94 protein-coding genes and 3 pseudogenes (2 of these 97 cut by a window edge) are annotated in these 115343 nt (G+C 73.5%); 49 read left to right on the top strand and 48 right to left on the bottom strand.

Annotated elements, in window-relative coordinates; all coding sequences use genetic code 11:
• The 6 genes from L6E17_RS07195 to L6E17_RS07170 all read left to right on the top strand — a co-directional run.
• Positions 1-126, top strand: partial view of a F0F1 ATP synthase subunit delta gene (locus tag L6E17_RS07195; RefSeq protein ID WP_236239932.1) — the 3' end only. 690 nt of this gene lie to the left of the window's left edge; the window shows 126 of its 816 coding nt (coding positions 691-816); its start codon lies off the left edge, out of view; the stop codon is at positions 124-126.
• Between the two features lie 143 nt (positions 127-269).
• The gene (gene atpA, locus L6E17_RS07190; protein ID WP_236239931.1) at positions 270-1868 is read left to right on the top strand and encodes a F0F1 ATP synthase subunit alpha; all 1599 of its coding nucleotides are present in this window, start codon (positions 270-272) and stop codon (positions 1866-1868) included.
• 20 nt (positions 1869-1888) lie between these two features.
• Positions 1889-2806: a F0F1 ATP synthase subunit gamma gene (locus tag L6E17_RS07185; protein ID WP_236239930.1), complete on the top strand. Its 918-nt coding sequence runs from the start codon at positions 1889-1891 to the stop codon at positions 2804-2806.
• A complete protein-coding gene (gene atpD, locus L6E17_RS07180) occupies positions 2806-4248 on the top strand; it encodes a F0F1 ATP synthase subunit beta (RefSeq protein WP_236239929.1) in 1443 nt (480 codons plus the stop codon). Before L6E17_RS07185 ends, atpD begins: the two co-directional genes overlap by 1 nt.
• Before the next feature lie 245 nt (positions 4249-4493).
• Complete coding sequence (locus L6E17_RS07175) at positions 4494-4877, top strand: F0F1 ATP synthase subunit epsilon (protein WP_071265778.1); 384 nt, start codon at positions 4494-4496, stop codon at positions 4875-4877.
• Between the two features lie 178 nt (positions 4878-5055).
• Positions 5056-5502: a DUF2550 domain-containing protein gene (locus L6E17_RS07170; protein ID WP_236239928.1), complete on the top strand. Its 447-nt coding sequence runs from the start codon at positions 5056-5058 to the stop codon at positions 5500-5502.
• A 127-nt stretch (positions 5503-5629) separates the two neighbouring features.
• On the opposite strand, the gene L6E17_RS07165 is transcribed toward L6E17_RS07170, so the two are convergent.
• From L6E17_RS07165 to L6E17_RS07155, 3 genes are all read right to left on the bottom strand, one after another.
• Positions 5630-7519, bottom strand: coding sequence for a glycoside hydrolase family 18 chitinase (locus L6E17_RS07165; RefSeq protein WP_236239927.1), 1890 nt, complete (start codon positions 7517-7519; stop codon positions 5630-5632).
• Positions 7520-7639: 120 nt separating this feature from the next.
• Positions 7640-8332, bottom strand: a complete 693-nt coding sequence (locus tag L6E17_RS07160; protein WP_236239926.1) for a response regulator transcription factor — start codon at positions 8330-8332, stop codon at positions 7640-7642.
• Positions 8329-9549, bottom strand: coding sequence for a sensor histidine kinase (locus L6E17_RS07155; RefSeq protein WP_236239925.1), 1221 nt, complete (start codon positions 9547-9549; stop codon positions 8329-8331). The genes L6E17_RS07160 and L6E17_RS07155 overlap by 4 nt, the downstream gene beginning before the upstream one ends.
• Before the next feature lie 143 nt (positions 9550-9692).
• Here L6E17_RS07155 and L6E17_RS07150 point away from each other — a divergent pair.
• Positions 9693-10253 (top strand): annotated as a pseudogene (locus tag L6E17_RS07150) (hypothetical protein); the annotation flags it as partial.
• 270 nt (positions 10254-10523) lie between these two features.
• Here L6E17_RS07150 and L6E17_RS07145 read toward each other — a convergent pair.
• Positions 10524-11096, bottom strand: a complete 573-nt coding sequence (locus tag L6E17_RS07145) for a cob(I)yrinic acid a,c-diamide adenosyltransferase (protein WP_236239924.1) — start codon at positions 11094-11096, stop codon at positions 10524-10526.
• Between the two features lie 241 nt (positions 11097-11337).
• Here L6E17_RS07145 and L6E17_RS07140 point away from each other — a divergent pair, with 241 nt between their 5' ends.
• From L6E17_RS07140 to L6E17_RS07130, 3 genes are all read left to right on the top strand, one after another.
• Positions 11338-12186: a 3-hydroxyacyl-CoA dehydrogenase family protein gene (locus tag L6E17_RS07140; RefSeq protein WP_236240388.1), complete on the top strand. Its 849-nt coding sequence runs from the start codon at positions 11338-11340 to the stop codon at positions 12184-12186.
• 177 nt (positions 12187-12363) lie between these two features.
• Positions 12364-12687 carry an STAS domain-containing protein gene (locus L6E17_RS07135; protein ID WP_071267908.1) on the top strand — a complete coding sequence of 108 codons (324 nt, stop codon included), beginning with the start codon at positions 12364-12366 and terminating at the stop codon, positions 12685-12687.
• A gap of 299 nt (positions 12688-12986) precedes the next feature.
• Positions 12987-15887: an ATP-binding protein gene (locus L6E17_RS07130; protein WP_374109010.1), complete on the top strand. Its 2901-nt coding sequence runs from the start codon at positions 12987-12989 to the stop codon at positions 15885-15887.
• Between the two features lie 157 nt (positions 15888-16044).
• On the opposite strand, the gene nucS is transcribed toward L6E17_RS07130, so the two are convergent.
• Positions 16045-16716, bottom strand: a complete 672-nt coding sequence (nucS, locus tag L6E17_RS07125; protein WP_236239923.1) for an endonuclease NucS — start codon at positions 16714-16716, stop codon at positions 16045-16047.
• 249 nt (positions 16717-16965) lie between these two features.
• Between nucS and L6E17_RS07120 the strand changes: the two genes are divergently transcribed.
• Positions 16966-17358 (top strand): SCO5389 family protein, encoded by a 393-nt coding sequence (locus tag L6E17_RS07120; RefSeq protein WP_236239922.1) that lies wholly within the window; start codon positions 16966-16968, stop codon positions 17356-17358.
• Positions 17359-17483: 125 nt separating this feature from the next.
• Here the strand turns inward: L6E17_RS07120 and L6E17_RS07115 are convergent, their stop codons facing one another.
• Complete coding sequence (locus L6E17_RS07115) at positions 17484-18518, bottom strand: LLM class flavin-dependent oxidoreductase (RefSeq protein ID WP_236239921.1); 1035 nt, start codon at positions 18516-18518, stop codon at positions 17484-17486.
• A gap of 263 nt (positions 18519-18781) precedes the next feature.
• On the opposite strand from L6E17_RS07115, the gene L6E17_RS07110 reads away from it, so the two are divergent.
• Complete coding sequence (locus tag L6E17_RS07110; protein WP_236239920.1) at positions 18782-19117, top strand: ATP/GTP-binding protein; 336 nt, start codon at positions 18782-18784, stop codon at positions 19115-19117.
• Positions 19118-19126: 9 nt separating this feature from the next.
• Here the strand turns inward: L6E17_RS07110 and L6E17_RS07105 are convergent, their stop codons facing one another.
• The 7 genes from L6E17_RS07105 to mce form a co-directional block, all read right to left on the bottom strand.
• The gene (locus L6E17_RS07105; RefSeq protein ID WP_236239919.1) at positions 19127-19951 is read right to left on the bottom strand and encodes an ABC transporter permease; all 825 of its coding nucleotides are present in this window, start codon (positions 19949-19951) and stop codon (positions 19127-19129) included.
• Entirely contained in the window at positions 19948-21543 is a 1596-nt protein-coding gene (locus tag L6E17_RS07100) for an ABC transporter ATP-binding protein (protein ID WP_236239918.1), read from the bottom strand. The genes L6E17_RS07105 and L6E17_RS07100 overlap by 4 nt, the downstream gene beginning before the upstream one ends.
• A 164-nt stretch (positions 21544-21707) precedes the next feature.
• Positions 21708-22487 (bottom strand): ABC transporter permease subunit, encoded by a 780-nt coding sequence (locus tag L6E17_RS07095; protein ID WP_236239917.1) that lies wholly within the window; start codon positions 22485-22487, stop codon positions 21708-21710.
• 8 nt (positions 22488-22495) lie between these two features.
• A complete protein-coding gene (locus L6E17_RS07090) occupies positions 22496-23443 on the bottom strand; it encodes an ABC transporter ATP-binding protein (RefSeq protein WP_236239916.1) in 948 nt (315 codons plus the stop codon).
• Between the two features lie 1264 nt (positions 23444-24707).
• The gene (locus L6E17_RS07085; RefSeq protein WP_071264046.1) at positions 24708-25643 is read right to left on the bottom strand and encodes a cellulose-binding protein; all 936 of its coding nucleotides are present in this window, start codon (positions 25641-25643) and stop codon (positions 24708-24710) included.
• A 115-nt stretch (positions 25644-25758) separates the two neighbouring features.
• Positions 25759-30027 (bottom strand): polarized growth protein Scy, encoded by a 4269-nt coding sequence (gene scy, locus L6E17_RS07080; protein ID WP_236239915.1) that lies wholly within the window; start codon positions 30025-30027, stop codon positions 25759-25761.
• A 209-nt stretch (positions 30028-30236) separates the two neighbouring features.
• Positions 30237-30701 carry a methylmalonyl-CoA epimerase gene (gene mce / locus L6E17_RS07075; protein ID WP_236239914.1) on the bottom strand — a complete coding sequence of 155 codons (465 nt, stop codon included), beginning with the start codon at positions 30699-30701 and terminating at the stop codon, positions 30237-30239.
• Between the two features lie 148 nt (positions 30702-30849).
• Between mce and L6E17_RS07070 the strand changes: the two genes are divergently transcribed.
• Positions 30850-32061 (top strand): acetyl-CoA C-acetyltransferase, encoded by a 1212-nt coding sequence (locus tag L6E17_RS07070; protein WP_236239913.1) that lies wholly within the window; start codon positions 30850-30852, stop codon positions 32059-32061.
• A 141-nt stretch (positions 32062-32202) separates the two neighbouring features.
• A complete protein-coding gene (gene meaB, locus L6E17_RS07065; RefSeq protein WP_236239912.1) occupies positions 32203-33159 on the top strand; it encodes a methylmalonyl Co-A mutase-associated GTPase MeaB in 957 nt (318 codons plus the stop codon).
• A gap of 160 nt (positions 33160-33319) precedes the next feature.
• On the opposite strand, the gene L6E17_RS07060 is transcribed toward meaB, so the two are convergent.
• From L6E17_RS07060 to L6E17_RS07045, 4 genes are all read right to left on the bottom strand, one after another.
• Entirely contained in the window at positions 33320-33796 is a 477-nt protein-coding gene (locus L6E17_RS07060) for a MarR family winged helix-turn-helix transcriptional regulator (protein WP_236239911.1), read from the bottom strand.
• Positions 33797-33937: 141 nt separating this feature from the next.
• Positions 33938-34741, bottom strand: coding sequence for an AIM24 family protein (locus tag L6E17_RS07055; RefSeq protein ID WP_236239910.1), 804 nt, complete (start codon positions 34739-34741; stop codon positions 33938-33940).
• On the bottom strand, positions 34738-35388 hold the full coding sequence (locus L6E17_RS07050) for an AIM24 family protein (protein WP_236239909.1): 651 nt from the start codon (positions 35386-35388) through the stop codon (positions 34738-34740). The genes L6E17_RS07055 and L6E17_RS07050 overlap by 4 nt, the downstream gene beginning before the upstream one ends.
• Positions 35388-36026, bottom strand: coding sequence for an AIM24 family protein (locus L6E17_RS07045; protein WP_236239908.1), 639 nt, complete (start codon positions 36024-36026; stop codon positions 35388-35390). Before L6E17_RS07045 ends, L6E17_RS07050 begins: the two co-directional genes overlap by 1 nt.
• 190 nt (positions 36027-36216) lie before the next feature.
• On the opposite strand from L6E17_RS07045, the gene L6E17_RS07040 reads away from it, so the two are divergent.
• Together L6E17_RS07040 and L6E17_RS07035 are read left to right on the top strand one after the other, a co-directional pair.
• Positions 36217-36564 (top strand): DUF3817 domain-containing protein, encoded by a 348-nt coding sequence (locus L6E17_RS07040; protein WP_236239907.1) that lies wholly within the window; start codon positions 36217-36219, stop codon positions 36562-36564.
• On the top strand, positions 36561-36860 hold the full coding sequence (locus L6E17_RS07035; protein ID WP_236239906.1) for an MTH1187 family thiamine-binding protein: 300 nt from the start codon (positions 36561-36563) through the stop codon (positions 36858-36860). Before L6E17_RS07040 ends, L6E17_RS07035 begins: the two co-directional genes overlap by 4 nt.
• 170 nt (positions 36861-37030) lie before the next feature.
• Here the strand turns inward: L6E17_RS07035 and L6E17_RS07030 are convergent, their stop codons facing one another.
• From L6E17_RS07030 to L6E17_RS07020, 3 genes are all read right to left on the bottom strand, one after another.
• Positions 37031-37516, bottom strand: coding sequence for a hypothetical protein (locus tag L6E17_RS07030; protein ID WP_236239905.1), 486 nt, complete (start codon positions 37514-37516; stop codon positions 37031-37033).
• Entirely contained in the window at positions 37513-37839 is a 327-nt protein-coding gene (locus L6E17_RS07025) for a hypothetical protein (protein WP_236239904.1), read from the bottom strand. Before L6E17_RS07025 ends, L6E17_RS07030 begins: the two co-directional genes overlap by 4 nt.
• A gap of 314 nt (positions 37840-38153) precedes the next feature.
• Complete coding sequence (locus L6E17_RS07020; protein ID WP_236239903.1) at positions 38154-38351, bottom strand: hypothetical protein; 198 nt, start codon at positions 38349-38351, stop codon at positions 38154-38156.
• Between the two features lie 153 nt (positions 38352-38504).
• Between L6E17_RS07020 and L6E17_RS07015 the strand changes: the two genes are divergently transcribed.
• Together L6E17_RS07015 and L6E17_RS07010 are read left to right on the top strand one after the other, a co-directional pair.
• Positions 38505-39218: a helix-turn-helix transcriptional regulator gene (locus L6E17_RS07015; protein WP_236240387.1), complete on the top strand. Its 714-nt coding sequence runs from the start codon at positions 38505-38507 to the stop codon at positions 39216-39218.
• A 4-nt stretch (positions 39219-39222) separates the two neighbouring features.
• Positions 39223-39693, top strand: coding sequence for an NUDIX hydrolase (locus L6E17_RS07010; RefSeq protein ID WP_236239902.1), 471 nt, complete (start codon positions 39223-39225; stop codon positions 39691-39693).
• 169 nt (positions 39694-39862) lie between these two features.
• On the opposite strand, the gene L6E17_RS07005 is transcribed toward L6E17_RS07010, so the two are convergent.
• Positions 39863-41077 carry a helix-turn-helix transcriptional regulator gene (locus L6E17_RS07005; RefSeq protein ID WP_236239901.1) on the bottom strand — a complete coding sequence of 405 codons (1215 nt, stop codon included), beginning with the start codon at positions 41075-41077 and terminating at the stop codon, positions 39863-39865.
• Between the two features lie 338 nt (positions 41078-41415).
• Here L6E17_RS07005 and L6E17_RS07000 point away from each other — a divergent pair, with 338 nt between their 5' ends.
• Together L6E17_RS07000 and L6E17_RS06995 are read left to right on the top strand one after the other, a co-directional pair.
• Entirely contained in the window at positions 41416-43203 is a 1788-nt protein-coding gene (locus L6E17_RS07000) for a glycosyltransferase family 2 protein (protein ID WP_236239900.1), read from the top strand.
• A gap of 3 nt (positions 43204-43206) precedes the next feature.
• On the top strand, positions 43207-45183 hold the full coding sequence (locus L6E17_RS06995) for a kelch motif-containing protein (protein WP_236239899.1): 1977 nt from the start codon (positions 43207-43209) through the stop codon (positions 45181-45183).
• An 18-nt stretch (positions 45184-45201) separates the two neighbouring features.
• On the opposite strand, the pseudogene L6E17_RS06990 reads toward L6E17_RS06995, so the two are convergent.
• Positions 45202-46274 (bottom strand): annotated as a pseudogene (locus L6E17_RS06990) (glycoside hydrolase family 6 protein).
• Positions 46275-46445: 171 nt separating this feature from the next.
• On the opposite strand from L6E17_RS06990, the gene L6E17_RS06985 reads away from it, so the two are divergent.
• From L6E17_RS06985 to L6E17_RS06965, 5 genes are all read left to right on the top strand, one after another.
• Complete coding sequence (locus L6E17_RS06985) at positions 46446-46955, top strand: MarR family winged helix-turn-helix transcriptional regulator (RefSeq protein ID WP_236239898.1); 510 nt, start codon at positions 46446-46448, stop codon at positions 46953-46955.
• Between the two features lie 52 nt (positions 46956-47007).
• The gene (locus L6E17_RS06980; RefSeq protein WP_236239897.1) at positions 47008-47340 is read left to right on the top strand and encodes a DUF3817 domain-containing protein; all 333 of its coding nucleotides are present in this window, start codon (positions 47008-47010) and stop codon (positions 47338-47340) included.
• An 85-nt stretch (positions 47341-47425) separates the two neighbouring features.
• Entirely contained in the window at positions 47426-49126 is a 1701-nt protein-coding gene (locus L6E17_RS06975; protein WP_236239896.1) for a methylmalonyl-CoA mutase, read from the top strand.
• Positions 49127-49308: 182 nt separating this feature from the next.
• Positions 49309-49782, top strand: coding sequence for a hypothetical protein (locus L6E17_RS06970; RefSeq protein ID WP_236239895.1), 474 nt, complete (start codon positions 49309-49311; stop codon positions 49780-49782).
• A gap of 118 nt (positions 49783-49900) precedes the next feature.
• Complete coding sequence (locus L6E17_RS06965; RefSeq protein ID WP_236240386.1) at positions 49901-50392, top strand: GNAT family N-acetyltransferase; 492 nt, start codon at positions 49901-49903, stop codon at positions 50390-50392.
• Here the strand turns inward: L6E17_RS06965 and L6E17_RS06960 are convergent.
• Complete coding sequence (locus L6E17_RS06960; RefSeq protein WP_236239894.1) at positions 50379-51029, bottom strand: TetR/AcrR family transcriptional regulator; 651 nt, start codon at positions 51027-51029, stop codon at positions 50379-50381. The two genes, L6E17_RS06965 and L6E17_RS06960, sit on opposite strands and share 14 nt — an antisense overlap.
• 243 nt (positions 51030-51272) lie before the next feature.
• Between L6E17_RS06960 and L6E17_RS06955 the strand changes: the two genes are divergently transcribed.
• From L6E17_RS06955 to L6E17_RS06940, 4 genes are all read left to right on the top strand, one after another.
• Complete coding sequence (locus tag L6E17_RS06955) at positions 51273-52244, top strand: tetratricopeptide repeat protein (protein ID WP_236239893.1); 972 nt, start codon at positions 51273-51275, stop codon at positions 52242-52244.
• A gap of 640 nt (positions 52245-52884) precedes the next feature.
• Positions 52885-53541 (top strand): DUF6230 family protein, encoded by a 657-nt coding sequence (locus tag L6E17_RS06950; RefSeq protein WP_236239892.1) that lies wholly within the window; start codon positions 52885-52887, stop codon positions 53539-53541.
• 94 nt (positions 53542-53635) lie between these two features.
• The gene (locus tag L6E17_RS06945) at positions 53636-54256 is read left to right on the top strand and encodes a DUF6114 domain-containing protein (protein WP_236239891.1); all 621 of its coding nucleotides are present in this window, start codon (positions 53636-53638) and stop codon (positions 54254-54256) included.
• A 219-nt stretch (positions 54257-54475) separates the two neighbouring features.
• The gene (locus tag L6E17_RS06940) at positions 54476-55663 is read left to right on the top strand and encodes a hypothetical protein (protein WP_308315838.1); all 1188 of its coding nucleotides are present in this window, start codon (positions 54476-54478) and stop codon (positions 55661-55663) included.
• A 121-nt stretch (positions 55664-55784) separates the two neighbouring features.
• Here the strand turns inward: L6E17_RS06940 and pyk are convergent, their stop codons facing one another.
• From pyk to pta, 3 genes are all read right to left on the bottom strand, one after another.
• A complete protein-coding gene (pyk, locus tag L6E17_RS06935) occupies positions 55785-57212 on the bottom strand; it encodes a pyruvate kinase (RefSeq protein ID WP_236239890.1) in 1428 nt (475 codons plus the stop codon).
• Between the two features lie 123 nt (positions 57213-57335).
• Positions 57336-58544, bottom strand: a complete 1209-nt coding sequence (locus L6E17_RS06930; protein WP_236239889.1) for an acetate kinase — start codon at positions 58542-58544, stop codon at positions 57336-57338.
• 49 nt (positions 58545-58593) lie between these two features.
• Positions 58594-60702: a phosphate acetyltransferase gene (pta, locus tag L6E17_RS06925; protein WP_236239888.1), complete on the bottom strand. Its 2109-nt coding sequence runs from the start codon at positions 60700-60702 to the stop codon at positions 58594-58596.
• A 267-nt stretch (positions 60703-60969) separates the two neighbouring features.
• Here pta and L6E17_RS06920 point away from each other — a divergent pair, with 267 nt between their 5' ends.
• Positions 60970-61995, top strand: a complete 1026-nt coding sequence (locus L6E17_RS06920) for an ATP-dependent 6-phosphofructokinase (protein ID WP_236239887.1) — start codon at positions 60970-60972, stop codon at positions 61993-61995.
• Between the two features lie 170 nt (positions 61996-62165).
• Here the strand turns inward: L6E17_RS06920 and L6E17_RS06915 are convergent, their stop codons facing one another.
• The 3 genes and pseudogenes from L6E17_RS06915 to L6E17_RS06905 form a co-directional block, all read right to left on the bottom strand.
• The gene (locus L6E17_RS06915; protein WP_236240385.1) at positions 62166-62777 is read right to left on the bottom strand and encodes a helix-turn-helix transcriptional regulator; all 612 of its coding nucleotides are present in this window, start codon (positions 62775-62777) and stop codon (positions 62166-62168) included.
• Between the two features lie 208 nt (positions 62778-62985).
• Complete coding sequence (locus L6E17_RS06910) at positions 62986-63705, bottom strand: response regulator (protein WP_236239886.1); 720 nt, start codon at positions 63703-63705, stop codon at positions 62986-62988.
• Positions 63706-64007: 302 nt separating this feature from the next.
• Positions 64008-65660: pseudogene (locus L6E17_RS06905) on the bottom strand (ATP-binding protein); the annotation flags it as partial.
• Between the two features lie 129 nt (positions 65661-65789).
• On the opposite strand from L6E17_RS06905, the gene L6E17_RS06900 reads away from it, so the two are divergent.
• Positions 65790-67154, top strand: coding sequence for a cation:dicarboxylate symporter family transporter (locus L6E17_RS06900; RefSeq protein WP_236240384.1), 1365 nt, complete (start codon positions 65790-65792; stop codon positions 67152-67154).
• Between the two features lie 356 nt (positions 67155-67510).
• The gene (locus L6E17_RS06895; RefSeq protein WP_236239884.1) at positions 67511-68752 is read left to right on the top strand and encodes a YncE family protein; all 1242 of its coding nucleotides are present in this window, start codon (positions 67511-67513) and stop codon (positions 68750-68752) included.
• Between the two features lie 470 nt (positions 68753-69222).
• Here the strand turns inward: L6E17_RS06895 and L6E17_RS06890 are convergent, their stop codons facing one another.
• Complete coding sequence (locus L6E17_RS06890) at positions 69223-69615, bottom strand: DUF6817 domain-containing protein (RefSeq protein WP_236239883.1); 393 nt, start codon at positions 69613-69615, stop codon at positions 69223-69225.
• 150 nt (positions 69616-69765) lie between these two features.
• Between L6E17_RS06890 and L6E17_RS06885 the strand changes: the two genes are divergently transcribed.
• Entirely contained in the window at positions 69766-71955 is a 2190-nt protein-coding gene (locus L6E17_RS06885) for a UvrD-helicase domain-containing protein (protein ID WP_374109009.1), read from the top strand.
• A gap of 406 nt (positions 71956-72361) precedes the next feature.
• On the opposite strand, the gene glgB is transcribed toward L6E17_RS06885, so the two are convergent.
• The 5 genes from glgB to L6E17_RS06860 form a co-directional block, all read right to left on the bottom strand.
• Entirely contained in the window at positions 72362-74647 is a 2286-nt protein-coding gene (gene glgB / locus L6E17_RS06880; RefSeq protein WP_374109024.1) for a 1,4-alpha-glucan branching enzyme, read from the bottom strand.
• An 85-nt stretch (positions 74648-74732) separates the two neighbouring features.
• Positions 74733-76199, bottom strand: a complete 1467-nt coding sequence (locus L6E17_RS06875; protein ID WP_236239882.1) for a phosphotransferase — start codon at positions 76197-76199, stop codon at positions 74733-74735.
• A 226-nt stretch (positions 76200-76425) separates the two neighbouring features.
• Positions 76426-78174 carry a maltose alpha-D-glucosyltransferase gene (gene treS / locus L6E17_RS06870; RefSeq protein ID WP_236239881.1) on the bottom strand — a complete coding sequence of 583 codons (1749 nt, stop codon included), beginning with the start codon at positions 78172-78174 and terminating at the stop codon, positions 76426-76428.
• Positions 78171-80165 (bottom strand): alpha-1,4-glucan--maltose-1-phosphate maltosyltransferase, encoded by a 1995-nt coding sequence (locus L6E17_RS06865; protein WP_236240382.1) that lies wholly within the window; start codon positions 80163-80165, stop codon positions 78171-78173. Before L6E17_RS06865 ends, treS begins: the two co-directional genes overlap by 4 nt.
• 300 nt (positions 80166-80465) lie before the next feature.
• Entirely contained in the window at positions 80466-81392 is a 927-nt protein-coding gene (locus L6E17_RS06860) for an SDR family oxidoreductase (protein WP_236239880.1), read from the bottom strand.
• 116 nt (positions 81393-81508) lie between these two features.
• Here L6E17_RS06860 and L6E17_RS06855 point away from each other — a divergent pair, with 116 nt between their 5' ends.
• From L6E17_RS06855 to glgP, 6 genes are all read left to right on the top strand, one after another.
• Positions 81509-82462, top strand: a complete 954-nt coding sequence (locus tag L6E17_RS06855) for an AraC family transcriptional regulator (RefSeq protein ID WP_236239879.1) — start codon at positions 81509-81511, stop codon at positions 82460-82462.
• 711 nt (positions 82463-83173) lie between these two features.
• Positions 83174-84628, top strand: a complete 1455-nt coding sequence (locus L6E17_RS06850; RefSeq protein WP_236239878.1) for a 4-hydroxyphenylacetate 3-hydroxylase family protein — start codon at positions 83174-83176, stop codon at positions 84626-84628.
• A complete protein-coding gene (locus L6E17_RS06845; protein WP_236239877.1) occupies positions 84625-86064 on the top strand; it encodes an MFS transporter in 1440 nt (479 codons plus the stop codon). The genes L6E17_RS06850 and L6E17_RS06845 overlap by 4 nt, the downstream gene beginning before the upstream one ends.
• Positions 86065-86169: 105 nt before the next feature.
• The gene (locus L6E17_RS06840) at positions 86170-87318 is read left to right on the top strand and encodes a monodechloroaminopyrrolnitrin synthase PrnB family protein (RefSeq protein WP_236239876.1); all 1149 of its coding nucleotides are present in this window, start codon (positions 86170-86172) and stop codon (positions 87316-87318) included.
• 14 nt (positions 87319-87332) lie between these two features.
• Positions 87333-88640: an FAD-dependent monooxygenase gene (locus tag L6E17_RS06835; RefSeq protein WP_236239875.1), complete on the top strand. Its 1308-nt coding sequence runs from the start codon at positions 87333-87335 to the stop codon at positions 88638-88640.
• A 137-nt stretch (positions 88641-88777) separates the two neighbouring features.
• Positions 88778-91423 (top strand): alpha-glucan family phosphorylase, encoded by a 2646-nt coding sequence (gene glgP / locus L6E17_RS06830; RefSeq protein WP_236239874.1) that lies wholly within the window; start codon positions 88778-88780, stop codon positions 91421-91423.
• Positions 91424-91738: 315 nt separating this feature from the next.
• Here glgP and L6E17_RS06825 read toward each other — a convergent pair whose 3' ends face one another.
• Complete coding sequence (locus tag L6E17_RS06825) at positions 91739-93778, bottom strand: M4 family metallopeptidase (RefSeq protein WP_236239873.1); 2040 nt, start codon at positions 93776-93778, stop codon at positions 91739-91741.
• 303 nt (positions 93779-94081) lie between these two features.
• Between L6E17_RS06825 and L6E17_RS06820 the strand changes: the two genes are divergently transcribed.
• Together L6E17_RS06820 and L6E17_RS06815 are read left to right on the top strand one after the other, a co-directional pair.
• Complete coding sequence (locus L6E17_RS06820; RefSeq protein WP_236239872.1) at positions 94082-94540, top strand: hypothetical protein; 459 nt, start codon at positions 94082-94084, stop codon at positions 94538-94540.
• Between the two features lie 212 nt (positions 94541-94752).
• Positions 94753-95130, top strand: coding sequence for a hypothetical protein (locus L6E17_RS06815; RefSeq protein WP_236239871.1), 378 nt, complete (start codon positions 94753-94755; stop codon positions 95128-95130).
• Positions 95131-95134: 4 nt separating this feature from the next.
• Here L6E17_RS06815 and L6E17_RS06810 read toward each other — a convergent pair whose 3' ends face one another.
• The 3 genes from L6E17_RS06810 to L6E17_RS06800 all read right to left on the bottom strand — a co-directional run bounded on the left by L6E17_RS06810 (position 95135) and on the right by L6E17_RS06800 (position 96511).
• Positions 95135-95320, bottom strand: a complete 186-nt coding sequence (locus L6E17_RS06810; protein ID WP_236240381.1) for a DUF1272 domain-containing protein — start codon at positions 95318-95320, stop codon at positions 95135-95137.
• Positions 95321-95460: 140 nt separating this feature from the next.
• The gene (locus L6E17_RS06805; RefSeq protein WP_308315837.1) at positions 95461-95604 is read right to left on the bottom strand and encodes a DUF397 domain-containing protein; all 144 of its coding nucleotides are present in this window, start codon (positions 95602-95604) and stop codon (positions 95461-95463) included.
• Positions 95561-96511, bottom strand: coding sequence for a helix-turn-helix transcriptional regulator (locus L6E17_RS06800; protein ID WP_236239869.1), 951 nt, complete (start codon positions 96509-96511; stop codon positions 95561-95563). The genes L6E17_RS06805 and L6E17_RS06800 overlap by 44 nt, the downstream gene beginning before the upstream one ends.
• A gap of 138 nt (positions 96512-96649) precedes the next feature.
• Here L6E17_RS06800 and L6E17_RS06795 point away from each other — a divergent pair, with 138 nt between their 5' ends.
• Positions 96650-96847, top strand: a complete 198-nt coding sequence (locus L6E17_RS06795; RefSeq protein WP_236239868.1) for a hypothetical protein — start codon at positions 96650-96652, stop codon at positions 96845-96847.
• A gap of 41 nt (positions 96848-96888) precedes the next feature.
• Entirely contained in the window at positions 96889-97224 is a 336-nt protein-coding gene (locus tag L6E17_RS06790; protein WP_071263979.1) for a YnfA family protein, read from the top strand.
• 13 nt (positions 97225-97237) lie between these two features.
• On the opposite strand, the gene L6E17_RS06785 is transcribed toward L6E17_RS06790, so the two are convergent.
• From L6E17_RS06785 to glgX, 4 genes are all read right to left on the bottom strand, one after another.
• On the bottom strand, positions 97238-97726 hold the full coding sequence (locus L6E17_RS06785) for a hypothetical protein (RefSeq protein ID WP_236239867.1): 489 nt from the start codon (positions 97724-97726) through the stop codon (positions 97238-97240).
• A 52-nt stretch (positions 97727-97778) separates the two neighbouring features.
• Positions 97779-99782 (bottom strand): ABC transporter ATP-binding protein, encoded by a 2004-nt coding sequence (locus L6E17_RS06780; RefSeq protein ID WP_236239866.1) that lies wholly within the window; start codon positions 99780-99782, stop codon positions 97779-97781.
• The gene (locus tag L6E17_RS06775; RefSeq protein ID WP_236239865.1) at positions 99779-101617 is read right to left on the bottom strand and encodes an ABC transporter ATP-binding protein; all 1839 of its coding nucleotides are present in this window, start codon (positions 101615-101617) and stop codon (positions 99779-99781) included. Before L6E17_RS06775 ends, L6E17_RS06780 begins: the two co-directional genes overlap by 4 nt.
• A 224-nt stretch (positions 101618-101841) precedes the next feature.
• Positions 101842-104112, bottom strand: a complete 2271-nt coding sequence (gene glgX / locus L6E17_RS06770) for a glycogen debranching protein GlgX (protein ID WP_236239864.1) — start codon at positions 104110-104112, stop codon at positions 101842-101844.
• 265 nt (positions 104113-104377) lie between these two features.
• On the opposite strand from glgX, the gene L6E17_RS06765 reads away from it, so the two are divergent.
• The 5 genes from L6E17_RS06765 (at position 104378) to L6E17_RS06745 (ending at position 110284) form a co-directional block, all read left to right on the top strand.
• Positions 104378-105598 (top strand): Ig-like domain-containing protein, encoded by a 1221-nt coding sequence (locus L6E17_RS06765; protein ID WP_236239863.1) that lies wholly within the window; start codon positions 104378-104380, stop codon positions 105596-105598.
• A gap of 183 nt (positions 105599-105781) precedes the next feature.
• Positions 105782-107035 carry an Ig-like domain-containing protein gene (locus L6E17_RS06760; RefSeq protein WP_236239862.1) on the top strand — a complete coding sequence of 418 codons (1254 nt, stop codon included), beginning with the start codon at positions 105782-105784 and terminating at the stop codon, positions 107033-107035.
• A 93-nt stretch (positions 107036-107128) separates the two neighbouring features.
• The gene (locus L6E17_RS06755; RefSeq protein WP_236239861.1) at positions 107129-107896 is read left to right on the top strand and encodes an enoyl-CoA hydratase/isomerase family protein; all 768 of its coding nucleotides are present in this window, start codon (positions 107129-107131) and stop codon (positions 107894-107896) included.
• Positions 107897-108093: 197 nt separating this feature from the next.
• A complete protein-coding gene (locus L6E17_RS06750) occupies positions 108094-108705 on the top strand; it encodes an ATP-binding protein (protein ID WP_374109008.1) in 612 nt (203 codons plus the stop codon).
• A 415-nt stretch (positions 108706-109120) separates the two neighbouring features.
• Complete coding sequence (locus L6E17_RS06745) at positions 109121-110284, top strand: YncE family protein (RefSeq protein WP_236240380.1); 1164 nt, start codon at positions 109121-109123, stop codon at positions 110282-110284.
• A gap of 30 nt (positions 110285-110314) precedes the next feature.
• Here L6E17_RS06745 and L6E17_RS06740 read toward each other — a convergent pair whose 3' ends face one another.
• Positions 110315-110956, bottom strand: coding sequence for a GNAT family N-acetyltransferase (locus tag L6E17_RS06740; protein ID WP_236239859.1), 642 nt, complete (start codon positions 110954-110956; stop codon positions 110315-110317).
• A gap of 93 nt (positions 110957-111049) precedes the next feature.
• Here L6E17_RS06740 and L6E17_RS06735 point away from each other — a divergent pair, with 93 nt between their 5' ends.
• Positions 111050-111265, top strand: a complete 216-nt coding sequence (locus L6E17_RS06735) for an EF-hand domain-containing protein (RefSeq protein ID WP_236239858.1) — start codon at positions 111050-111052, stop codon at positions 111263-111265.
• Between the two features lie 105 nt (positions 111266-111370).
• Here the strand turns inward: L6E17_RS06735 and L6E17_RS06730 are convergent, their stop codons facing one another.
• From L6E17_RS06730 to gcvT, 4 genes are all read right to left on the bottom strand, one after another.
• A complete protein-coding gene (locus tag L6E17_RS06730) occupies positions 111371-112738 on the bottom strand; it encodes an L-serine ammonia-lyase (protein WP_236239857.1) in 1368 nt (455 codons plus the stop codon).
• 153 nt (positions 112739-112891) lie between these two features.
• Positions 112892-114148 carry a serine hydroxymethyltransferase gene (gene glyA, locus L6E17_RS06725; protein WP_236239856.1) on the bottom strand — a complete coding sequence of 419 codons (1257 nt, stop codon included), beginning with the start codon at positions 114146-114148 and terminating at the stop codon, positions 112892-112894.
• A 54-nt stretch (positions 114149-114202) separates the two neighbouring features.
• Positions 114203-114577, bottom strand: coding sequence for a glycine cleavage system protein GcvH (gcvH, locus tag L6E17_RS06720; protein WP_236239855.1), 375 nt, complete (start codon positions 114575-114577; stop codon positions 114203-114205).
• An 82-nt stretch (positions 114578-114659) separates the two neighbouring features.
• Positions 114660-115343: the 3' portion of a glycine cleavage system aminomethyltransferase GcvT gene (gcvT, locus tag L6E17_RS06715; protein WP_236239854.1), read on the bottom strand. Its footprint extends 432 nt past the window's final position; 684 of the gene's 1116 nt are visible here — the last part of the coding sequence; its start codon lies off the right edge, out of view — the gene reads right to left on this strand; its stop codon occupies positions 114660-114662.

The following is a 115343-nucleotide window of genomic DNA, read 5'->3' as shown; positions in this document are numbered from 1 at the left end:
ATGCACCTCAACCTGGACGTGGACCCCGAGGTCCTCGGCGGGATCAGCGTGCGCGTCGGCGACGAGGTCATCGACGGCACCATCGCCAGCCGCCTCGACGAGGCGTCCCGGCGACTGGCGGGCTGACGCCCCGGCGTACCAGCTCGGCAAACTCAAAGAAGCGTGACCTACGGCCCGGTTGGGCCGTGCACAGGATGCAGAAGTTCTGGGGGGAGCCCCCAGACCCCCCAAGAAGACTTCGGGCCCAACAAGGAGAGCAGGGAACCCAGATGGCGGAGCTCACGATCCGGCCGGAGGAGATCCGGGACGCACTGGAGAACTTCGTCCAGTCGTACAAGCCGGACGCGGCCTCGCGCGAGGAGGTCGGTACGGTCAGCCTCGCCGGCGACGGCATCGCCAAGGTCGAGGGGCTGCCCTCGACCATGGCCAACGAGCTGCTGAAGTTCGAGGACGGCACCCTCGGTCTCGCCCTCAACCTCGAGGAGCGCGAGATCGGTGCGATCGTCCTCGGTGAGTTCAGCGGCATCGAGGAGGGCCAGTCGGTCCAGCGCACCGGCGAGGTCCTGTCCGTCCCCGTCGGCGAGGGTTACCTGGGTCGCGTCGTCGACCCGCTCGGCAACCCGATCGACGGCCTCGGCGAGATCGAGACGTCCGGTCGCCGTGCCCTCGAACTGCAGGCCCCCACGGTCATGCAGCGCAAGTCGGTGCACGAGCCCATGGAGACCGGCTACAAGGCCGTCGACGCCATGACCCCGATCGGCCGCGGTCAGCGTCAGCTGATCATCGGCGACCGCCAGACCGGCAAGACCGCCCTGGCCGTCGACACGATCATCAACCAGCGCGACAACTGGCGCACCGGCGACCCGAAGAAGCAGGTCCGCTGCATCTACGTCGCCATCGGCCAGAAGGGCTCCACCATCGCGTCCGTCCGCGGCGCGCTGGAGGAGGCCGGCGCCCTGGAGTACACGACCATCGTCGCCGCCCCGGCGTCCGACCCGGCGGGCTTCAAGTACCTGGCGCCCTACACCGGCTCTGCCATCGGCCAGCAGTGGATGTACGAGGGCAAGCACGTCCTCATCGTCTTCGACGACCTGTCGAAGCAGGCCGACGCCTACCGCGCCGTGTCGCTGCTCCTGCGCCGCCCGCCGGGCCGCGAGGCCTACCCGGGTGACGTCTTCTACCTGCACTCCCGTCTGCTGGAGCGCTGCGCCAAGCTCTCCGACGAGATGGGTGCCGGTTCGATGACCGGTCTGCCGATCGTCGAGACCAAGGCGAACGACGTCTCGGCGTTCATCCCGACCAACGTCATCTCCATCACCGACGGCCAGTGCTTCCTGGAGTCCGACCTGTTCAACGCCGGTCAGCGCCCGGCCCTGAACGTCGGTATCTCGGTCTCCCGCGTCGGTGGCTCCGCCCAGCACAAGGCCATGAAGCAGGTCTCCGGCCGCCTCCGCGTGGACCTGGCCCAGTTCCGCGAGCTGGAGGCGTTCGCCGCCTTCGGTTCCGACCTGGACGCCGCTTCGAAGGCTGCCCTGGAGCGCGGCAAGCGCATGGTGGAGCTGCTGAAGCAGGCGCAGTACCAGCCCATGTCGACCGAGAACCAGGTCGTCTCCGTCTGGGCCGGCACCACCGGCAAGATGGACGACGTGCCGGTCGAGGACATCCGCCGCTTCGAGAGGGAGCTGCTGGACTACCTGCACCGCGAGCACAAGTCGCTCATGACGTCGATCCGCGAGGGCGGCAAGATGTCGGACGACACGCTCGACAAGGTCGCGGAGTGCATCGGCTCCTTCAAGAAGCAGTTCGAGACGTCGGACGGCAAGCTGCTCGGCGAAGACGCCCCGGCCGCCGTCAACGTCTCGAAGTGACGACGGAAGGGACCTGATCCATGGGAGCCCAGCTCCGGGTCTACAAGCGTCGGATCAAGTCGGTCACGGCGACCAAGAAGATCACCAAGGCGATGGAGATGATCTCCGCCTCGCGCATCGTCAAGGCGCAGCGCAAGGTGGCGGCCTCCACGCCGTACGCGACCGAGCTGACCCGCGCGGTCACGGCGGTGGCGACCGGCTCGAACGCCAAGCACCCCCTGACCACGGAGGCGGAGAACCCGACCCGCGCCGCGGTGCTGCTCCTCACGAGCGACCGCGGTCTGGCCGGCGGCTACTCCTCCAACGCCATCAAGGCGGCGGGCGCCCTGACCGAGCGGCTGCGCGGTGAGGGCAAGGAGGTCGACACCTACATCGTCGGCCGCAAGGGTGTCGCCTACTACGGCTTCCGTGAGATGCCGGTCACGGACTCGTGGACCGGCTTCACCGACAACCCGTCGTACGCGGACGCCAAGAAGGTCGCGGCGCCGCTGATCGAGGCGATCGAGAAGGACACGGCGCAGGGGGGTGTGGACGAGCTCCACATCGTCTTCACCGAGTTCGTGTCGATGCTGACGCAGACGCCGGTGGACAACCGGCTGCTGCCCCTCAGCCTCTCCGAGGCCGAGGGCGGCGAGGGCGCGAAGAAGGAACTGCTGCCGCTGTTCGACTTCGAGCCGTCGGCGGAGGACGTCCTGGACGCCCTCATGCCCCGGTACGTCGAGAGCCGGATCTACAACGCCCTGCTGCAGGCGGCCGCCTCCGAGCACGCCGCCCGCCGCAAGGCGATGAAGTCCGCGACGGACAACGCGGGTGAACTGATCAACACGTACACCCGTCTTGCCAACCAGGCCCGCCAGGCCGAAATCACCCAGGAAATCAGCGAGATCGTCGGTGGCGCGAGCGCCCTGGCCGACGCGACCGCGGGGAGTGACAAGTAATGACGACCACTGTTGAGACGGCCACGGCGACTGGCCGCGTCGCCCGGGTCATCGGCCCGGTCGTCGACGTGGAGTTCCCCGTCGACGCGATGCCGGAGATCTACAACGCGCTGCACGTCGATGTGGCCGACCCGGCCAACCCCGGCAGCACCCGGACCCTCACCCTCGAGGTCGCCCAGCACCTCGGCGAGGGCCTGGTCCGCACGATCGCGATGCAGCCGACCGACGGCCTGGTCCGCCAGGCCCCGGTCGTGAACACCGGCAACGGCATCACCGTCCCGGTCGGCGACTTCACCAAGGGCAAGGTGTTCAACACCCTCGGTGAGGTGCTGAACGAGCCGGAGGCCAACGGCCAGGAGACCGAGCGCTGGGCGATCCACCGCAAGGCCCCCGCCTTCGACCAGCTCGAGTCCAAGACCGAGATGTTCGAGACCGGCCTGAAAGTCGTCGACCTCCTCACCCCGTACGTCAAGGGTGGAAAGATCGGTCTGTTCGGTGGCGCCGGTGTCGGCAAGACCGTGCTGATCCAGGAAATGATCATGCGTGTCGCCAACCTCCACGAGGGCGTCTCCGTCTTCGCGGGCGTCGGCGAGCGCACCCGTGAGGGCAACGACCTCATCGCGGAGATGGAGGAGTCCGGCGTCCTCGACAAGACGGCGCTGGTCTTCGGCCAGATGGACGAGCCCCCGGGCACCCGTCTGCGCGTCGCCCTGGCCGGTCTGACGATGGCGGAGTACTTCCGCGACGTCCAGAAGCAGGACGTGCTGTTCTTCATCGACAACATCTTCCGCTTCACCCAGGCCGGTTCCGAGGTGTCCACCCTGCTCGGCCGCATGCCGTCCGCGGTGGGCTACCAGCCGAACCTGGCCGACGAGATGGGCCTCCTCCAGGAGCGCATCACGTCGACCCGCGGTCACTCGATCACCTCCATGCAGGCGATCTACGTCCCCGCCGACGACCTGACCGACCCGGCCCCGGCCACCACCTTCGCCCACCTCGACGCGACGACGGTTCTCTCCCGTCCGATCTCCGAGAAGGGCATCTACCCGGCCGTGGACCCGCTGGACTCCACGTCCCGCATCCTGGACCCGCGCTACATCGCGCAGGACCACTACGAGACGGCGATGCGCGTCAAGGGGATCCTGCAGAAGTACAAGGACCTCCAGGACATCATCGCGATCCTCGGTATCGACGAGCTGGGCGAAGAGGACAAGCTGGTCGTCCACCGCGCCCGTCGTGTCGAGCGCTTCCTGTCCCAGAACACCCACGCGGCGAAGCAGTTCACCGGCGTGGACGGTTCGGACGTTCCGCTGGACGAGTCCATCGCCGCGTTCAACGCGATCTGCGACGGTGAGTACGACCACTTCCCGGAGCAGGCGTTCTTCATGTGCGGTGGTCTCGAGGACCTCAAGAAGAACGCGAAGGAGCTCGGCGTCTCCTGACGCCGGCGCCTTCCCGAAGGGGGCGGGCCGGCCCCGCCCCCTTCACCATGTACAGCCGGGGACCCGTCCCCGGACCCCCGGGGACCCGTCCCCGGGCGGGTGGCCGGTCCCGTCGTGCGCACCCGTCCCTCCCCGCGAGCATGCCTCCGGGGAGGGGCGTCTGCCACAACAGGACCTGCGGCCCTACTAGACTTGTGACCCAACACCCGGCACATCGCGCCGGGTGGTGACCCGAGGAGCCACCCTTGGCTGCTGAGCTGCACGTCGAGCTGGTCGCCGCGGACCGGAGTGTCTGGTCCGGCGAGGCCACCCTGGTCATCGCGCGCACCACCTCCGGCGACATCGGCGTCATGCCCGGGCACCAGCCGCTGCTCGGTGTGCTGGAGTCGGGCCCGGTGACCATCCGTACGAGTGATGGTGGAACGGTCGTCGCCGCGGTGCACGGCGGTTTCATCACCTTCGCCGACGACAAGCTGTCGCTGCTGGCGGAGATCGCCGAACTGGCGGAGGAGATCGACACCCAGCGCGCCGAGCGTGCGCTGGAGCGTGCCAAGTCGGACGCGGACGCCGCCGCCGAGCGGCGCGCCGAGATCCGGCTGCGCGCGGTGACGGCGGCGGCGGCGCGCTGACCGGCGCACCACCGCGGACGTGACGTCCGCCGGCCCGTCCCGCACCGCGGGGCGGGCCGGCACCCCTCAGCCGCGGCGCGGACTGGACTTTCCAGACCGGGCCGCGGCTGAGGCGATGCAGGTGGCAGATTGGTACCGGATGTATCCGTAACGGGGAGAAGCGAGGAGGTCGGTGGAGATGGTCCTCGCTCTGCTGCTGAGCGCACTGGTCGTCGCACTGGTGGTGATCGGGCTCTTCGTGTTCGGTCTGCGCAGGCGGCTCATCCAGCGTTCCGGCGGCACCTTCGACTGCAGCCTGCGCTGGAACGTCCCCGAGGGAGGCGACACCACCGGCAAGGGCTGGGTGTACGGCGTCGCCCGCTACAGCGGTGACCAGATCGCGTGGTTCCGGGTCTTCTCGTACGCTCCGCGGCCGCGCCGGGTGCTGGACCGCGACGCCATCGAGGTGCTCGCCCGCCGGATGCCTGAGGGCGAGGAGGAGCTGGCCCTGCTGTCGGACTCGGTGGTGCTGGGCTGCCTGCACCAGGGCGTCCGGCTGGAGCTGGCGATGAGCGAGGACGCGCTCACCGGCTTCCTGGCCTGGCTGGAGGCGGCGCCCCCCGGGCAGCGGGTCAACGTGGCGTAGCTCCGCTGGTCCGGTGTGCCGGGCCGCTGCGGGCCGGACGCGTTCTGCCGGTGGCCGCCTTTCCGTACGGATCGGGCCGCACCCTCCGCGAGGGTGCGGCCCGACGTCGTCTCAGGTGCGGTGGGGACTACCCGAGGCCGGTGTGGATCGCGCTGACCAGCTCACCGTTGCCGGTGTCGCCGCTGAACTCCCAGAAGAACGCGCCGCCCAGGCCCTGGTTGTTCGCCCAGGCCATCTTGGACAGGATCGTCTGCGGGGTGTCGTAGCTCCACCAGTTGGTGCCGCAGTGCGCGTAGGCGGTGCCGGCGACGGTGCCGTTCGCCGGGCAGGTGGTCTTGAGGACCTTGTAGTCCTCGATGCCCTGCTCGTATGTGCCGGCCGCCGGGCCCGTGGCCGTGCCGCCCGGCTCCTTCTGGGTCACGCCGGTCCAGCCGCGGCCGTAGAAGCCGATGCCGAGCAGCAGCTTCGCGGACGGGATGCCCTCGGCCTTCAGCTTGGCGATGGCCTCGGCGGAGTTGAAGCCCTGCTGCGGGATGCCCGCGTAGGAGGTGAGCGGGGAGTGCGGGGCCGTCGGGCCCTTCGCCGCCCAGGCGCCGAAGAAGTCGTACGTCATCACGTTGTACCAGTCGACGTACTGCGCGGCCGGGCCGTAGTCCGCGGCGTCGATCTTGCCGCCGGCCGAGGCGTCGGCGGTGATCGCCGCGGTGACCAGGTTGTCCGGGCCGAACGTGGCGCGCATGGACTTCATCATCTTGGACATGGCGTCCGGGCCGCTGGTGTCGCAGGTCAGGCCGCAGGCGTTCGGGTACTCCCAGTCCAGGTCGATGCCGTCGAAGACGTCGGCCCAGCGCGGGTCCTCCACCAGGTCGTAGCAGGACTTCGCGAAGGCGTCCGGGTTCTGGATCGCCTGGCCGAAGCCGCCGGACCAGGTCCAGCCGCCGAAGGACCACAGCACCTTGATGTGCGGGTACTGCGCCTTCAGCTTGCGCAGCTGGTTGAAGTTGCCGCGCAGCGGCTGGTCCCAGGTGTCGGCGACGCCGTCGACGGACTGGTCGGCGGTGTAGGCCTTGTCGTAGTCGGCGTAGGCGTCGCCGATGGTGCACTTGCCGCCCTGGACGTTGCCGAAGGCGTAGTTGATGTGCGTGATCTTCTCGGCCGAGCCCGACGTCACGAGGTTCTTGACGTGGTAGTTGCGCCCGTAGACGCCCCAGTTGGTGAAGTAGCCGAGGTTGACCTTGGAGGAGGGGCCGGGGCCGGGGCCGCCGTCGCCGCCGGTGGTGCGGACGGCGACGGAGCCGCTGACCGCGCCGGTCTGGTCGGCGGTGTCCCGGGCCTGGACGGCGTACGAGTAGTCGGTGCCGGCGGTGAGGCCCGAGTCGGTGTAGGTCAGGCCGGTCACCGTGGCGACCTTGGCGCCGTCCCGCAGGACGTCGTAGTTCTTGACGCCCTTGTCGTCGGTGGCCGCGGTCCAGCTCAGCTTGACCGAGGTGTCGGTGATGCCGGAGGCGCTCGGCGTGCCGGGCGCGGAGGGCGGCGTGTCGCCGGGCTCGCTCGGGCCGCCGTCGCAGGACCCGCCGTTCAGCGTGCAGCCGGACGGGGAGCCGGAGCCGGTGCCGTTGAAGCCGAAGGAGACGGAGGCGCCCGGGGCGAGGGTGCCGTTCCAGGACTTGTTCTTGGCGGTCCAGTGGGTGCCGCTGCTCGTGACGTCGGCGTCCCAGGCGGAGGTGACGGAGGTGCCGGAGGGGAAGTCCCACTCGACGGTCCAGGAGTTGAGGGTGGCGGTGCCGGTGTTGGTCACCGTCCACTTGCCCTCGAAGCCGCTGCCCCAGTCCTGGGTCTTGGTGTAGGTGGCGGTGGCCGACGTGGCGGCCTGGGCGGGTGTGGCGAGGCCGACCAGCGCGGCCAGGGGAAGCAGGAGTGCGGTGGCTCCGGCCGTGGCTCTGGCCAGGAGTCCTGATCTGCGCGGTGGTGCTTGAGTGCTCGTGCTCACGGTGCTCCTCAAGAGGGGGACGGACATGGTGGGGGTCCGTGCGTCCATGACAAGGTGCGCGCCGCGAGCGTAGGAAGGTCTGGACCAATCGTCAATAGGTCCAGACCAGTTGTGCTGTGACGGGGACGGCTGGTTTCCGCGGGTGGGTCAGGGCCGGTCGTCGCTCTCCGTCCCGACGCCCAACTCCTGGGCCAGCACCGCGGCCTGCACCCGGCTACGCAGCCCCAGCTTGTTCAGCAACCGGCTGACGTGCGTCTTCACCGTGGCCTCCGCCATGTCGAGGCGCGCCGCCACCTGCGCGTTCGACAGGCCCTCCCCGAGGCAGGCGAGCACCTCCCGCTCACGCCGGGTGAGCGGATCCAGAACGGCCGGATCGGGCGCGTTCGCCGCCCGTGCCGGCCGCCCGGCGGGCGCCGCGAACTCCGCGATCAGACGCCGGGTCACCGCCGGGGCGATCATGCCCTCGCCGCGCGCCACGGTCCGCACCGCCTCGACGAGGTCCCGCGCCTCCGTGTTCTTCAGCAGGAACCCGGACGCACCGGCCCGCAGCGCACCGAACACGTACGCGTCCAGGTCGAAGGTGGTGAGGACCAGCACGTCCGCCAGGCTCTCGGCGACCACCCGGCGCGTCGCCGACACCCCGTCCAGCAGCGGCATCTGCACGTCCATGAGGACCACGTCGGGCCGCAGCTCGCGGGCCAGCCGCACGGCGGCCTCGCCGTCGCCCGCCTCGCCGACCACCTCGATGCCGGGCGCGCTGCGCAGGATGAGGACGAGCCCGGCCCGTACGGACTTCTGGTCCTCGGCGACGAGCACCCGGATACTGCTGCTGGACGTCATGCCGACGGCTCCTTGTCGTCCTTCCGTACGGGCAGCACGGCCCGTACCCGCCAGATTCTGCCGCCCCCCGGAGCGTCGGCGGGGCCCGCCTCGAACGCGCCGCCCAGCAGGGCCGCGCGCTCCCGCATCCCGACGAGCCCGGCCCCCGAGCCGGGCGCCCGCGGGCCCTCCGGGGCGGTGCCGCCGTGGACGCTCGTCACCTGCACGGTCAGCGCCTCGTCCGTACGGTCGAGCACCACCGACACCGTGCCGGGCGCGGCGTGCTTGAGGGCGTTGGTGAGGGACTCCTGCACGATGCGGTACGCCGCGAGCTCCACGGGCGCGGGCAGCGGCGCAGCCCCGTCCTGCGGCGGCGGCCCGTCCCACGCGAACGCCAGCCCCCCGGCCGCGCCCGCCGTCTCCGCCTGCCGCACGAGCGCACCGAGCCCGGCCAGGGTGGGCGCGGGCGCGGGCTCCTCGTGCCCTGCGCCGTCCCTGAGGAGGGTGATCAGCCGGCGCATCTCGGACAGGCCCTCGACGCTGTTCTCCCGGATCACGCCCATGGCCTCCCGGGTGGTGGCCGGGTCGTCCAGGGAGAGCGCGGCCGTCGAGTGGATCGCGATGGCCGACAGGTGCCCCGCCACCATGTCGTGCAGCTCCCGGGCCATCCGGGCGCGCTCGGCGACCACGGCCTCCCGGCGGTCCATCTCCGCGAGCAGCGCGGTCTGCTCGGCTCGCAGCCGGGCGGCGTCGGCGGCCTCCCGGTGGGCGCGGACGATCGCACCGGTGGCGGCGGGCGCGAACGACACCAGGCCCGTCAGCACGCCCACCAGCAGCCCTTCCGGCTTCTGCCACCAGGCCAGGAACCCCAGCGACACGCCCACCGTGATGAGCCCCGTGGTGACCGGGATCCGCCGGGCGGAGGCGGGCGTGCCGTACACCACCGCCGCGTACACGAGGTCGGTGAACATCAGGACGGTCGCGATGTTGCCCCGGGTGAGCTGGTCCGCGACGACGGCGAGCGTGCCGACCAGCAGCGCCGTCCTGGGCAGGGTCCGGCGCACCAGCTCCAGGCCCGCGACGGCGAAGAGCGGGACGAGCATCAGCCAGTCCGCGTGGAACACCGCGTACTGCGGGCCCTGCATGTGCAGTCCGAGCGCCCACAGCAGCAGACCCAGTGCCAGTCCGATGGCGGACAGCAGGACGTCGCCGCGGTGCGGGGGGCGGGGGAGTGTCACGGCACCATCCAACACGGCCGCGCCCGCGGCGGCGTCCCCGCCCGGTCCGAGCCGCGGGTACATCGAAAGGTGCAGCAGCGCCCGCCGCGGTCTCGTCACCGCCGACGACGCGGCGCGGGACCCGGCCCGGCAGGCTGGACGGCATGGTGCTGACACTGATCCTGGTGTGCGAGGTCGGCTTCTGGGTGCTCCTGGCGGCCGGCCTCGCGACCCGCTACGTGCTGCGGATGCCGAAGACGGGCGCGGCACTGCTGCTGTGCGAACCGCTCCTGGAGGTGGTGCTGCTGGTCGCCACGGCGGTGGACCTGCGCAGCGGCGCCGAGCCGAGCTGGCGGCACGGCCTGGCCGCGCTGTACATCGGCTACACCGCGGGGCACGGCCACCGGACCGTGAAGTGGCTGGACGGCCACGCCGCCCACCGCTTCGGCGGGGCGCCCCGCCCGGCGGGCCCGCCCCGCTACGGCATGGCCCGCGCCCGCCACGAGGGCCGCGTCTGGCTCGGCACGGTGGTGGGCGCCGCCGTGGCGACGGCGCTGCTGTGGGCGGCGATCCGGTACGTCGGCGACCCCGAGCGGGTGCAACCGCTGCAGGGCTGGATGGGCGCGGCGTGGCGGGCGGCCGGCATCCACGGACTGATCGCCCTGACGTACGTGATCTGGCCCAAGAAGGCGCCCGGGACCACCGGTGCACCCGAGCACCCGGCGACCGCGGGCACCCAGGAGGCCGTGGACACCCCGGCGGCCGCGGACGCCCCGGCGGCCGTGGACCCCGCTATGGGCCGCGAGGCCGCCGCCGCCCGGAGGCGTCCGAGGGGCAGGCCCCCGCGGACCTGCGGGCCCCGCAGGCCGCCAAGGCCCCGCGGGCCCGGGAGGCCGCCACGGCCCCGCACGCCGCGGGACCCGCGCACGCCGCGGGCGAGCACCCGGTGCGGACCCCCGACCGGGGCCGCGCGGGCGGCTGAGCCGGGCGGGGGCTCAGCGCTCCCCGCCGGGGACCCACAGCACGTCCCCCAGCTCCTTGTTGGCCACGCGCGCCAGGATGAACAGCAGGTCCGACAGGCGGTTCAGGTAGGTGGCGGTCAGCGGGTTCATCGTCTCGCCGTGCACCTCCATGGCCGCCCACGTGGAGCGCTCCGCACGGCGGACGACCGTGCACGCCTGGTGCAGGAGCGCCGCGCCCGGTGTGCCGCCCGGGAGGATGAAGGAGCGGAGCTTCTCCAGGCCCTCCAGGAAGCGGTCGCAGTCGGCCTCCAGCTTGTCGACGTACGCCTGCTCCACCCGCAGCGGCGGGTACTTCGGGTCCTCCACCACCGGCGTCGACAGGTCCGCGCCCACGTCGAACAGGTCGTTCTGGACGCGGGTGAGGACCTTGACGACCTCCTCGGACAGGCCGCCCAGGGCGATGGCCGTGCCGATGACGGCGTTGGCCTCGTTCGCATCGGCGTACGCGGCGATCCGCAGGTCCGTCTTCGCGGTGCGGCTCATGTCGCCCAGCGCGGTCGTGCCCTTGTCGCCGGTACGGGTGTAGATGCGCGTCAGATTGACCATGCCGCCAGCGTAGTGAGGCGGACGGCCCCCCGGACACACGCGCGGGCTCACCCGGCGCTCCGCACCGGTGTGATGTCCGTCATGTGAAACAGTTCCCCGGGGCGCAAAGGCCCCCGTCGAGGGGGCGCGCCCGGGTGGCGGGCGCGCGTGACGCGCATCTCTTCAGCGCCACAGCGGGGCTTCCTGGCAGTAACCTCCCGCCGGAGAAGACAAAAGTGAACGCGTGTTAAGGGGAGAGAACGTGGCCAGGAAGCTCGCCGTCATCGGCGCCGGACTCATGGGGTCCGGTATCGCTCAGGTGTCCGCCCAGGCCGGCTGGGAGGTCGTCCTCCGCGACGTCACCGACGCCGCCCTGACCCGCGGCACGGACGGTATCAAGGCGTCCTACGACAAGTTCGTCTCCAAGGGGAAGCTCGACGCCGCCGACGCCGAGGCCGCCCTCGCCCGCATCACGCCGACCACCGACCTGGACGCCGCCGCCGACGCGGACGTCGTGGTCGAGGCGGTGTTCGAGAAGCTGGAGGTCAAGCACGAGATCTTCCGCGCCCTCGACAAGCTCGTACGGGACGACGCGGTCCTCGCCTCCAACACCTCCGCCATCCCGATCACCAAGATCGCGGCGGTGACGGAGCGCCCCGAGCGGGTCGTCGGCGCGCACTTCTTCTCGCCCGTCCCGATGATGCAGCTGTGCGAGCTCGTCCGCGGCTACAAGACCAGCGACGAGACCCTCGCCACCGCGCGGGAGTTCGCCGAGTCCGTCGGCAAGACCTGCATCGTCGTCAACCGTGACGTGGCGGGCTTCGTGACCACCCGGCTCATCTCCGCGCTCGTCGTCGAGGCCACGAAGCTCTACGAGTCGGGCGTCGCCTCCGCCGAGGACATCGACATCGCCTGCAAGCTGGGCTTCGGCCACGCGATGGGCCCGCTGGCCACCGCCGACCTCACCGGCGTCGACATCCTGCTGCACGCCACCGGCAACATCTACACCGAGTCGCAGGACGAGAAGTTCGCGCCGCCGGAGCTGATGCGCCGGATGGTGGACGCGGGTGACATCGGCCGCAAGAGCGGGCAGGGCTTCTACACGTACTGAGCCGCGCACGCCAGTCCGCCGTCACCCCGTGGAGTGAATCAGGTATCGGTTCGCTTACAACGCGCAACTGCCATGCCCATGAGGCAGTCAGTTGTTGAAACGGTGGAACCTGACGGGCACCCACGCACGTAACCGTCACGCACGTATCCGCACGCACCGCACTCTCGGGGAGCGCATATGCACATCAGGGGCGACCACGCCGAGCTGGTCATCGGGGGCCGCCTCGATGTCCGCAGCGCGGCGGACGCCCGAACGGTCCTGCACTCGGCCGTCGACGACGGAGCCGGCGACCTCGTGCTCGACCTCACCGGACTCGACTCCTGGGACGCCACCGGACTCGGTGTCATCATGGGCGCCCACCGGCGCGCCGGCCGCTGCGGCCGGCGGCTGGTGCTGCGGGGCGTGCCGCCCCAGATGCAGCGCCTCCTCGTGGCCACCCGGCTGCACCGGATCCTCGCCATCGAGGGCGGCCTCGCCGCTGAATCGTTGCCCCGGGTCTGAGCCGGCCCGCGTGCGCGGCGGCGGGGTCCGGCGCCGGAACCGGCGGCGCCGGACCTGTCCGCATATGCGCGGGCCGTATCGGCTCACGCCCGCCAGGACGCCCAATCCCCCCGAGACCACCACGTCTTGGGCGGCCGGCACCCCGGCTGTTCCGGGAGGCCCGGCGAACGTCTAGGGTTTCGCACGTCTGCCCATCGACCGACGCACCCACACGGCGGGCACCGGACCAGAAGCGACACCGCGCGTGCACCACGGCCGGGAGGGGCTTCGCCGCACGACGCTTTTGGGGGCAACCACCCATGGACCCGATGAACCGGCGGCCGGACGAGCACGGCCACCGCACGACCGACGACGCCGACGACACCGGCGCCGACACCTCCCGCGCCCGCGCCTCCCGCGACGACCTGCCCCCGCTCGCCGCGGGCGGCAGCCCCGCACCGGCGCGGACCGCCCAGCTCGTCTCCGGCGACTTCCTCCTCACCGTCAACCCCGTCGACGGCAGCGAGATCGAGCCCTGCCCGCCCGGCCGCCAGCCCGGCACCCCCGGCCGGCGCACCGCCGAGCAGCGCGCCGAGCGCGACCGCGCCGCCGCGCCGCCCGTCCCCGCGGGCCCCGCCGCCCCCGACCTGCCGCTGCTGGAGCGGGACGAGCAGCACGACCGGCTCGTGCGCCTCCTCACCCGCGGCCGCTCCGTGCGCCTCACCGGCCCGCACGGCGCCGGCCGCAGCCGGCTCCTCGACGCCGTCGCCGCCGACTGCGCCGGCCTCGCACCCGACGGGGTCATACGCCTGTCCGGCCACCGCAGGACCCCGACCGAGCTGCTGTACGAGCTGTTCGCCGCCGTCCACCACGCGCCGGACCACCGCCCCGACCGCGCCGGCCTGCTCGCCCTCGTGCGTGACGTCGGTGCCGTCGTGCTCGTCGACGACCTGGAGTTCGGCGGCGCCGCCCTCGACGAGCTGCTCGACGCCGCCCCCGAGTGCGCCTTCCTCCTCGCCGCCACCCCCGCCACCCCGGCCCCCTCGTCCGGCGCGGACATCGAAGAGGTCTTCCTCACCGGCCTGGACCGCACCGCCACCCTCGAACTCCTCGAAGACGCCGTCGGCCGCGAGCTCACCGACGAGGAGGCCAACTGGGCCGGCGACCTGTGGTTCGAGTCCGAGGGCCTTCCCCTGCGCTTCGTCCAGGCCGCCGCGCTCCTGCGGCAGCGCGACGCCCAGCGCGAGGCGCTCTCCTCCGCCCCGGACGGCGAGGACACCGAAGACGAGGACGGCGAGTCCGGCGAGGACACCGACGCCAGCGTCTTCGCCGACGACCGCGTGACACCCCTGCCCGGCCTCGGCGAAGCGGCCGCCCCCGCGGCGCTGCTGGCATCGCGGCTCTCCGAAGCCGCCCGGGAGACCCTGCGGTTCGCGGTGGCGCTCGGCGGGGAGGTCCCGCACCAGGCCCACCTGCCCGCCCTGGTCGGCGACACCCACGCCGACGCCGCGGTCGGCGAACTCCTCGCCTGCGGGCTGCTCACCCCCGTGGGCCCGCGCTACCGGCTGGCCGCCGGCATCGCCGAGCAGCTCACCGAACGCGGCTACGCCGACGGCGCACTGGCGCGTGCCCACACCGCCGCCCAGCACTACGCCTGGTGGGCCGGCCACCCTCGGTCGCCCCCGAACGGGTCACCGCCCAGGCCGACGCCCTGCTGGCCGCGCTCACCGCGCTCGCCGCCAGCCAGGAGGCAGGGCACGCCAGCGCGGCCGTACTGCTCGCCCGCAGCGCGGCCCCCGCCTTCTCCGCCGGGCTCCACTGGGGCGCCTGGGAGCGCGCGCTGCGCGGCGGGCAGGGCGCCGCCCGGGCCGCGGGCGAGGTCGCGGAGGAGGCGTACTTCCACCACGAGCTCGGCGTCCTCGCGCTGTGCGCCGGCAACCTCGACCGGGCCCGCGCCGAACTGGAGGCGTCCATCGGCATGCGCGGCGCGCTCGCCGACAAGCGCGGCACGGTCGCCGGCCGCCGGGCGCTGGCGCTCGTCGCCGACCGCGAACGGGGCCGCCCGGCGGCGGCCGGCACCGCGGGGAGGACTTCCTCGCCTCCGGACCCGTCCCGCACGCCGACGCCCCGGCCCTGCGGAAGGGCGGCGCCACCCGCACCGGCGGCGGCGCGCCCGCGGCCCACCCCGGGCGCACCCCCGCCGCCGGCACCCCGGCCGCGGGCCCGGTCGGCGCTCACGGCGCCGACGGCGCAGACGCACCGGGGGACACCGTCCCCGCGCACACGCTGCCGTACGACACCCACGTCGCCGCCACCGCGCACGGCTCCGGGCGGCGCCGGGCCGGGCCGCCGCCGCTCCGGGCGGACCGCTCGCGCGGCTGCGGGGCAGCCTGCTGACCGGCGCCCGCCGCAACCTCGTGGCGGCCGGCGCGGGCGCGCTCCTCGCGGCGGTCCTCGGCACCGTCGTGACCCTGGGCGCCACCTCCGGCGACGGCGGTGACACGGGCGGCGCCGGCGACCGTACGGTCACCACCGACCACTCGACGGGCGGCGGCGACGGCATCGGCGGCGACGGCTCCGCCACCTCCGGCGGCTCCGGCGACGACGCCCCGGGCGCGGACGGCACGACCGGCGGCTCCGGCGGGACGGGCGGCGCCACGCCCGGCGCGGGCACCACGGGCGGCACCGGGGCCGGGGACGGGACGCCGGGCACCCCCGTGCGGCCCGGCGCCACCGGATCGGCGGGCGACGGCCCGTCGTCGTCCGGCTCGGAGAGCCCGTCCGGCGGCGAGTCCGGCACCACGCCCAGCGGCGGCGGGTCCTCGACCACGGGAGGCTCGTCGTCGCCGTCCCCGAGCGGCAGCAGCTCGTCGTCCACCGGAAGCCCCACATCCGGGACGACCGGCTCAGGCGGTACGGACACCACGACCGGCGGCACCACCGACGGCACCACCACCACCGGCGGGACGGGGGACAGCGGCGGCACCACGACCGGGTCGACCGACTCGGGCGGTACGGACACCACGGGCGGTACCACCACCGGGTCGACCGACTCGGGCGGCACGGACACGACGGGCGGCACCACCACGGACGGCACCACCACCGGCGGGGACGGAGACACGGACGGCAGCACCGGCGGCGAGGAGCCCACCGCGAGCGGTCTCACCACGTCCGGCGGGGGTGCCACCGGGGACACCGGGACCACCGGCACGCCTGCCTGACCCGGCCGCGGCCGCGCGCACGCCCCGGCGCCGACCGGCCTGAACGGCGACCGGGGTCCTGAACAGCGAACGGCCCCGGGAGGCGGATGCCTCCCGGGGCCGTATGCGCGCGCTGCCCGCGCCCGTACCCGTCGGGCCGCGAGCCCGTGCCGTCCGGTCAGAAGAGGCGGAGCTTGTCGTCCTCGATGCCGCGCAGGGCGTCGTAGTCCAGGACCACGCAGCCGATCCCGCGGTCCGTGGCCAGCACCCGGGCCTGGGGCTTGATCTCCTGCGCGGCGAACACGCCGCGCACCGGCGCCAGGTGCGGGTCCCGGTTCAGCAGCTCCAGGTAGCGCGTGAGCTGCTCCACGCCGTCGATCTCGCCGCGCCGCTTGATCTCCACCGCCACGGTGGAGCCGTCCGCGTCCCGGCACAGGATGTCGACCGGGCCGATGGCCGTCGGGTACTCGCGGCGGATCAGGGTGTAGCCCTCACCGAGTGTCTCGATCCGATCGGCCAGCAGCTCCTGGAGGTGCGCTTCCACGCCATCCTTGATCAGGCCCGGGTCCACGCCCAGCTCGTGGGAGGAGTCGTGGAGGACCTCCTCCATCGTGATGATCAGCTTCTCCCCGGCCTTGTTCACCACGGTCCACACGCCCTCGGTCTCCCCGTCCCCCTCCTTGAGGGTGCACGGCGGCGACATCCAGTTCAGAGGCTTGTACGCCCGGTCGTCAGCGTGGATCGACACGCTGCCGTCCGCCTTGACGAGAATCAGTCGGGGGGCGGAGGGCAGATGGGCGGTGAGCCTGCCGGCGTAGTCGACGGAGCAGCGGGCGATGACGAGACGCATGGTCCGCAACGCTACTCGACACGGCCGCCTCCGCGCGATTCCACCCGGCACGGCGGAGCGCTCCCACCGCACGGCCGCCAAGGTGCGCGGATCCGTGGCCTGTTGTGTCCCAATCTCCTGGTGCGGCCCGGACAGCACGCATAACGTGGACGCGGGAGGTCGTCACTCGTGCACGCTCCGTGCGTACGGGGGGCCTCTTTTCCCTGCCCGTAAGGCCCCGTTCGCCACGGGGTCGCGAGAGGAGAACCCATGTCGCTCGACGTCTCACCGGCTCTGTTGGAACAGGCCGAGCGAGGCGAGGTCGACGAAGCCGAATTCGTCGACTGCGTCCGGACCTCCCTGCCGTATGCGTGGGAGATGATCAGTTCTCTGGTGGCCAGGCTGCAGGTGGACGGGGGTGCGTTCGCCGACAACCGGACGCCGCCGCCGGACGAGCAGGCGCGGGGGCAGCTCCTGCGCGCCCTGGCGAGTGACGCGATCCGCGGGGCGCTGCAGCGCCACTTCGGCGTGCGGCTCGCGTTCCAGAACTGCCACCGCGTGGCGGTGTTCCCGCTGGACCCGTCGGTCGACGAGAGGCTCGCCCGGTTCACGTCCGTGCGGGCCCAGCTGCTGAACCAGTCCCCGGAGCTCCGGGACTGCTGACGCCGCGTCCGCGTGTTGCCGCTCCGCGACCCCCGACGGTGCGACCGGCGCCGGGCGTGACCGGCGCAGGGGCGGCAGCAGCCGGGACCGCCGCCGCCTGGGCCGGACGGCAGCCCCGTGTGGGCTCATTGCAGGAGCGGCAGGACGTCGGAGGCCAGCCGCCGTACGTTCTCCTCCGTGGCCGCCACCAGGCCCGACCCCTCCACCAGCAGCGCGAACCGCCGGATGCCCGTGCGCTCCGCCGTCGCGGCCAGCCGGTCCGCGGCCAGCCGCGGGGTGCCCACCGGGTGCAGCCGGCACAGCAGTTCCGTGTACGCCAGCGGATCCCGCATCGCGCGCGCCCGGCCGTCGACCGTGACATGCGCGTCCAGGCCCCGCCGCAGCCAGCCGGGCATCGTCTTCAGCAGCAGCTCCCGCGCGTCCGCCGTGTGGTCCGCGATCTGGGCGACTCCCGCCGACACGTGCAGGTCCGCGATCCGCGCCACCTCCTCGGGCGGGTGGCCCGCGGCAAGCGCCTCCGACCGCCACAGCGCGGTCATGTCCGCCTTGACGTCGTCGCCGCAGTGCATGCCCAGCAGCATCGGCAGACCGCGGGCGGCGGCCAGCTTCACGCTCGCCGGCGACGTGCAGGCGAGGACCGTCTCGGGTGCCTCGGAGCCGTCCACGAGCTCGTCCGGCCGCGGCACGACGGCGACCTCGCGGAACCGGTACCGCGGGCCGTCCGCCGACACCCGGCCCTGCCGCTGCCAGCGCAGCAGCAGATCGAGCGCCTCGGGGAAGTCCTTCTCGTACGCGTCGAGCCCGGCGCCGAAGACCTCCAGGTCCACCCACGGGCCGCCGCGCCCCACGCCCAGGGTGAACCGGCCCCCCGACGCGATGTGCAGCAGCGCCGCCTGCTCCGCGAGCGCCACCGGGTGCCCGGTCGGCAGCACGCTGACCGCCGTGCCGACCCGGATGCGGCGGGTGCGGCCCAGCAGCAGCGCGGCCAGCGTGACGGCCGAGGGGCACGTGCCGTACGGCACGAAGTGGTGCTCCGCCAGCCACACCGAGTCGAGCCCGGCCTCCTCCGCCACCTCGGCGGAGCGCACCGCGCGGTGCAGCGCCTCGCTGTGCCCCTGGCCGGGGAATTGCGCCGCCAGTACAAAAGTTCCCACGCGCATCGCCTACTGCCTCCTTGACGGCCCACGCGGCTGCCTCACGGGCACCAACGCATGACACGTGCCAAAGGCAACGGCTCCACGGCGGGTTCTTCCGATTTTCCGCTAAGCACCCCTGGGGGAGGGGGTGATCGCACATCAGAACGGTCACCGCTGCGAACGGCCGACGACCGCAGCGGGGTGCGGAAGGTCCGGTGCGCTCCCCGTACGCTGGACGTCTGACGCACGACCGTCCCCGCCCGCCGGCATCCTGTGAGGTGTTCACCGTGTCCCCGCGCCGCAACCGGTACCCCAAGAGGGGCGGACAGCCGCCCAGCGCGACCGGCGGCGAGCCGGGCGACCGGTACGGCGGCTTCCAGCGGACCGAGACCTGGCAGGGCGAGGAGTGGTCCGTGCGGCACGTGGCGGGCGCCGGCACGGCGGGGAAGCACTACCGCTGCCCCGGCTGCGACCAGGAGATCCCGCCCTCCGTGGCGCACGTGGTCGCCTGGCCCGAGTACGGCGGCGTGGACGACCGGCGGCACTGGCACAAGGCGTGCTGGAACGCGAAGGACCGCCGCACCGCGAAGGTGCAGCGGTCCCGCAGCGCGCCCCGCCACTGACGCCGGCGGCTACACGTCCCGCGTGGTGAGCGCCGCGTACGCCCCGGCGAGCGCGACCGCGGTCACCCCGGCCATGATCCACAGCGGGTCCCAACCGGAAGGCGTGCCCGTGTAGTCGGCCTGGCCGCTGTAGAGGACCGCCAGCTGGCTGGGGATCGAGTACTGCACGAGCCAGGTGCGCAGCTCCGCGAGCGACTCCGCGTAGAGCCCTATGGCCAGCACGAACGGCAGCAGCACCACGCCGATCATGGTGGTGATGGCGCCCGCGGAGTGCCGCAGCAGCGTCCCCACGGCCAGCGACAGCAGCCCCAGCAGCGCCATGAACAGGCCCACGCCGACCGTCGCACGCAGCCAGTGCTCCACGGTCGAGCTGCCGGCCCCGGGGAGCATGGCCGTCTGCACGGCGGCACTGGCCGCGGAGACGGCGGCGGTGATCGTGAAGACCACGGCGAAGAAGACGATCGACTTCGCCGCCAGGATGCGGCCCCGGCTGGGGCAGGCCGTCAGCGTCGCCCGGATCAGCCCGGTGCCGTACTCGGACGTGACGGTCAGCACGCCGAGGGTGATGACGCAGACGGAGCCGAGCAGCATGCCGACGATGCCGAGTTCGAGGACGCCGCTGCCGGCGAGCTCCCCGTCGGGGCCCTCCTCGGGCACCTGCCCGATCGCGAAGGCCAGCAGGAAGCCGACACCGACGACGACGGCGGTCATCACCCCGAGCGTCCAGACCGTGGAGCGGAGCGACCGCATCTTGGTCCACTCGGCGGCGATCGCGTCGCCGAGGCGGGCGGGGCGGACGGGGATCGGCGAGGTGTAGGGGGCGGCGGTGGTCATCGGGCGTCCTCGGTACGGCGGTGAGCGGGCGTCTGGTGGTCGTCGTCCTCCCCTGCGGCGGGCTCCGCCCCGGGCGCTGCCCGCCCGGTGCCCGCCAGGGCTGCGGCCCCGGTGCCGTGGACCGTACGGGGGTCCGCCGGGGCACCGTCCGCGCTGCCCGGCTTGCCGTCCGAGCCCGCGGCGTCCGCGGAGCCCGAGTCGCTCCCGCCGCCGACGCGCGGGTCCGCTGCGGCGGCGGAGGGAGCCGCTGCGGCCGGGCGGCAGGGCCGCGCGTACCGGTCGGGCCGCCCGGGGCGGCCTCGCCGGCTGCGCCGGTGGGTGCCTTGCCAGCGGTCGGGCCGGCTGTACCGGCCGGGCCGGGGACGGGATGCCGGCCGTGCCGGTGGCCGTACGGGTGGCGTCGGCCGGGGCCCCGGCGACGGACGGCGCGGCGGCGGGGCCCGCCGCGGGCTCGGCGACCGCGTCCGCCTGCGCGACCGCGTCCGGCGCGGGGGCGGCTGCCCCGGTGGCTGCGGGAGCCGCCGCGTGCTGCTCCGGGCCGCCGGGGAGGGCTGCGCGGACGGCGGGACGGGCGGCGGCGGGGCGTACCAGCCCTCCACGGGGATGTCCGGCACGGCCGGCTCCGCGGGCGCGATGCCGGGGAGCGGCTCCTGCATCAGGCCGGCGCGCTCGTCCTCCGTCGACCGGTAGTCCACCGCGGCCTGGGTCATCCGCATGTACGCCTCCTCCAGGGAGGCCTGGTGCGGGGAGAGCTCCCAGAGCCGGACGTCCGCCCCGTGCGCCAGGTCGCTGATGCGGGGCAGCGGCAGCCCCGTCACCCGCAGCGCGCCGTCGCGCTCCGGCATGACGTACCCGCCCGCTGCCGTCAGCGCGGCGGTCAGCTTCTCCCGCTGCTCCGGCGCGTCATGCGGCGTGCGGACCCGGGCGAAGCCCGCCGAGTTCACCGCGATGAACTCCCTGACGCTCATGTCGGCCAGCAGCCGGCCCCGGCCGATGACGATCAGGTGCTCCGCTGTGAGCGCCATCTCACTCATCAGGTGCGAGGAGACGAAGACCGTGCGGCCCTCGGCCGCCAGCGCCTTCATCAGGTTCCGCACCCAGAGGATGCCCTCGGGGTCCAGGCCGTTGACCGGCTCGTCGAAGAGCAGCACCTGCGGGTCGCCGAGCAGCGCCGCGGCGATACCGAGCCGCTGCCCCATGCCGAGGGAGAAGCCCTTGGTGCGCATCCGCGCCACGTCCTGCAGGCCGACCACGCCGAGCACCTCGTCCACGCGCCGCGCCGGGATGCCGGAGAGCTGGGCGAGCGCCAGCAGGTGGCTGCGCGCCGTGCGGCCGCCGTGCATGGCGCGGGCGTCCAGCAGGGCGCCCACGTGCCGCGGCGCGTTCGGCAGCTCCTGGAAGGTGCGGCCGTTGATCGTGACACGGCCGGCGGTGGGCCGGTCGAGGCCGAGGATCATGCGCATGGTCGTCGACTTGCCGGAGCCGTTCGGCCCCAGGAAGCCCGTGACGGCACCGGGCCGCACCTGGAAGGTGAGGTCCTGGACGGCGGTCTTGGCGCCGTAGCGCTTGGTCAGGCCGACTGCCTCGATCATTCTTCAGCCCTATCGACAGGTCGGTACGACAACGGGCAGCAGCGTCGCGGGACACCGTGAAGTCACCCGTAGGAGGTAAGAGCAGGGTACGCACCTGACGGTTCCACCTCATGCGGAAAACGGCCCGCACGCCACACGCCCGGTGGCGAACCGACTGCGGACGGCTACGCGTCCCGCTTCCTCAGCACCAGGTAGCCGCCCGCCAGCGCCGCGACCACCCACAGCACCATGATGCCCAGTCCGCCCCACGGACCGTACGGCAAGGGCTCCTGCCCCAGGCCCCCGGGCACCACCTGCATGATCGCGGAGCCCGCCTGGTCCGGGAAGTACCGCGCGACATCCTGCACCTTCGGCACCGCCACCAGGATCTGCGACACCAGGAAGAAGAAGGGCACGAGGATGCCCATCGACAGCAGCGGGGAGCGCAGCATCGCCGCCACGCCCATCGAGAACACGGCGATGAGCCCCATGTAGAGCCCGCCGCCGATCACCGCGCGCAGCACGTGGTCCGCGCCGATCGTCGTCCGGTGCTCGCCCAGCAGGGCCTGCCCGACGAAGAACGACACGAAGCTGGTGACGAGGCCCACCGCGAGGGCCAGGGCGCTCGCCACGGCGACCTTGCCGAAGAGGAACGCGCCGCGCTGCGGCACCGCCGCCAGGGAGGTGCGGATCATGCCGGAGCTGTACTCCGTGCCGACCACGAGCACGCCGAAGACCACCATCGCCAGCTGGCCCAGCACCATGCCGGAGAAGCTGACCACCGTTGGGTCGAAGGTGAGCTGCTGGACCTCGGACAGCTGGTCGAAGGTCACGTTCATCAGCAGGCTGATGCCGGCGCCCATCGCCACCGTGACGAGCAGCGCGCCGGTCAGCGTCCACACGGTCGAGGAGACCGTGCGGATCTTGGTCCACTCCGACCGGAGGACCGCGGGTACGGATGCCATGACTGCCCTCAAGCCCCCTTCACGCCCGCGCCCCAGGTGGGCTGCGGGGCGGTGTCCTGTGCGTGGTACTCGACCGCCGCCGCGGTCATCTTCATGAACGCCTCCTCCAGGGAGGCGTGCTGGGCGCTGAGCTCGTGCAGCACGACGCCGTGCTCCGCCGCGAGCTCCCCGATGCGCTCCGTCGTCGCCCCGTCGATCTCCAGGGCCCCGCCGTCCGCCTCCACGGCGGCCAGTCCCTCGGCCCGCAGCACGTCGAGCAGGCTCTCCCGCTGCGGGGAGCGGAGCCGTACGTAACTGCGGGAGTTGCGGGCGATGAAATCCGCCATCGACGTGTCCGCGAGCAGTCTGCCTTGTCCGATGACCACCAAGTGATCGGCGGTGAGTGCCATTTCGCTCATCAGATGACTGGAAACGAAGATCGTCCTGCCTTCGGCGGCGAGGGCTTTGAAGAGATTGCGGATCCAGTGAATTCCCTCGGGGTCCAGACCATTGACCGGTTCGTCGAAGAGGAGAATGCGCGGATCGCCGAGCAGCGCTGCCGCGATTCCCAGCCGCTGGCCCATGCCCATGGAGAAGTTCTTGGCCTTCTTGCGCGCCACGGAGGACAGTCCCACGATGTCCAGCACCTCGCGGACCCGCTGCTCGGGGATGCGGTTCGACTGCGCGAGGCACAGCAGGTGGTGGTACGCGCTGCGGCCGCCGTGCACGGCCTTCGCGTCGAGCAGCGCGCCGATGTCCTTCAGGGGCTCGTCGAGCTCCCGGTAGTGCCGCCCGTCGATCCGCACGGTGCCGCTGGTCGGCGCGTCCAGGCCGAGCATCATGCGCATCGTCGTCGACTTGCCCGCCCCGTTCGGCCCGAGGAAGCCGGTGACGACCCCCGGGCGGACGGTGAAGGTGAGGTCGTCGACGGCTGTCTTCGTGCCGAAGCGTTTGGTCAGACCCTCGATCTCGATCACGCACCCACGCTACGGGGGCGGGGCACCGGCCGCTACCGGGGGGCACACCCGAACTCCGGGGCCCCGCCGCCGCGGACGGCCCGGTGGCACCGCGCGAGCCGCACCGGGCGGACGCCCGCCCCGGCTTCCCCGGGCGCCCGGTGGCTTCCCCGGGCCCTCGGACGCGGCACGGGCGCCGGCCGCTCCGCCGCTCCGCCGGGCCGCCCGGCGCGGGTCCTGTGCCGCGCCCCGCCCCCACGGGCCGCGCCGACCACCCCGGTACGGCCTCCCCGACTGGCCCCGGCAGCGGACCAGGACGGCGCCGTCCGCGGGCCAGGACGGCGCCGTCCGCGGGCCAGGACGGCATCCCGCGCGGACCAGGACAGCGCCGCCCGCGGGCCAGGCAGCACCGGACCGCGTCAAGCGCCCGGCGGGTGGTCCGCACCACCCATGCCCGGACCCGACTTCCCTCCGACCCACCCGGTCCGCACCCTGCCGTGGCCGGCCCCTGCCTCCCGGTCCGGCTCCGCGTGCGTACGAAGGCGCGTACCCCTCGCGGGTCCGCGCCCAGCCGACCTCGACCGGCACCGCCTCGCGTTCCCGCCCGCCCGCGCCGCCTGATCCTCCCCGCCCTGGTCGCCGCCGCGCGTCCCGGTCCGGCTCCGCGTGCGCATGGAGGCGCGTACCCCTCCCGGGTCCGCGCCCAGCCGACCTCGACCGGCACCGCCTCGCGTTCCCGCCCGCCCGCGCCGCCTGATCCTCCCCGCCCTGGTCGCCGCCGCGCGTCCCGGCCCGGCTCCGCGTGCGCATGGAGGCGCGTACCCCTCCCGGGTCCGCGCCGGCGACCTCCGCATGCACCGCCCCCGCGTGCCTGCCGCCCGTAGGGAGCGTCGGCCGACCGGCGCGCGCCCCTCCCGTACCGGCGCGGTGGCGACCGGCGTCCGGCCTCACTCGCAGGGGTGAGGACGCCCCGCGTGCCCGCCGTCCATGCAGGGCCCGGCGGCCGTCACGTACGGCCCCGGCCCGTCCCGCCCGTACCGGGGTGTGCCGCCCCGACCGCCCGGACGTGTGCCCGGCCGGGCTCGCCGCCCGTGCGGATGCCCGGACCGCCCGGCAGCCCGCCACGCCCGTACGGACGCCCGCCCCGCCCGTACCGGCGCGTGCCGGGCCACCGGGCCACCGGGAGGCCGGGAGGCCGGGAACGCGCGGACGCCGGAGGGCTGCGGTCAGCTCCTCCGGCGTCCGGGGCGGCGGGCGCGGGCCCGCCGGTCAAGGTGTCGGTGCCTCAGCGGGACTGCTGGGCGGGCACCCCGCGGGTGACCTCGTCGTCGCCCGGCACGTTCGCGGCGGCGACGGCCGCACCCGTCAGCGTGGCCAGCATCTCGCGGACGTTGGTCAGCTGGGCGTTGATCGAGTCGCGACGGTTCGTCAGCGCCGCGAGCTCCCGCTCGGATTCGCTGCGGATCCGGTCGGCCTTCGCGTTCGCGTCGGCCACGATGTCCTCGGCCTGCCGCTGCGCCGTCTCCACGGTCTGGCGGGCCCGGCGCTCCGCGTCGGTACGCAGCTTCTCGGCCTCCAGGCGCAGCTGCTCCGCCCGGTGCTCGATCTCCGCGAGCCGCTTCTCGGCCTTCGCCTGACGCGACGCCAGGTCGCGCTCCGACTGCTCGCGCCGCTTCGCGAGGTTCGTCTCGAAGTCGGCGGCCGCCTGCGCCGCCTTCGCCCGGGTCTCCTCGAAGAGCGCGTCCGCCTCCTCGCGCTTCGACTGCGCGTCCTTCTGCGCCTCGGCACGCAGCTGGTTCGCCTCGCCCTGCGCCTTCTCGACGATCCGTACGCCCTCGTCCTCGGCCTTCGCCTTGCGGTCGGCGGCGAACGTCTCCGCGTCGTTGCGCACCTGCTGGGCCGCGGCCTCGGCGAGCTCGCGGTGCTGCTCGGCGGCGCGGCGCGCCTCCTCACGCAGGTCCTTCGCCTCCTCCTCGGCCAGCCGGAGGATCTTCTCGACCCGGGCACCGAGGCCGGCGTACGACGGCTCGGCCTCGCTCACCTGGGCCTGTGCGTTCTGCGTTTCGAGGTGCAGCTCCTCGATGCGCTTTTCCAGAGCTGTGATACGGGCCAGAGCACTGTCACGGTCGGCAACGAGCTTGCTGATGCGGTCGTCCACCTGACCGCGGTCGTAACCACGCCGCACGAGCTCGAAGCCGAAGGGGGAGGAAGTGTCGCTCATGGGGTTCCTGTCGAATGAGACCGGTGAGGTGTTAGGGGGAATCCTAGGGGCCGCAGCGGCGTGTCATCGAGCGGATGACCGTTTGATTGGGAGAATGTCCAGCCTTTTGAGTGGCTTAGCCGGCGTTTGACTTGCCACCCGTACGGGTACCCCCGGCGCCGGCGGCCGCCTTGGTGCTGCTGCCGCTCTCCTTGCCACCGCCACCTCCGGCGGGCGCCTCGAAACTCTCCAACGCCTCCAGCACGGCCTGGACACGGGAGATCTCCCCCTTGATGTCCTCCTGCCGCCGCTCCAGCACCTCCAGTTCGCGCCGCGCGGCCGCCAGCAGCGCGTCCGCCTCCCGCTCGGCGTCCTCCTTGATCTGCTGCGCCTCGCGGTTGACGTCGGTCTTCTTCTGATTGGCCTCCTTCAGCAGGCCCTCCGCCTTCTTCACCGCGGCGATCCGGACCTTGCTGGCCTCCGAATTGGCGTCCGCCACCAGCTCCTTGGCCTTCTCCTCGGCCTGCGCCAGCTTCTCCTCCGCCGTCCTCACCAGCTTGTCGGCGCGCTCGCCCGCGACGCGGGCCTGCTCGGCGCTCTCCTGCCGGGCCCGCTCGTGCAGCTCCTCGATCTCCGACTCGGTGCGCGTACGCAGCTCCTCGACGCGCTCCCTTATGGCGTTGGCGTCCCGGCGCGCACCGACCAGCAGCTCGTCCGCGTCCGTGCGGGCCTTCTCCACCAGGGCGTTGCCCTCGATGGTCGCCTCGGACACGATCCGCTCGGCCTCCTTGCGGGCCGCGCCGACCATCGTGTCGGCCTGCGCCTCGGCGTCGGTGGTGGCGCGCAGCGCCTCCTCCTGGGCCTTCGCCACGAGCTGGTCGGCCTGCTCGGCCGCGTCCGCCCGCCGCTTGCCGGCGTCCTCGCGCGCCTCGTCCCGCAGCCGGTCGGCTTCCGCGCGGGCCTCCGCCCGCACCCGGTCGGCCGTCTTCTCGGTCTCCTTGAGGTGCTGCTCGGCCTCCCTGCGGATCCGCTCCGCAGCCTGCTGGGCCGCGCCGACCTTCTCGGCGGCCTCGGCCCGCAGCCGCTCCGCCTGGTCGGCGGCTTCGGCGGTGAGCCGTTCGGCTTCCGCGGCGGCCTTGGTGACGAGTTCGTCGGCCTGGGCGGCGGCGTCGGAGCGGCGCTTGCCGGCGTCCTTGCGTGCCTCGTCGAGGAGGCGGTCGGCTTCGGCGCGGGCCTTGTCGAGGACCTGTTCGCCGTCGGCGCGGGCGGCGGTGCGCAGGCGCTCGGCCTCGGCTTCGCCGTCCGCCTTGACCTGCTCGGCCTCGGTGCGCAGCCGCGCGGCCTCCTCGCGGGCCTCCTCCAGCGTCCCGGCGGCTTCGGCGGTGAGCTGTTCGGCTTCTGCGGCGGCCTTGGTGACGAGTTCGTCGGCCTGGGCGGCGGCGTCGGAGCGGCGCTTGCCGGCGTCCTTGCGTGCCTCGTCGAGGAGGCGGTCGGCTTCGGCGCGGGCCTTGTCGAGGACCTGTTCGCCGTCGGCGCGGGCGGCGGTGCGCAGGCGCTCGGCCTCGGCTTCGCCGTCCGCCTTGACCTGCTCGGCCTCGGCCGTGGCGTCGGACACCAGCTTCTCCGCCTCGGCGGACGCCTCCGTGACGAGCCGGTCCGCCTGCTCCGCCGCCTCCGACCGGATGCGGTTGGCGTCGCCCCTGGCCTCCTGCCGGGTGCGCGCCGCGTCCTGCTCCGCGGAGGCCAGCGCGTCGGACGCCTCCGTCCGCACCCGCTGCCCGTACTCGGCCGCGTCCGCCCTGGCCTTCTCGGCCTCCTCCAGCGCCTCCCGCACGGTCCGCTCGGCCAGCGCCTTCGCCGCGTCGGACTCCTCGCGCGCCCGGTCCCGCAGCCGCGTGGCGTCCTCCGAGGCGCGCTCCCGCTCCTCGTACGCGTCGCCGCGGACCCGGTCGGCCTCCTCCTGGGCCTCCGTCCTGGTGCGCTCCGCGGCGTGCTCGGCCGCCGACCGCAGCCCGGCGATCTCCTCCTCGGCCTGCTCCTGGAGGCCCGCGACGGACTCCCGCACCTCGCGCGCGGTCTGCTCGGCGGCGCCGACCATCTCCGCGGCCCGCCGCTCGGCCTCCTCGACCAGCCGCTGCGCCTCGGCCTGCGCCTCGTCGACCCGCTTGCGGGCCGACGCCAGCAGCTCCTCGCTCTGCTCCCGGGCGCGGCGGCGCTCCTGGTCCGCCTCGCCGCGCGCGGCGCCCAGCGTCTCCTCGGCCTCCCGGCGGCGCCGGTTGGCCTCCTCCTGCGCGGCCGCCAACTCCTCCGCGGCCTCCGTCTTCAGCCGCTCGGCGGCGGCCTGCGCCTCGGCGCGGAGCCGGTCCGCGGCGTCCTGCGCCTCCGCCTTGAGCCGCTCCGCCTCCGCGGACGCCTCCGCCCGGAGCCGTACCGCCGTGTTCTCCGCCTCGGCGCGCGCCGCCGACGCGTCCGCCGCGGCCTCCGTGCGCAGCCGCTGCGCCTCGGCCTCGGCCTCCTCCTGGAGCGCACGGCGCCGCTCGGCGGACTCGGTGCGCAGCCGCTCGGTCTCCTCGGCGGCCTCCCGGCGCAGCCGCTCGCCCTCCGCGCGGGCGTCGGCCAGGGTCTGCTCGGCCGACACGAGCCGCGCCTCGGCCTCCGACTGGAGCCGCGCCAGCTCCTCGGCGGCCTCCTCCCGGCGGGCGGTGATGCCCCGCTCGGTCTCCTCCCGCAGCGCGGCGGCAGCGGCCTCGGCCGCCGCCTTCACCGACGCGGCCTGCTCTTCGGCGTCCGCGCGCAGCTGCTCGGCCTCGCCGCGGGTGCGCTCCAGGGCCTCGTCGGCCTGCTGGCGCAGCGCGGCGGCCCGCTCGATGGCCTCGGCGCGGACCCGCTCGCTGTCGGTGCTCGCGGCGGTGCGCAGCTCGTCGGCGTCCGACTTCGCCTTGGTGAGGAGCTCCTCGGCCTTCTTCGCGGCCTCCTCGATCTGCTGGACGACCTCCCGGCGGGCCTCCGCCCGGATCCGCTCGCCCTCCGCGATGGCCTCGGCGCGCAGCTGCTCGGCCTCGCCGCGCAGCCGCCGCGCCTCCTCCTGGAGCTCGACGGTCTTGGCGCGGTACTCCTTGGTGTCGTCCTTGGCGGCGCCGCGCAGCTGCTCGGCGGTGTCGGCGGCCTCGCTGACCAGCCGGTCCGCCTCCGCCTCCGCCTCCCGGCGGATCCGCTCGGCCTCCTCGCCCGCCTTGCGGGTGGTGGCCTGGGCCTCCTCGGACGCCTTGCCGAGCATCTCCTCGGCGCTGCGGGCTGCCTGGGCGAGCTGGGCGGCGGAGTCCTCGGCGGCCTTCGTACGGGCCTTCTCCGCGGCCGTCGCGATCAGCTTGTCGGCCTCGGCGCGGGCGTCCGCGAGGGCCTGCTCGGCCTCCGCCTTGAGCGCCTCGGCCTCCTTGGTCGCCTCGCCGACGAGCCGGGCGATCTCCGCCTTGGCGGTACGGCTGCGCTGCTCGTTCGCGGAGTCGGCGGCCGCCAGGCGCTTGGCCGCGTCCTCCGTGGCGGCCGCGACCAGCTTGTCGGCCTCCGCGCGGGCCTCCCGCAGCCGCTCCTCGGCCTCCTGCATGCGCTGCTCGGCGCCCCGGCTGAGCTCGGTGGCCTGCCGGCGCGCCTGCTCGGCCTCCGCCGTGGTGGCGGTGCGGACCTGCTCCGCGTGGCTGGTGGCCTCCTGGGCCTGGGCGGACGCGGCGTTCAGGAGCCGCTCGGCGTCCTTGCGGGCGCGCAGCAGGAGCGCCTCGGCCTCGGCGCGGGCGGCCTCCGCCTCGGCGCCGACCCGGTGGCGGGTCTCCTCGGCGAGCCGGGCGGCCTCCGCGCGGGCGGCGGCCAAGGCCTGCTCGGCCTCGGCGCGGGACTCCTCAAGCAGCCGGCGGGCCTGCTGCTCGGTGCGGGAGCGGAGCTGCTCCGCCCACGCCACGTTCTCGTTGACGTGCGCCTCGACGGTCTGCCGCCGCTCGGCGAGCTCCTGGTCGAGCTGCTGGCGGCGCTGCACCGCCTCGTTGTGCAACTCGGCCTGGAGGCGGGCCTGGTGCTCGGCGTGCTCCTGGAGTATGCGCTGCGTCTGGGCGCGGGCCTCGCGCAGTTCGCGCTCGGCGTCCGAGCGCATCTGCTCGGCCTGCGCCTGGGCGGTGCGCAGCATCTGCTCGGCCTGGTAGCCGGCCTCGTTCGGATCGACGTAGGCAGGGCGGGACGCGATGGTGCGCCGTGCCTCGTGGAGCTTGGCGCGCAAGACCTCGACCTGGTAACCGAGGTCCTCGGCGTGCTGGACGGCCTTCTCCCGCTCGGTCTTCAGCCGGTCCATCTCGGCTTCGAACCGCGAAAGGTGGTCGTCGTCAGCCCGGTGGCTCTCCTGGCGTTCGTAGCCCCGCACTGCGCGGTCCCATCCGTCCCCTGGTCGCGAACTCTCCTTGCAGGGGTACCGTCCGCCGGCGAACGGACCCCCCGGGGAATGGTGTCAGATCGGCGCCCCGCGGCGCCTTTCGGCGCCTGGCGACGACCCGACGGCGACGGTGCCGCGGCGCGGCCCCGCTCCGGCCCCGGCCCGGAGCCGCCCACTCTACCGGGCCGGGAATCGGGCGGTCAGTGCTCCGCTGAGGGGACTTCAGCCGCGGAGCCGGAGGCGGACCCGGCGGACGTGACCAGCTCGGTGAGCACGCCGTGGCAGTCCTTGGGGTGCAGGAACGTGATCCGCGAGCCCATCGAGCCGCGCCGCGGCTCGTCGTACAGGACCCGCACGCCCTTGGCGCGGACGGCCTCCGCATCGCCGTCCACGTCGGCCGTGCCGAAGGCGATGTGGTGGACGCCCTCGCCGTTCTTGGCCAGCCACTTCGCGACCGTGGAGTCCTCGCGGGTGGGCTCCAGCAGCTGGAGGTAGGAGGCGCCGCCGTCCGACGTCTCGTTGATCTTGAGCATGGCTTCGCGGACGCCCTGCTCCTCGTTGGTCTCGGTGTGGAACACCTGGAAGCCGTAGGTCGTTGTGTAGAACTCGACGGTCTTGTCGAGGTCGAAGCACGCGATCCCGATGTGGTCGATTCTCGTGAGCATGTGACCAGTGGAGCGCTCCATTGAGCGGTTACGCAACGTGCGCGCCGTCACACCATCCGCCCGGTGACCGAGGCAGGTACCGCTCAGTACATTGACGGTAAACCCTCGTTCACTCCGCAGCCCCCCAGGCTGGAAGGGGATCGTCCTCATGTCTGGAACGACCGGTACCACCTCCGTCATCGTCGCTGGAGCCCGTACGCCCATGGGCCGGCTGCTCGGCTCCCTGAAGTCCTTCTCCGGCGCCGACCTCGGCGGCTTCGCCATCAAGGCCGCGCTGGACCGGGCGGGCATCGGCGGCGACCAGGTGCAGTACGTGATCATGGGCCAGGTGCTCCAGGCGGGCGCCGGCCAGATCCCCGCCCGGCAGGCCGCCGTCAAGGCCGGCATCCCGATGCACGTCCCGGCGCTCACCATCAACAAGGTGTGCCTGTCCGGCCTGGACGCCATCGCCCTCGCGGACCAGCTGATCCGCGCCGGCGAGTTCGACATCGTCGTGGCCGGCGGCCAGGAGTCCATGACGAACGCCCCGCACCTGCTGCCGAAGTCCCGCGACGGCTTCAAGTACGGCGCCGTCCAGATGCTGGACGCCATGGCCCACGACGGCCTGACCGACTCCTTCGAGGGCATCGCCATGGGCGAGTCCACGGAGAAGCACAACACCCGCCTGGGCATCGCCCGCCCCGAGCAGGACGAGATCGCCGCCCTGTCGCACCAGCGGGCGGCGGCCGCGCAGAAGAACGGCCTCTTCGAGGCCGAGATCACCCCCGTGGAGATCCCGCAGCGCAAGGGCGACCCGGTCGTCTTCGCCAAGGACGAGGGCATCCGCCCGGAGACCACCGTCGAGTCCCTCGGCAAGCTCCGCCCGGCCTTCGCCAAGGACGGCACGATCACCGCGGGCACCTCCTCGCAGATCTCCGACGGCGCCGCGGCCGTCGTCGTGATGAGCAAGGCCAAGGCGCAGGAGCTGGGCCTGGAGTGGATCGCGGAGATCGGCGCCCACGGCAACGTCGCGGGCCCGGACAACTCGCTGCAGTCGCAGCCGTCCAACGCCATCCGCCACGCCCTGAAGAAGGAGGGCCTCCAGGTCGCGGACCTCGACCTGATCGAGATCAACGAGGCGTTCGCCGCCGTGGCCGTGCAGTCAATGAAGGACCTCGGGGTATCCCCGGAAAAGGTGAACGTGAACGGCGGTGCGATCGCCCTGGGCCACCCGATCGGCATGTCCGGGGCCCGTATCGTGCTGCACCTGGCACTGGAGCTGAAGCGGCGCGGCGGCGGTGTCGGCGCGGCCGCGCTGTGCGGCGGCGGCGGCCAGGGCGACGCGCTGATCGTCAAGGTGCCGGGCGCCTCGTCGAAGTGACGGGCACGGCGCAGTAGGCACACGGGCACGCGGCGCCGCGGACCGCCGGGCGTACGGCGCCCGCGGCCCGCGGCGCCGCAGGCAACGGCACCGCGGTCACGCGGTCGGCGCGGTACGGGAAGTTAGGAGCTCTGGTACGTGATGGTGGACGTCCCCGCCCTGGTGGCGCAGGCACGGGAGGGCAGGCCGCGGGCCGTGGCCCGGCTGATCTCGCTCGTGGAGGGGGCGTCCCCGCAGCTCCGTGAGGTGATGGCGACGCTGGCCCCGCTCACCGGCGGCGCGTACGTGGTGGGCCTCACGGGCTCGCCCGGCGTCGGCAAGTCCACGTCGACGTCGGCGCTGGTGACCGCGTACCGGAAGGCGGGCAAGCGGGTCGGCGTCCTGGCCGTGGACCCCTCCTCGCCGTTCTCGGGCGGCGCCCTGCTGGGCGACCGGGTCCGGATGTCCGAGCACGCCTCGGACCCCGGCGTGTACATCCGCTCCATGGCCACCCGCGGCCACCTGGGCGGCCTGGCGTGGGCGGCCCCGCAGGCGATCCGCGTGCTGGACGCGGCGGGCTGCGACGTGATCCTCGTGGAGACGGTCGGCGTCGGCCAGTCCGAGGTGGAGATCGCCTCCCAGGCCGACACCTCCGTCGTCCTGCTGGCGCCCGGCATGGGCGACGGCATCCAGGCGGCGAAGGCGGGCATCCTGGAGATCGGCGACGTGTACGTGGTGAACAAGGCCGACCGGGACGGCGCCGACGCCACGGCCCGCGAGCTGAACCACATGCTGGGCCTCGGCGAGGCGCGTGCCGCGGGCGACTGGCGGCCGCCGATCGTGAAGACGGTCGCCGCGCGGGGCGAGGGCGTCGACGAGGTCGTGGAGGCGCTGGAGAAGCACCGCGCCTGGATGGAGGAGCACGGCGTCCTCGCCGCGCGGCGCAGGGCCCGCGCGGCGCACGAGGTGGAGACCATCGCGGTGACCGCGCTGCGCGAGCGGATCGGCGACCTGCACGGCGACCGCCGGCTGGAGGCGCTCGCGGAGCGCATCGTGGCGGGCGGACTCGACCCGTACGCGGCGGCCGACGAGCTCGTGGCGGGCCTTACCGGGAACTGACGCCCGCCCGGCCGCGACGGCGGCCCCCGCCCCTCGTGACGCGAGGGGGCGGGGGCTGCCGGACGTCTGTGTGCGGTGCGGTCCTGTGGGGGACTGTCGGCGTGGTCCTCACCGGGACGGCGGGCACCCCGCGGGGCGGCGCGGGGCGGCGGGGGAGCGGCTACGGCTTCCCGCGCAGGCCGCGCAGCTCCTCCGCGACGGGCGTGAGGGCGGCGTGCATCGCGCTCAGCGCCTCGGGTGAGAGCCGGTCGATGAAGTGGCGCCGTACGGAGTCGACGTGGTGCGGGGCCACCTTGTGCATGGTCTCCATGCCCTGGTCGGTGAGGACCGCGAACAGCCCCCGCCGGTCGGACTCGCAGTTCTCACGGCGCACCAGGCCCGCGTTCTCCATACGCGTGATCTGGTGCGAGAGGCGGCTCTTGGACTGGAGCGTGGCGGCCGCCAGGTCGCTCATGCGCATCCGCCGCTCCGGGGACTCCGACAGGTTCACGAGGATCTCGTAGTCGTTGTTGGTCAGTCCGAACGGCTGGAGGTCCTTCTCCAGCTGGTACGTCAGCAGTCTGTTGACGTCCAGGTACGTGCGCCAGGCGCACTGCTCCGCGTCGGTCAGCCACGGGGTGGCCGTCTCGGTCTCCATAGATGGATTCTACCTAAACAGTTGAAATGTGGACGAAGTGAACGACGTGCGGTGACGCCTGCTCCGCTCCCCGTCCCCCGTCCCCGTACGCCCGCACGGCAGTGCAGACGTTCGAGCGCGTCACCCTCCGCAGACTACCGCTCACAGCCCGAAGCGGCGCTGGAGGTCCCCCAGCTGACCGGGAAGGCGCGGTACGGAGCCGTGCTGGCCGTGGCCGGAACCGTGCCCGTGCCCGTGTCCCCCGTGCGCACCGCCACCGGGGACGCCGGGCTCGTGCGGCACGGTTCCCGTGGCCTGCTCCGGCATCAGCGCCTCCGTCGACTGGAGCAGCACCGTCCCGGCGCCCACGAACTCGAACTGGTGCTCCTCGCCCGAGGCCCCGCCGAGCCCCGTCAGCGCCCGCACCCCGCCCATCACGCCGCGCAGGTAGGAGTGGTCGTAGTGGTGGCACGGCGAGGGGCAGTCCGCCCACCCCACGAGCGCCTGCGGGTCCGCCCGGATCGGCGGCTCCATGAACACCACCTCGCCGTTGGAGGCGGCCACGAACTTCCCCGTGCCGATCAGCGTCAGGAACCCGGGCACGATCGACTGCTTCAGCGACAGCGACGGCTCGAAGGCCAGCAGGTTCCCGGCCCGGATCGTCAGGTTGCCGTCCTCCAGGTCGAAGGAGTTCACGTCGAAGGCCCGGTCCGCGAGCAGTATCTTCCCGCTGCCCTCCGCCACCACCCAGTCACTCGCGTGCATCGGCGAGTGGAAGCTGCCGCGCACCAGCCGCTCCAGCGGCCCGTGCCCCACGCCGTTGAACGCGATGCTCCCGTAGTAGGCGATCATCTTGCCCTTCTGCAGGAACCACCGGGAGCCCTTGAGCTCCACGCAGAAGGTGTACGCGTTGACGTTGTCGTCGCTCGGCAGCGACACCGGGTCGTACACGACGGACGCGTTCACAGCTTCTCCTCCGAGGCCTGGACGTACACCGCACCACTGCCGCTCAGCTCCAGCTGGAACGCCTCGCCCGAGCCGCGCCCCACCATGTCGCGCCAGCCCAGCGCGGTGGAGAGCTTGTTCCGCACGTCGCCGTGGTGCGCGACGTACGCCTGCGGGTCCACATGGACCGGCCGCCCCGGGGCGATGGGCAGCTCGATCACCCCGCCGTGGGCCATGACGGCCACGGACCCGTGCCCCTTGAGCGTGGTGGTGAAGAGGCCCTGCCCGGTCACCTGGCCGCGGACCATGCCCATGACGCCGCCCTGCGAGCCCATGAACATGGTGCCCTGCTCCAGGGTGCCGTCGAAGGCGAGCAGCCGGTCCGCCTCGACGTACAGCGTGTCCCCGGTGAGCCGGATGACCTGCACGTGGTGGCCGCCGTGCCCGAACAGGACCGTGCCGCTGCCCTCGACGGTCATGAGCGGCGCCGCCTCGTTGGCGACGCGCCGGCCGATCATGGCCATCACGCCGCCCTGGCCGCCGGTGATGTTCGGCGTGAAAGTGACGTCCCCGCGGTACGCCAGCATGGCGCCGCGCTGGCTGAACAACCGCTGCCCCGGCGTGAGGACGGCCTCCACCATCTTGGAGTTGATCTCCCGGAACGGCATCAGACGTCGCCTCCGACCGTGTTGCGCTCGCTGGGCTGCACGTACACGATCCCGTCGCCCTCAAAGCGGATCTGGAACGCCTCGCCGCCGCCCTCGCCCATGAAGGTGCGGAAGGTCACACCGGACTGGAACGTCTGCTGGAGGTTGCCCTGGTGGGCGATGTACGCGCCCGGGTCCACCGACAGCGGGTACTGCGGGCTGACGCGGAGCACCACGGCCGGCCCGTCGGACATGACCGCGACCTGGCCGGAGCCCTCCACCGTGGTGGTGAACAGCCCGTTGCCGGAGGCGCCGCCGCGCAGCCCGGTGAAGGTGGTGCCGGTCCGCAGGGCCGCGTCCGCGCAGAGCAGGTTGCTGGCCTCGACCCACAGCTTGTCCCCGTGCAGGCCCAGGACCGTGATGTCGGAGGCGCGGTCGGCGAAGAAGCAGGTGCCCTGCCCCCGCACCTCCATGACCTCCATCTGCTCGCCGGTGAGCCGCCGGGTGACCATGCCGCGCAGGCCCTCACCGCCGCCGGTCATCTTCTTGAACGCCATCTGGCCCTCGTACGCGACCATCGAGCCGTTCTTCGCCTTGACGGCGTCCCCGGTCAGGTCGACGGCCAGCACTCTGCTGCCTTGAAGTCGGAAGGTTGCCACGCCCCGACGGTAACCGGCGGCGCGGCGGACCCGACAGGTCCCCGAGGAGGAGGGCGACCCGGAGAAGGGCCCCAGTTAAAGGGTTGGCAAAGCCGCCTGTCACAATGGGAGCCGCTTGTGCACGCGTTCACAAGATCGTGCCCGGCGCCACCGATCCGTCCGTACACCACCACACCGGAAGGTGCCTTCCGTGGACATCAAGACCGCATCCGCCCTCCACCGCCTGCGCCTGGTCTCGGGCCCCGAGGCCGTGTCCTTCATCCTGCTGCTGATCTGCTCGGTCCTGAAGCGGACGACGGACTTCAACGCGGTCCCCGTCATGGGCGCGATCCACGGCCTGCTGTTCGTCCTCTACGCCCTCTTCTGGCTGGACGCCTGGAACAAGGCGAAGTGGCCGCTCAAGACCGCCGCCCTCTACTTCGTGCTGTCGGTCCTCCCCTTCGGCGGCTTCGTCGCGGACCGCAGGCTCAAGCGCGAGGCCGACGACATGGTCGCCGCGTCGCGCGCCGACCGCAAGGGCGTGGTGGACGCCGCGTGATCGTCGCCTTCAGCGTCACGCCGCTGGGCGTGGGGGAGGACGTCGGCGCGTACGTCGCCGACGCGGTGCGGGTCGTCCGCGAGTCGGGCCTGCCGAACCGCACGGACGCGATGTTCACGACCCTCGAAGGCGAGTGGGACGAGGTGATGGACGTCGTGAAGCGCGCCGTGGCCGCGGTCGAGGCCCGCGCGCCCCGCGTCTCGGTCGTCCTGAAGGCCGACATCCGCCCGGGCGTCACGGACGGCCTGACCTCCAAGGTCGCGACGGTGGAGCGGCACCTGTCAGCCGGGGCCTGAGCCCGCGGGGGCGGCCCGCAGCGCCCCGCCGACAGCGGGGGCCGGCAGGTGCGTACCGGCCGGCAGCGGCACTGCCGGCCGGGGCTCGCGCCTCGCGGGGACGGTGCGCAGCGGCACGGCGGCACGGGGGCACGGGGGCCAGGCCGGTGGCGGGCCGCTGCGCGGAGGGCTCACACGGCGTGGACGTGCACGTCCGGCGGGTCCAGTACCGCGAGGTAGGCGGCGATGTCCTGCGGGTCGCTGGTGAAGACCACCGCGCTGCCGTGCTTGGCAGCGGCCAGCGCCACACAGGCGTCCACCGCGTCGGGCCGCTTCTTGGCGGGGAGGTCGGCCTGCCCCAGGAGGGTGCCGACGCGGTGCCAGTCCGCCAGGTCGAGGCCCGTCGCGCAGGCGATGCACTCGGGCCGGCCCGCCTTCGTCTCGCGCATCGGCGGGGCGGAGCCGCGCGTCCGCGGCACCGTGCAGTCCTTGAGGACGGCGCCCAGGACGTGCACGAGGGCCGGATGCGGGCGCCACACCTGGGCGAGCACCGGCCCGAGGACCACTGCCCGATGCGGGGCGGCCCTCAGCGCTTCGTGCAGGCGGACCGGTTTGGCCCTGCGGTCCGCCAGGGCGATCAGCATCCCCGTGCCGTAGACGGGGACCCGTGCCTTCACGCGGCCTCTCCTGGGCGGGCGCCGGCCCGGTCCGGCCCGAAGACGAGATCGAGGGCGGAGTCGACGTCCCGCTGCTCCTGCTCGGTCAGCTCACCGACGGGTGCCGTGGCCTCCCCGGGAATGCGCGCCGCCTCGGCCACGGCCGCCGCGATGACGGCGTCCACCCCTGCGAACCGGTCCTCTATGGCATCCGTCTCGGCCATCTGCCGGGTGGCGGCGTGCACGAGGTACGCGGACACGTCCAGACCTGCCCGCTCGGCGTGCCGCCTGATGCGCTCGGCCTGGTGCTCCTCAAGGCTGATGCTGATCCTGGTCTTCGCCACGCGTCGAGTGTATGACGCGTATTACGGCGAGCCAAGCGCCCGCGGCCGACCCGCCCCGCCCGGCGACCGTCCCGCCCGCGCCCGCAGGTTCGCGTGCCGGGGACGACCGCTTCCCGCCGCTCCGGAGCGGCCCCGTCAGCCGGGGCCCGAGCCCCGCGAGGGCGGCGCGCACCGGCGGCAGCGGCACGGGGGCCACGCCGCTGTCAGTAGCAGGGGCGGGCCGTCGGCGGTGGCCACGGTCCGCCGGGGGCCCCAGGTGCGCCCGCCGTCCCGGGAGACGCGCAGGGTCATCAGGGGCCGGGGCTCCACGCCGCTCACCGGTGACCCTGCGGGTGCCGCCGCAGCAGGACGTCGTAGCCGGACACCTTCGCCATGTCCCCCCGCTCCCGTGCCGCCGCCCGTACGTCCACGAGCCACGCACAGGCGGGGCACCCCTCGACGGGGCCGGGCTCCGGCGCCGGCCGCATCGGCAGGTCGAGGGGCGGGGTGCTGTACCGCTTGGGTTCGATCACGGTGCGATCGTCGCGCCGTTCATCAGGACGAAGGAACCACGTACGTTCCCCACTTCGGGACGTCCTGACTGCCGTACAACGTCCCTGGAAGAGTCCCGGTGTCCAGAGGAGGTTCGGATGGGGACTGCGGCGAATGGACGCCTGCGGCTGGTCATGGCGTCCGGAGGGTGGACATGCTCCGCGCTGGCAGGGGCCGTGGGTGTCGATCCCAAGACCGTTGAACGGTGGGTGAACCTGGGGCGGACTCCGCGGCGCGGCGTCGCGCTGAAGGCGGCGGAGACCCTGGGAGAGGACGTGCACGAGCTGTGGCCCGCTCTCCGGCAGTCGCGGGCTGCGCGAGCTGTCAGTCCCGAACTGGTCGCGTTGTACGAGCAGAGGGCCGACATGCCCGTGTCCATGTTCGCGGAACTTGTGGCCCGGGCGCGACAGCAGGTCGATGTGCTGGTGTATGCGGCTGTATATCTCCATGAGGCGTATCCGAGGCTCAACGAGGTCCTGTGTGAGCGGGCTGCCGCCGGATGCTCTATCCGTATCGCGGTCGGGGACCCGGAGAGCCCCTGCGTACAGGCGCGTGGCACGGAGGAGAGGTTTGGACTCGGCATCGAGTCGCGGTGCCGCCTCGCTCTCATGCACTACCGCCCGCTGCTCGCAACGCCTGGCTTCGAGCTGCGCACCCACGGAACGACCCTGTACAACAGCATCTATCGCGTGGACGACCACATGCTGGTCAACGCGCACGTGTGGGGTGTCAACGCCTACCGGGCGCCCGTGTGGCACCTCAGGCGCGAAGGCCCCGGCGGCTTGTTCGATACCTACGCGGACAGTTTCGCCAGGGCGTGGGACACCGCGCAGGCCGTGGAAGAGTGAGCCCATGGCCAGGACCGAGTACTACGACGATCCGAACGCGCCCCGGCCCAACAGCATGGTGGTGGCGGCGTCCGCCGTGGTCACTGATGACGAAGGCCGAGTGCTGCTTCAGCGGCGCCGCGACAACGACCTGTGGGCGCTGCCGGGCGGCGCCATGGACATGGGGGAGTCGCTGCCGGCCGCCGCCGCGCGGGAGGTCAAGGAGGAGACGGGGTTCGACGTCGAGATCACCGGGCTTGTCGGCACCTACACCGATCCCCGTCACATCATCGCCTACAGCGACGGCGAGGTGCGGCGGCAGTTCAACATCTGCTTCACGGCCCGTCTCGCGGGCGGTGCCCTCGCCGTGTCGGACGAAAGCACCGACGTGCGCTTCGTGGCGGTCGAGGACCTTGCGTCACTCCCGATGCACCACACGCAGCGGCTGCGCCTCCAGCACTACCTGCAACGGCGCCCGCACCCGTACCTCGGCTGACCGCGCCCGCGCCCCGCCCGGCGACCGTCCCGCCCGCGCCCGCACGTTCGCGTGCCGGGGACGACCGCTTCCCGCCGCTCCGGAGCGGCCCCGTCAGCCGGGGGTCATGGGGCGATCGTCGCGCGAGCCGCCGCCGCGTGACAGGGACGGAACGTCCTACTTCGGGGCGCTAGTCGGCGACACTCAGGTACTCCGCCAGTCTGCGCAGGCCCGGCGGGCGTACGGGGCCGTTCCACAGGTCGCGGACGACGGCGACGGCCAGGGTGTGGTGCCGCATCCACGCGGGCGCCGTCCGCCGCAGACCGTGCAGGACCCGTACGGCCCCGGCCGCGTCGCCCAGGTCCGTGTGCGCCCGGGCCACGTCCAGCAGCAGCCAGGTGCGCCACGACGGGGGCGTGTCCCGGCTCAGGCGCATGCCCTTGGCCAGCGCCAGGGCCTCTTCGGGGCGCTCGTGCTGGACGGCGAGGCGCACCCGCTCGATACGGACGGAGGACCTGCTGAACACCGACACCAGGCGCCCGTCGGTCGGCGGCGGCAGATGCGCCAGGCGGCCCGCCGCCTTCTCCGCCTCGACCATCATCACGTTCGCCGTCTCGTAGTCGTCGCTCCTGGCGTACGACGTGGCGGCGGACATGAGCAGGCCGCCCCACACCCGTACGCCTTCCGCTGTGCCGGTGTGCTCGCGCTCCACGGCGTCCGCCGCGTGCACGGCGAGGGTGCGCGCGTCGTCCAGCCGGGCCTGCCGCTGGTACGCCCACGCCACCGAGTTCGCCACCATCGCGGGCAGCAGCGGGTCCGCCGACTGTCCGGCCGCCGCGTGGGCGCGCTCCAGCGCGGACAGGGCGAGGTCGGTCTTTCCCAGGCGGACGGCCAGGTGTCCGCCCAGTTGCAGGGCCTTGCCGAGGGCGGCCTGCCCGGACGCCCGCTGTTCCGCGCTCCCCGCGGCGGACAGCAGCCGCGCGTCGGCGATGACGCCCGGGAGGACGTCCATGAGCCGCCCGAACTCCGCGGCGTGGTAGAGCGTCCAGGCGTCGGCCAGCTCCGCCCGCACCAGCGCCGGGGAGAGCCGCTCCACGCCCGCGGGCTCGGCGGGCGGCGCGAACAGCGGCGGCATGATCGCCCGCCGCACGGCGACCAGCTGCGGCGGATCCGCCTCACCGCTGGACGGCACCCCGGGCGGGTCGCCCAGCAGGGCGGTCAGCTCCACCCCCAGCCCGTGCGCCAGCGAGTGCAGCGTGGGCAGCCGGGCGCTGTGCTTGCGGTGCTGCTCAAGCCGCCGTACGACGTCGACGGACACGCCCGCCTTCTCGGCCAGCCCCTCCTGCGTCAGCGCCGCACGCCGCCGCAGCCGCGCGATCCGATCCCCGAGGTGCTCAGCAGCCATACCCCGAAGGTACGCCGCGACCCGAGCCCCCCGGCTGCTTGCGGCGGAATCGCCCGCCCGGGGTGGACCGGTGCGCCCGCCGCCCCCGTACCTCGGCCGGCCTGCGTTCCACGCCGCGCCCGCCTGCCGTCGCGCCCCGCCCGCCGCCTGCCGGGCCCCTGCCGCGCCCCGCGGCGTGCCCCGCAGCGGCCCCGCCCGTGGTCTGACGGATCGTCAGCCCGGCCCGTCAAACCCCTCACCCCCCGCTTCCCCCGCTCGGACTCCTCCGGTCGACATGTCCGTACCTATCCCTTTCTGTTGACGTAAGCGATCTCAGTCGACAGGGCTGGAGGCCATTCGTGCACCGGTCGGAGGGCAACGCGCGCACATACGACTACGACAGCTACAGCCGCCTCGCCGGGCCGCTCACCGAGCCCGACCCGGCGGGGTACACCGTCCAGTACCGCAGCCTGCTCTCCGAGGAGCCCCGGCGAATACGAGCCGTCCTCCTGATGGTGCTCGCCCCGGTGCTGTCCGCGGCCCTCCTCGCGTACCTCGTCTGGCCCACCCACTGGACCCGGCGCGAGGGCGGGGACCGGTGGCTCGTCGCCTTCGACACCGTGATGCTCGTGTCGATCGGGCTCATCTGCCTCTTCATGCTGGTCAACGTCGCCTCCATCGCCCACGCCACGCTGATGGCCCGCGACCCCGTACCCGTACGCCCCGAGCCGGGCACCCGCGTCGCCTTCCTCACCACCTACGTCCCCGGCAAGGAGCCCCTCGCCATGGTGCGCGCCACCCTGGAGGGCGCCGTCCGCATCCGGCACGACGGGACCCTCCACGTGTGGCTCCTCGACGAGGGGGACGACGAGCAGGCCAAGGCGCTCTGCGCCGAACTGGGCGTGCACCACTTCACCCGCAAGGGCGTGCTCGACTGGAACCGCTCCCGGGGCGTCCACAAGGCGAGGACCAAGCACGGCAACTACAACGCCTGGCTCGCCCGGCACGGCGGCGACTACGACTACTTCGCCTCCGTCGACACCGACCACGTCCCGCTCCCGAACTTCCTGGAGCGGATGCTCGGCTACTTCCGCGACCCGGACGTGGCCTTCGTCGTCGGGCCCCAGGTGTACGGCAACTACACCTCGGCCGTCACCAAGGCCGCCGAGTCCCAGCAGTTCCTCTTCCACGCCCTCATCCAGCGCGCGGGCAACCGCTACCGCGCCCCCATGTTCGTCGGCACCAACAACGTCGTCCGCGTCGCGGCCGTGCTCCAGGCCGGCGGGCTGTACGACTCCGTCACCGAGGACATGGCCACCGGGTTCGAGATGCACCGGAGGAAGAACCCGAGGACCGGGCACCACTGGCGGTCCGTCTACACCCCGGACGTCCTCGCCGTGGGGGAGGGGCCCGCCTCCTGGACCGACTTCTTCACCCAGCAGCTCCGCTGGTCCCGAGGGACGTACGAGACCCTCCTCAAGCAGTACTGGAAGGCGCCGTTCAGGATGCCTCCCGGGCGGCTCCTCAACTACTCGCTCATGCTCGTGTACTACCCGATGACCGCGGTGAACTGGTTCCTCGGCATCCTCAGCTGCTCCCTCTACCTGTGGCTCGGCGCCTCCGGCACCCAGGTCTCGTCCTCCGTGTGGATGATGCTCTACAGCGACGCGGCGGCCCTCCAGATCGGCCTGTACCTGTGGAACCGGCGCCACAACGTCTCCCCGCACGAACCGGAGGGCTCCGGCGGCCTCGCCGGCATGGCGATGTCGGCGCTGTCCGCGCCCGTCTACCTGAAGTCCCTGGCGGCCGCGCTGCTGCGCACCAGCGGGCGGTTCGTCGTCACCCCCAAGGGCCGCCAGGCGAGCCCCGACCGGCTGCTCACCTTCCGCATCCACCTCGGCTGGGCCGCGGTCCTCGCGGCCGCCCTCGCCGCCTCCGTGCACTTCGGCCACACCCACGCCGCGATGCGCACCTGGGCCGTCCTCGCCCTGCTCGTCGCCCTCGCGCCCGTCGCCGTCTGGGCCTGGACCACCGCCCGCGAGCGCCGCGCCGCCGCTGCGGCCGCCGCCCCCGCCGCGACCGGCGCCCCCGCGGCCGCCGAGGAACCCGAGACCGCCGCCCTGGCCACCACGACAGGAGGGAACTGACCCATGGCCTACCGGCCGTCGCAGAAGTTCAAGAAGACCCTGCTCGGCGGAGGCGCCGTCGTCGTCCTCGCGGGCCTCAACGCCCCCGCGGCGCTCTCCTTCGCCGAGGAGAAGTACCACGCGTACAAGATCGCCCAGCCCGCGTACAAGGCCAGGTACGGCTCCTGGGCGCCCGTGCAGGTCCCCGGCGAGTACCGCCTCAACGCCATCCACGCCGCCCTGCTCCACACCGGCAAGGTGCTGCTGATCGCCGGGTCCGGCAACAACCAGAAGAACTTCGACGCAGGGTCCTTCAAGACCGTCCTGTGGGACCCCGCCGACAACACCTTCACCGCCGTCGACACCCCGGAGGACTTCTTCTGCGCCGGCCACAGCCAGCTCCCCGACGGCCGCCTCCTCGTCGCCGGCGGCACCGCCCGCTACGAGGTCCTCGACGGCGAGGTCAACCGCGCGGGCGGCGCCATGCGCGTCAAGAACGAGAGCCCCGACAAGGCCGTCACCCTCAAGAAGGGCACCGTCTTCCGGTCGCCGTCGGGCGTCGAGTACGTGTCCCGGTTCGACGTCACCGTCCCCAAGGCCAAGCGCGAGTTCACCATCTCGTACTACAAGAGCGGCCAGATGAAACCGTGGGAGACCAAGGTGACCGCCGCCGAGGCCCGCGTCTTCGTCGAGGCGAAGCAGGAGGGCCCGAAGGGCCTCACCACCCAGGCCGCCCAGTACCGGATCGTCGGCCTGAAGGGCGAGGACGCCCGGAACGTCTACGGGCTGGCCCAGAAGCTCACCACGGAGAAGCAGGACTTCCAGGGCATCAAGTCCGCGTACGAGTTCGACCCCGTGGCCGAGAAGTACGTCCCGGTCGACCCCATGGCCGACGCGCGCTGGTACCCGACGCTCGTCACGCTCCAGGACGGCCGCGTCCTCGCCGTCTCCGGCCTCAACGACGTCGGCGACATCGTGCCCGGCGACAACGAGATCTACGACCCCGAGACCAAGAAGTGGACCAAGGGCCCCTTCCGCTACTTCCCCACCTATCCGGCGCTCTTCCTCACCCAGGGCGGCAAGCTCTTCTACACCGGCGCCAACGCCGGCTACGGCCCCGCCGACAAGGGCCGCATCCCCGGGCTGTGGGACCTGAAGAAGAACGTCTTCACCGAGATCCGCGGCATCGGCGACCCCGACCAGCTGGAGACCGCCGCCTCCCTCGCCCTCCCGCCGGTCCAGGACCAGAAGTTCATGGTCCTCGGCGGCGGCGGCGTCGGCGAGTCCGCCCTGTCCACGCCCCGCACCGCCATCATCGACCTCAAGCAGCAGAGCCCCGTCTTCCGCCCGGGGCCCAGCCTGCCCCAGGGCACCCGCTACCTCAGCAGCGTCCTGCTGCCCGACGACACCGTCTTCACCACCGGCGGCTCCCGCGAGTACCGCGGCCGCAGTGCCAGCGACATCCTCAAGGCCCAGTTCTACGAGCCCGCCACCAACACCTTCCGCCCGGCAGCCGACCCCACCGTCGGCCGCAACTACCACTCCGAGGCGCTGCTGCTCCCCGACGGCCGCGTCGCCACCTTCGGATCCGACCCCCTCTTCGGCGACAAGGACAACACCAAGCTCGGCACCTTCGAGCAGCGCGTCGAGGTCTACACCCCGCCCTACCTCCAGGGCGACGCCGCCACCCGGCGCCCCGTCCTCGGCGACGGCCCGAAGGAGCTCGACGCCAACGGCCGCGCCACCTTCCGCACCAAGGACGCCGCGAGGATCACCGAGGCCCGGCTCATGCGGCCCAGCGCCGTCACCCACACCACCGACGTCGAGCAGCGCTCGGTGGAACTCGGCCTCACCCGGACCGACGACTCGATCACCGTCGAGGCCCCGCTCGACCCGACCCTCGTACCGCCCGGCTGGTACATGCTCTTCGCCCTCGACGACGAGGGCCGCCCGTCCGTCGCCAAGTGGGTGCAGGTGAAGGTCCCGGCGAAGAGCGAGTAGCGCCGGCCGGGCCCCGGCTCAGCCGGCCGGGCCCCGGCTCAGCCGGCCGGGCCCCGGCTCAGCCGCCGCGCGCCGCGCCAGCCCCAGCGCGTACTCCGGCCACCACGTCCCCGCCGGCGGGCCGCCCCGGCACGTGCCGTCCGACTCGCCGGGCCGCTTCACCCACAGGTAGGCGTCCACGCGCGGCACGCCCGTCCGCAGGGTCGGCGGCGTGCCCAGCGCCCGCCCCGGCGGGTTGCACCACGCCTCCGCGCCCCCGCCGGGCAGCGGGCCCGCGCCGTTGCGGCTGGTGTCCACGGTGAAGTGCGCCCCGCCGAGCAGCGCCGACAGCTGCGAGCCGAACGCGGTCACCTCGTCGGTCGTCTGGAAGTTCGCCACGTTCAGGGAGAAGCCGTCCGCCCGGTCCACGCCCGCCCGCCGCAGCGGATCCACCAGCTTGCCGGGGTCCTTGATCCACGCCGGGTTGCCCGCGTCCACGTACACCTTCGTGTGCGGCTGCCGCTTGAGCCGGGTCACCGCCTCGGACAGCAGGGCGTACCGCTCCTCGGCCGCCCCGCCCGCCGCGCAGCCGTCCACCAGGTGCGGCACCGCGTCCGGCTCCAGCACCACGATCGCCGGGGCGTCGCCGACCGCGCCGGCGAACGCGTCCACCCACGCCCGGTACGCGCCCGCGTCCGCCGCCCCGCCCGCCGAGTACTGGCCGCAGTCCCGGTGCGGGATGTTGTACGCCACCAGGATCACCGTGCGCCCGTCGGCCGCGGCCCCCGCACCGCCCGGGTGACGTCCGGCACCGGGTCGCCGCCGGACGGCCACACGGCGGCCGGGCGCTCCGCGATCCGCCGCAGCGCCCGCGCGTCCCCGGTGCGCCCGGCCGCCTCGTACGCCCGGACCTGCCGCGCCGCGGGGCTGTCGGGGTCCACCCAGAGCGGCGACCCCGCGGAGGGCGCGGCGGCCTGGCCGGAGTCGGCGGGGGCGCTGCCGCCGGTCGTGCGCGGGGACCGGCCGGCGTCCCCGGGGGAGCAGCCGGCCAGGACGGCGAGCAGAGCGGCGGCGACGGTCAGACGGGAGGCCGTCAGGTGGTGGCTGGACATCCGGACCCCTTGGGCGGCTGAGGGCAGGCTGCTGCACATCGTGACACAGTGGTCACATTCGGTCAGGGTGCGACACCGGTGCCACACTGGTGGCACAGCGGGCTGCGAGGCCCGGCGACCAAAGCGTGAGACCGGGCTGACCGCCATGTGACCGCTGGGTAAGGTCGACCCGTGCCGAAGCCGCTCAGTCTCCCGTTCGACCCCATCGCCCGCGCCGACGAACTCTGGCAGCGGCGCTGGGGCCCGGTGCCTTCGATGGCCGCGATCACCTCGATCATGCGCGCCCACCAGATCCTGCTGGCCGAGGTCGACGCCGTGGTCAAGCCGTACGGACTGACGTTCGCCCGGTACGAGGCGCTGGTGCTGCTCACCTTCTCCCAGGCGGGCGAGCTGCCCATGTCCAAGATCGGCGAGCGGCTCATGGTCCACCCCACGTCGGTGACGAACACGGTGGACCGGCTGGTCAGGGCGGGCCTGGTCGCCAAGCGCCCGAACCCCAACGACGGCCGCGGCACCCTGGCGTCCATCACGGACAAGGGCCGGGAGGTCGTGGAGGCCGCCACCAAGGACCTGATGGCCATGGACTTCGGGCTCGGCGCGTACGACGCGGAGGAGTGCGCGGAGATCTTCGCGATGCTGCGGCCCCTGCGAGTGGCGGCCGGGGACTTCGAGGAGGCATAGCCCGGCGGGGGCCGGTGAAGATCGGCCCCGTCGCCTGGTTACGCTCGTAGCCATGAAATCCAGCGTGCTGACCCGCTACCGCGTCATGGCCTACGTCACCGCGGTCATGCTCCTCGTGCTCTGCGGGTGCATGGTCGCCAAGTACGGCTTCGGCGTCGGTGAGGACGTCACGTTCGTGGTGTCCCAGACCCACGGCGTCCTCTACATCATCTACCTGATCTTCGCCTTCGACCTGGGCTCCAAGGCCCGCTGGTCCTTCGGCAGGCTCCTGTGGATCCTGCTGTCCGGGACGATTCCCTTCGTCGCCTTCTTCGTGGAGCGGAAGGTCACCCGCGAGATCCAGCCGCTGGTCGCGGCGGCGGAGCCCGCCGTCGCGAAGGCGTAGCGCCGCACACCCGCCGACCGCCGGGCGGACGCGCCCGGCGGTCAGCCATCGACATTTACTAGGACGTCCTAGTAAATTCGAAGGTATGGACGCTGACGCCATCGAGGAAGGCCGCCGACGCTGGCAGGCCCGCTACGACGCCGCCCGGAAGCGCGACGCCGACTTCACCACGCTCTCCGGAGACCCCGTGGAGCCCGTCTACGGGCCCCGGCCCGGCGACACCTACGAAGGCTTCGAGCGGATCGGCTGGCCCGGGGAGTACCCCTTCACCCGCGGCCTCTACCCGACCGGCTACCGCGGCCGCACCTGGACCATCCGCCAGTTCGCCGGCTTCGGCAACGCCGAGCAGACCAACGAGCGGTACAAGATGATCCTCGGCAACGGCGGCGGCGGCCTCTCCGTCGCCTTCGACATGCCGACGCTCATGGGCCGCGACTCCGACGACCCCCGCTCGCTGGGCGAGGTCGGCCACTGCGGGGTCGCCATCGACTCGGCCGCCGACATGGAGGTCCTGTTCAAGGACATCCCGCTCGGCGACGTCACCACGTCCATGACCATCAGCGGCCCCGCCGTGCCGGTCTTCTGCATGTACCTCGTCGCCGCCGAGCGGCAGGGCGTGGACCCGTCCGTCCTGAACGGCACCCTCCAGACGGACATCTTCAAGGAGTACATCGCCCAGAAGGAGTGGCTGTTCCAGCCCGAGCCGCACCTGCGGCTCATCGGCGACCTGATGGAGCACTGCGCGGCGGGCATCCCCGCGTACAAGCCGCTGTCGGTCTCCGGCTACCACATCCGCGAGGCGGGCGCGACGGCCGCGCAGGAGCTCGCGTACACGCTGGCGGACGGCTTCGGATACGTCGAGCTCGGCCTCTCACGCGGCCTCGACGTGGACGTCTTCGCACCCGGCCTGTCCTTCTTCTTCGACGCGCACGTCGACTTCTTCGAGGAGATCGCCAAGTTCCGCGCGGCCCGCCGCATCTGGGCCCGCTGGATGAAGGACGTCTACGGCGCGAAGAGCGACAAGGCGCAGTGGCTGCGCTTCCACACCCAGACCGCGGGCGTCTCCCTGACCGCCCAGCAGCCGTACAACAACGTCGTCCGCACGGCCGTGGAGGCACTGGCGGCGGTGCTCGGCGGGACGAACTCCCTCCACACCAACGCCCTGGACGAGACCCTCGCGCTGCCGTCCGAGCAGGCCGCCGAGATCGCGCTGCGCACCCAGCAGGTACTGATGGAGGAGACCGGCGTCGCCAACGTCGCCGACCCGCTCGGCGGCTCCTGGTACGTCGAGCAGCTCACCGACCGGATCGAGGCGGACGCGGAGAAGATCTTCGACCGCATCAAGGAGCGCGGCCTGCGCGCCCACCCGGACGGCCGCCACCCCATCGGCCCGATCACCTCGGGCATCCTGCGGGGCATCGAGGACGGCTGGTTCACCGGCGAGATCGCGGAGTCCGCGTTCCGCTACCAGCAGGCCCTGGAGAAGGGCGACAAGCGGGTCGTCGGCGTCAACTGCCACCACGGCTCGGTGACCGGCGACCTGGAGATCCTCCGTGTCAGCCACGAGGTGGAGCGCGAGCAGGTCCGCCTCCTGGCCGACCGCAAGGCCCGCCGCGACGACGCCGAGGTGCGCACCGCCCTGGACACCATGCTGGCCGCCGCCCGCGACGGCTCCAACATGATCGGACCCATGCTGGAGGCGGTACGGGCCGAGGCCACGCTCGGCGAGATCTGCGGGGTGCTGCGCGAGGAGTGGGGCGACTACGTGGAGCCGGCGACGTTCTGAGCAGTCGACCCGGCCCGGGCCCGGCGCGACGGGAGCGCCGGTCCCGGGCCGTTCTGCGTCCCTGCCGCCGAAGCACCGCGACCGCGCGGCCGCAGGCCGCGGTGGTGCGCGACGTGCCGCCGTGCCGGGCTACCATCCGTCTGCCCCGGTACGGCGGCATTTCACTGCGGCTCGGGGGGCTCATGACGCATCGGACCTATGGCACCGCACGCCGTGCGGTGTGCCTCTCGGCCGCCGCGGTGCTGCTGGTCGGCGGGTGCGGCCCCTTCTCCACCGACAAGACGCCGGAGCGGGGGAAGAACGGCACCGATGCGCTCGACCTGACCGTCAGCGGGCGCCCCACCCCCGGCAGCCTCGCCGTCACCGAACACGTCCTGGCGCGGCTCAAGGAGCGGGACCCCGAAGGGCTCGCCGACCTCGCCGCCGAGCAGGGCGATCCCGAGGCCGACGCCCGGCGGCTGGTGAGGCAGTGGGGCGCCGCGGCGCAGCGCCCGGCCACCGCCCACTTCTACCCGGGTGAGAAGTACGACCCGTCCGTCACGATCCGGTTCGGCGGGGCGCGGCCGGAGCTGTCCCTGCTGCTGGTCCCGGAGGACGAGGACAGCATCGGGGACGACACCTACCGCGTGCTGCTGGGCCGGGAGTCCGCTCCGTAGCCCCGACGGGGAGCCCGCGCCGCCCGTGACGGAAGGCGCACCCGCGCTCGCACCGGGGGCCCGGCACGGAAAACCGCTGGCGGGGACCGTGATCGGGATGCATGCTGGCCGGATGCGCATCGAGATCCGAGAGGCCGCCGACGAGGACTGGCCCGCCGTCTGGCCGTTCTTCCGCCGGATCATGGCCGCGGGGGAGACCTTCACGTATCCGGTGGACCTCGCGGAGGACGAGGCCCGCGGCTGGTGGCTGCTCCGGCCGCCGAACCGCACGGTCGTCGCCGTGGACGCCGACACGGGCACGGTCGTCGGCTCCGCCAAGATGAACAACAACCAGCACGGCAACGGCTCCCACGTCGCCAGCGCCAGCTACCTCGTCGACCCGGACCACGGCGGGCGGGGCGTCGGGCGGGCGCTCGTGCTCGACAGTCTGGACTGGGCCGGGGCGGCGGGCTTCCGCGGCATGCAGTTCAACGCCGTCGTGGAGACCAACCGGCACGCCGTACGGCTCTACGAGCGGCTCGGCTTCCGGATCGTCGGCACCGTGCCGGGAGCCTTCCGGCACCCCGTGGAGGGGTACGTGGGGCTGCACGTCATGTTCAAGGAGCTGTGACGCGGCCTGCCGCCGCGCCGAGCCCGCCCAGGAGCAGGGCCGTGAAGCGGTTCACCCACGCCGCGGTCACCGGTTCGCCGCTCACCAGGGCGCGGTGCACCACGGCGCCCGCGATGACGTCGAAGACCAGGTCGTCGGTGCCGTCCTCCTGCGTGCCCGCGGTCGCCGGCAGCTCGCCGCGGGCCTGGGCGCGGGCGCGGCCCTCCAGGACGAGGCGCTTCTGCCGGTCGACGATCGAGGCGCGGATGCGGTCCCGCAGGGCCCCGTCCCGGGTGGACTCCGCGATGACCGCCATGAGCGCCGTCTTCGCCTCGGGCCGCTGGAGGATGCCGGCGAACTGGTGCACCACGCCCTCGATGTCGGCGGCGAGGCTGCCGCGGTCGGGGAGCTCCAGTTCGTCGAAGAGGACCGCGACGGCGTCGACGACGAGCTCGCTCTTGCCGGGCCAGCGGCGGTAGAGGGTCGTCCTCGCGACGCCCGCGCGGGCGGCGACGTCGCTCAGCGACAGCTTGGACCAGCCCTGCTCGACCAGGGCGGCGCGGGTCGCCTCCAGGATCGCGGTGTCGGCCGCGGCGCTGCGCGGGCGCCCGGGCCGGGCCGGGGCGGCGCCGGGGGGATCGGTGCGGGGGGTGCGCATGACGGCGACCATACCGGTGAGTAGGTCCGTTGTTCCGGCACCGCACGTGTGGGGCACTTCACAGGGGGTGCCTAGCCGCCCCGCGGGTCCGCCGGATACGCTACGAGCCGTAGCGAAAGGGTCCACCGAGGCCCGGGCGACGACAGGCGACAGTTCGCAGGCACCGAGTGGGGACCCGGTGCCGACACCGCGGCGGCAGCCGTGGCGTACCGGTCACGCGCGCGGAAGGGGGAGGATGTATCCATGCAGCCTAGGAACATGTCCATGAGCGGCGTCGTCGACCTCGCCGCGGTGAAGGCGGCCGGAGAGGCCAAGGCGAAGGCGGAGCAGGCGCGGGCCCAGGCGGCCCGGCAGGGCGGGGCGGCGGCCGTACCGCCGTCCGCGCTGGTGATCGACGTCGACGAGGCGGGCTTCGAGCACGAAGTCCTGCAGCGCTCGGCCGAGGTGCCCGTCGTCCTCGACTTCTGGGCCGAGTGGTGCCAGCCGTGCAAGCAGCTCAGCCCCCTGCTGGAGCGCCTGACCGTCGAGTACGCGGGCCGGATCGTGCTCGCCAAGGTCGATGTCGACGCCAACCAGCTGCTGATGCAGCAGTTCGGGATCCAGGGGATCCCCGCCGTGTTCGCGGTGGTGGCGGGGCAGGCCCTGCCGCTCTTCCAGGGCGCGGCTCCGGAGGAGCAGATCCGCCAGACCCTGGACCAGCTCGTCCAGGTGGCCGAGCAGCGGTTCGGGATCACCGGGATCGCCGTCGACGCGGACGCCGAAGCGGGCGGGGCCGAGGCGCGGGTCGCGCCGGCCGGACCCTACGACGCCCTGCTGGAGGCCGCCGTGCGCGCGCTGGACTCCGGTGACATCGCCGGCGCCGTCCAGGCGTACAGGAACGTGCTGGTCGACGACCCGGGCAACAGCGAGGCCAAGCTCGGTCTTGCGCAGGCGGAACTGCTGGGCCGGGTCCAGGGCATGGACCCGCAGAAGGTGCGCAAGGACGCCGCGGAGGACCCGAAGGACGTCGCGGCGCAGCTCGCCGTGGCGGACCTGGACCTGGTCGGCGGACACGTGGAGCACGCCTTCGACCGGCTGGTCGACACCGTGCGGATCACCGCCGGCGAGGACCGGGACGCGGCGCGGCTGCGGCTGCTGGAGCTGTTCGAGGTCGTCGGGCCGGACGACCCGCGGGTCGTGAAGGGAAGGGCGGCGCTGGCGCGCGTGCTCTTCTGACGGGTGTTCACCCCCCTTTTCCGGGGGTTTGACCACCCCGCGCGGCGGACAGCCGCGAGGTGAGCCGGGTCGCCGGTACGGCGGCTGAGCAACGGACGGCGGCTGCGCTTTGCCAAAACTTGGCAATCGCAGCCGCTGTTACTTGCAGTAAGTCAACGGCGCTCTTATGTCCGGCCATTCCGCGATACATGGCCTTTTGCCGAACCCGCCGGTAGCACCGTGTGTACCTGCGCGGCCCCGTGCCGTCGCAGCCGGTTTATCGAGCCGTTACTAGCGGGTAACGAACCCCCTTGTGCCCCGGGCCCGAATGGACCACGATCGGCGTCGCTCGGTCCGAATCCGCACGAGCCCGGCAACCAGCCGTGCCCGCGGATCCGGGTCCCCACCGGGTAGGCCGGCGGCACTGTCGCGCCGGCCGCGGACAGGGGGGTTCCCGCCCACCGGCAGGACCTGTCCGAACGGGCCGCGGGCGCCAGCGCCGAGCGGCCCCTGGTCGTCGCTCGGGGGTGGTCGCCGTCGGTCAGGTCGCGGGTTCCGCGCTCGCCCGCAGGCGTTCCCCTTCCCGAGGACGTAGCACTTCTCCCATCCCAGGACGGCCCTCGGGCCCTCCCGGCGATGTACGTCCGAGAAGGAGGAATCTATGCAGTCCCAGGTTCGCGGTGGGACCAGATGGAAGCGGTTCGCCGTCGTCATGGTGCCCAGCGTGGCCGCCACGGCGGCGATAGGCGTCGGCATCGCCCAGGGCGCCCTGGCGGCGTCGTTCGCCGTCTCCGGCCAGGAGTTCAAGGTCACGGCCAAGGAGCTCAACGGCACCGGCTTCGCCCAGTACGGCGGCGTCGACATGGGCTACGCGAACGTCAAGGAGGGTGAGGACCTGGTCCCGCGCCCGGTCGCCATCTCGACGTTCAAGGACGCCACGATCTCCGGCATGTGCCAGTCGGTCGTGACCGACGTGCCCCTGCTGGGCAAGATCACGCTCAAGCTCACGGCCGGGGACAAGGACCCGGTCGTGGCGGAGAACCTGTACCTCGACGTCACCGACCTTGAGGCCAACGCGACGTTCGACGACATCGACATCGGCATGGCCGCCAAGGACACGGACAACCCCGGCATCGGCAAGGGGCCCGTCGTCAAGGACCGGAACATCAACCAGAACGGCTTCGCGCAGCAGGCCAAGGGCGCCAAGCTGACCGAGGTGAAGCAGAAGGCGTGGGCGACCACCGCCGGCAAGTTCCAGCTCAGCGGTCTGAAGATGAAGCTTCTCAAGGGCTCGGGTGCGGGCGTTGAGTGCTACTGACCGGTGATCCGTGCGGGTGGGCGAGGACGCTCCCGGCGCCCGAGCCCACCCGTCTCCCTCATCACACAGCAATGCCAGTTCCAGGGAGCTTTCCATGAGCGCCGAGTCAGCCGCGTCCGCGGAGCAGAACGAACACCACCTTCGCGTCCTCCAGCGGCGGTTCCGCGACTGGCGGGGCACCCGGCCGTTCTGGGCGGGCCTGTTCACCCTGCTGGGCGGAATCCCCATCGCGTACTTCCCCTACGCGAGCCTCCACCTCGGACAGATGACCCTCTCGATGGCGACGACCGGAGGTGCCGGCTCCCTGATCATCGGGGTGCTCCTGGTCACCCTGGGCCTGACGATGTGGTTCCAGCCCATCGTGCGCGTCTTCGCGGGTGTCGCCTCCATCCTGCTGGCCCTGGTGTCGATCCCCGTGGCCAACTTCGGCGGTCTCGCCGTCGGCTTCCTGCTGGCCCTGGTCGGCGGTGCCATGTCCCTCTCCTGGGCGCCCGGCGCACCGGAGACCGGACAGCCGGAGACCGGGCAGCCGCAGGCCGGCCGCCCGAGGCCCGGCAGCCCGATGCACAGCAGCAGGCCGAGGCGTCCGCCCCGGCCCGGCCCGGGAACGCCGCAGGGCCGCCCCGGCCCGGCCGCGCCGACCGAGGCCGCGGCCCAGTACGGCACGGACACGACGGTCGTCGACGTCAACGGCGGGAGGAACAGTGCGGGGTGACGACACGCAGCCGGCGGCCGCCGAGGGCGGGGCCGGGCGGACGAGAAGGGGCCCGCGGCACGCGGCCCCCCGCAAGTCCCTGCTGACCAAGCTTCAGCAGGGCCCGGCGGGCAAGGCGCTGGCCCTCGCGGCGATGCCGACGGCCGTCCTCGTCGGGATGAGCCTCACACCGCCGCCGGCCCTGGCCGACGAGAACGACATCCCGTTCGCCCCAGGCCCGTGCGTCACGCAGCCGGACGAGCCGCAGGAACCGGAGGCCACCCCCTCGGGGACGGCGTCCGCCGCCCCCAAGCCCTCGTCGGGCCCCTCGCAGGACGCGCGGCCGAAGCCCTCCGCGAGCCCTTCCGCCCCGCGGACCGGCTCCGGCGCGGACGACGGGTCGGACACGGGCGCGGGGTCCGGTACGGGTACGGGGTCCGGAACGGGCTCCGCTTCGAGTGCGGGCGCGAAGCCCGGCACCGCCGGGCCCACCACGCAGCCGGCGCCCGCCACGAGCGCCCCCGCCCCCGCCGAGACCAGGGACCCGCTGGACCCGCTCGGTGTCGGCGAGGCGATCGGCGACGTCCTCGGGGGCCTCACGGACGCGGTCGGCGCGCTCGCCGAGCCGCAGACCGAGGAGGGGGACGGGAGTGGGCCCGCGGCGGAGCAGCCGCCACCGCACCGGCCGCCGGCACCAAGACCTCCGACGGGACGGCCGCCGAAGGGAAGACCGCGGAGGAGGCGGAGCGGGAGTCCGGGGACGAGAAGGCCCCCGCCGCGGCGAAGCCCCCGGCCGCGCCGGCGGACACCCCGGCCGACCCGGTCGCGCGGGCCATCAAGGACGCCGCCGACCAGGCGGGTGCCGAGGTCAGGGAGCTGCCCGACGACGTCAAGGGCCTGGACCCGAAGCAGGACGAGGAGATACCCGACGGCGCCAAGCCCCGCTTCCCGTGTCCGACCCCGGACCCGCAGGCGCTGGCCGACGCCGACCTGGAGCCCGGCCTGCCGCACCTGCCGGACGACCCGTGGAAGCTGGAGAGCACGCTGCTGACGCTGCGCGGCCTGAAGTACCACGGCATCGTGGAGGTCAAGACCGGCAGCGGCACCGTCAAGAAGGCGCTGAAGTTCACCGCGTCCGAGGTGGACATCAAGGACCTGCACCAGATCACGGTCCACAGCGCGGGCCGCAAGGCCCACGTGGAGTCCCGACCGGGCTCCACGTCCACGCTGCGCAACGGCACGGTGACCATGTACACGGAGGAGCTGAAGGGCAACCTCTTCGGCATCATCCCGATCACCTTCAGCCCGGAGTCCCCGCCGCCGCTCGACGTGCCCTTCGCGTTCTTCACCGACGCGCGGGTCGTCCAGGCCGGCCAGTTCGGCGGCACGCTCACGGTGCCGGGCCTGCACAACCACATCGAGGGCTGACCGCGGCCCGCGGCTCCCCGGGCCCGCACGGCCGTGAGCCGCCCCGCGCGCCCGTACCGACGCGGTGGGCCGCACCCCCGGCCAGGGGGTGCGGCCCACACGTGTGCCGGAAGGCCCCGCGTCAGGAGGTGGTGCTGCCCAGGTGGTGGACGCGGACCATGTTCGTGGTGCCCGGGACGCCGGGCGGGGAGCCGGCCGTGATGATCATGACGTCGCCGGAGCTGTAGCGCTGGAGCTTCAGCAGCTCGGCGTCGACCAGCTCCACCATCGCGTCGGTGTTGTCCACGTGCGGCACGACGAAGGACTCGACGCCCCAGCTCAGGGTGAGCTGGTTGCAGGTGTCGTCCTCGGTGGTGAAGGCCAGGATCGGCTGCTCCGCGCGGTAGCGGGACAGGCGGCGGGCGGTGTCGCCGGACTTGGTGAAGGCGATCAGCGCCTTGCCGCTCAGGAAGTCCGCGATCTCGCAGGCCGCCCTGGCCACCGAACCACCCTGCGTACGCGGCTTCTTGCCCTGCACCAGCGGCTGCAGGCCCTTGGCGAGCAGCTCCTCCTCGGCCGCCGTGACGATCTTCGACATGGTCTTGACCGTCTCGATCGGGTAGGCGCCGACGGACGACTCCGCCGACAGCATGACCGCGTCCGCGCCGTCGAGGATGGCGTTGGCGACGTCGGACGCCTCGGCGCGGGTCGGGCGCGAGTTGGTGATCATCGACTCCATCATCTGGGTCGCGACGATCACCGGCTTGGCGTTGCGGCGGCACAGCTCGACGAGGCGCTTCTGCACCATCGGGACCTTCTCCAGCGGGTACTCGACCGCCAGGTCGCCGCGGGCCACCATCACACCGTCGAACGCCATCACGACGGCCTGCATGTTGGCCACCGCCTGCGGCTTCTCCACCTTCGCGATGACGGGGACGCGGCGGCCCACCTCGTCCATCACCCGGTGGACGTCCTTGACGTCGTCGGCGTCCCGCACGAAGGACAGGGCCACCATGTCGCAGCCCATGCGCAGTGCGAAGCGCAGGTCCTCGATGTCCTTCTCGGAGAGGGCGGGCACGTTGACCGCCGCGCCGGGCAGGTTGATGCCCTTGTGGTCGGAGACGACGCCGCCCTCGATGACGATGGTCCGGACGCGGGGCCCCTCCACCTCCAGGACCTTCAGCTCGACGTTGCCGTCGTTGATGAGGACCTGGTCGCCCTTGGCGACGTCTCCGGGCAGGCCCTTGTAGGTGGTGCCGCAGATGGACTTGTCCCCGAGGACGTCCTCGGTGGTGATGGTGAACTCGTCGCCGCGGACCAGCTCGACCGGCCCCTCGGCGAAGGTCTCCAGGCGGATCTTCGGCCCCTGGAGGTCGGCGAGCACGCCCACGGCGCGCCCGGAGTCCGCGGCCGCCTTGCGGAGGCGGTGGTACCGCTCCTCGTGCTCCGTGTGGGTGCCGTGGCTCATGTTGAAGCGGGCCACGTTCATGCCGGCCTCGATGAGCGCTTTCAGCTGCTCGTAGGAGTCGACGGCGGGGCCCAGTGTGCAGACGATTTTGGAACGGCGCATAAGGCGGATCCTATCGGTTTGTTTCTGTGCGGAATATTCCGGCTGGCGGAATGTACAAATGGGCGGGGGGCCGCTCAGCCGAGTTCTTCTGAGCTTCTCTTCCCGTCGTCGTTTTTCCTGTTTTCAGTTGTTTACCAGTGAGTAAGTCTGGCGGGCGATCTCCAGTTCCTCGTCCGTCGGGACGACCGCCACGGCCACCCGCGCACCCTCCGGCGAGATCAGCCGCGGCTCACCGGACCGTACGGCGTTCCGCTCGGCGTCGACCGCCAGGCCCAGCGGCTCCAGGCCCTCCACAGCAGCTTCCCGCACCGGCGCCGCGTTCTCACCCACACCCGCCGTGAAGGCCACCGCGTCCACCCGGCCGAGCACCGCGCAGTAGGCGCCGATGTACTTCTTCAGCCGGTGCACGTAGACGTCGAAGGCCAGCCGGGCGCGCTCGTCGCCCTCCTCGACGCGGCGGCGGATCTCCCGCATGTCGTTGTCGCCGCACAGGCCGACCAGCCCGCTCCGCTTGTTCAGCAGCGCGTCGACCTCGTCCACCGACATCCCCGCCACCCGCTTGAGGTGGAACACCACCGCCGGGTCGACGTCCCCGGACCGGGTGCCCATCACCAGGCCCTCCAGCGGCGTCAGTCCCATGGACGTCTCCACGCACCGGCCGCCCGCGACCGCGGAGGCCGACGCGCCGTTGCCCAGGTGCAGCACGATCACGTTCACCTCGGACGGCCCCTTGCCCAGCAGCCGGGCCGTCTCCCGGGACACGTACGCGTGGGACGTGCCGTGGAAGCCGTAGCGGCGGATCCGGTGGGCGTCCGCCACCTCCGTGTCGATGGCGTACCGCGCCGCGTACTCCGGCATCGTCGTGTGGAACGCCGTGTCGAAGACGGCGACCTGCGGCAGGTCGGGGCGCAGCGCCCGCGCCGTGCGGATGCCGGTGATGTTCGCCGGGTTGTGCAGCGGCGCCACCGGCACCAGCCGCTCGATCTCCGCCAGCACCTCGTCCGTGACCACGGTGGGCGCGGTGAACCGCAGCCCGCCGTGCACCACGCGGTGGCCGACGGCCGCCAGCTCCGGCGAGTCCAGCCCCAGCCCGTCGGCGGCCAGCTCCTCCGCCACCGCCTTCAGGGCCGCCGCGTGGTCCGGCACCGGGCCGGTGCGCTCCCGCCGGTCCCCGCCGCCGGCGAGCGGCGTGTGGACGAGCCGGGAGGCGGGCTCACCGATGCGCTCGACGAGGCCGGCGGCCAGCCGGGAGTCGTCGGCCATGTCGAGGAGCTGGTACTTCACCGACGAGGAGCCGGAGTTGAGGACGAGGACGCGGGTGGCGCTGGTCACGGGTGCGGGGCTTTCTGTCGGAGGGGAGGGGCGGGTCGCGGGCAGGCGGTCACGCGGTGGGGGCGGCCTGGGCCTGGATCGCGGTGATCGCGACGGTGTTCACGATGTCGCTGACGAGGGCGCCCCGCGACAGGTCGTTCACCGGCTTGCGCAGGCCCTGGAGCACCGGGCCGACCGCCACGGCCCCGGCGGAGCGCTGCACGGCCTTGTACGTGTTGTTGCCGGTGTTCAGGTCCGGGAAGATCAGCACGGTCGCCCGGCCCGCGACCTCCGAGCCCGGCAGCTTGGTCGCCGCCACGGACGGCTCCACGGCCGCGTCGTACTGGATGGGACCCTCGATCATCAGCTCCGGCCGGGCCGCGCGCACCAGCTTCGTGGCCTCCCGGACCTTGTCCACGTCGGCGCCCGAGCCCGAGCTGCCCGTCGAGTACGACAGCATCGCGATCCGCGGCTCCACGCCGAAGCGGGCCGCGGTGGCCGCCGACTGCACCGCGATGTCGGCGAGCTGCTCCGCGTCCGGGTCCGGGTTGACCGCGCAGTCCCCGTACACGAGCACCCGGTCGGCCAGGCACATGAAGAACACCGACGACACGATCGAGGCTCCCCCTCGGGCGTCACCCGGGGAGGTGCCCCCGGGCTTGGTCTTGATGATCTCGAAGGCGGGGCGGATGGTGGCGGCGGTCGAGTGCACCGAGCCGGACACCATGCCGTCCGCGAGGCCCTCCTGCACCATCAGCGTGCCGAAGTAGTTCACGTCCGCCACCACGTCGTACGCCAGCTCCACCGTCACGCCCTTGTGGGCGCGCAGCTCGGCGTACCGCTCGGCGAACCGCTGCCGCAGCTCGGACGCGGCCGGGTCGACGAGTCGGCTGTCCCCCAGGTCGATGCTCAGGTCCGCGGCCTTCCTGCGGATCAGCTCGGGGTCGCCGAGCAGCGTCAGGTCGCACACGTCCCGGCGCACGAGGACGTCGGCGGCGCGCAGCACGCGCTCCTCCAGGCCCTCGGGCAGCACCACCCGGCGCCGGTCGGCGCGGGCCTGCTCCAGCAGCTCGTGCTCGAACATCATCGGCGTGACCCGGCCGCTGCGCGCCACGGACAGCCGCTTCACCAGGTCCGCGGTGTCCACGTGCCGCTCGAACAGGCCCAGCGCGGTCTCCGCCTTGCGCGGGGTCGCCGCGTTCAGCTTGCCCTCCAGGGCGAACAGCTCCGCGGCCGTCGGGAAGCTGTTGCCCGGCACCGAGATGACCGGGGTGCCCGGGGCGAGCCGGGAGGCCAGCGTCAGGACCTCCTCGCCCGGCTGCTCGTTCAGCGTCAGCAGCACGCCCGCGATGGGCGGGGTCCCCGCCGAGTGCGCGGCCAGCGCGCCCACCACCAGGTCGGCGCGGTCGCCGGGGGTGACCACCAGGCATCCGGGGGTCAGCGCGTGCAGGAAGTTCGGCAGCGTCGCCCCGCCGAAGACGAAGTCGAGGGCGTCGCGCGCCAGCCCCGAGCCGTCGCCCAGCACCACCTTCGCGCCCAGCGCCTGGGTGATCTGCGCGACCGTCGGCGCGGCGAGGGAGGCGTCGTCGGGCAGCACGTAGCAGGGCACGGGCAGGCGGGCCGCCAGCCGCTCGGATATGACCCCGCGGTCCTCGGGCGCCACCCGGTTGGTGATCATCGCCAGGACGTCGCAGCCGAGGCCCTCGTACGCGCGGAAGGCGTTGCGGGTCTCGGCGCGCACCTGCTCGGCCGGCAGCCCCTTGCCGCCCACCACGGGGATGACGGCCGCGCCGAACTCGTTGGCGAGGCGGGCGTTCAGCGCCAGCTCGTCCGGCAGCTGGGTGTCCGCGAAGTCGGTGCCCAGCACGAGCACGGCCTCGTAGTCCCGCGCCACCGCGTGGTACCGCTCCACCAGGCGCGACACCAGCGCGTCCGTGCCCTGCTCGGCCTGGAGGTCGGAGGCCGTCACGTAGTCCGTGCCGTACACGGACGCCGGGTCCTGCGTGAGCCGGTAGCGGGCCCGCAGCAGCTCGAAGAGGCGGTCGGGGCCGCCGTGCACGAGAGGGCGGAACACCCCCACCCGGTCCACCTGGCGGGTCAGGAGCTCCATGACCCCCAGCTCCACGACCTGGCGGCCGTCCCCGCGGTCGATCCCGGTCACGTACACGCTGCGCGCCACGCCCTGCTCCCCTGTCCTCGCCTTGTCGCTCCGTGGCTCCGTACGGGCGGAAAACACCCCGAAGAGGCAGCCATACCCTCTTGACAATACCCCTCCGAATGGGTAGTGCGCTTGCCGGGTGTTCGAGGGGGGAACACCGGGCCGCACGGTCCGCGGCGGCCGGGACCAGGGGCCCGCACGTCCCGCACCGGGCACCCCCGCTCCGTACACCGTGGGACAATCCGGGAAGCCCCCCGCAGTCCGACTACGAGCAGGAGACACAGCACGATGCGTATCGGAGTTCTCACCGCAGGCGGCGACTGCCCCGGCCTGAACGCCGTGATCCGGTCGGTCGTGCACCGCGCGCTCACCGGCCACGGCGACGAGGTCATCGGCTTCGAGGACGGCTTCAAGGGCCTGCTCGACGGCCACTACCGCCCGCTCGACCTCAACGAGGTCAGCGGCATCCTCGCCCGCGGCGGCACCATCCTCGGCTCCTCCCGCCTGGAGCGGGCCCGGCTGGCGGAGGCCGCGGAGAACTGCGGCGAACTCCAGCGGCGGTACGGTCTCGACGTCCTCATCCCGATCGGCGGCGAGGGCACCCTGACCGCCGCCCGCATCCTGTCCGACGCGGGCATGCCGGTCGTCGGCGTGCCGAAGACCATCGACAACGACATCTCCTCCACGGACCGGACCTTCGGCTTCGACACCGCCGTCATGGTCGCGACCGAGGCCATGGACCGCCTCAAGACCACCGCCGAGTCCCACCAGCGGGTGATGGTCGTCGAGGTGATGGGCCGTCACGCGGGCTGGATCGCGCTGGAGTCCGGCATGGCGGCGGGCGCGCACGGCATCTGCCTGCCCGAGCGGGCGTTCGACCCCGCCGACCTCGTGAAGATGGTCGAGGAGCGGTTCGCCCGCGGCAAGAAGTTCGCCGTGGTCTGCGTCGCCGAGGGCGCCCACCCGGCCGACGGCACCATGGACTACGCCAAGGGCGAGATCGACCAGTACGGCCACGAGCGCTTCCAGGGCATCGGCACCCGGCTCGCCAAGGAGCTGGAGCGGCGCCTCGGCAAGGAGGCCCGCCCGGTGATCCTGGGCCACGTCCAGCGCGGCGGCACCCCGACCGCCTACGACCGGGTCCTGGCGACCCGCTTCGGCTGGCACGCCGTGGAGGCCGCGCACCGCGGCGACTTCGGCCGGATGACGGCACTGCGCGGGACGGCCGTCGAGATGGTGCCGCTGGCGGAGGCCACGACCGAGCTGAAGCGGGTCCCCGAGGACCGCATGGCGGAGGCCGAGTCCGTCTTCTGATCCCGGCCGGGCGGCTGCCCGCGTGCAGGGGGCGGCCGCCGCACGTGCCGCGTGCAGCCGGGCCCGCGTCGCCGGCCGGCGCGCTCGCGGGGGTGCCTCCGCGCGCCGGCCGTCCGCGGTCGGCCGCTGCCCGCCCGGCGTCGGCCGTCCGCTGCCCGCCCGGCGGGCCGCTACCGCCCGGCCAGCGCCCAGAAGTGGTCGACGATCCGCTCCAGGTACTCCCGCCCGGCCTCGCCGCCGCTGCCGCCGGACTCGCCCCAGCTGTACGTGGCGACCATGCGCGCCTGGTAGTCCGCGTGCAGCCGCTGCAGCACCTCCTCCAGGTGCGGGCGGTCCATCGGCAGCAGCCGGGCCGCCGGCTTCACGTACGCCTGCCAGCGGGTCGTCGCCGCGTCCCGCAGCACCTCGGCCAGTTCGGCGTCCTTCCCGGTCGCCGCCAGCAGTTCGCGCGCACCGAGCCCCAGCACCTCGGCGAGCGCGGCCGTCTGCCGCTCGTTGCCCCGCCAGCGGCCGGTCTCCTCCATCTTCAGGTACGACCTGACGTCGACGCCGACCCTGCGCGCCAGGTCGTCCGCGGCCAGCCCGCGCGCGATGCGGTGCTCCCGCAGCGTGGTGGCGGTGGCGATCAGGTCGCCGGGCGAGCACCACAGCACGCCCGCGAGCGCGGTCAACTCCCGGGTGTCGGGGCGGGCCAGCCCGCGTTCCCACGAGACGACGGTGTCGGGCGGGACGTTCAGGCCGTACTGGGCGCGCAGCCCGTACGCCACGTGGCCGGGCAGCATGCCGAGGCCCTCGCGCAGGCGGCGCGCGGCCAGGGCGTTGAACGGCGGAGTCGGGGAAGCAGGGGGAGACGGGTGCACGCGCACAAGCTAGGTGCGCAGGGTGACGGCTGGCTACGGTGCGTTCGGACAACGCCGAACGTTGGAGGAACGTCCAGATGGCCCGGCTCGTGCGTCTCGCGCGATTCGCGGCTACTCGTCCGTCATCACCCTAGCCAGACCGGGACGCGCCCGGGATCCAGCGGTACCGCAGCTCCGGCCGCCCGATCTGCCCGTACTGCGGCGTGCGCGCGGCGCGGCCCGCGGCGACGAGGTGCTCCAGGTAGCGGCGCGCCGTGATCCGCGAGACGCCCACCTCCGCGCCCACCTCGGCGGCCGTCAGCCCTTCCGGCGCCTCGCGCAGGCTGCGCGTGACCGCGGCCAGGGTCGGCGCGCTCAGTCCCTTGGGGAGTGCGGCGGGCTGCGGGGCGCGCAGCGCGGCGAGCGCGCGGTCCACCTCGTCCTGGCCCGCGGCCTCCCCGGCGGCCCCGCGGAACTCCGCGTACCGCCCCAGCCGGTCCCGCAGCGTGGGGAAGGTGAACGGCTTCAGCACGTACTGCACGACGCCCAGCGCCACCCCCTCCCGGACGACGGCCAGGTCCCGCGCCGAGGTCACGGCGATGACGTCCGCCATGTGGCCGCCCGCGCGCAGCGCCCGCAGCAGGTGCAGCCCGTGCCCGTCCGGCAGGTACAGGTCCAGCAGGATCAGGTCGACACCGGTCCGCTCCAGCAGCCGGACCGCGGCGGCCCGCGAGTGCGCCGTGCCGACCACCCGGAACCCGGGCACCCGGCCCACGTACAGCGCGTGGGCGTCCGCCGCGACCGGGTCGTCCTCCACGACGAGCACGCGGATCCCCGCGCCGGGACCACCCGCCTGCGCCGCCCCGCTCACCGCCCGGCCTCCGCGCGTGCCGCAGCCGGCTCCTCCGGACGCCCCCGGGGCGGGGAGCCGCGGGCCCGCCGACCGCGCCCCCGGCGCCCGCGGCGACCGCGCCCCCGGCGCCTGCGCCGACCGCGCCCCGGTGCCCGCGCCGACTGCTTCCCCGGTGTCCGTGCCGCCCGCGCCCCCGGCGCCTGCGGCGACCGCGCCCCGGTGCCCGCGCCGACTGCTTCCCCGGTGTCCGTGCCGCCCGGATCCGCGGCGCCCGCTCGGGCCGCTTCCCCGGAGTCCGCGCCGGTGGGGCCATCGGTGGGCGCACCGGCCGTGCGCCCCGCCGACAGCGGCAGCCGTACGGTGAACCGGGCGCCGCCGTCCGGCCCCTGGCCCAGCTCCACGGTGCCGCCCGCCCGGTGCGCGGCCTGCCGGACCAGCGCGAGGCCGATGCCCCGTCCGTCGCCCCGCGTCGACCAGCCGCGCCGGAACACCGCCTCGGCGTCCTCGTCGGCGACGCCGGGCCCGCTGTCGGACACCCGCAGCAGCACCTCGTCCGCCACCCGCGCCGTCACCGTCACCCGCGGCACCTCCGAGCCCTGCGCGGCCTCCACCGCGTTGTCGATCAGATTGCCGAGGATCGTCACCAGGTCGCGGGGCGGCAGCCCCTCCGGCAGCACCCCGTCGTCGATCCGGCTCTCCTCGGTCAGGACCAGCTCCACACCGCGCTCGCTCGCCTGCGCCGACTTGCCCAGCAGCAGCGCCGCGAGTACCGGTTCGCCCACCGCCGCCACCACCCGGTCCGTCAGCGCCTGGGCCAGCTCCAGCTCCGCCGTGGCGAACCCGACGGCCTCGTCCGCCCGCCCCAGTTCGATGAGCGACACCACCGTGTGCAGCCGGTTCGCCGCCTCGTGGGCCTGCGCGCGCAGCGCCTTGGTGAACCCGCGCTCCGAGTCCAACTCGCCTGACAGCGCCTGCAGTTCGGTGTGGTCGCGGAGGGTCGCGACCGTGCCCCTGCGCTGACCGCCGACCACCGGCCGGGTGGACACCACCAGGACCCGGTCGGCCGTCAGGTGCAGTTCGTCCTCGCGCGGGGCGTCGTCCAGCAGCGCACCCGTCAGGGAGGCCGGCAGCCCCAGCGCGTCCACGGGCGTGCCGACCACGCCGTCCCGGTCGGTGAGCCCGAGCAGCTCGCGGGCCCCGTCGTTGACGAGCGCGACCCGCCGCCGCCCGTCGAGCATCACCAGGCCCTCGCGCACGGCGTGCAGCGCGGCCTCGTGGTAGTCGTGCATCGCGCTCAACTCGGCGGCGTTCATGCCGTGGGTGTGGCGGCGCAGCCGCGCGTTGATCACGTACGTGCCCGCGCCGCCCAGGGCGAGCGCGGCCCCCGCCACCCCGAGCAGCGCCGCGACCTGCCGGCGCACCTGGGCGCTGATCCGGTCGATGGTGATGCCGGCGCTCACGAGGCCGACGATCCGGTCCCGGTCCCAGACCGGCGTGACCGTCCGCACGGACGGGCCGAGCGTCCCCTCGTACGTCTCCGTCAGCGTCCCGCCCCGCTGGGCGGGGCCGATGTGGCCGAGGTACGTCCCGCCGATCCGGTCCGGCTCGGGGTGGGTCCAGCGGGTCCCGTCCGGCGCCATGACCACCACGAAGGTGACGCCGCCCTCGCGGGTCAGGGCGTCGGCGTACGGCTGGAGGAGGGCCGTCGGCTGCTCGGAGCGGGCCGCCGCGACCACCGAGGGGGAGCGCGCCACGGCCAGCGCCGTCGCCGTCACCTGCCGCCGCGCGGTTTCCTCCGCCTGCCCGCGGTCGGTGACGTAGACGAAGACCGCGTGCCCGGCCACGATCACGGCCACCAGCACCACCTGCATCGCGAAGAGCTGCCCGGCGAGACTCCGGGGCCGCGCCGGCGGCAACCGGAGGGGGAGGCGGAGGCGGCCGCGGGCGGCGCGGGGTACGCGGGGTCTGCGCATGCGGTAAGTGTGCCTGTCCGAAATCGCGTGAACGAAACGTACGCAACGGTGACCGGCGTCACAGCCCTGGTGGATAGTCACGGGGCATCCACCGGGACGACGTGGAGCGAACGCGACGAGGAGGACCCCGTGGCCGCACGGCGGGAACGTACCCACTATCTCTATCTGGCCGTCATCGCGGCGGTCGTGCTCGGCATCGCCGTGGGGTTCGCGGCCCCCGGCGCGGCACAGGAACTCAAGCCGCTGGGCACCGGGTTCGTGAACCTGATCAAGATGATGATCTCGCCGGTGATCTTCTGCACGATCGTGCTGGGCGTCGGCTCGGTCCGGAAGGCCGCGAAGGTCGGCGCCGTCGGCGGTCTCGCGCTCGGCTACTTCATGGTGATGTCCACGGTGGCCCTCGCCATCGGCCTGGTGGTCGGCAACCTTCTGGAGCCCGGCTCCGGACTGCACCTCACCGAGGAGGCGCGGTCGGCGGGCAGCGCCCAGGCGGAGGGCGCGAGCGAGGGCACGGTCGACTTCCTCCTCGGGATCATCCCCACGACGCTGGTCTCCGCGTTCACGGAGGGCGAGGTCCTCCAGACGCTGCTGGTCGCGCTGCTGGCCGGCTTCGCGCTCCAGGCGATGGGCCGGAGCGGTGAGCCCGTGCTGCGCGGCATCGGGCACCTCCAGCGCCTGGTCTTCCGCATCCTGGCCATGATCATGTGGGTGGCGCCGGTCGGCGCGTTCGGCGCCATCGCGGCGGTCGTCGGCTCCACCGGACTGGACGCGCTGAAGTCGCTGGCCGTGATCATGCTGGGCTTCTACGCGACCTGCGCGGTGTTCGTCTTCGTCGTGCTGGGCGCGCTGCTGCGGCTGGTCGCGGGCGTGAGCATCTTCTCCCTCTTCCGCTACCTGGGGCGGGAGTTCCTGCTGATCCTGTCGACCTCGTCCTCCGAGTCGGCGCTGCCCCGGCTGATCGCGAAGATGGAGCACATGGGCGTCAGCAAGCCCGTCGTCGGCATCACCGTGCCGACCGGCTACTCCTTCAACCTGGACGGCACCGCGATCTACCTGACGATGGCCTCCCTCTTCGTCGCCGAGGCGATGGGGCAGCCGCTGTCCGTCGGCGAGCAGGTCTCGCTCCTCGTCTTCATGGTCATCGCGTCGAAGGGCGCCGCCGGGGTGACCGGCGCCGGCCTCGCCACGCTTGCGGGCGGTCTCCAGTCGCACAAGCCCGCGCTGGTGGACGGCGTCGGCCTGATCGTCGGCATCGACCGGTTCATGAGCGAGGCCCGCGCCCTGACGAACTTCGCGGGCAACGCGGTCGCCACGGTCCTCGTCGGGACGTGGACGAAGGAGATCGACAAGGCCCGCGCGGCCGAGGTGCTGGCCGGCCGGGTGCCGTTCGACGAGCGCACGCTGGTCGACGACGGCCACGGCCCGGCGGCCCCCGCCGACGCCGAGGGGCCGGAAGCGCCGCGGGACGAGGTGAAGGAGCCCGCCCGCGTGTGAGACCCCGCAGGGGCGCGAGGGCAACCGCGCGGAGGCCGGTCGGCGGCCTCCGCGCGGTCGTGCGCGCCGGGCCCGCGGGAGGTGTGTGGCGGGACGCGCGCGCTCCCGGCCGCGGAGCGGCGCGCGCGAGGGCCGCGGCGGCGCCCGCGGTGGCCCTGCGGGACGTGCGCCTCCCTGCCAGGGGCGGCGCGCCCTGGTGCGGGAGGTCCGCGTCTGCGCGGAGCTTTCGCGGTGTACCGCCGGTAACATGCGTCGTACTGGCATGCGCATGCCCTTCAGTGGCGTGTCCGCGCCCCGGCCCGCACCTCGCCCGCAGCCCCGCTCCCGACGGCCCCGACCGATCGAAGGGACCCCCCATGGCTCGTACGGTCCGCTCCACGGCAGTGCTCGCCCTCGCCCTCGCCCTCACTCTCGGCGGCGCGACCGCCTCCACGGCGGACGGGCCCGCGCCGCATGCAGAGCCCGCGCCGCACGCAGGGCCCGCCGCGACCGGCCTCCGCGACGTCGTCCTCGTGGGCAACAGCGCCGACGGCACCGTCAGCTTCCTCGACGCCCGGACCCACCGGAACCTCGGCACCCTGGACGCCGTCCCGGACCTGGACGAGGTCCTGTCCGGCATGGGCCCGATCCGGCGGGCCGCATACGAGATCGTCAGGCAGCAGGCCGGCGGCGACAAGTTCGTCGACGACGCGCACCTCTCGCCCGACGGCCGCACCCTCTACGTCTCGCGCGGCAACCTCGGCGACGCGGCGGCCTACGACGTGGCGACCGGCCGCCAGGTGTGGCGCACCCACCTGGCGGGCTTCAAGGCCGACCACGCGGCGCTGTCCCCCGACGGCCGGACCTTCGTCGTCTCCGCGATCAGCGCGGCCAAGGCCCAGACGCTGGACACCGCCACCGGAGCCGTCACCGGCGAGTTCCCGACCGGCACCTACCCGCACGAGAACATCTACTCCGCCGACGGGAAGCTGATCTACAACATGTCCATCGGCGTCACCTCGCTGCCGTACGCGCTCGACTTCCTGAAGGGCGCCAGGCAGGTCACCGTCGTCGACGCCGCGACGCTCCGGGTGGTCCGGACGTACGCCTTCGACAAGGGCGTCCGCCCCGCCGTCGTCACCCGGGACGGCCGGACGATGTACGCCCAGCTCTCGTACCTCAACGGCTTCGTCGAGTACGACCTGGAAGCGGGCAGGACCGTGCGGACGGTCGAGATGCCCTTCAGCGAGGCGGCCGCGGCGATGCGGCGGGACGACTACCCGCAGAACTCCGCCCACCACGGCATGGCCGCCAACGCGGCGGAGGACAAGCTGTGCATGGCCGGGACCATCGACGACTACACCGCCGTCGTCTCCCGCCCCGGCCTCACGGCCGACGGATACGTCCACTATCCGCAGGGCTCCCTGCCGTACTGGGCGGTGACCGGCCCCGACGGCGACCACTGCTGGGTGACGCTCTCCGAGCGGGACGAGGTGTCCGTCGTGGACTACCGCACCGCCGAGGAGGTCGCGCGGGTCAAGGTGGGCGACTTCCCGCAGCGGGAGCGGGTGGGCCGCGTCGCCGAGGACGCCCTGGGCGGCCTCCGCCCGCAGGGCTGACCGGGCCGCGCGGCCGGGGCGGCGGCCCGCCCGCCGCCCCTCCGGCCCCCGAGCGGCGGTCCGCCGGCGCGGCCCGGGAACCGCGTGCTCCCCCTGGGCCGTGAGCGGCGGCCCGCCGGCTCGGCGCCCGCACGGCCTGGTGGCCGCCCGCCCGGCGGATCGCGTACGAGGCGGTGGCCCCGCGCCGCCCGGTGGCCCCTCGCGGCCGACGGGTTGCGTACGGCGCGGTGCCGCCTGCCCGGCGGATCGCGTACGAGGCGGTGGCCCCGCGCCGCCCGGTGGCCCCGCGCGGCCGGCCGGTCCGGCTCGCCGCGGCCTTCCGGTCAGCCCCGGCCGAGCACCCGGTGGGCGTCCCGCCGGGCCGCCTCCGACAGGAGCGGCCCCAGCCGGGTCAGCAGCCAAGGACGTCGGGGCCCGCTTCACGCGGAACTCGGGACTCACCGCTGCGATGTCAGGCTCGCTGGCCGTGGTCAGCTCGGCGAATTCCTGCGCGTACCGGCCGGCGGTACGGACGTCTCGCCGGTGAAGCGGTCCGGGAACGGCGTCCCCGGCCGGTGCAGTTCCGGATGGGACGCCCCGCGGTCGCAGCTCGCGTAGAAGGAGACCGGTTCTTCCGCCTCGTCCCCGACGGCGGCGCGCACCTCGTGCCGCCGCGCCAGGGGGAGCAGTCCTTGCGGGGAGCCGTCCGTGCCGTGGAGGGCGTGGCACAGGCCCGCGAGCTGCAGTTCCGGACGGGCGCCCCGGGCCGCGAGCCGCTCCCTGACGCGCAGGAGGCGGGCGGGCAGCGTCCCGCCCGGGTGCTCCGTGTCCGCGGCCCCGCACCGCTCCAGCAGGGCGACCGCCGCCTCGGTCCGATCCGTCACGGCCTTCCCCCCGGTCGACCGGTCCCACCGCACGAAAAACCCCGGCGGAATTGACGGCCGGGGTATCTGCGCGGGTATATTCAATGTTTCGTGTGCGCGCTGAATGCGGGCATGCACACGGACCAATAAACGGACGGTATCGCGCCTGGAGTGGAATTGTCAATCGGGGACATCGCGGAAATCCCGGAATCCGTGGCACTGCGCGAGGAGCGGCATTTCGTGGCCGGGCTGTACGCCCGGCTCGACACCCTGCGGGAACGCGCCGAGACCGCCAGGCGGGACGCCCTCAGGGGCGCCGGCACCACCTTCCAGGCGCGCCTGGAGCGGGACGTCCTCGTCGCCGAGCAGTCGGGGCTGCTCGCCGCCTACGACGCCGCCGACAACGGGCTGTGCTTCGGCCGGCTGGTGTTCCGCGACGGCCGCGACCACCACATCGGACGCATCGGCATCCGCGACGACGACCCGCGGCGCACCCCGCTCGTCGTCGACTGGCGGGCCGACGCGGCCCGGCCGTTCTACCTCGCCACCGGCCACGCGCCCATGGGCCTCGCGCGCCGCCGCCACCTCAGCACCCGGGGGCGGACCGTCACCGGCCTGCACGACGAGATCCTGGACCTGCGCGACACCGCCCGCACCGGCCACGAGGGCCACGACGCCGACGAGGTGCTGCTCGCCGCGCTCGACGCCGCCCGCACCGGCCGCATGCACGACATCGTGCAGACCATCCAGGCCGAGCAGGACCGCGTCATCCGGGCCCCGCACCAAGGCGTCCTCGTCGTCGAGGGCGGCCCCGGCACCGGCAAGACCGCCGTCGCCCTGCACCGCGCCGCGTACCTGCTCTACGCGCACCGCGAGCAGCTCGCCCGGCGGGCCGTCCTCATCGTGGGCCCGAACCCGGCGTTCCTGGCCTACATCGGCGAGGTGCTGCCCAGCCTCGGCGAGACCGGCGTACTGCTCGCCACCGTCGGCGAGCTGTTCCCCGGCGTCCGCGCCACCGCCGCCGACACCCCGGAGGCCGCCGAGATCAAGGGCCGCGCCGCGATGGCCGACGTGCTCGCCGCGTACCTCCGCGACCGGCAGACCGTCCCCGGCACGCACGAACCCCTGGAGATCGTCCACGACGACTACGGCACCCTCCTGCTCGACCGGGCGGCCGCCGAGGACGCCCGCGCCGACGCCCGCGCCACCGGCCTGCCGCACAACCTGGCGCGCCCCCGCTTCGCCACCCGCGTCATCGACGCCCTGACCGCGCAGCTCACCGAACGGCTCGGCGCCGACCCCTTCGGGGGCCCGAACCTCCTCGACGCCTCCGACGTCGCGCAGATCGGCAAGGACGTCGCCGCGAGCGCCGAGGTGCACGCCGCGATCGACCGGCTGTGGCCCGCGCTCACGCCGCAGCGGCTCGTCGCGGACTTCCTCGCCGACCCGTACGGCTACCTCCCCGACGGCGAGGCGGAGTTCGTCCGGCGCACGACCGGCCCGTGGACGGAGGCCGACGTGCCGCTGCTGGACGAGGCCGCCGAACTCCTCGGCCACGACGACGCGGCGGAGCGGGCCGCCGCGGCCCGGGAGCGCGCCGAGCGCGTCGCCTACGCGCAGGGCGTCCTCGACGTGTCGTACGCGTCGCGGACCTACGAGTTCGAGGACGAGGAGTCGGAGGTGCTGGGCGCGCACGACGTCATCGACGCGGAGCGGTTCGCGGAGCGCCACGAGGAGGCGGACCACCGCACCGCGGCCGAGCGCGCCGCCGCCGACCGCACCTGGGCCTTCGGCCACATCATCGTCGACGAGGCGCAGGAGCTGTCCGCGATGGCGTGGCGGCTGCTGATGCGCCGCATCCCGACCCGGTCCCTGACCCTGGTGGGGGACCCCGCCCAGACCGGGGACCCGGCGGGCTGCGGCTCCTGGGACGCGATCCTCGGCCCCTACGTGGGGGACCGGTACGAGCACGTCAGGCTCGGCGTCAACTACCGCACGCCCGCCGAGGTCATGGAGGTCGCGGCGGAGCTGCGGCGCACCGAGGAACCGGGCTTCGCGCCGCCGCGCTCGGTGCGCACCACGGGCGTGCCGCCCTGGGAGGCCGTGGCGGACGACCTGCCCGCGGCCGTGGCGGAGGCGGTCGCCCGCGAGCTGCCGGCCGAGGGCCGGCTCGCCGTCGTGGCCCCCGCGGACCGGCTCCCGGCGCTGGCCGCCGCGCTCCCGGACGCCGCCCGCGGACCGGCCCCGGACCTGACCCGGCCGGTGGTGCTGCTGGACCCCCGCCAGGTGAAGGGCCTGGAGTTCGACACGGTCCTCGTCGCGGACCCGGACGCGATCCGCGCGGGCACCCCCACGGGGTGAACGACCTGTACGTCGCCCTCACGCGGGCGACCCAGCGCCTCGGCCTGATCCGCCCGGCCCCGGGGGCCTGAGCATCCGGGGCGAGCCGCGCAGCCGCGCAGCCGGATGCCCCTGGCGGGGCGGGGCGGAGGAGAGCCGCCGCAAAAACCCCGCCGCCCGCTCCGGGCCGCACGTGCCGGCGCGACGGACCCGGCGGCGCGCCCCGCCCGGGTGGTGCCGCCGCACCCGCGAAGACCGCGAAGGGGGCCCCGGCCGGGTGGTGCCGCCGCACCCGCGAAGACCGCGAAGGGGGCCCCGGCCGGATCGGCCGGGGCCCCCTTCGGCACTGCGCCCGCCGCCCGCCGGCGGACGCGGGCCCTCTCCGTCACCTCCGCGGCGGCGGGCCCTCAGGCGCCGCGGCCCGCTCTCACGCCGGGGTCAGCCACACCGTGGCCAGCGGCGGCAGCGTCAGGCGGATGCCGTCGGCCTCGCGCTTCACCGGCTCGGCGTTCCGCACGCCGCCGCCGCCGTACCGGGTGGCGTCCGTGTTGAGGACCTCCGTCCACGCGGTGACGCCTTCCGGCGTCCACAGCCGGTAGTCCTCGCGCACCACGGGCGAGAAGTTGCTCACCGCAAGCAGCGGACGCCCGGCCGCGTCGTACCGCAGATACGCGAACACGTTGTCCTCGGCGGCGTCCCCCAGCGCCCACTGGAAGCCCTCCGGCGAGGTGTCGCGCTCCCACAGCGCGGGGGTCGCCGCGTACACCCGGTTCAGGTCCCGCACCAGCTCCCGCACGCCGCGGTGGTCGCCCGCGGAGTGGTAGCCGTCGTCCAGCAGCCACCACTCCGGGCCCTGCGCCTCGGACCACTCCGCGCCCTGCGCGAACTCCTGGCCCATGAAGAGCAGTTGCTTGCCCGGGTGGGACCACATGAACCCGAGGTACGCGCGGTGGTTGGCGCGCCGCTGCCACCAGTCGCCCGGCATCTTCGACACCAGCGCCTGCTTGCCGTGCACCACCTCGTCGTGCGAGATCGGCAGCACGTAGTTCTCGCTGTAGGCGTACACCATCGAGAACGTCATCTCGTTGTGGTGGTACTTGCGGTGCACCGGGTCCTTCGACACGTACACGAGCGAGTCGTGCATCCAGCCCATGTTCCACTTCAGCCCGAAGCCCAGCCCGCCCTGGTCCGTGGGACGGGTCACGCCGGTCCAGGCCGTGGACTCCTCGGCGATGGTCACCACGCCGGGGCAGCGGCGGTACACCGTCGCGTTCATCTCCTGCAGGAAGCGGACCGCGTCGAAGTTCTCCCGGCCGCCGTACTCGTTGGGCGCCCAGTCGCCGTACTCGCGGGAGTAGTCCAGGTACAGCATCGACGCCACGGCGTCGACCCGCAGGCCGTCGATGTGGAACTCCTCGCACCAGTACACCGCGTTCGCCACGAGGAAGTTGCGGACCTCGGTCCGCCCGTAGTCGAACTCCAGGGTGCCCCAGTCCGGGTGCTCCGCCCTGCGCGGGTCCGGGTGCTCGTACAGCGGCGTCCCGTCGAACCGCGCCAGCGCCCAGTCGTCCTTCGGGAAGTGCGCGGGCACCCAGTCGACGATCACGCCGATCCCGGCCCGGTGCAGGCTGTCCACGAGGTACCGGAAGTCGTCGGGCCCGCCCAGGCGGGCCGTCGGCGCGTAGTACGACGTCACCTGGTAGCCCCACGACGGGCTGTAGGGGTGCTCGGCGACCGGCATCAGCTCGACGTGCGTGAAGCCCAGGTCCTTCACGTACGCGGGCAGCTCCTCGGCCAGCTCCCGGTATGTCAGACCGGGCCGCCACGACGCCAGGTGCACCTCGTACACGGAGAACGGCGCCGCGTGAACGGGCCGGTCGCCGCGGTGCGCCATCCACTCCGCGTCGCCCCACTCGTACGAGGAGGACGTCACGACCGACGCCGTCTCCGGCGGGCACTGGGTGCGGCGGGCCATCGGGTCCGCCCGCAGCGAGTGGCCGCCGTCCGGGCCGACCACCTCGAACTTGTACAGGGTGCCCTCGGCGATGCCGGGCACGAACAGCTCCCACACCCCGCTCGCGCCCAGGGAACGCATCGGCAGGCCCCGGCCGTCCCAGAACGTCCAGTCGCCGGCCAGCCGCACCCCGCGGGCGTTGGGCGCCCACACCGTGAAGCGGGTCCCGGTGACGCCCTGGTGCTCCATCACGTGGGCGCCGAGCGCCCGCCACAGCTCCTCGTGCCGGCCCTCCCTGATCAGGTGCAGGTCCAGCTCGCCGAGCGCGGGCAGGAAGCGGTACGGGTCGCGGACCTCCAGCTCGGCGTCCTCGTACGTGACGAGCAGCCGGTAGTCGTCCGGCACGGCCGCCAGCGGCAGCACACCCGAGAACAGGCCGTCCCCGTCGTCGTGCAGCGCCATCCGGTCACCGCCCGCCGGCAGGACGGCCACCGCGCGGGCGTGCGGGCGCAGCGCGCGGAACACCACGCCGCCGCCGTCGGGCAGCGGGTGCGCGCCCAGCAGGCCGTGCGGGTCGTGGTGCTCCCCGGCGAGCAGCCGGTCCCGGTCGGCGCCCTCGACGGGGTGCGCGGGCACCCCGTCGGCGCTGACGCGCGGCCGCGGCGGTCCGGCGGCGGCCGGTGCGGAGACCGCACCCGGAGCGGCGGCGGTCGGGGCGGCGGCGGGCAGCGGCGCGTCGGGCGCGGCCGTCGCCTCCAGGGTGGTGCCGGCGCCGCGGGGGAGCGGCCGGGCGGCTTGCGGGTCGGGCGGCTGGGGGTCACGAGGGAAAGCCTCCTCTGGTGGGTCACGTCAGGGGGTCGGGGGAGCGCCGCACTGCACCGCCGGGCCGGACGGGCGGGGCCGGCAGATCGGTGTGCGGGGCGGCCAGGCGGTGGACGGCGGCCATCGGCACGGGCAGCCAGTCGGGGCGGTGCCGGGCCTCGTACAGCACCTCGTACACCGCCTTGTCGGTCTCGTACGCGCGCAGCAGCGCCTCCTCCGCCCGCGGGTCGCGGCCGGAGCCCTCGGCGTAGCCGGTGCAGTACGCGTCGCGGCAGCGCTCCGCCCACTGCGGGTTGGCGGGGCGGCAGGAGCGGGCGGCGTAGTCGAAGGAGCGCAGTATCCCCGCCACGTCCCGCACCCGCGGCTGCGGGCGGCGGCGCTCCGCGAGCGGCTTGGTCGGCTCGCCCTCGAAGTCGATGACCGCCCACTCGCCGCCGGGCGTGCGCAGCGCCTGCCCCAGGTGCAGGTCGCCGTGGACCCGCTGGGCCCGCCAGGTGGTGCCCTTCTCGGCGAGGACGGCGACGGCTTCGAACGCGGTGCGCAGCCCGGGGACGTACGGCTGGAGCGCGGGCACCGCCTGCGCGGCGGCGTCCAGGCGGCGGCTCATCGCCGCCGCGAGCTCCTGCGCCTGACGGGTCTCCAGGGTGACGGTCGGCAGGGTCGCGGCGAGCGCGGTGTGCACCTCGGCGGTGGCGCGGCCCAGCGCGTGCGCCTCCGCGGCGAAGTCCCGCCCGTCGGCGAGCGCGTCGAGGGCGAGCTGCCAGCCGTCCTGCGAGCCCCGCAGGTAGGGCTGGAGGACGCCCAGGGTCGAGCCGTCCGCCTGCCCGGCGCCCGCCTCGTACCAGGCGACGGGTGCGGGCACCCGGGCGCAGCCCGCGCGGGAGAGCGCGAGCGGCAGTTCCAGGTCGGGGTTGGCGCCGGTGTGGATGCGGCGGAAGATCTTCAGGATGTAGGCGTCGCCGTAGACGAGCGACGTGTTGGACTGCTCGGCGTCGAGGACGCGGGGGGCCAGGCCCTCGGGGATGGTGACGGTGCGGTGGAAGCGCAGCGGGCCGATGGCGCCCGGGGTGCGCAGCCGCTCCAGCAGCAGCGCGGCCAGGCGGGGGTCGCTGAGCCCCTCGTAGACGGCGCGCCCCGCCAGCGGGCCGTCGGTGACACGGCCGATGAGGGCGTGGGCGAGGTGCGGCGGCAGCGTCTCGTGGACGCCCAGCAGCAGCTGGTAGCAGTCCCCGGGGTCGCCGTGGTGCGCGGGGCTCTCCCGGTCGGTGCCGGCGAGTCCGGACTGGCGGACCCGTACGAGCAGGTGCAGCAGCCCGGGGCCCGCCGAGTCGACCGGAAGGAGTTCGATGGCCGAGACGAGCGTGAAGCCGGTCACCGGCCTGCCCTTCCCGGCGAACCACCTTCTGCGCGGCAGCCATTCGCGCAGCAGCGGCGCCAACGACGGCAGCAGGGCGACGGGTGCCCGGGCGGTGGATGCGGTCTCCGACATGGCAGCGCGTCCTTTCCCCGGGTACTACAGAATGCACGGAACGTGCAGAGTGTCCCGGAATGCGGCAAGAGCTGTCCGGCTGTGCGGGACGTGTCGGGCGGGGAAGATCCGGAAAGACCCGATTCGACGTATGAGGGGGACAGTGCCCAGGGTGGAGCGAGGGAAACGCGCTCCACCCGCCGGAGGGCGCCGCCGGCCGTTGCGGCGGCGCCTTCTGCTGCCGGCGTCAGCGCGGACGCGCGGCCTTCGCCGCCCGTCCGCCCGGCTGCTTGCGCAGCACCGCGTCCTTGCGCAGCCGGAACCAGTAGAAGCCGTGACCCGCCAGCGTCAGCAGGTACGGCAGCTCGCCGATGGCGGGGAAGCGCACCCCGCCGATCAGCTCCACCGGGTGCAGCCCGTTGAACCGGCGCAGGTCCAGTTCGGTCGGCTGCGGGAAGCGCGAGAAGTTGTTCACGCACATCACGAGGTCGTCCCCGTACTCGCGCAGGAACGCCAGCACCGCCGGGTTCGACGACGGCAGCTCCGTGTAGGAGCCGAGGCCGAACGCCGGGTTCTGCTTGCGGATCTCGATCATCCGCCGCTTCCAGTGCAGCAGCGACGACGGGGAGGCCATCGATGCCTCCACGTTGGTGACCTGGTAGCCGTAGACCGGGTCCATGATCGTGGGCAGGTACAGCCGTCCCGGGTCGCAGGACGAGAAGCCGGCGTTGCGGTCCGGGGTCCACTGCATGGGGGTGCGCACGGCGTCCCGGTCGCCGAGCCAGATGTTGTCGCCCATGCCGATCTCGTCGCCGTAGTACAGGATCGGCGAGCCGGGCAGCGACAGCAGCAGCGCGGTGAACAGCTCGATCTGGTTGCGGTCGTTGTCGAGGAGCGGGGCCAGGCGCCGCCGGATGCCGATGTTGGCGCGCATCCGCGGGTCCTTGGCGTACTCCGCGTACATGTAGTCGCGCTCCTCGTCGGTGACCATCTCCAGGGTCAGCTCGTCGTGGTTGCGCAGGAAGATGCCCCACTGGCAGTTCGCCGGGATCGCCGGCGTCTTGGCCAGGATTTCCGAGACGGGGTAGCGGGACTCCCGCCGCACCGCCATGAAGATGCGCGGCATCACCGGGAAGTGGAACGCCATGTGGCACTCGTCGCCGCCGGCCGCGTAGTCGCCGAAGTAGTCGACGACGTCCTCGGGCCACTGGTTCGCCTCGGCCAGCAGCACCGTGTCCGGGTAGGCCGCGTCGATCTCCTTGCGGACCCGCTTGAGGAAGGCGTGCGTCGCCGGGAGGTTCTCGCAGTTGGTGCCCTCCTCCTGGTAGAGGTACGGCACGGCGTCGAGGCGGAAGCCGTCGATGCCCAGGTCCAGCCAGAACCGCAGCGCCGACAGGATCTCCTGCTGCACCGCGGGGTTCTCGTAGTTCAGGTCCGGCTGGTGCGAGAAGAACCGGTGCCAGTAGTACTGCTTGCGGACCGGGTCGAAGGTCCAGTTCGACGACTCCGTGTCCACGAAGATGATCCGGGCGTCCTCGTACTGCTTGTCGTCGTCGGCCCAGATGTAGTAGTCGCCGTACGGGCCGTCCGGGTTGGCGCGGGACTCCTGGAACCACGGGTGCTGGTCGCTGGTGTGGTTCATGACGAAGTCGATGATCACCCGCATGCCGCGCTGGTGGGCGGCGTCCACGAACTCGACGAAGTCGGCGAGGTCGCCGAACTCCGGCAGCACCGCCGTGTAGTCCGCCACGTCGTAACCACCGTCCCGCAAGGGGGACTTGAAGAACGGCGGCAGCCACAGGCAGTCGACGCCCAGCCACTGGAGGTAGTCCAGTTTGGCCGTGAGGCCCTTCAGGTCGCCGATGCCGTCGCCGTTGCTGTCCTGGAAGGAGCGGACCAGCACCTCGTAGAACACGGCGCGCTTGAACCAGTCGGGATCGCGGTCCTTGGCCGGTGTGTCCTCGAACGTGTCGTGGACGGGCTCGTTCACGGTCATGATGTGGGTGACCCTCCGATCGGGGGAGACGGTCGCAGGACCACGAGTACGTGCGCGGGTGCGACCCCCGGCTCCAGGCGCACGTAGTTGGACCTGCCCCAGTGGTATGTCTCACCGGTGAGCTCGTCGCGCACCGGTACGGTCTCGTGCCAGTCCAGGCCGAGCTCCGGCATGTCCAACGAAACGGTGGCTTCCTGGGTGTGGTGGGGGTCGAGGTTCACGACCACCAGAACCACGTTCGACCCCTGCCGTTTGCTGTACGCGAGGACCGCGTCGTTGTCGGCATGGTGGAAGCGCAGGTTCCGCAGCCGCCGCAGCGCCGGGTGGCGGCGCCGCAGCCGGTTCAGGGTGGTGACCAGGGGGGCGATGCTGCGCCCCTCCCGCTCGGCTGCGGCCCAGTCCCGCGGTCGCAGCTGGTACTTCTCCGAGTCGAGGTACTCCTCGCTGCCCGGCCTCAGCGGCGTGTTCTCGCACAGCTCGTACCCGGCGTACATGCCCCACGTCGGCGACAGCGTCGCCGCCAGCACGGCCCGCGCCTCGAACGCCGGGCGGCCGCCTTCCTGGAGGTAGGCGTGCAGGATGTCGGGGGTGTTCACGAACAGGTTCGGCCGCATGTAGGCGGCGGTCTCCTGCGACAGCTCCGTCAGGTAGTCGGTCAGCTCCTGCTTGGTGTTCCGCCACGTGAAGTACGTGTACGACTGCTGGAAGCCCACCGACGCGAGCGTCCGCATCATCGCCGGCCGGGTGAACGCCTCCGCCAGGAAGATCACGTCCGGATCGGTGCGGTTGATGCCGGCGATCACCTTCTGCCAGAACACCACCGGCTTCGTGTGCGGGTTGTCCACCCGGAAGATCCGCACACCGTGCGCCATCCAGTGCCGCAGCACCCGCACCGTCTCCCGCACCAGCCCCCGCATGTCCTTGTCGAACGCGATGGGGTAGATGTCCTGGTACTTCTTCGGCGGGTTCTCCGCGTACGCGATGGAGCCGTCGGCCCGGTGGTGGAACCACGCCGGGCGCCGCTTCACCCACGGGTGGTCCGGCGAGCACTGCAACGCGAAGTCCAGCGCCACCTCCATCCGCAGCTCCCGGGCCCGCGCCACGAACGCGTCGAAGTCCTCGATCGTGCCCAGCTCCGGGTGCACCGCGTCGTGCCCGCCGTCCGCCGAGCCGATCGCCCACGGCACCCCGGGATCCCCCGGCCCGGCGGCGAGCCCGTTGTTCGGGCCCTTGCGGTGCGTCGTCCCGATGGGGTGGATCGGCGGCAGGTACACCACGTCGAAGCCCATCGCGGCGATCGCCGGCAGCCGCTCGGCGGCGGTCCGCAGCGTCCCGGACACCGTACGGCCGGTGGACTCGTCGACGTACGCGCCCTCGGACCGCGGGAACATCTCGTACCACGACCCGAAGAGGGCCCGCTCGCGCTCCACCAGCAGCGGCAACTTCTTCGACGCGGTGACCAGTTCGCGCAGCGGATGGGCGGCGAGCGCCGCGCGGACCTCCGCCGCCAGCGCCGCGGCCAGCCGCGCCGCCGGTTCCCCCCGCACGTCCCTGAGCGCGTCCACCGCGGCGAGGACGGCCTCGCGGCCCTCGTCCTTCGGCACACCCTCCGCGGCCCGTTCGTGCAGCGCCGCGCCCTCCGCCAGCACCAGTTCGGTGTCGATGCCCGCCGGGATCTTGATGCCGGCCTCGTGCCGCCAGGTCGCGACCGGGTCGCTCCACGCCTCGACGTGGTAGGTCCAGCGCCCCTCGCCGGTGGGCGTCACATCCGCACCCCACCGGTCCGTGCCGGGCGCGAGCTCTCTCATCGGCGTGAACGGGCCGGGCCGCCCGGCCGGGTCGGTGAGGACCACGTTCGCGGCGACCGCGTCGTGGCCTTCGCGGAACACCGTGGCCGAGACCTGGAAGGTCTCTCCGGCCACCGCCTTGGCCGGCTTTCTGCCGCAGTCGACGAGCGGGGACACATCCAGGACGGGAATGCGGCCGATCAGCGAGTTCACAGCTCCACCTGAGGTTTGTGTACGGGGTATCGCTCTTTGTAACTGCTCCGTTGACGCATGGCGTGGCGCAGGCATCACCGCTCCTCTCCGGGTTCACTCGGGTGGGCGGGTACCGGAGGAGCCTTCCCACGCCTCTACGGTGGGCAATCCGGGGGATTCCTGCCTACCGGCACGGAGGAGTTCCGGCCAGACAGCCGAGAACCGACCCCGTTCGGTGGAATTACGGGGCCGGTTCGCGGTCCGGGTGTGTCAGACGGCCGTTCGGCCCTGCTCACAGGGTGACGCGGGAGTTCACGATGTGGACGCCCCGGCCTGCGCCCACATCTGCCAGGGCCGCCGCGCCACCCAGTCCTCGACCGGTCCCGGCCGCGTCGGCAGCAGCCGCGCGGAGGTGCCGTCGTCGCCCGCCATGAGGTGCGGGTCGGCGTCCGACGCCATGTGGTGGTAGATCCCCGCGACACCGGCCGCCGCCTTCGCACCCAGCACCTCCGCGAGCCCCTGCTCGAACACGGCGGGCTCAAGCGGCACATACCGTACGGACCGGCCGAGGCCCCGCTGGAACGCGGCGGCGAGCTCGTCGCCGGTCAGCGTCCGCGCACCGCCGATGTCGAACACCCGCCCCACCGCGCCCTCCGCGGTCAGGGCCGCGTGCACCGCCTCCGCCAGGTCGTCGTGGGACAGCCACGCCACGGGCGTGTGCGCCGGCAGCGGGTAGGCGAGGACACCGTCGTTGACGAGGGCGGGGCCGTTCCACGGGCTGAAGAGGTTGTCCAGGTAGACCGGCGGCCGCACGACGACGAGCGGGACGCCGCTGCCCCGCAGGATCTCCTCCGCGAGGCGCCGCGTGTCGAACGCGGCCACACCGGTCGCGGCGGCCGGGACGCGGGTGTTGGCGTTGAACACCAGCCGCCGCAGGCCCGTCTCCCGCGCGGCGGCCGCGATGTTGCGCGCGTACGCGGCCACGAGCCCCTCGTCGTACACGAGCGGCATGGTCACCGCGGCGTGCGTGGCGCCCTCGAACAGCGCCCGGACGTCCTCGGCCCGGGCGAGGTCGCCGAGGGCGCAGGCGATCCCCGGCAGCGGCGGGCGGTCGCCCTCGGGCCGCCGGCTGAGGGTGCGCACGCGATGGCCCCGGCCGGCCAGCAGACGGGCGACGGCACCGCCCTGGAAACCGGTCGCCCCCACCACGGCGACGCGCATCGGAATGTGTTCTGACATGTGCCTGAAGGCCCTTCGATAGGGTGTAGGACGCTGCCAATCCGGCACGTTCAGGCTGGCGGCGGCGGCTTTGGCCGATCAATTAACAAACCGGGGCGGGGGTTGAAGGATCGTCCATGGACACCATGCGGAACGACGGCGGCGACCTCCTCAGCGAACTACTGAAACCCCTGAGACTCACCGGGGTGTTCGACAGTCGCTGGCATGTGCGGGCGCCGTGGGCCATCGAGGGGGACGCGGAGCGAAGCTGCGCGGTCCTGCACTACGTGGTGGAGGGCAGCTGCTGGATCACGGGCGAGGACCAGCCGCCGCAGCAGCTGCTCGCGGGCGACCTGGCGGTCTTCCCGACGGGGGCGGCGCACCGCCTGTCGGACCGGCCCGACCGGCAGGGCGTGCCCCTGAAGGCGGTCCTGCCGGAGCGCGAACCCGGCACGTCCGGCGAGATCAACATCGGCGGCGAGGGCGAGGAGAGCCGCCTGCTGTGCGCGGGCCTGCACTACGACTCCAGCGCGGCGACGGGCCTCTACCAGGCCCTGCCCTGGGCCCTGGTCCTGGACGGCGCCCAGGTCGCTCGCGAACCCCTGCTGCGGGACACCCTGAACCTGCTGGCCTCGCCCCACCGCCCGACGGGCCCCGGCGATCGCCTCATCCACCTGCGGGCGTTCGAGATGGCGCTCGTCCTCGCCCTGCGCCCGCTGCTGCGCGACCTCACGGAGAACCCCTCGGTGCTGCCGGTGCTGCGGCACCCCGCGATCAGCCGCGCCCTGGTGATGATCGCCACCCGGTTCGCGGAGCCGTGGACCATCGAGTCCCTGGCGAAGGAGGTCGGCATGTCCCGCTCCGCCTTCACGGCCGCCTTCCGCGACCTCGTCGGGGAGGCCCCGGCCCGCCACCTCACCGGCCGCCGCATGCAGGAGGCGGCCCGCCTGCTGTGCGAGACGTCCCTGCCCCAGTCGGCGGTGCCCCAACGCGTCGGCTACCAGAGCGCGGTGGGCTTCCACCTGGCGTTCCGCAAGTGGTTCGGCAAGACCCCCGGCGAGTACCGCACGCACGCGGCGAGCCCCGCCTGACGGGAGGGAGCGGGCCGCCGCGCCCCCACCGCACCGCCGCCCGGCCGGTGGCGGGCCCACGGTGGCGGCGGGCCCACCGCGGCGCCGCCCGGCCGGTGGCGGGGGCCCTGCCCTCCGGGCTGTGCGGGCCGTCCCCGGTTCCGGTGCCGCGTCGCGCGTGCGGCCCGCCCCCACCCCGCTGCGCGTGCCTTTCGGGTCCTCCGCCGTCCGGGCCGCCCTCGCGTTCCGCGCCGTCCCGGCCTGCCGGGCCGCGTGCCGCGGGGGCGTGACCCGTGCGGATCACGCCAAGGTGGAGGCCGCGGCGCCCAGCCGCTGCGGCGGCCCTCCTCCCGCCACCGCGCCGCGCCCCGACAACCCCGCCCCGCAGCCGCCGGACCCACCCCCACCGCCTGCGCACCCCCAGCCGAGAGGAGGCCGCCCGGCCCTGCCGCGCCCGCCAGGCACGGGCCTCCGGCCGCCGGTCGCCGCGCTGAGGCCGCCGCCACCGCGGGCTTCCCGCCACCGCTGCCGCGGCCTTCCCGCCACGCCGCCGCGAACGGCGGGCGGCCCGCCTCCCGTCCCGTCCCGGCAGCCTCCGGGCACCCGTTTCGCGGCGGTTTGCGGCGGCACGGGCCTGGCTGGTTCTTAAGTGCTGGTGGACGGTCGTTCATTGCCCGTCTCGTCCGGTTACGGAGAGGCTCTGGACCGGCACAGCCGTTCCCCGGAGGAGACATGGTGACCAGGTCCGGTCAGGAGTACTCGCAGTCCCTGCGTGACGGGCGGGAGATATGGCTCGACGGCGAGCGGGTCGCGGACGTGACCCTGCACCCCGCGTTCCGCAACACCGCCGCGTCCCTGGCCCACCTGTACGACCTGGCGCACGACTCCGACCACACCCCCGTCCTCACCCGCGACGGCGTCCACCGCGCCTTCCACGTGCCGCGCTCCTACGAGGACCTCGTCGCCCGCCGCCGGGCGCACAAGGTGTGGGCCGAGGCCGGGTACGGGTTCCTGGGCCGCACCCCCGACTGCATGGCCGCGGCCGCCGCCGGGTTCGCCGCCGTACCCGGAGTACTGGCCGGGGCCTACGACGGGTCCGGGGCCGCGCTCGCGCTGTACCGGCGGCTCGCCGAGCGGGACCTCTACGCCGCGTTCACGCTGACGAACCCCGCCGGCGCCGGCGAGGACGACGAGCGCACCCTGCGGGTCGTCGGGGAGAAGGACGGCGGCATCGTCGTCCGCGGCGCCAAGATGATCGGCACCGCCGCCGTCTTCGCGGACGAGATCGTCGTCGGCACCATCGAGCCCCTCGGGCCGGGCGACGCCGACCGGGCCGTCACCTTCTCGGTGCCCGTCGCCACCCGCGGCCTCACCCTCGTCTCCCGGGCCTCCTACGAGGGCCGGGCCCGCAGCGTCTTCGACCACCCGCTCTCCTCTCGGTACGACGAGAACGACGCCCTGCTCGTCTGCGACGACGTGTTCGTGCCCTGGGAGCGCGTCCTCACCTACCGGGACACCGACGCCGCCTTCCGGCTCTGGTGGGACACCCCGGCCTTCCTCAACTTCGTCCACCAGGGAGCCACCCGCTTCTGGACCAAACTGGAGTTCCTCACCGGACTGGCCGTGCTGCTCGCCAAGGCGAACGGCACCTACGACCTGCCGCCCGTCACCCAGGCCGTCGGGCGCCTCCTGGGCCGCGTCGCGCAGGCCAAGGCGTTCGTGCTGGCCGCGGAGGCGTCGTACACCCCCGTCGACGAGGGCCGCGGCGGGGTCGCGCCCGGCAAGGACATCTCCTACGCCCAGCGCATCATGGCCGGCGAGCTCTACCCGCAGGCCGTGCAGGAGGTCAAACTGCTGGCCGGGGGAGGGCTCATCCAACTGCCCGCCTCCGGCAGCGAGCTGCTCCACCCTGAGCTCGGGCCGCTGCTGCGCACCTACCTCGGCACGCCCGCCACCCCCGCGGACGCCCGCGTCAAGCTCCTCAAGCTCGCCTGGGACGCCGTCGGCTCCGAGTTCGCCGGACGGCACGAGCAGTACGAGCGCTTCTACCACGGGGCGCCCCACGTCTACCTGATGCAGCAGGCGTGGGAGGGCGGCGCCGCCGGCTGCGAGCAGCTCGTACGCACCTGCCTCGACGGGTACGGGCTGACGGCGGACAGCACCGCACCGGCCGCGGGCGCCCGGTGAGCGCTGACCCGCAGCGCGGCAGGGCACTCGCCCTGCTCGCCTCCACGCAGCTGCTGCTGATCACCGACACGGCCCTCGTGAACGTGGCGCTCCACCCGATCGGCGACGACCTGCGGGTCGGCTCCGCCGGACTGTCCTGGGTCGCCAACGCCTACCTGATCACCTTCGGCGGACTGCTCCTGCTCGCCGGGCGGGCCGCCGACCGCTTCGGCCACCGGCGGGTGTTCACGGCCGGACTCGCCGTCCTCGGCGCGGCCTCCGCCGCCGGCGCGCTCGCCCCGTCGGCGCAGGTCCTGGCCGCCGCGCGGGCCGCCCAGGGCGTCGGCGCCGCCCTCGCCGCGGCCGCGGCGTTCGCGCTGGTCCTGCTCCTGTTCCCGGACGGCGCCGGCCGCCACCGCGCGCTGGGCGTCCTCGCCGCCATGGGCGGGCTCGGCGGGGTCACCGGCACCGTCCTCGGCGGCGTGCTCACCGACCTGCTGGGGTGGCGGTCCACCTTCTGGCTCAACGTCGCCCTCGCCGCCCTCCTCTGCCTGCTCGCGCCGCGCCTCCTCGACGGGGACACCAGGACGCAGCCGGCGGGCTTCGACCTCGCCGGGGCCCTCACCGCCACCTGCGGGCTGGGCCTCCTCGCCTACGCGCTGGTCGGCCGGGACTGGACCGCCGGGGCCTGCGGGCTGCTGCTGCTCGCCCTGTTCGCCGCAGTCGAGCGCCGCGCCGCCCATCCGCTCGTCCCGCCCGCCGTCGTCCGGCGGCGCACCCTGCGGCTCGCCAACCTGCTGAGCGCCCTCGCCCAGACGGCGCTGTTCCCCATGTTCTTCCTCGTGAGCCTGTACCTCCAGAGCGTGCTGCGGTACCCGCCGCTCGCCGGCGGGCTCGCGCTGCTGCCGCTGTCCCTCGTCGTGGTCGCCACCGCGCCGCAGACCGGGCGGCTCATCGCCCGCCTCGGCCTGCGGGGCACCGCCGTCGCCGGCTTCGCCCTGCTGTGCGCGGGCATGCTGTGGCTCGCCCTCGCCCTGAGCAGCGACGGCACCTTCGCCTCCACCGTCCTCGTGCCCAGCCTCGTCCTCGGTGCCGCCCTGCCCCTGGTCGTGGTCGCCACCAACGTGGCCGCCACCGCCGACGCCGGGCCCGAGGAGACCGGGCTCGCCTCCGGCCTGGTCAACACCAGCCAGCAGTTCGGCTCCGTGCTCGGCCTCGCCGTCCTCGTGGCCGTCGCCACCGCCCGCAGCGGACCCGAGGCGACCGCCCTCGACCAGACCACCGGCTTCCGTGCGGCGCTGCTCGTCGGTGCCGCCCTCGCGGCGGCGGCCGCCCTGCTCTCCGTACGGCTGCGCCCGCCCTCCCCCCGGCTCCCGACTCCGTCGGAGCACGGGAAGTTCCCACCGCCGGCTGCGGCGGCGACCCCGCGCCAGGGCCGGGTGGGCGACCCGCGGTGACCGCCCGGCGGCCCGGCCGGCGGGCCACCCGCCGGCCGGCCGGGCCGCCCCACGGGGCCCGCCACCGTCACCCGTCATCTCACACCTGCCCGAGAGGGGCCAGCGTTGACTCTGTACGACCTTGTCGAGCCCGCACTCGTCTGCTGCAGCAACGATCCTGCGGAACCGCGCTACCGCATCGCCGAGATACGCGAGGCAGACCCGCTCGGCGCCGACGCGCTGCTCGCCGCCGTCCCCGCCATGAACCACGCCGCGGACGTGCCCGCGCTGACCGTCGCCCTGCGCGCCCTCATACCGGAACCGGACCGGCTCGCCCGGTGGAGCGTCGTCGAGTGCCTCGCCGCGATGCGGGACCTGGGGGTGCTGCTCGGCTCCCTGAAGCGGCACGGCACCGAACCCGTCGCGGCCGTCCCCGAAGTCCTCCCGGTCCTGCGGGAGCTGGGCCGCCGCACCGACATGGTGCCCCGCGACACCGTCCACCACTACACCACCTGGAACCCGCTCGGCGCGCGCCGCCGCAGCTACACCGCCACCGAGATGGAGCGCCACCTCCAGGACGCCGTCCGCATGGTGTTCCCCAGCCTCGTCGCCGCCCTGGACACCTGCGCCGAGGTGGCCCGGCTGGAACCGTACGACCCCGGGTTCGCCCCCGCGCTGGACCGCACCGCACAGCACGTCCAGTCCGTGGTCGACGCCATCGACTTCACCGTCGCCAACGTCACGCCCGAGTTCTTCGCCCGCGTCCTGCGGCCCTACTTCGAGGAGATCGACGTCGCCGGGCGCGCCTACCTCGGCCCCGCGGCCGCCCAGGTGCCGCTGTGGCTCGTCGACCTCACGCTGTGGCAGAGCGACCGCTCCGACCCCGCCTACGACGCCTTCCTCGACGAGTCCCTCCAGTACAGCCTGCCGGCCTGGCGCGCCTTCCACGCCGCCCACCGCGGCTCCGTCTCCGCCGTCGGCAAGGTGTCCGCCGCGCTCAGCTGGGAGAGCGCCCGCCGGCTGCCCCCGCAGCTCACCGCGTCCGTCCACTCCCTGGCCCGCGTCCTGCGCCTCCTGAAGACCTTCCGGGCCCGCCACATCGGCATCGCCCGCAAGGCGTACCGCGACGACCTCCGCCTGTACGACAGCGGCAGCGGCGGCGCCCCCGTCGCCCTGCTGCGCACCGTCCTGGACCTGACCCGCGACAACGAGACGCTGGTCCGCCGGGCCCTGCCGCCCGCCGCCGTGTCCGCCCCGCGCACCCCGGCCGCCTGAGGGGCGGACCGGACATGACCCAGGACACCAGACCCGACCTCCTGGTCGCCGGCGGCGGCATCGCCGGGCTCACCGCCGCGCTCGCCCTGCACGCCGCGGGGTTCGGGCGCGTCACCGTCGTCGAGGCCGCCTCCGGGATCCAGCCGGTGGGCGCGGGCCTCAACCTCATGCCCAACGCCGTGCGCGAGCTCGACGCCCTCGGCCTCCTCGGACACCTGGAGACCGACGCCGTCCGCACCAGGGAACTGCGTTACTACCACGCCGGCGGCGCCCTCATCTCCCGCGAGGAGCGCGGGCTGCGGGCCGGCTACCGCTGGCCCCAGCTGTCGGTCCACCGCGGCCACCTGCAGCGGGTCCTGACCGACGCCGTCCGCGAGCGCCTCGGACCCGAGGCGCTGGTGACCGGCGTCCGCGTCACCCACGTCGAGCAGCCCGACACGCCCGGGGCCCGCCCCCGGGTGCGCCTGGAGCACCGCTGCGACGGCGTCCGCGGCACCGCGTTCCTCGAACCGGACGTGCTGGTCGGTGCCGACGGCATCCGCTCGGCCGTCCGCCGCGCCCTCCACCCCGACGAGGGCGAACCGCCGTGGAACGGCATGCTCGTGTGGCGCGGAGTGTCCCGCATGCCCGCCCGCCACGTCGGGTCCTTCATGTTCATCGCGGGCGACGACCGCCGCAAGGCCGTCGTCTACCCGATGACCGAACCCTCCCTCCGCCGCCCCGACGTCCTCGTCAACTGGGCGCTCGCCATGCCCGCCGACCGTGTGGACGAGCGCTTCCTCGGCGACTGGAACCGGCCCGTCCCGCTCGCCCGGATCCTGCACCACTACGAGGGCTGGGAGTTCGGCGGGGTCAGCGTCCCGGAGGTGCTGCGCGCGGCCGACGGCGCGTACGAGTACCCCATGGTGGACCGCGACCCCCTGCCGCGCTGGACGCACGGCCGCACCACGCTCATCGGCGACGCCGCCCACGCCATGTACCCCATCGGCTCCAACGGCGCCACCCAGTCCGTCATCGACGCCCGCGCCCTCGCGCACGCCCTGGCCGTCCACCGCGACCCGGACGACGCCCTGGCCGCGTACGAGCGGGAGCGCCGCCCGGTCACCACCGCGCTCCAGCGGGCGAACCGGCGGCTCGGGCCCGAGGTCGTCATCAACCTCGCGCACGAGCGGGCCCCCGGCGGGTTCACCGACATCGACGAGGTCGTCCCGCCCGACGAGCGCCGGGCCATCGCCGCCCGGTACGCCGCGGCGGGCGCCTTCGACCGGGAGACCGTCAACCGCGGCAGCCCGTACGGCGTACCCCTGCGCGCGCTCCCCTGAGTGCGCCCCCAGTGCCACGTGCGCCGTGCGCCATGGCCGCGCGCGGCGCCGTGGCACTACCGTCTGACCAGGAGGGCGGACGCATACCGTGGTGTGTCCGCCACTGTACGTACGTACCCCCTGCGAAGGTGGAGCACGTGAAGGCCATCCGTCGATTCACCGTCCGCCCCGTCCTGCCCGAACCCCTGCGACCCCTCGCCGAGCTGGCGCGGAACCTGCGCTGGTCCTGGCACGCCGAGACCCGCGACCTGTTCCAGGCCGTCGACCCCGAGGGCTGGCGCGCCGCCGGCGGCGACCCCGTGCGGCTGCTCGGCTCCGTGCCGGCCGCCCGGCTCGCCGAACTCTCCCGGGACCGCCGCTTCCTGCGCCGCCTGGGCGCCGCCGCCGACGATCTCGACGACTACCTGCGGGGCCGGCGCTGGTACCAGAACCAGCAGGAGACCGCCGAGCCCGGCGCCGAACCACCGGCCGCCATCGCCTACTTCTCCCCGGAGTTCGGCATCACCGCCGCCCTGCCGCAGTACTCGGGCGGCCTCGGCATCCTCGCCGGCGACCACCTCAAGGCCGCCTCCGACCTCGGCGTCCCGCTCGTCGGCGTCGGCCTGCTCTACCGGCACGGCTACTTCCGCCAGTCCCTGTCCCGCGACGGCTGGCAGCAGGAGCACTACCCGCTGCTCGACCCCAACGAGCTGCCGGTCGCCCTGCTGCGCCGCACCGACTCCTCGCCCGTGCGGATCTCCCTCGCCCTGCCCGGCGGCCGCTCCCTGCACGCCCATGTGTGGGTCGCCCAGGTCGGCCGCGTGCCGCTGCTGCTGCTCGACTCCGACGTGGAGGAGAACGGCCCCGGCGAGCGGAACGTGACCGACCGGCTCTACGGCGGGGGCAGCGAGCACCGGCTCCTGCAGGAGATGCTCCTCGGGATAGGAGGGGTGCGGGCCGTGCGCGCCTACTGCGCGCTCACCGGCCACCCCTCGCCCGAGGTGTTCCACACCAACGAGGGCCACGCCGGCTTCCTCGGCCTGGAGCGGATCCGGGAGCTCACCGACGAAGGCACCGGCTTCGACGCGGCACTGGAGGCCGTACGGGCCGGGACGGTGTTCACCACCCACACCCCCGTCGCCGCCGGCATCGACCGCTTCGACCGCGACCTCATCGCCCGCCACTTCGGCCCCGGCGCCGAACTGCCCGGCGTCGACGCCGCCCGCATCCTCCAGCTCGGCCGCGAGACGTACCCCGGCGGCGAGCCGAACGTCTTCAACATGGCCGTCATGGGCCTGCGCCTCGCGCAGCGCGCCAACGGCGTGTCCACCCTGCACGGCGGGGTGAGCCGCTCGATGTTCGCCGGCCTGTGGCCCGGCTTCGAGCCGGAGGAGGTGCCCATCACCTCCATCACCAACGGCGTCCACGCCCCCACCTGGGTGGCACCCGAGGTGTTCCGCCTGGGCGCCCGCAGGATCGGCGCCCAGCGCGCCGAGGACGCCCTCAGCGTCGGCGGCACCCAGCGCTGGGACGCCGTGGCAGAGATCGACGACGCCGCGATCTGGGAGTGCCGCCGGGCGCTGCGCGAGCAGCTCGTCCACGAGGTGCGGGCCCGGCTGCGGGCCTCGTGGCGGGAGCGCGGCGCCGGCGCCGCCGAACTCGGCTGGATCGACCAGGTCCTCGACCCGGACGTCCTCACCATCGGCTTCGCCCGCCGCGTCCCCTCGTACAAGCGGCTCACGCTGATGCTCCGGGACCGCGACCGGCTCCGCGAGCTGCTGCTGCACCCGGAGCGGCCGGTGCAGATCGTGGTCGCGGGGAAGGCCCACCCGGCCGACGACGGCGGCAAGCGGCTGGTGCGGGAGATGGTGCGGTTCGCCGACGACCCGCGCGTCCGCCACCGCATCGTCTTCCTGCCGGACTACGGCATGGCCATGGCGCAGAAGCTCTATCCGGGCTGCGACGTGTGGTTGAACAACCCCCTGCGCCCCCTGGAGGCGTGCGGGACCAGCGGGATGAAGGCCGCCCTGAACGGCTGCCTCAACCTGTCGGTCCGCGACGGCTGGTGGGACGAGTGGTACGACCCGGACTTCGGCTGGGCGATCCCCACCGCCGACGGGCAGGCGACCGACGAGGACCGCCGCGACGACCTGGAGGCGACCGCCCTCTACGAGCTGATCGAGCAGCAGGTGGCGCCGCGCTTCTACGACCGGAACGCGGCGGGCCTGCCGGGCCGCTGGATCGAGATGGTCCGCCGCACCCTCGGCACGCTCGGACCGAAGGTGCTCGCGGGCCGCATGGTGCGGGAGTACGTGGAGCGCCTCTACACCCCGGCGGCCCTCGCCCACCGCGCCCTCGACCCGGACGCGGCCCGGGAGCTGGCCGACTGGAAGTCCCGGGTGCGTGCCGCCTGGCCCGGTGTGGCCGTGGACCACGTGGAGGTCGACGAGGCCAGCGACGTGGCCGAGCTCGGCGCCACCCTCGCCCTGCGGGTGCGGGTGGCCCTGGGCGACCTGACGCCGGACGACGTGGAGGTGCAGGCCGTGGCGGGCCGGGTCGACTCCCAGGACTCGCTGACCGACGCCCGCCCCTTCCCGCTCAAGCCGGCGGGCGGCGGCTCGGGCCCCGACCAGCAGGGCCGCTGGGTGTACGAGGGCCCGCTGAGCCTGGACCGCACCGGGCCGTTCGGCTACACGGTCCGGGTGCTGCCGGCCCACGGGCTGCTGGCCTCGGGCGCGGACCTGGGCCTGGTCGCCCTGCCGAACGAGTCCACGGGCGAGGGCGGAGGCGTGCTGATGCGCTGAGCCCGCGCCCGGGCCCGCCGTCCCCTCCCCTCGTACGGGACGGCGGGCCGGGCAGCAGCCTGCCGTGCGCACCCGCCGCGGGCATCGGCCCGCCGGGCGGTACCCCTGTCGGCCGTCCGGTGGAGCCGGAGGCCGTACCGGAGGAGGGGCGGCGGGGCGCCGGGCCGCGGTACACGACGCGAGCGGCCGCCCGGGAAGGCCCCGGGCGGCCGCTCGCGTCGTGCGCTCTCCCGCTCGCGGGAGTCCGCTCGGCGGGCTCGCCCCGCGCACCGGCCCGTCCGGGACCGGTGGGCGGGGGCCCTGCCTGCGGATCCCTTACGGGAAGGTCAGCTTGAAGCTGTTGATGTAGCCGGTGTCGTAGCGGGCGGTGTCCTGGACCCGCAGCTGCCAGGTGCCGTTGGCGGTCTCGCTGGAGGCGTCCACCGTGTAGGTCTCCCGGACGTCGTCCGCGGAGTCGCTGCCGCTGGCGTTCTTCAGGCGGTACGCCGAGCCGTCGGGGGCGATCAGGTCGACGACCAGGTCACCGCGCCAGGTGTGCACGATGTCCACGCCGACCTTCAGGTTCGAGGGCGCGGCGCCGGTCAGGCCGGTGACGGCGACGGAGGAGCTGGCGGTGCCCAGGTCCGGGACGTTGACGTCGGTCCCGTTCTCGAAGACCTTGCCGGGCTCGCCGGGGCCGCCGTCGTCGGGGCGGGAGCCGACGTTGACGCCGGCCCAGGCGTGCTCGACGGCCTTCACCTCGGCGCTGCCCGCGCCGTACAGCTCGGTGGCGACGGCGACGGTCCCGGTGCGGGCGCCCGCGTAGTTCGTGGTGCTGGTGAACTTGGTGGTGAGCGCCTTGAACCAGATCAGCGAGGCCTTGTCGCGGCCGATGCCGGTGACGGGCAGGCCGTCGGAGGTCGGCGAGTCGTAGGTGACGCCGTTGATGGTCTTGGTGCCGCTGCCCTCGGAGAGCAGGTAGTACCAGTGGTTCGCCGGCCCGGACGAGTAGTGCACGTCGACGCTGCCGATGCCGGAGTACCAGTAGTCCTTCGAGTTGCCGTCCCTGCTCGGCTTGTCCATGTACCGCAGCGGGGTGCCGTTGCCGCGGATGTCGATCTTCTCGCCGACGAGGTAGTCGCCCTTGTCCTCGCTGTTGTCGGCGTAGAACTCGACGGCCGCGGCGAAGATGTCGGACGTGGCCTCGTTCAGGCCGCCGGACTCGCCGCTGTAGCGCAGCCCCGCGGTGTTGGAGGTGAGGCCGTGGGTCATCTCGTGGGCGGCCACGTCGATGGACGTCAGCGGCTTGCTGTTGTTGGCGCCGTCGCCGTACGTCATGCAGAAGCAGCTGTCCTGCCAGAACGCGTTGACGTAGTTGTTGCCGTAGTGGACCCGGGAGTAGGCGGCCACGCCGTCGCCGCGGATGCCGCTGCGGCCGTGCACGTTCTTGTAGTAGTCCCAGGTGAGCGCGGCGCCGTAGTGGGCGTCGGCGCCGGCCGTCTCCAGGTTGGACGGCAGGCCGTTGCCCCACGTGTCGTCGGAGCCGGAGAACAGCGTCCCCGTGCCGGAGGTGCCGCGGTTCAGGTTGTACGTGCGGTGGTTGCCGCGCGCGGTGTCGCTGAGCGTGTACGAGGAGCCCGACTGGGCGGTGCCCAGCGTCACCGTGCCGCTGTACATGGTGTTGCCCGTGCCGTTGTGCACGGCCTGCCACTCGTAGAGCTTGGCGCCCGTGCGGGCGTCGGTGACGACGTGCAGCTCGTTGGGCGTGCCGTCGTGCTGGAGCCCGCCGACGACCGTCTCGTACGCGAGGACGGGCTTGCCGTCCGCGACCCAGACGACCTTGCGCGGGGCGCGCTCCGCCTTGGTGGCCTTGGAGCCCTCCGCCTTGGCGGCGGACACGGCCTGCCGCTCCGCCGCCGCCGGGGCGAGGGACGCGCTGGTGTCCACGTTCCTCAGCTCGGCGCGGGCCGCCTTGGTGACGCTCTGCGTGGTGCCCGCCTTGGTCTCGGTGACCACGAGGTCGCCGCCGAGGACCGGCAGTCCCGCGTAGGTCCGCTCGTAACGGGTGTGGGTGGTGCCGTCGCGGTCCTGGACGACGTCGCGGACGACCAGCTTCTCCTGCGCGCCGAGGCCGAGTTCCTTGGCCTTCTCCGCCTTGCCCGCGTCGGCGGCCCGGATGAGGGCGGTGCGCTCGGCGGGGGAGAGGTCGGCGGGCAGGGCGCCGGGGTCGGCCTGGCCGGCGGACTGGCTCTTGGGGGCGACGCCCCAGGAGTCGTCCGCGGTGGCGCTCCCGGTCTGGACGCCCACGGCGAGCATGGCGGCGGCGGCGACGAGAGCGCCGGTGGCGGTCGCGCGGCGGGCTGGCGTGGATCTCACGCGGACTCCTTTTGCGAGGGGGGTTGCCGGGGGCTGGGTGTGGCGCCTCCGGGTGGGGCAAGAAGAGCGGCGGAGCAGTGCGCGGACTCCTGCGCGGTCCTGAGGAGTACGTGCGGAACGCAGGAAGAGTGGCACCGGCGGCGGGCGCCTGTCAGGACCGCGTCAACAACTTGGCCGGAATTCGTCCGTTGCCTGAAATGTCATGTCCGTTAACCGGACGTCAACCGGCGGTTACCTCGATGGGGGGATCCTCCGGACCGGCACCGGCGGGCCGGGCGCTCGGGGGGTGTAAGACCAGGCCCCATGGACACCTACACCCAGACCCCCTCCCGCGTGTACGCGGCCCTGGCGGCGGCAGCGGGACTCCTGGTCCTCGGCGCGGGCCCGGCCCAGGGCGGCCCCGTCACCGGAGTCGAGAACTGCGGCGGCAAGGGCCGCCCGCTGGAGCTCCGCGTCAGCGGCAACGAGGGCGGCACGACCACCCTGCGCCTGCACCAGAGCTACACGGTGGATGCCGACTTCGTGCCCGCAGCGTCCGCCTCGAAGGCGCGGTTCCGCCTCGTCGCCGAGACGCCGTTCGGCGAACTCCCGCTGGGCGACAGCGCGACGGGCGAGCTCAGGGCCGGGGCGAAGCACACCGCGCGCGGCTCCTTCCGCGCCGGCAGCGAACTCGTCGGCCGCACGGTGAAGATCCGCGCCACCGTCGACACCGGCGCGCACCGGGAGCTGTGCGTGAAGTTCACGGCCCGCGGCGTCGGCTGAGGCCGGGGTCTCAGCCGGGCCGGGGCGAGTCGGGGAGGCCGGATGCCGCGGGGCGCCGCTGCGGCCCGGCGGCCTCCGGTCCGGCCCCGGCCCGAAGGCCCTGTCCGGCAGGCGGGTCTCGTCCGGCTTCAGCCCGGCGGGCAGGCCCCGGGCCGCTGCCGCCGCGCAAAAGGGGATGCCCAGCCCCGGCGCGTACGGCTACGGTCCTGCCCATGACCAGCAGCGACACCACCGGCACCACCAGGCCCACGACGACGCTGTGGCGTCCCACGGGCCCCGAGGAGCTGGAGCTGGTCCGGGCCGCCGACTGGCGGGCGTGGCCGCCCCGCCTGCCCGAGCAGCCCCTCTTCTACCCCGTCCTCAACGAGGACTACGCGATCCGCATCGCCCGCGACTGGAACGTCCCGCACAGCGGCGCCGGGTACGTCACCCGCTTCGAGGTCGACACGGAGTTCGTGTCGCGCTACCCGGTACGGCAGGCCGGCGGCGAGACGATCCTCGAACTGTGGGTCCCGGCGGAGGAGCTGGACGCGTTCAACGCCCACATCGCGGGCCGCATCGAGCTCGTCCACGAGTTCACCGCGGCGTAGGGCGTCAGCTTCCGGTGCGGCGGCGCGGGCGCGGCACCAGTTCGCCGCCGCAGTTGGGGCAGACACCGCGCATGGCGTCGCCGCACGGCACGCAGAACGTGCACTCGTACGAGCAGATGCGGGCGTCCGCCTCCTGCGGCAGCGCGACCGTCTCGCACCGCTCGCACCTGTCCCGCATCTCCAGCGCCATGTCCGCCTCCACCCCGGTCCGTTCGTCCGCCCCCGGGCCCGGCAGCTGCTCGTACGCCCGCACGGGAGGAACGGAGGCCGACAGCATAGGGCAACGGGCCACCGCAGGCGTCCGGAAGGGGGCGGAGCGGAGGCCCCGACTCACGGCTGCGCGGCGAGTTCCCCGCCCCGCACGGCGGCCACGAACGAGGCCCACGCGCCCCGCTCGAAGGCGAGGGCGGGCCCGTCGGGGTCCTTGCTGTCACGGACGGGGACGAGGCCGGGGACACCGGACGCGATTTCCACGCAGTCGCCGCCGTTTGTTCCGCTGTGGCTGCTCTTCACCCACGTCGTCGGGCTCGGGTGCTGGATGTCCATGGCCCTCGTACCCTTCCATCGCGTCTCTGATGAGAGCGGCAGACTCCCGGGCCGACAGGGCGTCGGCCCGGAGCACATCATAGGTGCGGCCGAACCGCTCCAGGAGGTTCGGATCCTTGCTGAAGGACCCCCGCAGCAGCGACTCCGAGTACAGCCACTCCTGGCCGTCGGGCAGCTTGATCAGGGTCATGGACGTGTTGGGGCGGTCGATGTTCCGGTCCGCGAAGGGGGCGATCTGGACACGCATGTTGGGGCGCGCCGCAGCGTCCAGCAGATGGGCGCATTGGGCCCGCATGACAGACGGGTCGCCCACGGCGGTGCGCAGGCAGCTTTCGTCCAGCACGGTGATGAGCAGGGGCCCGTCAGGCGCGAAGAACCTGGGCTGACGGCTCAGGCGGGCTTTGACGCGTTCCTCGACCCACGCCGGACTGGAGTCGTGCCGGGAGAACAGCGCGCGCATGTAGGCCTCGGTCTGGAGAAGGCCCGGTACGACACTCGTCTGGTACATGCGCAGGGCGATGGCTTGCGCCTCCATCTGGACGCGCCGCTTGAACCAGTCCGGGTGCTCGACGTTCGGATACCAGTCGACCTTCGCCCACATCCGCGTCAGCACTCCGCCCGTGCGCAGCAACTCGTCGCAGCGCGCCGCGAACCGGTCCTGCGGCACCCGCGTTCCCGCCTCCACGCGGGCCACGTGCGACCGGTCGCACGGGATCTGGCGTGCGAGCGCCGCCTGCGTGAGACCCGCGGCCTCCCGGTAGTGCTTCAGGACTTCCCCGAACAGCTCCGCCGAGCTGCCCGGCGCCGTGTCGGCCGGGGCGTTGCGTTGGGCCACCCTGTCCCCTCCTGTGACAGTCGTCCACTGGCACGTGCTCAGCATTGAGCCGGGCCACCGCGCTGAGCAACGCTGGTGGCACACACGGTAGTCACGTGGTCCGCATGTGCGGGACGCGTATCCCCTTTCGGAGCACTCATGGAACGACAGGTCGATTCCGGTACGTGCGTCTACGACCCGCTGCGGCCGCCCTCGCCCGTGCCCGGCTGCCTGCCGTGCCTGGAGCTGGCCGCCCAGCGGGCGGAAGCGCGGTTCCGGTGCGACTCCAGCGCGGCGACGGACGCGAACGTCCTGCTGCGGCGGCACCTCGGCGAAGCACACGAGGGACAGGTGTGAGGATGGGGGTTCTTCCCGCACCGTGAGGAGAGAGGTCCACCGTGGTCGTCGCACGCTCCGCCGCCCTGTTCGCCCTGGCCGCCCTGCTGGAGATCGGGGGTGCCTGGCTCGTCTGGCAGGGAGTGCGGGAGGGACGCGGCTGGGCCTGGATGGGGGCGGGGGTGCTGGCACTGGGGGCGTACGGCTTCGTCGCCACGTTCCAGTCCGACCCGAACTTCGGACGCGTCCTGGCCGCCTACGGCGGGGTGTTCGTCGCCGGCTCGCTGGCGTGGGGCATGGTCATGGACGGCTTCCGCCCCGACCGGTGGGACGTGGCCGGCGCCCTGGTGTGCCTCGCCGGGGTCGGCCTGATCATGTACGCCCCGCGCGGCACGTGAGGGGCGTACGGCGCTATGAGTCGGAGCGCAGACCCAGGACGCTGTGCTGCACCAGGCCGCCGGACACGTTCGGGTCCTTCGCCCGCGCGCGGGCCGACTCGACCAGCCGCTGACGCAGTTCGTCGGCCGGCTCGCCCAGCACGATCGCGCTCAGGACCAGCTCCAGCATGAGGCAGTCGTACGCGTCGTCGTCGTTGCGATAGCGCTCGGGGTCGCGTTCGACCACGGCCGCGGTGATCTTCCGGCCGCCGCCCTCGACCGGGGTGAACGTCGCCTCGTACATCCCGAAGCCGGTCCAGCTCCGGTGCACGTGGACGACATCGCCCTCGGTGAAGACGTTCCACTTCTGGTCCATGTCCCGCGCGCGGTAGCCGAGGCTGATCCGCTCCCACTCCGCGTCCGACCAGACCCGTCCGGGCAGCAGCGGCAGCGCACGCGGAACGGCGATCGGCTTGAGGCGGCGCGACAGCGCGGCCCGGGTCACGCGTTCATCGGCTGACATGCCGGGAGTGTACGCGGACGGCCGCGCGGCGCAGCAGCCGCGGTCGGCCGCGTCACCCCACCAGGCTGTCCCGCCACGCGCGGTGGAGGCCCGCGAAGCGGCCGTCGCCGTGGATCAGGGCGGACGGGGCGCCGTCCTCCACCACGCGGCCGTGCTCCATCACGAGCACCCGGTCCGCGATCTCCACCGTCGACAGGCGGTGGGCGATCACCACCGCCGTACGGCCGTGCAGCACCGTGTCCATCGCCTGCTGCACCGCCCGCTCGCCCGGCACGTCCAGCGAGCTCGTCGCCTCGTCGAGGATCAGGACGCCCGGGTCCGCCAGCAGGGCGCGGGCGAAGGCCACCAGCTGGCGCTGGCCCGCCGAGATGCGGCCGCCCCGCTTCCGTACGTCCGTGTCGTAGCCGTCCGGCAGCGCCGCGATGAAGTCGTGGGCGCCGATGGCCTTCGCGGCCTGCTCGATCTCCTCGCGGGTCGCCTCCGGGCGCCCCAGGGCGATGTTCTCCGCCACCGTCCCGGAGAAGAGGAACGCTTCCTGCGTCACCATCACCACGCCGCGCCGCAGCTCCGGGGTGGGCAGCTCGCGCAGGTCCACGCCGTCCAGCAGGACGCGGCCCGCAGTCGGGTCGTAGAACCGCGCCAGCAGCTTGGCGAGCGTGGACTTCCCGGCGCCCGTCGTCCCCACCACCGCCACCGTCTGGCCGGCCGGGATCCGCAGGTCGAAGCGCGGCAGCACCTCGCCACCCGTGCGGTACGCGAACGACACCCCGTCGAACACCACCTCGCGGCCCGGCGCCTCGGCCGGCCGCGGCGGCAGCTCGCGGGACGCCGACGGGGCCGGTTCCGCGACCGCGGGCCGCTGGGCCAGCAGACCCGCGATCTTCTCCAGGGACGCCGCCGCCGACTGGTAGGCGTTCAGGAACATCGCCAGCCGGTCGATCGGGTCGTACAGCCGCCGCATGTAGAGCACCGCCGCCGCCAGCACACCCAGCGCCAGCGTGCCGTCCGCGACCCGGTAGGCCCCCCACAGCACCATCCCGGCCACCGCCGTGTTGGCCACCAGGCGGGAACCGACCACATAGCGCGCCATCTCCAGGATCGCGTCGCCGTTGCGCCGCTCGTGGTGGGCGTTCAGCCGCCCGAACACCGCGTCGTTGGCGCGCTCCCGGCGGAACGCGCGCACCGGCCGGATGCCGTTCATGGTCTCGGCGAACTTCACGATGACCGCCGCGATGGCCGTGGACCGGGCGCTGAACGCCACCGCCGCCCGGCGCTGGTAGAGCCGCACGAGCAGGTACAGCGGCACGAACGACGCCACCGCGACCGCCCCGATGCCCCAGTCGAGCCAGAGCAGGAGCACGGAGATCGCGACGAACGACAGGAACACGTTGACCAGTTCCTGGAGGCCCTCGTTCAGCAGCTCGCGCAGCGACTCGACGTCCGTCGTCGACCGGGAGATCAACCGCCCGGACGTGTACCGCTCGTGGAAGTCCACGCTGAGCGCCTGCGCGTGCCGGAAGATCCGGCCCCGCAGGTCGAGCAGCACGTCCTGGCTGACCCGCGCCGACGCCCGCGTGAAGGCGTACTGGAACAGCGCCGCGCCCAGCGCGCACAGCGCGTACCCCGCCGCGACGGCCGCAACGGGGCCGTGGTCTCCCTGCCGCAGCGCCGGTACGGCCCGGTCGATGGCGTACGCCACCAGCAGCGGGCCCGCCTGCACGGCCGCCTGCTGGAGCAGCAGCAGAAGCGCCGACACCGCCACGCCCGCCCGCCGGGGCGCGAGCAGCGAGCGCAGCAGCGCCCCCGTGGCGCCCTTCGGCGCGGGCAGCGCGTCCCGGTCGAAGGGGTCGCCCTCCCCGTCCGCGGGCGCCGCACGCCCGCCGGGGCCTCCGGGGCCCGTGGGGCGGTCCTCGGCGGGTGCGGCGGTGCGGTCCTCCGCGGCGGTGCCGGTGCGGGCGGCAGGGTCCCCGGCGCTGCCCGGCGCGTCGCCCGCGGGGCCTCCGCCGCCGCCCGCGGGGTCGTCCTCCTGGGGCCGGTGCTTCTCCTGAACCGTCATCGTGTCCCGTCCTTCGCCGCCCCCGACATCAGCCACGCGTACTCCGCACTGCTCCGCAGCAGCTCCTGGTGGGTGCCCACCGCCGCGATCCTGCCCTCGGACAGCAGCGCCACCCGGTCGGCCAGGAGCACCGTCGACGGCCGGTGCGCCACCACGAGCGCCGTCGTGCCCCGCAGCACCTCCCGCAGCGCCGCCTCCACCAGCGCCTCGGTGTGCACGTCCAGCGCCGACAGCGGATCGTCCAGCACCAGGAACCGGGGGCCGCCGACCACCGCGCGGGCCAGCGCCAGCCGCTGCCGCTGGCCGCCCGACAGGCTCAGGCCCTGCTCGCCCACCTGCGTGTCCGGCCCCTGCGGCAGGTCCGCCACGAACCCGGCCTGGGCGACGTCCAGCGCCCGCCGCAGCTCCCGGTCGCCCGCGTCCGCCGCGGCCGCGCCCATCAGCACGTTCTCCCTGACGCTCGCCGAGAACAGCGTCGGCTCCTCGAACGCCACCGACACCAGTTCCCGCAGCCGCTCCCGGGGCATGGCCGCGATGTCCTCGCCGTCCAGCAGGATCCGGCCCGCCGTCACCTCGTGCAGCCGCGGCACCAGCGCCGTCAGCGTGGTCTTGCCGCAGCCGGTCGCGCCGACCAGTGCCAGCGTCTCGCCGGGCCGGACGTGCAGGTCCACCCCGCGCAGCACCGGCGGCGCGTCCTCGGGCGCGTCCGGGTAGCGGAAGCGGACGCCCTCGAAGACCAGGCCCCGGCGGCCGTCCGCAGGAGCGGGGGCCGCGGCGGCGGGCCCGGGCTCCTCCTCGGCCTGGTCCATCACCTCGAAGTACCGCTCCGTCGCCGTCGCCGCCTCCTGGCTCATCGCCAGCAGGAACCCGATGGACTCCACCGGCCAGCGCAGCGCGAGCGCCGTGGACAGGAACGCCACGAGCGTCCCCGCCGACAGGGTGCCGTCCGCGACGTGCACGGTGCCCAGCACCAGCGCCGCCCCGATCGCCAGCTCCGGTACGACGGTGATGAACGCCCAGATGGAGGCGAGCAGCCGCGCCTTGTGCAGTTCCGTGCCGCGCAGCCGCTCCGCCGTCACCGCGAACGCCCGCGCCTGGCTGCGGTGGCGCCCGAACCCCTTCACCACCCGGATGCCGAGCACGCTCTCCTCGACCACGGTGGTCACGTCGCCCACCTGGTCCTGCGCCCGGCGCGCCACCTGCGAGTAGCGCCCCTCGAACCACGAGCAGCCCGCGATCAGCGGCACGACCGGCACCAGCAGCACCAGGCCCAGCGTCCAGTCCTGCATCAGCAGCACCACGAATCCCGCCAGCACCGTCACCCCGTTGACGAACAGGAACGTCAGCGGGAACGCGAGGAACATCCGCAGCAGGGACAGGTCCGTGGTGCCGCGGGACAGCAGCTGCCCCGACGGCCACTTGTCGTGGAACGCCACCGGCAGCCGCTGCAGCCGCCGGAAGAGGTCGCCGCGCAGCGCCGCCTCCACCCCCGTCAGCGGCCGTGCGACCAGCCAGCGCCGCAGCCCGAACAGCAGCGCCTCCGCCACCCCGAGCCCGAGCACCGCGAGCGCGCCCAGCCACACCCCGTCCGGGTCGCGGTCCGCGACCGGCCCGTCCACCATCCACTTCAGGACCAGCGGAATGACCAGGCTGAGGCAGGACGCCACCACGGCGACGGCGGCGGCCGTGAAGAACCGTGCCCGCACCGGGCGCAGGTACGGCCACAGCCGCAGCAGCGACCGCACGGCCGACCGCTTCGGCGGCGGGGCGGGGGCGGCGGGGGCGGATGTCGGGGGGACGGGGGGCGCGGCGGCTGGTGACGGAGAGGCAGACATCAGGACCGAGCGTACGGTTCACCACTGACACCGCTCATGTGCTTTTCCGCCGAACAGCCCTGGGACCTTCGTGCTGGTCCCGCGGCCCTACGACCGCCCGCCCCCGCCCCGGGACTGGGTTCCCGGCGCGCCCCCGCCACGGGAAAGGGGCGCCCACACGCCCACACGCCCACACGCCCGCGCGCCCGCGCGCCCGCACGCCCGCGCGCGCCGCGGACGGGCGCCTACCCGCGCACCCGCCACAGCAGGGCCGACCTGGGCGCCACCCTCACCGCCTCCCCGCCTTCGTGCACCGTGTCCGGCGGCTCCTCCTGGTCCTCCCTCGCCGTGTCCACCACCAGTGCGTACGACTCGGCCCACGGCGGGCCCGGCAGCCGCTGCTCCACCTCCGTGTGGCCCGCGTGCAGCACCACCAGGAAGCTGTCGTCCCGGATCGGCCCGCCCCGCGCGTCCCGCCCGGGGATGTCCCTCCCCGACAGGTAGAACGCGATGGTCGACGTCGGCGCGTACCAGTCCTGCTCCGTCATCTCCACGCCCTTGGCCGTGAACCACGCCAGGTCCCGCAGCCCGTCCGCCCCCTGCGGGCGGCCCGAGAAGAACGCGCGGCGCCGCAGCACCGGGTGCGCGTGGCGCAGCTCCAGCAGCCGCCGGGTCAGCGCCAGGAGCTGCCGCGTCCACGGCTCCTCGTCCAGCAGCGACCAGTCCACCCAGCCGATCTCGTTGTCCTGGCAGTACGCGTTGTTGTTCCCGCCCTGCGTGCGGCCCAGCTCGTCCCCCGCGACCAGCATCGGCACGCCGGTCGACAGCAGCAGCGTGGTCAGCAGGTTGCGGATCTGGCGGCGGCGCAGCGCGTTGACGTCCGCGTCGTCCGTCTCGCCCTCCACGCCGCAGTTCCAGGAGCGGTTGTCGTTCGTGCCGTCCCGGTTGTCCTCGCCGTTGGCCTCGTTGTGCTTGTGCTCGTACGACACGAGGTCGCGCAGCGTGAAGCCGTCGTGCGCGGTGACGAAGTTGACCGACGCGTACGGGCGGCGCCCGCCCCACGCGTACAGGTCGCTCGACCCGGACAGCCGGTAGCCGAGGTCCCGTACGTCCGGCAGGGCGCCCCGCCAGAAGTCCCGCACCGCGTCCCGGTACCGGTCGTTCCACTCGGTCCACAGCGGCGGGAACGCCCCCACCTGGTAGCCGCCGCTGCCGACGTCCCAGGGCTCCGCGATGAGCTTGACCCGCCGCAGCACCGGGTCCTGCGCGATCACCGCGAGGAACGGCGACAGCATGTCCACGTCGTGCATCGAGCGGGCCAGCGCCGCCGCCAGGTCGAAGCGGAACCCGTCCACGCCCATCTCGGTCACCCAGTAGCGCAGCGAGTCCGTGATGAGCCGCAGCACCTGCGGCTGCACCACGTGCAGGGTGTTGCCGCAGCCGGTGTAGTCGGCGTAGCGGCGGGCGTCGCCCGCGAGCCGGTAGTAGCCGCGGTTGTCGATGCCGCGCAGCGACAGCGTCGGGCCCATCTCGTTCGCCTCGGCGGTGTGGTTGTAGACCACGTCGAGGATGACCTCGATGCCCGCGGCGTGCAGCGCCCGCACCATCCGCTTGAACTCGCCGACCTGCCCGCCGCCCGTGCCCGACGCGCTGTAGGCGCCGTGCGGGGCGAAGTAGCCGATCGAGTTGTAGCCCCAGTGGTTGCGCAGCCCCCGCCGCAGCAGGTGGTCCTCGTGGGCGAACTGGTGCACCGGCAGCAGCTCGACCGCCGTCACCCCCAGCCGCGCCAGGTGCTCCACCGCCGCCGGGTGCGCCAGGCCCGCGTACGTGCCCCGCAGCTCCTCCGGGACGCCGGGGTGGCGCATGGTGAAGCCGCGCACGTGCAGCTCGTAGATCACCGAGTCCGACCAGGGCGTCTTCGGGCGGCGGTCGTCGGCCCAGTCGTCCGGGTCGTGCACGACGACGCCCTTCGGCACGTACGGCGCCGAGTCCCGCTCGTCGCGGACCGTGTCCGCCACCCGCTGGTCCGGCCAGTCCCGCACGTGCCCGTACACCTCCGGCGGCAGCCGGAAGTCGCCGTCCACCGCGCGGGCGTACGGGTCGAGCAGCAGCTTCGCCGGGTTCCAGCGGGCGCCCGTCCACGGGTCCCACCGGCCGTGCACCCGGTACCCGTACCGCTGCCCGGGCAGCACCCCCGGCACGAAGCCGTGCCAGATCTCGTGGGTGAGCTCCGCGAGCGGCACCCGGGTCTCGGTGCCGTCCGGGGCGAACAGGCACACCTCGACGGCTTCCGCCCCGCCCGCCCACAACGCGAAGTTCGTGCCCGCCACCCCGTCGGGCCCGACCCGGTAGCGGGCCCCGAGGGGCGTGGGCGTCCCCGGCCAGGCGGGCGGCGCGGACTGCGCCCGCGTGTCGGGGCGGGCCTCCTGCCCGGGCGCGCTCCCGGCGGCTTCGGGGCCTAAGCCGTCCGGGCCCGGATGCGGCGGTGCCGTGGGCGTGGCGGGCCCCTCGGGCACGGCGCCACCGACTGACCTCTGTTCCGCTGCGCTCGACACCTGCCGGCCTCCTGCGGCTCGTCCGGCTGACGGATCCGGTCACCCGTCCCCGGGGCTCCCGGTCCTCACCGTGTTCTGCCCGAACTGTCCCGATCCCAACATGGCCGATCCCGAACACGACCCGTACAGACGTTTCCCTGCCCGGGGCGCGGTCGTTGGGCGGGCTGTGAGACGACATGGAATCCCACGGACGACACGGGTATGGGCCGGTCTGGTCGCGGCGCTGATGTGCGCGGGTCCGGCCCTCGGTCTGGCCGGGTGCGCCCCGGGCGGCGAGGCCGCGGGCGAGCGGGGGCGGGCGGACGGCGGGCCTGCCGCCGCGGACCGGGGCAAGGGCGGATCCGCCGCCGACACCATCCGGGTGACGCCGGGCGACGGGGCGGAGGGCGTGGCGCCGGGCACCCGGGTCGAGGTCCGGGTCCCCGACGGGCGGTTGGAGAGCGTACGGGTGCGCAAGGTGGAGGACGCCGAGCCCGCCGACCTGCCGGGCGCCCTCACCGGCGACGGGCTGGCCTGGCGGCCGAAGCCGGGCACCCGGCTGGCGCTCGCCGCGAAGTACCGCGTGGACGCGGTGGCCGTGGACCGGCACGGGCGCCGCTCCGCGCGGCACACCACGTTCACCACGCTTGTACCGAAGCACCGCTTCATCGGCTACTTCGCCCCGGAGAACCGCTCCACCGTCGGCACGGGCATGATCGTTTCCTTCCGGTTCAACCAGCCGGTGCGGAACCGCGCCGCCGTCGAGCGGCGCATCCGCGTCACCGCGGAGCCCGCCGTCGACATCGCCGGCCACTGGTTCGGCAGCGAGCGCCTCGACTTCCGGCCCGAGCACTACTGGGCGCCCGGCACCCGCGTCACCGTCGACCTGCGGCTGCGGGACGTGGAGGCGGCGCCCGGCGTGTACGGGATCCAGCACAAGACCGTGCGGTTCACCGTCGGGCGGGCGCAGACCTCCCTCGTCGACGCGGAGAGGCACACCATGGAGGTGCGCCGCGACGGGCGGCTCGTCGCCACGCTGCCGGTGACGGCGGGCGCGCCGAAGACGACCACGTACAACGGGAAGATGGTGGTCACCGAGTTGTTCGAGGTGACGCGGATGAACGGCGCCACCGTGGGCTTCAAGGACGCCAAGGGCAAGAGCGAGTACGACATCAAGGACGTGCCGCACGCCATGCGGCTGACCGCGTCCGGCACCTTCCTGCACGGCAACTACTGGACGCCCGCCGACGTCTTCGGCTCCGCGAACGTCAGCCACGGCTGCGTCGGGCTGCGCGACACGAAGGGCGGCGGCGGCGACACCCCCGCCGGCTGGTTCTTCGACCGGACGCTCGTCGGGGACGTCGTGGAGGTCGTCAACTCGCGCGACCGGAAGGTCGCTCCGGACAACGGCCTCGGCGGCTGGAACCTGGACTGGACGGCCTGGAAGGCGGGTTCGGCACTGCGCTGAGCGGCCCCGGCGGACGGGTGCGCCCCCCGAAAGTTGGCTATTGAAGCATTGGGACGCAACGGTGACATTCCGGGGCGCACCACAGTGCTCGCGGTGTGATTACCTGACGCGGTGCGCGCGGAGTGCAGCGCGCGGGGGTGCGGGCCGCGGCGGTGCCGGGTCCGGCGAGGGGAGAGGTGCATCGTGAGGGTGCTGCCGATATCGGGGACGGCGGCGCGGGGCGGGGCCCGGCGCCGGAGCGCCAGGGGAGCGCTGGCCGTCGCCGCAGGAACGTTGCTGCTGCTGGTGTCGGCCTGCTCGGGCGGCGGCGGCGCGGGCGGCGACGCGGACAACGCGGCCGCGGCGAAGGACACGCAGCAGGTCGACAACGCGCCGTCGCAGGCCATCGTCACCGTCGCCCCGAAGGACGGCGCGGACGGGGTGGAGACGAGCGGCGCCCTGAAGGTCACCGCGGAGAAGGGCACGCTCACCGCGGTCACCGTGACGGACTCCAAGGGCGGCAAGGTCGACGGCCGGATGTCCGCCGACGGCGCGAGCTGGCAGCCGGTCCGCCACCTGGCCGCGGCGACGACGTACAAGGTGCACGCCGTCGCCAAGGACGCCGCCGGCCGCGAGTCCGCCAAGGACACCTCCTTCACGACGCTGGTGCCCCAGAACACCTTCTTCGGCGAGTTCACGCCCGAGGACGGCTCCACGGTCGGCGTCGGCATGCCCGTGTCCCTGAAGTTCTCCCGCGGCATCACCGACCCCGAGGCCGTCGAGGCCGGCATCAAGGTGACCGCCGAGCCGTCCGTGCCGGTCGAGAGCCACTGGTTCGGCAACGACCGGCTCGACTTCCGGCCCCAGGAGTACTGGAAGCCGGGCACGAAGGTGACGCTGGCGCTGGACCTCGACGGGGTGGAGGGCCGCCCCGGCGTGTACGGCAAGCAGCGCAAGACCGTCAGCTTCACCATCGGCCGCAGCCAGGTGTCCACGGTCGACGCGAGCGCCAAGACCATGACCGTCGTCCGGGACGGCAAGGTGCTCAGGACCCTCCCGATCACCGCGGGCGCCCCGGCCACCACCACGTACAACGGGCAGATGGTCATCAGCGAGAAGTACGAGGTGACCCGGATGAACGGCGCCACCGTCGGCTTCGGCGGCGAGTACGACATCAAGGACGTGCCGCACGCGATGCGCCTGTCCACCTCGGGCACCTTCGTGCACGGCAACTACTGGGCCGCGAAGTCGACGTTCGGCTCGGCCAACGTGAGCCACGGCTGCGTCGGCCTGCACGACGTCCGGGGCGCCGGCGACCCGTCCACACCCGCCGCCTGGTTCTACGACAACTCGATCATCGGCGACGTGGTGGTCGTGAAGAACTCCCAGGACAAGCAGATCCAGCCGGACAACGGCCTCAACGGCTGGAACATGCCGTGGTCGGAGTGGATCAGGTAGGAGCGCGCCCCGCGGGTGGGCCCGGTGCCGTGGCGGGCGGCACCGGGCCCACCCGCGCTCCGGCCGCCGTTAACGACGGCTAACCTGCCCCGTATGACAGTCACTCTCGAAGTCTCCGCGGGTGTCGGCACCGTCCGCCTGGACCGGCCCCCCATGAACGCCCTGGACATCGCCACCCAGGACCGCCTCAAGGAACTCGCCGAGGAGGCCGCCAACCGCGACGACGTGCGCGCGGTGGTGCTCTACGGCGGCGAGAAGGTCTTCGCGGCCGGCGCGGACATCAAGGAGATGCAGGCCATGGACCACCGGGCCATGGTGCTGCGCGGCAAGGCCCTGCAGGACTCCTTCACCGCCGTGGCCCGCATCCCCAAGCCGGTCGTCGCCGCCGTCACCGGCTACGCCCTGGGAGGCGGCTGCGAGCTGGCGCTGTGCGCCGACTTCCGCATCGCCGCGGACAACGCGAAGCTGGGCCAGCCGGAGATCCTGCTCGGCCTCATCCCGGGGGCCGGCGGCACCCAGCGGCTGGCGCGGCTCGTCGGGCCGTCCAAGGCCAAGGACCTCATCTTCACCGGGCGGCACGTCCGGGCGGACGAGGCGCTCGCCATCGGCCTCGTCGACCGGGTCGTCCCGGCGGCCGAGGTGTACGAGCAGGCGCACGCCTGGGCCGCGAAGCTCGCCCAGGGGCCGGCGCTCGCCCTGCGCGCCGCCAAGGAGTCGGTCGACGCGGGTCTGGAGACGGACATCGACACGGGCCTGGCGATCGAACGCAACTGGTTCGCGGGCCTGTTCGCGACCGAGGACCGGGAGCGGGGCATGCGCAGCTTCGTCGAGGAGGGCCCCGGCAAGGCGAAGTTCCTTTGACATATGACCACACCGGCGGGGGCGGCGCCGCGGAAAGCGGCCGATCCGGGTGGCGGAAACGGTCCGTTACCGGTTCAGTCCTGCGGGTGGTTTGAGGCGGCCTCAAGCCCGCCTTGAGCCAGGTGTGCCCGAATCTGTCCGTGATCATGGCCGAACGGTGTGTCACCGCAGGTCAGCACGGGCGGAGCGGGTCTCCGTTGCCCCCGTCATATGCTGCACGCCCCTCCCCTGGGTGCGGGTCCCGCGGCGGCGATTCCCGCGGAACCGCCCCGCGCGGCACGCCGGACGGTCATGATGGGGGCATGGCGGGGCTGGAAGGTGTGGAGCAACCATGGCAGCGCGGCAGCGCCACCACCGCGCGGTGGATGCCCACGGCGGATGACGAGCAGGCGCTGAAGGCGCTGGAGCAGTACGGCGACCCGACGGTCGAGGAAGTGCAGATGCCGTCCCGCCCCCAGTCCGCCGCCCTGGCCCGCAGGATGGTGCATCACGTCGTCCTGCGGGAGTGGTCGCTCGGCCCGCAGATCGCCGAGGACACTGTCCTGCTCGTCTCCGAGCTCGTCGGGAACGCCGTGCGCCACACCGGCGCCCGCGTCTTCGGCCTGCGCATGCGGCGCGGCCGGGGCCGCATCCGGGTCGAGGTGCGCGACCCCTCGCGCGGACTGCCCTGCCTCATGCCGGTGCGGGAGACGGACATCAGCGGGCGCGGCCTGTTCCTGGTGGACAAGCTCTCCGACCGCTGGGGCGTGGACCTGCTGCCCCGCGGCAAGAACACGTGGTTCGAGATGCGGGTCGCCGACCGGGGATAGTCCAGAGCCACCGCACGGCCCACCAAGCCCCGCTCCCGCCGCACCCGCCGGGCCCGTCGTCCCGTATCCGCTGGCGTCCCGCGTCCGGTGGCGCCCCGCGCGCTCCGCGCACCCCGTCCACCGCACCCTCCGCCCGGTCCGGCGCCCACCCGCCGGCCGCCCCCGCCGCTGCGCCGGACGCACGGAAGCCCCCTGCATGCCGTGGTGACGGCGCCGCACGGGGGCTTCTGCACATGAGCGCCCCGAACGGGAAAGGGGTGTGTCCGACGGCGCTGTCGACGACCTGGCCCGGGTCATGGGGGTCGCAGGGCCGACTATGGCAGACGGGGGGCGTTGCCACCAAAAAACGGCACATGACGGGTCAATCGGTATGTTCCGTACCGCATCGCTCTTAAATGGTCAGGTGACCGTGCACATGATGAAACGCCCCTCGATCCTGCTCGCGGCCGCCGTCCTCGCCGCCCTCGCCTCGGGCTGCGGCTCGGCGAGCGAACCGGCCGCCCCCGAGGCCGCCGCGCCCCCCGTACCGAAGAAGCCCGCCGCCCCCGCCGGACTGCCGGGCATGCCCCCGGTCCTCGACGCCAAGGACATCTACGCCGCCGACCGGCCGAACAAGCTGTCGCCGGTCGTCAAGGACTTCCCGTCCCGGGTCTACGTGCCCAACACGCTGTCCAACACCGTCACCGTCATCGACCCGAAGACCTACAAGGTCGTCGAGACCATCCCGGTCGGCAAGCACCCGCAGCACGTCGTGCCCTCCTGGGACCTGAAGACCCTCTGGGTCAACAACAACCAGGGCCACACCCTCACCCCCATCGACCCCGCGACCGGCAAGCGCGGCAAGGACGTGGAGGTCCACGACCCGTACAACCTGTACTTCACGCCGAACGGCAAGTACGCGGTCGTCATGGCCTCACTGGACCGCGAGCTGGTCTTCCGCGACCCGCACACCATGAAGCGCGTCCACACGGAGCCGGTCTCCTGCTACGGCGTGAACCACGCCGACTTCTCCGCGGACGGCCGCTACTTCATCGTGTCCTGCGAGTTCTCCGGCGAACTGCTGAAGGTCGACACGCAGAAGATGAAGGTCGTCGGCCAGCAGAAGCTGCCCTTCAACGGGGCCATGCCGCAGGACGTCAAGCTCTCCCCGGACGGCAAGACCTTCTACATCGCCGACATGATGGCGCACGGCATGTGGGTCCTGGACGGCGACAAGTTCACCACCCCGACGCTGCTGCCCACCGGCAAGGGCTGCCACGGCCTGTACGTCTCCCGGGACTCCAAGGAGATGTACGTCCCGAACCGCGGGGAGGGCTCCGTCTCGGTCTTCGACTTCACGAAGAACAAGCTCACCAAGAAGTGGTGGCTGCCCGACGGCGGCTCACCGGACATGGGCGGCGTCTCCGCGGACGGCAAGGTCCTGTGGCTCTCCGGCCGGTACGACTCCGAGGTGTACGCCATCGACACCACGACCGGCAAGCAACTGGCCCGCATCCCCGTCGGCGACGGCCCCCACGGCCTGGCCGTCTACCCCCAGCCCGGCCGCTACTCCCTGGGCCACACCGGCGTCTTCCGCTGAACCCGCCAGGCCCGGGGCCGGCCCGCGGCGTCAGCCCGCCGTCAGCAGCACCTCCGCGCACACCGGCCGGTAGCCCGCCGTCTGGAAGGCGCGCACGCTGCGGGCGTTGCCGGGCGACGCCTGCGCCCACACGCGGCCGCCCGGCACGAGATGCCGGGCGGCCAGGGCCAGCCGGGCGCCCAGGCCCCGGCCGCGCGCCTCCGCGTCCACCTCCACCGCGCACTCCCAGCGGCCCGGCACCCCCCGGCCCAGGACCACCACGCCGCCCTCGTCCGCCCGCCATACCCGCACGTCGTCGCGGTGCGCACGGGCCCGTACGACCCGCGGGTGGCCGGGGTCCTCGATCTCCCGCAACCCCACCGGGGGTTCGCCCGGCAGCCGGTCCGCGACGCTCAGCAGGTCGACGCCGTCCGTCCACCGCCCCGTACGGTCCATCAGCGCGGTGAGGAAGCGGGGGTTCACGGCGGCCGCCAGCGGGTCCCTCCCCACGGCCGCCAACCGGGCGCGCACCCAGGCGGGGTCCTCGTCGACGAACACCACCGAGTGCGCGGTGAAGGCCGGCACCCCCGCGTCCCGCGGACCCGGCTGCGGGACGACCGCCACGGAGCCGTCAGGCGGCGGGAACACGCCCCGCGCGGCCGCGGCCAGTACGCGTCCCACTGCGTCGCTCATGCGCCCATCCTCACCGATGGGGCCCAGGAGGCGCCGCCCGGTCCAGCCGGTACGCTGACCGCCGTACAGCAGGTATCACTAAGGGGTGGAGCGATGGCGGACATCGAGGCCGCGCGCAAGGCTTTCGACCGGTTCGACGCGGACGGCGACGGGTTCATCACGGCCGCCGAGTACAAGAGCGTCATGGCGCAGCTGGGCGACTTCAACGTCACCGAGCCCGTGGCCCAGGCCGTCATCAACGCGCAGGACGCCAACGGCGACGGGCAGCTGAGCTGGGACGAGTTCTGGACCCGCGTCAGCAGGGCCTGAGCACCCCGGCCGGCCCGCCCGGCCGAGCACCGCCGCGGCCACCCGGTGTCGCACCGGGTGGCCGCCGCGTGTGACGGGCCCCCGGGGGCACCGGGGGCCGCCTCCTCAGCACTCGATGATGTTCACCGCGAGCCCGCCGCGCGCGGTCTCCTTGTACTTGACCGACATGTCGGCGCCGGTGTCCTTCATCGTCTTGATGACCTTGTCCAGGGACACCTTGTGCGTGCCGTCGCCGCGCATCGCCATCCGCGCCGCCGTGACCGCCTTCACCGCGGCCATGCCGTTGCGCTCGATGCACGGGATCTGCACCAGGCCGCCGACCGGGTCGCAGGTCAGGCCCAGGTTGTGCTCCATGCCGATCTCGGCGGCGTTCTCCACCTGCTCCGGCGAACCGCCCATCACCTCGGCGAGGGCGCCCGCCGCCATCGAGCAGGCCGAGCCGACCTCGCCCTGGCAGCCGACCTCCGCGCCGGAGATGGAGGCGTTCTCCTTGAAGAGCATGCCGATCGCGCCCGCCGCCAGCAGGAAGCGCACCACGCCGTCCTCGTCGGCGCCCGGCACGAAGTTCACGTAGTAGTGCAGGACCGCCGGGATGATGCCGGCGGCGCCGTTCGTCGGCGCGGTCACGACGCGCCCGCCCGCCGCGTTCTCCTCGTTCACGGCCATCGCGTAGAGCGTGATCCACTCCATGGACAGCGCCAGCGGGTCGCCCTCGGAGCGCAGCTTGCGGGCGGTGGTGGCGGCGCGGCGGCGGACCCGCAGGCCGCCCGGGAGGATGCCCTCGCGGGACATGCCGCGGTCGACGCACTCCCGCATGACCCGCCAGATCTCCAGGAGTCCCTCGCGGATCTCCTGCTCGGTGCGCCACGCCTTCTCGTTCTCCAGCATCAGCGCGGAGATCGACAGGCCGGTCTCGCGGGTGAGGCGCAGCAGCTCGTCCCCGGTGCGGAAGGGGTACTTCAGGGACGTGTCGTCGAGCTTGATCCGGTCGGCGCCGACCGCGTCCTCGTCGACGACGAACCCGCCGCCCACCGAGTAGTACGTCTTCTCCAGCAGCGCAGCGCCGTCGGCGTCGTACGCCCACAGGGTCATGCCGTTGGCGTGGTAGGGGAGCGCCTTGCGGCGGTGCAGGACGAGGTCCTCGTCGAAGTCGAAGGCGATCTCGTGGGCGCCCAGGAGGTTGATCCGCCGCGCGGCCCTGATCGCCTCGACCCGGTCGTCCGCGGACTCCACGTCGACCGTGCGGGGCGATGCGCCCTCCAGACCGAGGAGGACCGCCTTGGGGGTGCCGTGCCCGTGTCCGGTGGCGCCGAGGGAGCCGTACAGCTCGCACCGCACGGAAGCGGTGGCGGCCAGCACGCCCTCGTTCTTGAGGCGGCGCACGAACATCCGGGCGGCCCGCATCGGGCCGACGGTGTGGGAGCTGGACGGCCCGATGCCGATCGAGAACAGGTCGAAGACCGAGATGGCCACGGGGGGACTCCTTGGGTGGTAGACGCCGCTGTCTGCCGGTGGGGTGGTGCGGGTCGGGGCTGGGGTGGTGGTGCCTGGGCACGGGACGGGGCACCGCACTCACCGTGTCAGTGTGCGCGGTGCCCCGGCAAATAGTCCGTTACGTGCCGAACGTCACAGGCTGGGGTACAGCGGGTGCTTCCCGGCGAGGGTCTCGACCCGGGCGCGCAGCGCGGCGGCGTCGTAGGCCGGCTTCAGGGTCTCGGCGATGATGTCCGCGACCTCCCGGAAGTCCTCCGCCTGGAAGCCGCGGGTGGCCAGCGCCGGGGTGCCGATCCGCAGGCCCGAGGTGACCATCGGGGGCCGCGGGTCGTTCGGGATCGCGTTCCGGTTGACCGTGATGCCGACCTCGTGGAGGCGGTCCTCGGCCTGCTGGCCGTCCAGCTCGCTGTTGCGCAGGTCCACCAGGACCAGGTGCACGTCGGTGCCGCCGGACAGGACGTCCACGCCCACGGCCTTGACGTCGTCCCGGACGAGGCGCTCGGCGAGGATGCGGGCGCCCTCCACCGTGCGCTGCTGGCGCTCCTTGAACTCCTCGCTCGCCGCGACCTTGAAGGCGACCGCCTTCGCCGCGATGACGTGCTCCAGCGGGCCGCCCTGCTGGCCGGGGAAGACCGCGGAGTTGATCTTCTTGGCGAGCTCGGCCGTGGAGAGGATCACACCGCCGCGCGGGCCGCCCAGGGTCTTGTGGGTGGTCGTGGTGACCACGTGGGCGTGCGGCACCGGGTTGGGGTGCAGCCCGGCGGCGACCAGGCCCGCGAAGTGGGCCATGTCGACCATCAGGTACGCGCCGACCTCGTCCGCGATCCGGCGGAACGCGGGGAAGTCCAGCTGGCGCGGGTAGGCGGACCAGCCGGCCACGATCAGCTTCGGCTTGGACTCCTTGGCGAGGCGCTCGACCTCCGCCATGTCGACCACGCCGGTCTCGTCCACGTGGTACGCGACCACGTTGTAGAGCTTGCCGGAGAAGTTGATCTTCATGCCGTGGGTCAGGTGCCCGCCGTGCGCGAGGTTCAGACCCATGATCGTGTCGCCCGGCTTCAGCAGCGCGAACATCGCCGCCGCGTTGGCCTGGGCGCCCGAGTGCGGCTGCACGTTCGCGTGCTCGGCGCCGAAGAGGTCCTTGATGCGGTCGATGGCGATCTGCTCGACCACGTCGACGTGCTCGCAGCCGCCGTAGTAGCGGCGGCCGGGGTAGCCCTCGGCGTACTTGTTGGTGAGGACGGAGCCCTGGGCCTCCATGACCGCGACCGGAGCGAAGTTCTCCGAGGCGATCATCTCAAGGGTGTTCTGCTGGCGGCGGAGCTCGGCGTCGACGGCGGCGGCGACGTCCGGGTCCAGCTCGTGGAGAGGGGTGTTCAGAAGCGACATCACGCGGTCCCTACGGGTGGGTGAAGGTGTCGGGTGTCCGGGTGCGGCGGCCGGTCAGCCGGCGTACTCGGTGTACTCGTCGGCGGAGAGCAGGCCCTCGGGCTCCTCCGTGACGCGCACCTTGAACAGCCAGCCGCCCTCGAAGGGGGCGGTGTTGACCAGGGAGGGGTCGTCCACGACCTCCTGGTTGACCTCGGTGATCTCACCGGTCACCGGCGAGTAGAGGTCGCTGACGGACTTGGTGGACTCCAGCTCGCCGCAGGTCTCGTTGGCGGTGACCGTCTCGCCGACCTCGGGGAGCTGGACGTACACGACGTCGCCCAGGGCGTTCGCCGCGTGCTCCGTGATGCCGACCGTCGAGACGCCGTCCTCGGCGGCCGACAGCCACTCGTGCTCCTTGCTGTAGCGCAGCTCGGTGGGGTTGCTCATGACGTGAATTCTCCTGTACGCGGGGGACTGGTGAGGAACGGGGGCGCACGCGGGCGCGAGCGTCGCTTTTGACGCCTTTATGTCACTTCTGGCGCTTGTAGAACGGCAGCGCCACGACCTCGTACGGCTCGCTGGTGCCGCGGATGTCGACACCGACGCCCGCCGTGCCGGGGGCGGCGTGGGCCGCGTCGACGTACGCCATGGCGATCGGCTTGCCCAGCGTGGGGGAGGGGGCGCCGGAGGTGACCCGGCCGACGACCTCGCCGCCCGCGACCACGTCCATCCCGGCGCGCGGCACCCGGCGGCCCTCGGCGACCAGCCCGACCAGCTTGCGCGGCGGCGCCGACTCGGCGCGCTCGGCGGCGGCCGCGAGCGCCGCGCGGCCCACGAAGTCGCCGGCCTTCTCGAACTTCACGACCCGCCCGAGGCCCGCGTCGAACGGGGTCAGCTCCGTGGTCAGCTCCTGCCCGTACAGCGGCATGCCCGCCTCCAGGCGCAGCGTGTCCCGGCAGGACAGGCCGCAGGGGATGAGCCCGACCGGGGCGCCCGCCTCGGTGAGGGCCCGCCACAGCGGCTCGGCGTGCTCCGGCGCCACGAACAGTTCGAAGCCGTCCTCCCCGGTGTAGCCGGTACGGGCGATCAGCGCGGGCACGCCCGCGACCGTGCCGGGCAGGCCGGCGTAGTACTTCAGGCCGTCCAGGTCCGCGTCGGTGAGGGACTTCAGGATGCCGGGTGACTCGGGGCCCTGGACGGCGATGAGCGCGTA

It is taken from the genome of Streptomyces sp. CC228A (genome assembly GCF_021390935.1).
Classification (GTDB): Bacteria; Actinomycetota; Actinomycetes; order Streptomycetales; family Streptomycetaceae; genus Streptomyces.
This window is presented reverse-complemented; position numbering and strand designations above follow the sequence as displayed.

Coding starts and splice junctions, on each gene's coding strand:
- L6E17_RS06780 (WP_236239866.1), bottom strand. CDS start 99,782: ATGACGGTTCAGGAGAAGCACCGGCCCCAGGAGGACGACCCCGCGGGC.
- L6E17_RS06775 (WP_236239865.1), bottom strand. CDS start 101,617: ATGTCTGCCTCTCCGTCACCAGCCGCCGCGCCCCCCGTCCCCCCGACA.
- L6E17_RS06915 (WP_236240385.1), bottom strand. CDS start 62,777: ATGCTGCCCGGCCACGTGGCGTACGGGCTGCGCGCCCAGTACGGCCTG.
- L6E17_RS06995 (WP_236239899.1), top strand. CDS start 43,207: ATGGCCTACCGGCCGTCGCAGAAGTTCAAGAAGACCCTGCTCGGCGGA.
- atpD (WP_236239929.1), top strand. CDS start 2,806: ATGACGACCACTGTTGAGACGGCCACGGCGACTGGCCGCGTCGCCCGG.
- L6E17_RS06815 (WP_236239871.1), top strand. CDS start 94,753: ATGACCAGCAGCGACACCACCGGCACCACCAGGCCCACGACGACGCTG.
- L6E17_RS07115 (WP_236239921.1), bottom strand. CDS start 18,518: ATGCGCGTGGGAACTTTTGTACTGGCGGCGCAATTCCCCGGCCAGGGG.
- L6E17_RS07165 (WP_236239927.1), bottom strand. CDS start 7,519: ATGTCCGTCCCCCTCTTGAGGAGCACCGTGAGCACGAGCACTCAAGCA.
- L6E17_RS07130 (WP_374109010.1), top strand. CDS start 12,987: ATGGACCCGATGAACCGGCGGCCGGACGAGCACGGCCACCGCACGACC.
- L6E17_RS07120 (WP_236239922.1), top strand. CDS start 16,966: ATGTCGCTCGACGTCTCACCGGCTCTGTTGGAACAGGCCGAGCGAGGC.
- L6E17_RS07050 (WP_236239909.1), bottom strand. CDS start 35,388: ATGCCGTTCCGGGAGATCAACTCCAAGATGGTGGAGGCCGTCCTCACG.
- L6E17_RS06850 (WP_236239878.1), top strand. CDS start 83,174: ATGGTGACCAGGTCCGGTCAGGAGTACTCGCAGTCCCTGCGTGACGGG.
- L6E17_RS06945 (WP_236239891.1), top strand. CDS start 53,636: ATGAGCGCCGAGTCAGCCGCGTCCGCGGAGCAGAACGAACACCACCTT.
- L6E17_RS06920 (WP_236239887.1), top strand. CDS start 60,970: ATGCGTATCGGAGTTCTCACCGCAGGCGGCGACTGCCCCGGCCTGAAC.
- L6E17_RS07105 (WP_236239919.1), bottom strand. CDS start 19,951: ATGACCACCGCCGCCCCCTACACCTCGCCGATCCCCGTCCGCCCCGCC.
- L6E17_RS07100 (WP_236239918.1), bottom strand. CDS start 21,543: ATGATCGAGGCAGTCGGCCTGACCAAGCGCTACGGCGCCAAGACCGCC.
- L6E17_RS06810 (WP_236240381.1), bottom strand. CDS start 95,320: ATGGCGCTGGAGATGCGGGACAGGTGCGAGCGGTGCGAGACGGTCGCG.
- gcvH (WP_236239855.1), bottom strand. CDS start 114,577: ATGAGCAACCCCACCGAGCTGCGCTACAGCAAGGAGCACGAGTGGCTG.
- L6E17_RS06895 (WP_236239884.1), top strand. CDS start 67,511: ATGGCTCGTACGGTCCGCTCCACGGCAGTGCTCGCCCTCGCCCTCGCC.
- L6E17_RS07095 (WP_236239917.1), bottom strand. CDS start 22,487: ATGGCATCCGTACCCGCGGTCCTCCGGTCGGAGTGGACCAAGATCCGC.
- L6E17_RS07145 (WP_236239924.1), bottom strand. CDS start 11,096: ATGGTCAATCTGACGCGCATCTACACCCGTACCGGCGACAAGGGCACG.
- L6E17_RS06785 (WP_236239867.1), bottom strand. CDS start 97,726: ATGTCAGCCGATGAACGCGTGACCCGGGCCGCGCTGTCGCGCCGCCTC.
- glyA (WP_236239856.1), bottom strand. CDS start 114,148: ATGTCGCTTCTGAACACCCCTCTCCACGAGCTGGACCCGGACGTCGCC.
- L6E17_RS07070 (WP_236239913.1), top strand. CDS start 30,850: ATGTCTGGAACGACCGGTACCACCTCCGTCATCGTCGCTGGAGCCCGT.
- L6E17_RS07135 (WP_071267908.1), top strand. CDS start 12,364: ATGCACATCAGGGGCGACCACGCCGAGCTGGTCATCGGGGGCCGCCTC.
- L6E17_RS07010 (WP_236239902.1), top strand. CDS start 39,223: ATGGCCAGGACCGAGTACTACGACGATCCGAACGCGCCCCGGCCCAAC.
- L6E17_RS07170 (WP_236239928.1), top strand. CDS start 5,056: ATGGTCCTCGCTCTGCTGCTGAGCGCACTGGTCGTCGCACTGGTGGTG.
- L6E17_RS07160 (WP_236239926.1), bottom strand. CDS start 8,332: ATGACGTCCAGCAGCAGTATCCGGGTGCTCGTCGCCGAGGACCAGAAG.
- L6E17_RS06875 (WP_236239882.1), bottom strand. CDS start 76,199: ATGTCGGAGACCGCATCCACCGCCCGGGCACCCGTCGCCCTGCTGCCG.
- L6E17_RS06980 (WP_236239897.1), top strand. CDS start 47,008: ATGAAATCCAGCGTGCTGACCCGCTACCGCGTCATGGCCTACGTCACC.
- nucS (WP_236239923.1), bottom strand. CDS start 16,716: ATGCGTCTCGTCATCGCCCGCTGCTCCGTCGACTACGCCGGCAGGCTC.
- meaB (WP_236239912.1), top strand. CDS start 32,203: ATGGTGGACGTCCCCGCCCTGGTGGCGCAGGCACGGGAGGGCAGGCCG.
- L6E17_RS06855 (WP_236239879.1), top strand. CDS start 81,509: ATGGACACCATGCGGAACGACGGCGGCGACCTCCTCAGCGAACTACTG.
- pyk (WP_236239890.1), bottom strand. CDS start 57,212: ATGCGCCGTTCCAAAATCGTCTGCACACTGGGCCCCGCCGTCGACTCC.
- L6E17_RS06765 (WP_236239863.1), top strand. CDS start 104,378: ATGTGCGCGGGTCCGGCCCTCGGTCTGGCCGGGTGCGCCCCGGGCGGC.
- L6E17_RS06795 (WP_236239868.1), top strand. CDS start 96,650: ATGGAACGACAGGTCGATTCCGGTACGTGCGTCTACGACCCGCTGCGG.
- L6E17_RS07085 (WP_071264046.1), bottom strand. CDS start 25,643: ATGAGCGACACTTCCTCCCCCTTCGGCTTCGAGCTCGTGCGGCGTGGT.
- L6E17_RS07015 (WP_236240387.1), top strand. CDS start 38,505: ATGGCGTCCGGAGGGTGGACATGCTCCGCGCTGGCAGGGGCCGTGGGT.
- treS (WP_236239881.1), bottom strand. CDS start 78,174: ATGACCGTGAACGAGCCCGTCCACGACACGTTCGAGGACACACCGGCC.
- L6E17_RS06745 (WP_236240380.1), top strand. CDS start 109,121: ATGATGAAACGCCCCTCGATCCTGCTCGCGGCCGCCGTCCTCGCCGCC.
- L6E17_RS06755 (WP_236239861.1), top strand. CDS start 107,129: ATGACAGTCACTCTCGAAGTCTCCGCGGGTGTCGGCACCGTCCGCCTG.
- L6E17_RS07005 (WP_236239901.1), bottom strand. CDS start 41,077: ATGGCTGCTGAGCACCTCGGGGATCGGATCGCGCGGCTGCGGCGGCGT.
- L6E17_RS06820 (WP_236239872.1), top strand. CDS start 94,082: ATGGACACCTACACCCAGACCCCCTCCCGCGTGTACGCGGCCCTGGCG.
- L6E17_RS07185 (WP_236239930.1), top strand. CDS start 1,889: ATGGGAGCCCAGCTCCGGGTCTACAAGCGTCGGATCAAGTCGGTCACG.
- L6E17_RS06975 (WP_236239896.1), top strand. CDS start 47,426: ATGGACGCTGACGCCATCGAGGAAGGCCGCCGACGCTGGCAGGCCCGC.
- L6E17_RS06955 (WP_236239893.1), top strand. CDS start 51,273: ATGCAGCCTAGGAACATGTCCATGAGCGGCGTCGTCGACCTCGCCGCG.
- L6E17_RS06970 (WP_236239895.1), top strand. CDS start 49,309: ATGACGCATCGGACCTATGGCACCGCACGCCGTGCGGTGTGCCTCTCG.
- atpA (WP_236239931.1), top strand. CDS start 270: ATGGCGGAGCTCACGATCCGGCCGGAGGAGATCCGGGACGCACTGGAG.
- L6E17_RS06740 (WP_236239859.1), bottom strand. CDS start 110,956: ATGAGCGACGCAGTGGGACGCGTACTGGCCGCGGCCGCGCGGGGCGTG.
- L6E17_RS06950 (WP_236239892.1), top strand. CDS start 52,885: ATGCAGTCCCAGGTTCGCGGTGGGACCAGATGGAAGCGGTTCGCCGTC.
- L6E17_RS06860 (WP_236239880.1), bottom strand. CDS start 81,392: ATGTCAGAACACATTCCGATGCGCGTCGCCGTGGTGGGGGCGACCGGT.
- mce (WP_236239914.1), bottom strand. CDS start 30,701: ATGCTCACGAGAATCGACCACATCGGGATCGCGTGCTTCGACCTCGAC.
- L6E17_RS06835 (WP_236239875.1), top strand. CDS start 87,333: ATGACCCAGGACACCAGACCCGACCTCCTGGTCGCCGGCGGCGGCATC.
- L6E17_RS06960 (WP_236239894.1), bottom strand. CDS start 51,029: ATGCGCACCCCCCGCACCGATCCCCCCGGCGCCGCCCCGGCCCGGCCC.
- L6E17_RS07060 (WP_236239911.1), bottom strand. CDS start 33,796: ATGGAGACCGAGACGGCCACCCCGTGGCTGACCGACGCGGAGCAGTGC.
- L6E17_RS06735 (WP_236239858.1), top strand. CDS start 111,050: ATGGCGGACATCGAGGCCGCGCGCAAGGCTTTCGACCGGTTCGACGCG.